The 115,343-nt window shown below is 69.8% G+C and carries 89 protein-coding genes and 1 tRNA gene (2 of these 90 running past the window's edge); 71 read left to right on the top strand and 19 right to left on the bottom strand.

All coding sequences use genetic code 11. From position 1 onward, the window contains the following. From tig to ABZ477_RS02795, 6 genes are all read left to right on the top strand, one after another. Positions 1-685: the 3' end of a trigger factor gene (tig, locus tag ABZ477_RS02820; protein WP_360127501.1), read on the top strand. Its footprint begins 740 nt before the window's first position; only the last 685 of its 1,425 coding nucleotides appear in the window; its start codon lies beyond the left edge, outside the window; its stop codon occupies positions 683-685. Positions 686-756: 71 nt separating this feature from the next. Continuing rightward, a complete protein-coding gene (locus tag ABZ477_RS02815) occupies positions 757-1,227 on the top strand; it encodes a tetratricopeptide repeat protein (RefSeq protein ID WP_360127498.1) in 471 nt (156 codons plus the stop codon). Positions 1,228-1,316: 89 nt separating this feature from the next. Then, positions 1,317-1,901, top strand: coding sequence for an ATP-dependent Clp protease proteolytic subunit (locus ABZ477_RS02810; RefSeq protein ID WP_360127495.1), 585 nt, complete (start codon positions 1,317-1,319; stop codon positions 1,899-1,901). A gap of 31 nt (positions 1,902-1,932) precedes the next feature. Then, a complete protein-coding gene (locus tag ABZ477_RS02805; protein ID WP_360127493.1) occupies positions 1,933-2,649 on the top strand; it encodes an ATP-dependent Clp protease proteolytic subunit in 717 nt (238 codons plus the stop codon). Between the two features lie 234 nt (positions 2,650-2,883). After that, the gene (gene clpX / locus ABZ477_RS02800) at positions 2,884-4,152 is read left to right on the top strand and encodes an ATP-dependent Clp protease ATP-binding subunit ClpX (RefSeq protein WP_360127490.1); all 1,269 of its coding nucleotides are present in this window, start codon (positions 2,884-2,886) and stop codon (positions 4,150-4,152) included. 53 nt (positions 4,153-4,205) lie between these two features. Continuing rightward, the gene (locus ABZ477_RS02795) at positions 4,206-5,324 is read left to right on the top strand and encodes an epoxide hydrolase family protein (RefSeq protein WP_360127487.1); all 1,119 of its coding nucleotides are present in this window, start codon (positions 4,206-4,208) and stop codon (positions 5,322-5,324) included. Positions 5,325-5,384: 60 nt separating this feature from the next. Here the strand turns inward: ABZ477_RS02795 and ABZ477_RS02790 are convergent, their stop codons facing one another. Next, complete coding sequence (locus ABZ477_RS02790; RefSeq protein ID WP_360127484.1) at positions 5,385-5,918, bottom strand: hypothetical protein; 534 nt, start codon at positions 5,916-5,918, stop codon at positions 5,385-5,387. 424 nt (positions 5,919-6,342) lie between these two features. Between ABZ477_RS02790 and ABZ477_RS02785 the strand changes: the two genes are divergently transcribed. Next, on the top strand, positions 6,343-7,038 hold the full coding sequence (locus ABZ477_RS02785) for a hypothetical protein (protein ID WP_360127481.1): 696 nt from the start codon (positions 6,343-6,345) through the stop codon (positions 7,036-7,038). A 42-nt stretch (positions 7,039-7,080) separates the two neighbouring features. Here ABZ477_RS02785 and ABZ477_RS02780 read toward each other — a convergent pair whose 3' ends face one another. From ABZ477_RS02780 to valS, 3 genes are read right to left on the bottom strand one after another with little or no spacing between them, the layout of a single operon-like run. Next, positions 7,081-9,132, bottom strand: coding sequence for a M3 family metallopeptidase (locus tag ABZ477_RS02780; protein WP_360127478.1), 2,052 nt, complete (start codon positions 9,130-9,132; stop codon positions 7,081-7,083). A gap of 40 nt (positions 9,133-9,172) precedes the next feature. After that, the gene (locus tag ABZ477_RS02775) at positions 9,173-9,427 is read right to left on the bottom strand and encodes a hypothetical protein (protein ID WP_360127475.1); all 255 of its coding nucleotides are present in this window, start codon (positions 9,425-9,427) and stop codon (positions 9,173-9,175) included. A gap of 1 nt (position 9,428) precedes the next feature. Then, positions 9,429-12,008, bottom strand: a complete 2,580-nt coding sequence (gene valS / locus ABZ477_RS02770) for a valine--tRNA ligase (RefSeq protein ID WP_360127472.1) — start codon at positions 12,006-12,008, stop codon at positions 9,429-9,431. A 305-nt stretch (positions 12,009-12,313) separates the two neighbouring features. Here valS and ABZ477_RS02765 point away from each other — a divergent pair, with 305 nt between their 5' ends. After that, positions 12,314-13,159 (top strand): type IV toxin-antitoxin system AbiEi family antitoxin domain-containing protein, encoded by an 846-nt coding sequence (locus ABZ477_RS02765; protein ID WP_360127469.1) that lies wholly within the window; start codon positions 12,314-12,316, stop codon positions 13,157-13,159. 134 nt (positions 13,160-13,293) lie between these two features. Here ABZ477_RS02765 and ABZ477_RS02760 read toward each other — a convergent pair whose 3' ends face one another. From ABZ477_RS02760 to ABZ477_RS02750, 3 genes are read right to left on the bottom strand one after another with little or no spacing between them, the layout of a single operon-like run. Further along, positions 13,294-13,950: a pentapeptide repeat-containing protein gene (locus ABZ477_RS02760; protein WP_360127466.1), complete on the bottom strand. Its 657-nt coding sequence runs from the start codon at positions 13,948-13,950 to the stop codon at positions 13,294-13,296. A 56-nt stretch (positions 13,951-14,006) separates the two neighbouring features. Then, the gene (locus ABZ477_RS02755) at positions 14,007-15,362 is read right to left on the bottom strand and encodes an MFS transporter (protein ID WP_360127463.1); all 1,356 of its coding nucleotides are present in this window, start codon (positions 15,360-15,362) and stop codon (positions 14,007-14,009) included. A gap of 49 nt (positions 15,363-15,411) precedes the next feature. Further along, positions 15,412-16,902, bottom strand: a complete 1,491-nt coding sequence (locus ABZ477_RS02750; RefSeq protein WP_360127462.1) for a GH1 family beta-glucosidase — start codon at positions 16,900-16,902, stop codon at positions 15,412-15,414. Between the two features lie 298 nt (positions 16,903-17,200). On the opposite strand from ABZ477_RS02750, the gene ileS reads away from it, so the two are divergent. The 4 genes from ileS to ndk are packed head-to-tail and all read left to right on the top strand — an operon-like array spanning position 17,201 to position 22,824. Beyond that, positions 17,201-20,650 (top strand): isoleucine--tRNA ligase, encoded by a 3,450-nt coding sequence (ileS, locus tag ABZ477_RS02745; RefSeq protein WP_360127459.1) that lies wholly within the window; start codon positions 17,201-17,203, stop codon positions 20,648-20,650. Beyond that, positions 20,647-22,005, top strand: coding sequence for a folylpolyglutamate synthase/dihydrofolate synthase family protein (locus ABZ477_RS02740; RefSeq protein ID WP_360127456.1), 1,359 nt, complete (start codon positions 20,647-20,649; stop codon positions 22,003-22,005). The genes ileS and ABZ477_RS02740 overlap by 4 nt, the downstream gene beginning before the upstream one ends. Then, a complete protein-coding gene (locus ABZ477_RS02735; protein ID WP_360127453.1) occupies positions 21,993-22,409 on the top strand; it encodes a DUF4233 domain-containing protein in 417 nt (138 codons plus the stop codon). The genes ABZ477_RS02740 and ABZ477_RS02735 overlap by 13 nt, the downstream gene beginning before the upstream one ends. A 1-nt stretch (position 22,410) precedes the next feature. After that, positions 22,411-22,824, top strand: a complete 414-nt coding sequence (gene ndk, locus ABZ477_RS02730) for a nucleoside-diphosphate kinase (protein WP_360127451.1) — start codon at positions 22,411-22,413, stop codon at positions 22,822-22,824. A 140-nt stretch (positions 22,825-22,964) separates the two neighbouring features. Here ndk and ABZ477_RS02725 read toward each other — a convergent pair whose 3' ends face one another. After that, positions 22,965-23,567, bottom strand: coding sequence for a vitamin K epoxide reductase family protein (locus ABZ477_RS02725; protein ID WP_360127448.1), 603 nt, complete (start codon positions 23,565-23,567; stop codon positions 22,965-22,967). A gap of 271 nt (positions 23,568-23,838) precedes the next feature. Between ABZ477_RS02725 and ABZ477_RS02720 the strand changes: the two genes are divergently transcribed. Further along, the gene (locus tag ABZ477_RS02720) at positions 23,839-26,382 is read left to right on the top strand and encodes an Rne/Rng family ribonuclease (RefSeq protein ID WP_360127445.1); all 2,544 of its coding nucleotides are present in this window, start codon (positions 23,839-23,841) and stop codon (positions 26,380-26,382) included. An 83-nt stretch (positions 26,383-26,465) separates the two neighbouring features. Here the strand turns inward: ABZ477_RS02720 and ABZ477_RS02715 are convergent, their stop codons facing one another. Beyond that, the gene (locus ABZ477_RS02715) at positions 26,466-26,738 is read right to left on the bottom strand and encodes a DUF4031 domain-containing protein (protein WP_360127442.1); all 273 of its coding nucleotides are present in this window, start codon (positions 26,736-26,738) and stop codon (positions 26,466-26,468) included. 243 nt (positions 26,739-26,981) lie between these two features. Between ABZ477_RS02715 and rplU the strand changes: the two genes are divergently transcribed. From rplU to ABZ477_RS02640, 15 genes are all read left to right on the top strand, one after another. After that, positions 26,982-27,290 carry a 50S ribosomal protein L21 gene (rplU, locus tag ABZ477_RS02710; protein ID WP_360127439.1) on the top strand — a complete coding sequence of 103 codons (309 nt, stop codon included), beginning with the start codon at positions 26,982-26,984 and terminating at the stop codon, positions 27,288-27,290. A 20-nt stretch (positions 27,291-27,310) separates the two neighbouring features. After that, a complete protein-coding gene (rpmA, locus tag ABZ477_RS02705; protein WP_360127436.1) occupies positions 27,311-27,568 on the top strand; it encodes a 50S ribosomal protein L27 in 258 nt (85 codons plus the stop codon). Between the two features lie 89 nt (positions 27,569-27,657). Continuing rightward, positions 27,658-29,166 (top strand): GTPase ObgE, encoded by a 1,509-nt coding sequence (gene obgE, locus ABZ477_RS02700; RefSeq protein ID WP_360127433.1) that lies wholly within the window; start codon positions 27,658-27,660, stop codon positions 29,164-29,166. Then, positions 29,163-30,005, top strand: coding sequence for a glutamate 5-kinase (proB, locus tag ABZ477_RS02695; RefSeq protein ID WP_360127430.1), 843 nt, complete (start codon positions 29,163-29,165; stop codon positions 30,003-30,005). The genes obgE and proB overlap by 4 nt, the downstream gene beginning before the upstream one ends. A gap of 71 nt (positions 30,006-30,076) precedes the next feature. Beyond that, positions 30,077-31,336, top strand: a complete 1,260-nt coding sequence (locus ABZ477_RS02690; protein WP_360127427.1) for a glutamate-5-semialdehyde dehydrogenase — start codon at positions 30,077-30,079, stop codon at positions 31,334-31,336. Between the two features lie 56 nt (positions 31,337-31,392). After that, complete coding sequence (locus ABZ477_RS02685; protein ID WP_360127424.1) at positions 31,393-31,617, top strand: hypothetical protein; 225 nt, start codon at positions 31,393-31,395, stop codon at positions 31,615-31,617. A gap of 10 nt (positions 31,618-31,627) precedes the next feature. Next, complete coding sequence (gene nadD, locus ABZ477_RS02680) at positions 31,628-32,224, top strand: nicotinate-nucleotide adenylyltransferase (RefSeq protein WP_360127421.1); 597 nt, start codon at positions 31,628-31,630, stop codon at positions 32,222-32,224. Next, on the top strand, positions 32,221-33,399 hold the full coding sequence (locus ABZ477_RS02675; RefSeq protein WP_360127418.1) for a hypothetical protein: 1,179 nt from the start codon (positions 32,221-32,223) through the stop codon (positions 33,397-33,399). Before nadD ends, ABZ477_RS02675 begins: the two co-directional genes overlap by 4 nt. After that, on the top strand, positions 33,400-33,780 hold the full coding sequence (gene rsfS / locus ABZ477_RS02670; protein WP_360127415.1) for a ribosome silencing factor: 381 nt from the start codon (positions 33,400-33,402) through the stop codon (positions 33,778-33,780). Positions 33,781-33,849: 69 nt separating this feature from the next. Beyond that, positions 33,850-33,925 (top strand) — tRNA-Ala (locus ABZ477_RS02665). Between the two features lie 218 nt (positions 33,926-34,143). Beyond that, on the top strand, positions 34,144-35,403 hold the full coding sequence (locus ABZ477_RS02660) for a tyrosine-type recombinase/integrase (protein WP_360127412.1): 1,260 nt from the start codon (positions 34,144-34,146) through the stop codon (positions 35,401-35,403). 31 nt (positions 35,404-35,434) lie between these two features. After that, a complete protein-coding gene (locus ABZ477_RS02655; RefSeq protein ID WP_360127409.1) occupies positions 35,435-36,073 on the top strand; it encodes an excisionase family DNA-binding protein in 639 nt (212 codons plus the stop codon). Further along, positions 36,070-36,327: a type II toxin-antitoxin system prevent-host-death family antitoxin gene (locus ABZ477_RS02650; protein ID WP_360127406.1), complete on the top strand. Its 258-nt coding sequence runs from the start codon at positions 36,070-36,072 to the stop codon at positions 36,325-36,327. The genes ABZ477_RS02655 and ABZ477_RS02650 overlap by 4 nt, the downstream gene beginning before the upstream one ends. Then, positions 36,315-36,713, top strand: coding sequence for a PIN domain-containing protein (locus tag ABZ477_RS02645; RefSeq protein WP_360127403.1), 399 nt, complete (start codon positions 36,315-36,317; stop codon positions 36,711-36,713). The genes ABZ477_RS02650 and ABZ477_RS02645 overlap by 13 nt, the downstream gene beginning before the upstream one ends. A 231-nt stretch (positions 36,714-36,944) precedes the next feature. Continuing rightward, a complete protein-coding gene (locus ABZ477_RS02640) occupies positions 36,945-37,829 on the top strand; it encodes a CFI-box-CTERM domain-containing protein (RefSeq protein WP_360127400.1) in 885 nt (294 codons plus the stop codon). Between the two features lie 157 nt (positions 37,830-37,986). Here the strand turns inward: ABZ477_RS02640 and mobF are convergent, their stop codons facing one another. Next, positions 37,987-41,238 (bottom strand): MobF family relaxase, encoded by a 3,252-nt coding sequence (gene mobF / locus ABZ477_RS02635; RefSeq protein WP_360127907.1) that lies wholly within the window; start codon positions 41,236-41,238, stop codon positions 37,987-37,989. 445 nt (positions 41,239-41,683) lie between these two features. Here mobF and ABZ477_RS02630 point away from each other — a divergent pair, with 445 nt between their 5' ends. From ABZ477_RS02630 to ABZ477_RS02555, 16 genes are all read left to right on the top strand, one after another. Beyond that, positions 41,684-42,163 (top strand): hypothetical protein, encoded by a 480-nt coding sequence (locus tag ABZ477_RS02630; protein WP_360127397.1) that lies wholly within the window; start codon positions 41,684-41,686, stop codon positions 42,161-42,163. A 14-nt stretch (positions 42,164-42,177) separates the two neighbouring features. Continuing rightward, a complete protein-coding gene (locus ABZ477_RS02625) occupies positions 42,178-44,211 on the top strand; it encodes an N-6 DNA methylase (protein ID WP_360127394.1) in 2,034 nt (677 codons plus the stop codon). 90 nt (positions 44,212-44,301) lie between these two features. Next, a complete protein-coding gene (locus ABZ477_RS02620; protein WP_360127391.1) occupies positions 44,302-45,804 on the top strand; it encodes a class I SAM-dependent DNA methyltransferase in 1,503 nt (500 codons plus the stop codon). Then, the gene (locus ABZ477_RS02615; protein ID WP_360127388.1) at positions 45,801-47,294 is read left to right on the top strand and encodes a class I SAM-dependent DNA methyltransferase; all 1,494 of its coding nucleotides are present in this window, start codon (positions 45,801-45,803) and stop codon (positions 47,292-47,294) included. Before ABZ477_RS02620 ends, ABZ477_RS02615 begins: the two co-directional genes overlap by 4 nt. After that, positions 47,291-48,454, top strand: coding sequence for a restriction endonuclease subunit S (locus tag ABZ477_RS02610; RefSeq protein WP_360127385.1), 1,164 nt, complete (start codon positions 47,291-47,293; stop codon positions 48,452-48,454). The genes ABZ477_RS02615 and ABZ477_RS02610 overlap by 4 nt, the downstream gene beginning before the upstream one ends. Then, positions 48,454-51,390 carry a type I restriction endonuclease subunit R gene (locus ABZ477_RS02605; RefSeq protein WP_360127382.1) on the top strand — a complete coding sequence of 979 codons (2,937 nt, stop codon included), beginning with the start codon at positions 48,454-48,456 and terminating at the stop codon, positions 51,388-51,390. Before ABZ477_RS02610 ends, ABZ477_RS02605 begins: the two co-directional genes overlap by 1 nt. A 169-nt stretch (positions 51,391-51,559) precedes the next feature. Continuing rightward, on the top strand, positions 51,560-54,007 hold the full coding sequence (locus ABZ477_RS02600; RefSeq protein ID WP_360127379.1) for a hypothetical protein: 2,448 nt from the start codon (positions 51,560-51,562) through the stop codon (positions 54,005-54,007). A gap of 112 nt (positions 54,008-54,119) precedes the next feature. Then, positions 54,120-54,995 carry a hypothetical protein gene (locus tag ABZ477_RS02595; RefSeq protein ID WP_360127376.1) on the top strand — a complete coding sequence of 292 codons (876 nt, stop codon included), beginning with the start codon at positions 54,120-54,122 and terminating at the stop codon, positions 54,993-54,995. Between the two features lie 432 nt (positions 54,996-55,427). Beyond that, on the top strand, positions 55,428-56,144 hold the full coding sequence (locus ABZ477_RS02590; protein ID WP_360127373.1) for a hypothetical protein: 717 nt from the start codon (positions 55,428-55,430) through the stop codon (positions 56,142-56,144). A 21-nt stretch (positions 56,145-56,165) separates the two neighbouring features. Beyond that, positions 56,166-57,473, top strand: coding sequence for a hypothetical protein (locus tag ABZ477_RS02585; protein ID WP_360127370.1), 1,308 nt, complete (start codon positions 56,166-56,168; stop codon positions 57,471-57,473). A gap of 1 nt (position 57,474) precedes the next feature. After that, positions 57,475-58,227, top strand: a complete 753-nt coding sequence (locus tag ABZ477_RS02580; protein ID WP_360127367.1) for a hypothetical protein — start codon at positions 57,475-57,477, stop codon at positions 58,225-58,227. Further along, positions 58,224-61,469, top strand: a complete 3,246-nt coding sequence (locus ABZ477_RS02575) for an amino acid adenylation domain-containing protein (RefSeq protein WP_360127364.1) — start codon at positions 58,224-58,226, stop codon at positions 61,467-61,469. Before ABZ477_RS02580 ends, ABZ477_RS02575 begins: the two co-directional genes overlap by 4 nt. Next, a complete protein-coding gene (locus tag ABZ477_RS02570) occupies positions 61,466-66,187 on the top strand; it encodes an amino acid adenylation domain-containing protein (RefSeq protein WP_360127361.1) in 4,722 nt (1,573 codons plus the stop codon). Before ABZ477_RS02575 ends, ABZ477_RS02570 begins: the two co-directional genes overlap by 4 nt. After that, positions 66,187-70,872 carry an amino acid adenylation domain-containing protein gene (locus tag ABZ477_RS02565; RefSeq protein ID WP_360127358.1) on the top strand — a complete coding sequence of 1,562 codons (4,686 nt, stop codon included), beginning with the start codon at positions 66,187-66,189 and terminating at the stop codon, positions 70,870-70,872. The genes ABZ477_RS02570 and ABZ477_RS02565 overlap by 1 nt, the downstream gene beginning before the upstream one ends. Next, on the top strand, positions 70,869-74,357 hold the full coding sequence (locus ABZ477_RS02560; RefSeq protein WP_360127355.1) for an amino acid adenylation domain-containing protein: 3,489 nt from the start codon (positions 70,869-70,871) through the stop codon (positions 74,355-74,357). The genes ABZ477_RS02565 and ABZ477_RS02560 overlap by 4 nt, the downstream gene beginning before the upstream one ends. Further along, positions 74,354-75,127 (top strand): alpha/beta fold hydrolase, encoded by a 774-nt coding sequence (locus tag ABZ477_RS02555; protein ID WP_360127352.1) that lies wholly within the window; start codon positions 74,354-74,356, stop codon positions 75,125-75,127. Before ABZ477_RS02560 ends, ABZ477_RS02555 begins: the two co-directional genes overlap by 4 nt. Here the strand turns inward: ABZ477_RS02555 and ABZ477_RS02550 are convergent. After that, positions 75,063-75,812, bottom strand: coding sequence for a 4'-phosphopantetheinyl transferase superfamily protein (locus ABZ477_RS02550; protein WP_360127349.1), 750 nt, complete (start codon positions 75,810-75,812; stop codon positions 75,063-75,065). The genes ABZ477_RS02555 and ABZ477_RS02550 overlap by 65 nt on opposite strands. A 150-nt stretch (positions 75,813-75,962) precedes the next feature. On the opposite strand from ABZ477_RS02550, the gene ABZ477_RS02545 reads away from it, so the two are divergent. The 6 genes from ABZ477_RS02545 (at position 75,963) to ABZ477_RS02520 (ending at position 82,617) form a co-directional block, all read left to right on the top strand. After that, positions 75,963-76,799 carry an N-acyl homoserine lactonase family protein gene (locus ABZ477_RS02545; RefSeq protein WP_360127346.1) on the top strand — a complete coding sequence of 279 codons (837 nt, stop codon included), beginning with the start codon at positions 75,963-75,965 and terminating at the stop codon, positions 76,797-76,799. Positions 76,800-76,846: 47 nt separating this feature from the next. Further along, on the top strand, positions 76,847-77,320 hold the full coding sequence (locus ABZ477_RS02540) for a VOC family protein (RefSeq protein WP_360127343.1): 474 nt from the start codon (positions 76,847-76,849) through the stop codon (positions 77,318-77,320). Further along, a complete protein-coding gene (locus ABZ477_RS02535; protein ID WP_360127340.1) occupies positions 77,317-78,465 on the top strand; it encodes a PQQ-dependent sugar dehydrogenase in 1,149 nt (382 codons plus the stop codon). Before ABZ477_RS02540 ends, ABZ477_RS02535 begins: the two co-directional genes overlap by 4 nt. A gap of 52 nt (positions 78,466-78,517) precedes the next feature. Continuing rightward, positions 78,518-79,603 carry a putative zinc-binding metallopeptidase gene (locus ABZ477_RS02530; protein WP_360127337.1) on the top strand — a complete coding sequence of 362 codons (1,086 nt, stop codon included), beginning with the start codon at positions 78,518-78,520 and terminating at the stop codon, positions 79,601-79,603. Further along, on the top strand, positions 79,600-81,276 hold the full coding sequence (locus ABZ477_RS02525; RefSeq protein ID WP_360127334.1) for an acyl-CoA dehydrogenase family protein: 1,677 nt from the start codon (positions 79,600-79,602) through the stop codon (positions 81,274-81,276). Before ABZ477_RS02530 ends, ABZ477_RS02525 begins: the two co-directional genes overlap by 4 nt. Before the next feature lie 129 nt (positions 81,277-81,405). After that, positions 81,406-82,617, top strand: coding sequence for a glycoside hydrolase family 3 N-terminal domain-containing protein (locus ABZ477_RS02520; protein WP_360127331.1), 1,212 nt, complete (start codon positions 81,406-81,408; stop codon positions 82,615-82,617). Position 82,618: 1 nt separating this feature from the next. Here ABZ477_RS02520 and ABZ477_RS02515 read toward each other — a convergent pair whose 3' ends face one another. The 4 genes from ABZ477_RS02515 to ABZ477_RS02500 all read right to left on the bottom strand — a co-directional run bounded on the left by ABZ477_RS02515 (position 82,619) and on the right by ABZ477_RS02500 (position 86,111). Next, positions 82,619-83,464: a 3-methyladenine DNA glycosylase gene (locus ABZ477_RS02515; protein ID WP_360127904.1), complete on the bottom strand. Its 846-nt coding sequence runs from the start codon at positions 83,462-83,464 to the stop codon at positions 82,619-82,621. A gap of 91 nt (positions 83,465-83,555) precedes the next feature. Next, a complete protein-coding gene (locus ABZ477_RS02510) occupies positions 83,556-84,266 on the bottom strand; it encodes an SOS response-associated peptidase (RefSeq protein ID WP_360127328.1) in 711 nt (236 codons plus the stop codon). A gap of 107 nt (positions 84,267-84,373) precedes the next feature. Next, the gene (locus ABZ477_RS02505) at positions 84,374-85,405 is read right to left on the bottom strand and encodes a phosphatase domain-containing protein (protein WP_360127325.1); all 1,032 of its coding nucleotides are present in this window, start codon (positions 85,403-85,405) and stop codon (positions 84,374-84,376) included. A 4-nt stretch (positions 85,406-85,409) separates the two neighbouring features. Continuing rightward, positions 85,410-86,111, bottom strand: a complete 702-nt coding sequence (locus ABZ477_RS02500; RefSeq protein ID WP_360127322.1) for a DedA family protein — start codon at positions 86,109-86,111, stop codon at positions 85,410-85,412. 42 nt (positions 86,112-86,153) lie between these two features. Between ABZ477_RS02500 and pabB the strand changes: the two genes are divergently transcribed. The 5 genes from pabB (at position 86,154) to holA (ending at position 94,294) form a co-directional block, all read left to right on the top strand. Next, on the top strand, positions 86,154-87,464 hold the full coding sequence (gene pabB, locus ABZ477_RS02495) for an aminodeoxychorismate synthase component I (RefSeq protein WP_360127319.1): 1,311 nt from the start codon (positions 86,154-86,156) through the stop codon (positions 87,462-87,464). Between the two features lie 80 nt (positions 87,465-87,544). Continuing rightward, positions 87,545-90,130, top strand: a complete 2,586-nt coding sequence (gene leuS, locus ABZ477_RS02490; RefSeq protein WP_360127316.1) for a leucine--tRNA ligase — start codon at positions 87,545-87,547, stop codon at positions 90,128-90,130. A gap of 91 nt (positions 90,131-90,221) precedes the next feature. Continuing rightward, positions 90,222-90,812, top strand: a complete 591-nt coding sequence (locus tag ABZ477_RS02485) for a ComEA family DNA-binding protein (RefSeq protein ID WP_360127313.1) — start codon at positions 90,222-90,224, stop codon at positions 90,810-90,812. Next, on the top strand, positions 90,809-93,247 hold the full coding sequence (locus ABZ477_RS02480; protein WP_360127310.1) for a ComEC/Rec2 family competence protein: 2,439 nt from the start codon (positions 90,809-90,811) through the stop codon (positions 93,245-93,247). The genes ABZ477_RS02485 and ABZ477_RS02480 overlap by 4 nt, the downstream gene beginning before the upstream one ends. Positions 93,248-93,256: 9 nt before the next feature. After that, positions 93,257-94,294 carry a DNA polymerase III subunit delta gene (gene holA / locus ABZ477_RS02475; protein ID WP_360127307.1) on the top strand — a complete coding sequence of 346 codons (1,038 nt, stop codon included), beginning with the start codon at positions 93,257-93,259 and terminating at the stop codon, positions 94,292-94,294. 92 nt (positions 94,295-94,386) lie between these two features. On the opposite strand, the gene rpsT is transcribed toward holA, so the two are convergent. Next, positions 94,387-94,647: a 30S ribosomal protein S20 gene (gene rpsT / locus ABZ477_RS02470; RefSeq protein ID WP_360127304.1), complete on the bottom strand. Its 261-nt coding sequence runs from the start codon at positions 94,645-94,647 to the stop codon at positions 94,387-94,389. Positions 94,648-94,881: 234 nt separating this feature from the next. On the opposite strand from rpsT, the gene ABZ477_RS02465 reads away from it, so the two are divergent. Together ABZ477_RS02465 and ABZ477_RS02460 are read left to right on the top strand one after the other, a co-directional pair. Then, a complete protein-coding gene (locus ABZ477_RS02465) occupies positions 94,882-96,240 on the top strand; it encodes a GH1 family beta-glucosidase (protein WP_360127301.1) in 1,359 nt (452 codons plus the stop codon). Beyond that, entirely contained in the window at positions 96,237-97,484 is a 1,248-nt protein-coding gene (locus ABZ477_RS02460) for an MFS transporter (RefSeq protein ID WP_360127298.1), read from the top strand. Before ABZ477_RS02465 ends, ABZ477_RS02460 begins: the two co-directional genes overlap by 4 nt. Here the strand turns inward: ABZ477_RS02460 and ABZ477_RS02455 are convergent. Next, entirely contained in the window at positions 97,473-98,261 is a 789-nt protein-coding gene (locus tag ABZ477_RS02455; protein ID WP_360127295.1) for an alpha/beta hydrolase, read from the bottom strand. The genes ABZ477_RS02460 and ABZ477_RS02455 overlap by 12 nt on opposite strands. Before the next feature lie 137 nt (positions 98,262-98,398). Between ABZ477_RS02455 and ABZ477_RS02450 the strand changes: the two genes are divergently transcribed. From ABZ477_RS02450 to ABZ477_RS02385, 14 genes are all read left to right on the top strand, one after another. Then, a complete protein-coding gene (locus ABZ477_RS02450) occupies positions 98,399-99,565 on the top strand; it encodes an aminotransferase class I/II-fold pyridoxal phosphate-dependent enzyme (RefSeq protein WP_360127292.1) in 1,167 nt (388 codons plus the stop codon). A gap of 23 nt (positions 99,566-99,588) precedes the next feature. Then, positions 99,589-101,454, top strand: coding sequence for a translation elongation factor 4 (gene lepA / locus ABZ477_RS02445; RefSeq protein WP_360127289.1), 1,866 nt, complete (start codon positions 99,589-99,591; stop codon positions 101,452-101,454). 10 nt (positions 101,455-101,464) lie between these two features. Beyond that, the gene (locus ABZ477_RS02440; protein ID WP_360127286.1) at positions 101,465-102,115 is read left to right on the top strand and encodes a DUF1990 family protein; all 651 of its coding nucleotides are present in this window, start codon (positions 101,465-101,467) and stop codon (positions 102,113-102,115) included. After that, positions 102,115-103,332: a radical SAM family heme chaperone HemW gene (hemW, locus tag ABZ477_RS02435; protein ID WP_360127283.1), complete on the top strand. Its 1,218-nt coding sequence runs from the start codon at positions 102,115-102,117 to the stop codon at positions 103,330-103,332. The genes ABZ477_RS02440 and hemW overlap by 1 nt, the downstream gene beginning before the upstream one ends. 208 nt (positions 103,333-103,540) lie before the next feature. Further along, the gene (gene hrcA, locus ABZ477_RS02430; RefSeq protein ID WP_360127280.1) at positions 103,541-104,578 is read left to right on the top strand and encodes a heat-inducible transcriptional repressor HrcA; all 1,038 of its coding nucleotides are present in this window, start codon (positions 103,541-103,543) and stop codon (positions 104,576-104,578) included. 51 nt (positions 104,579-104,629) lie between these two features. Then, positions 104,630-105,748 carry a molecular chaperone DnaJ gene (gene dnaJ, locus ABZ477_RS02425; protein ID WP_360127277.1) on the top strand — a complete coding sequence of 373 codons (1,119 nt, stop codon included), beginning with the start codon at positions 104,630-104,632 and terminating at the stop codon, positions 105,746-105,748. A 4-nt stretch (positions 105,749-105,752) separates the two neighbouring features. Then, positions 105,753-106,493, top strand: coding sequence for a 16S rRNA (uracil(1498)-N(3))-methyltransferase (locus ABZ477_RS02420; protein ID WP_360127274.1), 741 nt, complete (start codon positions 105,753-105,755; stop codon positions 106,491-106,493). Between the two features lie 23 nt (positions 106,494-106,516). Next, entirely contained in the window at positions 106,517-106,864 is a 348-nt protein-coding gene (locus ABZ477_RS02415; protein ID WP_360127271.1) for an HIT domain-containing protein, read from the top strand. Positions 106,865-106,907: 43 nt separating this feature from the next. Then, positions 106,908-107,939, top strand: a complete 1,032-nt coding sequence (locus tag ABZ477_RS02410; protein ID WP_360127901.1) for a PhoH family protein — start codon at positions 106,908-106,910, stop codon at positions 107,937-107,939. Then, on the top strand, positions 107,936-108,406 hold the full coding sequence (gene ybeY / locus ABZ477_RS02405) for an rRNA maturation RNase YbeY (protein ID WP_360127268.1): 471 nt from the start codon (positions 107,936-107,938) through the stop codon (positions 108,404-108,406). The genes ABZ477_RS02410 and ybeY overlap by 4 nt, the downstream gene beginning before the upstream one ends. After that, positions 108,403-109,815: a hemolysin family protein gene (locus ABZ477_RS02400; RefSeq protein ID WP_360127265.1), complete on the top strand. Its 1,413-nt coding sequence runs from the start codon at positions 108,403-108,405 to the stop codon at positions 109,813-109,815. Before ybeY ends, ABZ477_RS02400 begins: the two co-directional genes overlap by 4 nt. Beyond that, positions 109,808-110,782, top strand: a complete 975-nt coding sequence (gene era / locus ABZ477_RS02395) for a GTPase Era (protein ID WP_360127262.1) — start codon at positions 109,808-109,810, stop codon at positions 110,780-110,782. The genes ABZ477_RS02400 and era overlap by 8 nt, the downstream gene beginning before the upstream one ends. A gap of 80 nt (positions 110,783-110,862) precedes the next feature. Continuing rightward, positions 110,863-111,390 (top strand): DUF2243 domain-containing protein, encoded by a 528-nt coding sequence (locus ABZ477_RS02390; protein ID WP_360127259.1) that lies wholly within the window; start codon positions 110,863-110,865, stop codon positions 111,388-111,390. A gap of 9 nt (positions 111,391-111,399) precedes the next feature. Beyond that, complete coding sequence (locus tag ABZ477_RS02385) at positions 111,400-111,576, top strand: hypothetical protein (protein WP_360127255.1); 177 nt, start codon at positions 111,400-111,402, stop codon at positions 111,574-111,576. Between the two features lie 224 nt (positions 111,577-111,800). On the opposite strand, the gene ABZ477_RS02380 is transcribed toward ABZ477_RS02385, so the two are convergent. After that, entirely contained in the window at positions 111,801-113,144 is a 1,344-nt protein-coding gene (locus tag ABZ477_RS02380; RefSeq protein WP_360127252.1) for a hypothetical protein, read from the bottom strand. A 22-nt stretch (positions 113,145-113,166) separates the two neighbouring features. Beyond that, positions 113,167-115,343, bottom strand: the 3' portion of a protein-coding gene (locus tag ABZ477_RS02375; RefSeq protein ID WP_360127249.1) for a CHAT domain-containing protein. It continues 94 nt past the right edge of the window; 2,177 of the gene's 2,271 nt are visible here — the last part of the coding sequence; its start codon lies beyond the right edge, outside the window; it ends in the stop codon at positions 113,167-113,169.

The following is a 115,343-nucleotide window of genomic DNA, read 5'->3' as shown; positions in this document are numbered from 1 at the left end:
GGCCGACGACGACTTCGCCCAGATGGCGAGCGAGTTCGACACCATCGCCGAGCTGCGTGACAGCCTCAAGGAGCGCGTCGGCCAGCAGTCGGCGTTCACGCAGGGCGCCGCGGCTCGCGACAAGCTCATCGAGCAGCTCCTCGAGCAGGTCGAGATCCCCGTTCCCGCGCAGCTCGTCGAGGACGAGGTGCACAACCACCTCGAGGGCGAGGGCCGTCTCGAGGACGACGTGCACCGCGCCGAGGTGACCGAGGCGAGCGAGAAGCAGTTCCGCACGCAGATGCTGCTCGACGCGATCGCCGAGAAGTACGAGGTCCAGGTCGCTCAGGACGAGCTCACGCAGTATCTCATCCAGTCCGCCGCCCAGTACGGCATGGCCCCGCAGGACTTCGTCAACGCGCTGCAGGAGAACAACCAGCTGCCCGCAATGGTCGGCGAGGTCGCCCGCAACAAGGCCCTCGCGGTCGCGCTCGGCAAGGTCTCGGTCGTCGACACCAACGGCGCCGCTGTCGACCTGACGGGCTTCGTCGCGGTCGATGACGAGGACGAGGTCGTCGAGGAGGCCGAGGAGATCGCCGACGCCGCCGCCGAGGCCGACGAGATCATCGAGGCCGAAGAGGCCGAGGTCGCCGAGGAGAAGCCCGCCAAGAAGGCGCGCAAGACCACCAAGAAGGACGCCGAGTAAGGCGAACCATTGACCCGAGGGGGACGGATGCTGGACAGCATCCGTCCCCTTCCTCGTTGTGAGGAGAACCTGTGGACTGGGAAGACCGCGTCGCCGCCGCATGGGCGGCCGATGTCACCGATGCGGAGCGCATCGCGCTGATCGACGCCCTCGCGGCGGAGCGGCCCGAAGGGGACGCCGTGGCGCTGTTCGAGCGCGCCGGAGCGCGCGACTCCGCCGGCCTCGAGGCCGAGGCGGAGCCGCTGTACCGCCGGGCGCTCGACGCCGGGCTCGACGAGGACCGGCGTGTGCAGGCCGTCATCCAGCTCGCGAGCACGATCCGCAACCTGGGGAAGGTCGACGAGAGCCTCGCCCTCCTGCGCGCCGAGTACGAGAAGGGGTCGGATGCTGCGCTCCACGACGCGGCGGCGGCCTTCTATGCGCTCGCGCTGGTGTCGTCCGGGGATGCTGTGCGGGCGGCGTCCGTCGCCCTTCAGGCGCTCGCGCCGCATCTTCCGCGCTACACGCGATCGGTGACCGGCTACGCCCGAGAGCTGGTCTGACGCGCCTCTTCTCTGCCCACGGCGAACACGGCCGGGTCGCCCGCGGCGCCCCGGTAGATTCTTTGCAGACCACGGAAACAGGAGTGAACATGGCCGAACCCCTTGTCGCGACGAGCGTCTTCGACAGGCTGCTGAAGGACCGCATCATCTGGCTGGGCTCGGAGGTGCGCGACGACAACGCCAACGAGATCTGCGCGAAGATCCTCCTTCTCGCGGCCGAGGACTCGCAGAAGGACATCTACCTCTACATCAACTCGCCCGGCGGATCGATCACGGCCGGCATGGCGATCTACGACACGATGCAGTTCGTCCCGAACGACATCGTGACGGTCGGCATCGGCATGGCCGCCTCGATGGGCCAGCTGCTCCTCACGAGCGGCACGAAGGGCAAGCGCTACATCACGCCCAATGCGCGCGTCCTGCTGCACCAGCCGCACGGCGGCTTCGGCGGCACGGCGAGCGACATCCAGACGCAGGCGCAGCTCATCCTCGACATGAAGCGCCGCCTGGCCGAGATCACGGCGGCGCAGACGGGCAAGAGCGTCGAGCAGATCAACGCCGACGGTGACCGCGACCGCTGGTTCGGCGCCGAGGAGGCGCTCGAGTACGGCTTCGTCGACCACATCCGCGAGCACGCCGTGGACGTCCACGGCGGCGGCGGAACCGCGAACTGACCCGGCCGAAGGCGAAAGAGAGATCATCCGAATGAACACCCCGACCTTCGGCATCCCGGCCGGCGCCCACTGGGGCTCCGCCCCGGACCCCCGGCTCGCGGGCGCGCCCCAGAGCCTGCATGTCCCGAACAGCCGGTACATCCTGCCCCAGTTCGAAGAGCGCACGGCCTACGGCTACAAGCGTCAGGACCCGTACAACAAGCTCTTCGAGGACCGCGTCATCTTCCTCGGTGTGCAGGTCGACGACGCGTCCGCCGACGACGTCATGGCCCAGCTCCTCGTCCTCGAGAGCCAGGACCCCGACCGCGACATCATCATGTACATCAACTCGCCCGGCGGCTCGTTCACGGCCATGACGGCGATCTACGACACGATGCAGTACGTCTCGCCGTCGATCCAGACGGTCGTCCTCGGGCAGGCAGCGTCCGCCGCGGCCGTGCTGCTGGCCGCCGGCGCCCCCGGCAAGCGCCTCGCGCTGCCCAACGCGCGCATCCTCATCCACCAGCCCGCGATGGGCGAGGCGGGGCACGGGCAGGCGTCCGACATCGAGATCCAGGCGCAGGAGATCCTCCGCATGCGCACGTGGCTCGAGCAGACCCTCTCGAAGCACTCGAACAAGTCCGTCGAAGAGGTCAACAAGGACATCGACCGCGACAAGATCCTCTCCGCGGAGGAGGCGGTCGCGTACGGCCTCGTCGATCAGGTACTGACGACGCGCAAGCGCGGGCAGGCCGCGATCACGCGCTGACCATCGCACCGAGCCCCGCCGTCCGCACGGACGGCGGGGCTCCGTTCGTGCGCGGGGGCTCCCATCGGTCCGCGGTTTCGTCACAAGCGGGGCTCCGTCGTGCCCGGCGTTCCGCCGTGAGCGGACACCGCGCGGCCCGCTCCACAGAGCGTGTCGCAATCCCACCCCATGTCCGCGTCAGAGGTTAGGCTCGGAGTCATCCGGCAGCAGCCGTCGGCGAGAAGGAGGAGCCACATGGCCCGCATCGGTGAGAGCGCCGACCTCTTCAAGTGCTCCTTCTGCGGAAAGAGCCAGAAGCAGGTCCAGCAGCTCATCGCGGGCCCCGGCGTCTACATCTGCGACGAGTGCGTCGAGCTGTGCAACGAGATCATCGAGGAGCGGGCGGCCGAGCAGGGCGCCGGCGTCGTATCCGAGTTCGACCTCCCGAAGCCGCGCGAGATCTACTCCTTCCTCGAGGAGTACGTCGTGGGGCAGGATGCCGCGAAGCGGGCGCTCTCGGTGGCCGTGTACAACCACTACAAGCGCATCCGCGCCCACGGCACGCTCCAGCCGGCCGAGCAGCGCGCCGACGAGGTCGAGATCGCCAAGAGCAACATCCTGCTGATCGGGCCGACAGGCTGCGGCAAGACGTATCTCGCGCAGACCCTCGCCAAGCGCCTCAACGTGCCGTTCGCCGTCGCAGACGCCACGGCGCTCACCGAGGCCGGCTACGTCGGCGAGGATGTCGAGAACATCCTCCTCAAGCTCATCCAGGCGGCGGACTTCGACACGAAGCGCGCCGAGACCGGGATCATCTACATCGACGAAGTCGACAAGATCGCGCGCAAGGCCGAGAACCCCTCGATCACGCGGGACGTCTCGGGTGAGGGCGTCCAGCAGGCGCTCCTGAAGATCCTCGAGGGGACGGTGGCCTCGGTGCCGCCGCAGGGCGGCCGCAAGCACCCGCACCAGGAGTTCATCCAGATCGACACGACGAACGTCCTGTTCATCGTGGCGGGTGCGTTCGCGGGGCTCGAGGACATCATCTCGTCGCGCGTCGGCAAGCACGGCATCGGCTTCGGCGCACCGCTGCACGACAAGGGCAAGGACCTCGACCTCTTCAGCGAGGTGCAGCCCGAGGACCTCCACAAGTTCGGACTCATCCCCGAGTTCATCGGGCGTCTGCCGGTCGTCGCCTCCGTCACGCCGCTCGACCGCGAGGCCCTCATGGAGATCCTCATCGAGCCGAAGAACGCGCTCGTCAAGCAGTACCAGCGCATGTTCGAGCTCGACGGCGTCGAGCTCGAGTTCGAGCGCGACGCGCTCGAGGCGATCGCCGACCTGGCGGTGCTGCGCAAGACGGGTGCGCGCGGCCTGCGCGCGATCCTCGAGGACGTGCTCGGGCCGATCATGTTCGAGATCCCCTCGGCGGAGGATGTCGACAAAGTCATCGTGACGCGGGCCTCCGTCGACGAGGGCGCCCCGCCCACGCTCGTGCTGCGGCACAAGCGCAAGAGCGCCTGACCGAACCCCGACCCGTCGCCGGGGGTGTCGGTGGCCCGTCCTAGCGTGTGGCCATGGTCCCCACGCCCTTCACGATCGCGGTGTCCGACGCCGAGCTGGACGACCTGCGGCAGCGCCTCGAGCGCACGCGCCTCGCGCCGGACTCGCCGCGCCGGATCCCCGCCGGCATGACGCGCGAGTATTTGGCGCAGCTCGTGGACTCGTGGCGCGACTTCGACTGGCGGGCGAGGGAGCAGTGGCTCAATGCGCACCCACAGTCCACGGCAGAGGTCGACGGCGCGACCGTGCACTTCGCCCACTTGAGATCGAAGGATGCCTCGGCGCCCGCGCTGCTCGTCATGCACGGCTGGCCGCACACCTTCGCGCTGCAGCTCGACTTCGCCGATCTCCTCCCCGACTTCCACGTCGTCGTGCCGAGCTTCCCCGGCTTCGCGTTCTCGACCCCGTACTCCGACCGGCCCATGACCGAGGCGAACCTCGCTCACACGATGCACGTGCTCATGACCGAGGTGCTCGGCTACGACTCGTACCTCACCTACGGCGAGGACGTGTCCGCCAACGTCAACGACCTCATCGCCGCGACGCACGGCGACCACGTACTGGGCATCGTCGCGACGCACTCGCACTTCCCGTCCCATGCCGAGCGCGAGCGGCTGACCGCGCCGGACGAGGTCGCCTTCTTCGAACGACTCGCGGCGGAGCACCATCCGAACGGCGGCTACGGCCACATCCAGGCGACGCGCCCCGACACGCTCGCTGCGGGCCTCAACGACTCGCCCGCAGGCCTGGTCGCCTGGCTCGCCGAGAAGCTCGTCGAGTGGAGCGACACCCCGCTGGGTGACCCGCGGCTCGTCGAGCGCCGCATCTCACGCGAGCGCATCATGACTGAGGCGATGATCTACTGGACGACGCAGAGCATCGGCTCGTCGTTCCGCCCCTACTACGAGGGCGCGGATCAGCCCGACCCGATGCCTCCGGTCGACGTGCCCGCCGCCGTGTTCATCCAGAAGCACGAGGGCGACTACCCCGAGTCGCTCGCACGCTCGTACTACCGCGATCTGCGCACCTTCGAGCGACTCGAGGAGGGTGGTCATTTCGCGATCGCCGAGGTCCCGGACGCGATGGCCGCGCGAGTGCGGGCGTTCGCGCAGGAGATCGGGGCACTGGGCTGACGAGAGCCGCAGGCGCGCCTGCGGCTTCGGGGACCGGGCCCAGGGGCTCGACCCGGGGCATCAGCCGCGGGCGACCTCCTCCAGCAGATCCGTGATCGCCTGCTTCGCCTCGTCTGCGGCGGCCTGGTCGGGCAGCTTCTCGCACGTGATCGTGATGGGCGCCCCCGACGCGTTCTCTGGCCCCGCGGCCGCCGAGAGTCGCGTCCCGTCGGGGAGCCGCCAGCGCATGACCGGCATCGCGGCCGTGAGATTCTGGCCGTGCGGTGCGCCGTAACGAGCGGTGAGGGCTTCGCCCACCGCCGCGAGAGCCTCGAGCCGCGTGCCCGGGATCGTCTTCGCCTTCTGCGTGTTGAACGTCCCGTCCGCCCGCTGGCCGGGCACGCGTCCCTTGCGGGCCTGCTCGTAGCCGACGGTGATGCCTTGCGCCCACCACGCCGCGACGCTCTGCTCGTCGGTCAGCCAGCGCGCCGTCTCGGCGTGCGTCCAGGCGCGCGCGCCCGCAGAGTCGAGCAGATCGTGCCATTCGGCGTGGCCGCGCCCCGTCGCGGCGCGCATGGCGTCATCGCCCATGTTCTCTTCGAACCGTTTCGCCATGGCTCTATTGTCCCCGTGATCAGTGCGCGCGGCCCCTGCGTTCGAGCAGCGGCCATGCAGCAGCATCCGGTCGTGCAGGCGGGCTTCCCAGCGGCGGCTCATCGTGGTACGTTTCGCCCCAGTCGCCGTGGGGGCGTGCAAAGGGGCCTGATGTTTGGGGGGTCCTGCCATGCACATGGTCGAGCCGAGCAGCAGAGTGCCGAAGCGCAGGCGGGCGGGCACACGACTTCGCTCAGCGCAATGGGGGCGGGCTCTGGCCGCCGCGCTCATGCTGAGTGCCGTCACCGTCGCCGCCCCGGTCGGGGCATCAGCGGCCGGTCCCACCGAGAGCATCCGGTCATTCCTCGCATTCGAGAGACTCGGATGCGCGAAGCCGTCCCAGTGCGGCATCTTCGTGCTCGGGCTCCGGAAGGGATCGAATCGGATGGTCGAGATCCGGCTCGGCAGCGGTCACGCTCCTGCCTGGTCATCCGACGGTGAACGCATCGCGTTCTATGACAACCGTGACGGCGACGAGGAGATCTTCGTCATGGACGCCGACGGCCGCCACGTCACGCAGCTCACCCACAACGACGTGGACGACGGCGATCCGACGTGGTCGCCCGATGACCGGCAGATCGCTTTCACAAGGTTCTCCATCGAGGGTCCCGACATCTACGTCATGAACGCCGACGGAGCCGGTGAAGTCAACCTCACCAATACGTCGCCGGCCTTCGAACAGGAGCCGTCCTGGTCGAGCACGGGCAAGATCGCGTTCGTGCGCTCGGTGGACCTCTGGACCATGAACCCCGATGGCAGCGAGCAGCTGCGGCTGACCGATACGCCATCGCTCGCTGACTACGGTCCCGACTGGTCACCCGACGGTCGAGAGATCGCATTCACCTCGCAGGAGTTCGGCGGCGGCATCTTCACGATCCGTCCGGACGGTTCCGGCCTCAGGCACCTGCCGAACACCGCCGAGGGTGACAGATTCCCCACGTGGGGTCCGCTCGGTGCACAGATCGCCTTCTCCAGTCAGACGGAGGCCGGCGAGGACATCTTCCGGATTGACGCCGACGGCGAGGCTCGAATACAGCTGACGGATACTCTGTACAGCTGGAAGCCGGATTGGCGGCCCTGACGCGCGGGGCTCGCCGACCCGCCCTGAACCCCCGCCGCCTGATCAGGCCGCGAGGCCCCGTCGTTTGAGCAGAGGCCCTATCTCGGCATCCCGTCCCCGGAAGTCGCGGTAGGCCTCCAGCGGATCCTTCGAGCCGCCGACCCCGAGAAGGCGCTTTCGGAACCGATCGCCGTTGCCGCGCGTGAGGCCGCCGTTGTCGCGGAACCACTCGACGGTGTCGGCGTCGAGCACCTCGCTCCAGATGTACGAGTAGTAGCCGGCGCTGTAGCCGCCGGAGAAGACGTGCGCGAAGTACGTCGACGAGTAGCGCGTCGGTGCGGCGGGGTTGTCGAGCCCGATGTCGGCGAGGGCGGATGCCTCGAACGCGGCGACATCGATGTCTGCTGCGGCCTCAGCCGCTGTGAGCGAGTGCCACGCCTGGTCGAGCCACGAGGCCGCGAGGTACTCGCTCGTGGCGAACCCCTGGTTGAACGTCTCGGACGCCGCGAGCTTCTCGATGACGTCGGCCGGGAGCGGAGCGCCCGTGTCGATGTGCTTCGCGTAGCGCGACAGCACCTCGGGCCAGTAGATCCACATCTCGTTGACCTGACTCGGGAACTCCACGAAGTCGCGGAAGACGGCCGTCCCGGCGAAGTGCGGGTACGTCACGGTCGCGAAGAGCCCGTGCAGGGCGTGGCCGAACTCGTGGAAGAGCGTCGTCACCTCGTCGAGCGAGAGCAGTGTGGGCTTGCCGGCGGCGGGCTTGGGGACGTTGAGGTTGTTGACGACGATGGGGCTCGTCTCGCGCAGGCGCGACTGCGTGACGATCGAGTTCATCCACGCGCCGCCGCGCTTCGTGTCGCGCGTGTAGAGGTCGAGGATGAACAGGCCCAGCGCCGAGCCGTCCGCGTTGTGCACCTCGAAGACGCGCGCGTCGGGGTGGTAGGCCTGCAGGTCGGGGCGCTCGGTGAAGGTCGTGCCGTAGAGCTCGGTCGCAGCGTGGAACACGCCGTCCTGCAGGACGCGCTCCGCTTCGAACCACGGGCGCAGGGCGGCGCGGTCGAGGTCGTACTCCGCCTGGCGCACCTTCTCGGTGTAGAAGGCCCAGTCGTGGGCCTCCAGCGGGAACGGCTCCGGTCCGGCGTCGATGAGGGCTTGCAGCGCCTCCTGCTCGCGGTGCGCGTTGCGGGCGGCGGGTGCGGCGAGCTCGCGGAGCAGCGCGTGCACGGCCTCGGGGGAGCCGGCCGTCTCGTCGGCGGTCACGAACGCCGCGTGCGTGTCGAAGCCGAGAAGCGCCGCGCGCTCGGCGCGCAGGCGCACGATCTCCAGGAGCACCTCACGGTTGTCGTACGCGTTGCCGCGCGATCCACGCGAGCGCGAAGCATCCAGGATCTTCTTCCGGCTGTCGCGGTTCGTGAGGCTCGCAAGATACGGATGCCCCGTGAACAGCGTGAGGCTCACGAGGAAGGAGCCGTCGAGTCCGCGGTCGGCGGCGGCCTGCGCGGCGGCGGACAGCTCGCCCTCGGAGAGGCCGTCGAGCTCCTCCTCAGACTCGAAGACGACCGCGAGCTCGTTCGTGTCGTTGAGGAGGTTCTTCTCGAACGTCGTCGTGAGGGTCGACAGCCGCTGGTTGATCTCTGTCAGCCGAGCTTTCGCCACGTCATCGAGCCCCGCGCCGGCCTGCGTCTTCTCGGTGTAGTGACGCTCGACGAGGTAGCGCTGCTCGGCATCGAGGCCCAGGTCGTCGAGCTGATCGTGCAGGGTCTTGATCCGCCAGTACAGCTGCGCGTCGAGCTGGATCGAGTCGTAGTGCGCGGACGTCAGCGGCGCGAGGGTCTCCTCGATCTCCTGGATCTCGGGCGTCGCGTCCGCCGACGAGACCGTATAGAAGGCGCGCGAGACGTCGCCGAGCAGCCGGCCGCCGGCTTCGAGCGGCGCCATGGTGTTCTCGAACGTCGGCATTGACCGCACCCGCGTGATGGCCGCGATCTCCGCCTTGTGCTCGTCGAAGGCCGCCTCGAAGGCGGGCAGGTAGTGCTCGGGCTTGATCGCGGCGTAGTCCGGAAGCCGGTACGGGAGGGAGCTCGGCGTCAGCAGCGGGTTGTCGGAGACCATGCCGCCGAGCCTATCGAGCCCGGCGCGACCTCAGCCGCGGTCAGTGCCCGCCGAACCCCGTGTCATCGTCGTGCCCGACGACGGGCTCGCCGTCGGGCCCGAGCGTCACGATGACGCCCGTGTCCAGCTCCGCGATCGGCTTGCCCTCGAGCCACGTGAGCGTCCATCGGGGTCGCGGCTGACCGAGCTCGTCACCGGGGGTCGCATCGTCGACCTGACGGATGCCCTTGGCGAGCGCCGCCGGCACGGCGGCCGGCGGCTCGTCGCCCGAGGTCCAGCGTGTTCCGAGCTGCATGTCAGACCTCCACGGGGGCGAGTTCGATGTCCGAGACCGTCGTGGTCTCGGCATCCGCGTATTCGATCTCAGCGATGCGGCCGACGGCCTTCAGGTCGCCCTCCGCGAGGCGAAGGGCCTCGACGGATGCTGTCCGCGCCGAGATCGTGACGCGGTTGACTGGCGTCTTCTGCGAGGCCTTCGCCTCGGTCTTGGCGCGGCGGATGCCGACGAGCGCTTCGCTCACGGCGACGAGGACGGAGGGGTCGCCGTCGATGCCGAGCGGCTCGGGCCATGCCGACGTGTGGATCGAGTCGTCGTGGAACCACGACCACGACTCCTCGGCCGCGAACGAGAGCACGGGTGCGAATAGGCGCAGGAGCGTCTCGAGCGCGATGCGCAGGGCGAGGGCCGCCGACGCCTGGCCGACGTCGGTCTGGTTGTACGCGCGCTCCTTGACGAGCTCGAGGTAGTCGTCGCAGAACGTCCAGAAGAACGACTCGGCGATCTCGAGCGCGCGCGCGTGGTCGTAGGCGTCGAGCGCCTTCGTCGCCTCGCGCACGACGCCGTCGAGGGTCGCGAGCATCGAGGCGTCCAGCGCGTGCGTCACCTCGGCGCCGTCGGGCACGGGGAACGAGAGCACGAACTTCGCCGCGTTGAGCACCTTGATCGCGAGGCGGCGCCCGATCTTGATCTGCGTCGGGTTCTGCGGGTCGAAGGCCGCGTCCGTGCCGAGGCGGCTCGAGGCGGCCCAGTAGCGGACAGCATCCGATCCGTGCTGCACGAGGATGTCGGCGGGCGTGACGACGTTGCCCTTCGACTTCGACATCTTCTTCCGGTCCGGGTCGACGATGAAGCCCGAGATGGCGGCATCCGACCACGGCGAGCGGCCGTCCTCGAGCGCGCTGCGCAGCAGCGTCGAGAAGAGCCAGGTGCGGATGATGTCCTGGCCCTGTGGGCGCAGGTCGAAGGGTGCCACGAGGTTCCAGAGCTCGGGGTCGCGCTCCCAGCCGCCCGCAAGCTGCGGCGTGAGGGAGGACGTCGCCCACGTGTCGAAGATGTCGGTCTCGCCCTCGAAGCCTCCTGCGACGCCGCGCTGATCGGCGGTGAAGCCGTCCGGCACGTCGGTCGAGGGGTCGACGGGCAGCTGGTCGCGGCTCGGCACGAGGACTCGGTCGTAGTCGCGCTCGCCGTTCTCGTCGAGGGCGTACCAGACGGGGATCGGCACGCCGAAGAACCGCTGGCGGCTCACGAGCCAGTCGCCCGTGAGTCCATTGGTCCAGTTCTCGAAGCGCACGCGCATGAAGTCGGGGTGCCACGAGATCTCGCGGCCCAGCCCGATCAGCCGGTCGCGCAGGGCCTCGTCGCGAGCGCCGTTGCGCAGGTACCACTGGCGCGTCGAGACGATCTCGAGCGGGCGGTCGCCCTTCTCGTAGAACTTGACGGGGTGCGTGAAGGGCTTCGGGTCGCCGATGAGCTCGCCCGACTCCTGCAGCAGCTCGACGATGCGCTTCTTCGCGCTGAACACGGTCTTGCCGGCGAGCTCGGCGTAGGCGGCCTTGGCCCCGTCGGTCACGATCGCCTCGGGAGCCTCGGCGATGACGCGGCCGTCCTGACCGAGGATCGTGCGGTTCGGGAGGTCGAGCTCGCGCCACCAGATGATGTCGGTCACGTCGCCGAACGTGCAGATCATGGCGATGCCCGAGCCCTTGTCCTGCTGCGCGAGCGGGTGGGCGAGCACGGGGACCTCGACGTCGAAGATCGGCGTGCGCACCGTCGAGCCGAAGAGCGACTGATAGCGCGGGTCGTCGGGGTGCGCCACGAGCGCGACGCACGCCGCGAGCAGCTCGGGACGCGTCGTCTCGATGTGGACGTCGCCCGACCCGTCGGTCTTGTGGAAGCCGACGCGGTGGTATGCGGCCGGCTGCTCGCGGTCCTCGAGCTCGGCCTGCGCGATCGCCGAGCGGAAGTCGATGTCCCAGAGCGTCGGCGCGAGGGACTGGTACGCCTCGCCGCGCTCGAGGTTCTTCAGGAACGCGAGCTGGCTCGTGCGGATCGTGTCGTCCGAGATCGTGCGGTAAGTCTGGGTCCAGTCGACGCTCAGGCCGAGCTTGCGCCACAGCGCCTCGAAGTGCTTCTCGTCCTCGACCGTGAGGCGCTCGCACAGCTCGATGAAGTTGCGGCGGCTGATCGGCACCTGGTCGGCGGCCTTGCTGCTCTTGTTGTCGCCGCCCTCGTACGGGGGAGTGAAGTCCGCCACATACGGCAGGCTCGGGTCGCACCGCACGCCGTAGTAGTTCTGCACGCGGCGCTCGGTCGGCAGGCCGTTGTCGTCCCAGCCCATGGGGTAGAACACGGTCTTGCCGCGCATGCGCTCGTAGCGCACCTTGACGTCGGTGTGCGTGTAGCTGAACACGTGGCCGATGTGCAGGCTCCCGGACGCCGTCGGCGGGGGAGTGTCGACGGAGTAGATGCCTCCGCGGCCGACCTCGGCCGCCTTGGCGCGGTCGAACAGGTACGTGCCCTGCTCGGTCCACGCGGCATCCCACTTGTCTTCGAGACCCTCGAGTGCGGGCTTGTCGGGGATCAGCGCATCGGCCATGGGGTCTCCTTGTGCGATATGTGCGGCACTGTGTGAGCGTGCCTGAGTGTGGGATGCCGGACGATTCTACCGGCCGGGCCTGCGTGCCTGCCCGAATCGCAGCATCCGTCGCGAGTCATTGCGGTGCGCAATATCAAGGAGATGGGCAGGAACGAGGACGCTGTAGGGAAGATTGATCCTCAGTTCTGTCCATCTCCTCGTTTCTGCCCGCCGCGCGCTTCTCCACAACGGATGCTGTCGAGCGCGTGTCCACCTGAGATCCGGCGTCCGCGCTGCGAGCGTCTCTCATCCGCCACACTCGTCGCGTGCTGATCCAGGAGTGGGTGTGGGACCGGGGCGGCATCGTCCGGTCGACCGATCTGCGGCGGGCTGGATGGAGTGGCCGGGCGCTGTCCTCGGCGGTGGCTCACGGGATCCTTCAGCGCCCGCGAAATGGATGGCTCGCCGTCCCGAGCGTTGATCCGCACCTCTTCGCGGCGGCGAGGGCGGGCGTCGTCCTCACATGCGTGACCGAGGCCGCGAGGCTCGGTCTGTGGGTGCTCGAAGTAGACCGACCTCACGTCGCCGCTCCACCACATTCCGGCACCGTCCGGATCGAAGTCGGATCCGACGGCTCCCGGAAGGCCACGGTCCATTGGAACCACCCGGTCGTGCCGAGGCATCCTGGCGCGCTCGTCGACCCGATCGAGAATGTGCTCGCCACCGTCGCGGTGTGTCGGCCTCACGAGGAGGCGCTCGCGATATGGGAGTCCGCACTCAACAGGGGCATGGTCGATTCGCTTGCGCTGAAGCGACTCCCGTTCACGGGGCGGGCGCGTCAGCTCCGGGAGGAGGCGAGTCCGTATTCGGACTCTGGGCTGGAGTCATTCGTGGTTCCGCGGCTGAGGTGGATGCGCCTGCGGATCGTTCCCCAGGCCTGGCTTGCGGGCAGGCCCGTCGATTTCTTGATCGGCGAGCGACTCGTCCTCCAGATCGACGGCGGGCATCACGTGGGTCCGCAGCGCGAAGCCGACATCGCGCATGACGCGCGCCTGATGCTCATGGGATACCACGTCATCCGGGTCGGGTATGGGCAGGTGGTCGACGACTGGCCTGGCGTCCAGGCGCTCATCATGCGCGCGGTCGCCGAGGGCCTGCACCGCGCGACCTGACCGCCGAGCCGCCTCCGCCGACTTCGCATCTGCTCTATTGCGCAGAAGCGAGGAGAAGGGCGATTTCGAGGACTAGAAGGCGCTCAGGCATCCTCGTTTCTGCCCATCTCCTCGTTTCTGCGCACCCCGGCGGGTCAGCCGCGGACGTCGATGCCGAGGGCCAGGGCGAGCGACACCGCGAGGGTCTCGACCTGGCGCTCGGACAGCGTCGTGCCGCGCAGCGTGTCGGGCCGGGTGAAGGCGAGGGCCTCGAGCCCGCGGAGGTCGACGTGCTCGGCCTTGAGGCCCTGGGTCTCGACCTCGTCGGCGCGCGAGTCGGCGAAGGCGACGCGCGACAGCGTCGCGAGCGGCAGGTCGACCGCCCCGATGGAGCAGCCGGACACGAGCACGTCGGACGCCTGCGCGCCGCGCAGCGAGAGGTAGTCGATGCGGATGCCGCGCAGCTCCACGCCGCTCAGCTCGGCGCCGCTGAGGTCGAGCGTTCCGATCCGGCCGCCCGTCAGTCGCACGGTGCGCCACGTGGCGTTGCGTGCGACGAGCTCGGTCGCGCGCAGCTCCGCGATGTCGACGTCGATGAGCGTCGCGCCCGTGAGGTCGAGGCGGGAGACGGATGCCGCGTCCACCGCGCACTCCGTGAGACGCGTGTGCGCAGCATCCGTCTCATCCGCCAGGTCGTGGATGCGGGCGCCCACGAGGTCCGCGCGCCGCTCGAGCCCCGACACCGACTCCAGCGCGGAGGGCAGGTCGGGGGCCGAGGTGCGCGGCGCGAGCGGACCGCGTGGGCGCACCACTCAGCGCTCTTCGGGCTTGCGCGCGCGCCGCTCGGCGGGCGGGACCGAAGCGACCGTCACGGCCGGACCTCGACGATCTCCTCGCCGTGCCCGGACTCGGATCCGAGGCCCTCCTCCGGCTCCGGCCGGCGCCGCGCGGCGGCCCACGCCGAGACCAGCGTGATCGCCGAGAGCAGCACCAGGACGATGCCGGGGTGCCACCACGCGAAGTCCGTCGCGCCGCCGAGCGCGACGGTCACGAGCGGCACGAAGCCGCTCACGGTCGCCGCGATGGCGTACGCGATCGACAGCGCCGAGTAGCGGAAGTGGTCGGGGAACAGGTCGTTCATGAGACCGCCGAGCGCCGCCCACGACATGGTCGGGAGGATGCCGCCGATGATCATGGTCGCGACGAGGATCGGGAAGGTCGCGAACTGCAGCAGCCAGTACATCGGGAACGCGATGAGGAGGGTTCCCAGCGCACCCCACGCGACGACCCTCGCCGAGCCGATGCGGGTCGCCCACACACCGAACAGCGGGATCGTCACGAGCTGGAGGAGGGCGCCGATCGTGGTCGCGACGAGGAGGTCCTGGAAGCTGAAGCTCAGCTGCTCGACGCCGTAGTTGATCGTGTAGGTGTTCATCAGCGAGTACGAGCCGATGCCGAGCAGCGCGGCGCCGATCGCGATGGCGAGCGCGCCCGGGCGCTGCTTGAACATCGTGAGGAACGGGATGCGGTCGCGCCGGCCCTCCGCGAGCACGTGCTCGAAGACCGGCGTCTCGCTGATCGACCAGCGCAGGTAGAGCGAGACGAGCAGGAGCGGGAAGGCGAGGAGGAACGGGATGCGCCAGCCCCACGCGACGAGCTCCTCCGTCGGCAGGATGAACGTCATGGCGATGAAGACGACCGCCGACAGGATCGAGCCGACGGGCGAGCCGAGCTGCGGGATCGCGGCGTAGAAGGCGCGCTTCACCGGCCCGGAGTGCTCCGTCGCGAGCAGGATCGATCCGCCCCACTCGCCGCCGAGCGACAGACCCTGCGCGATGCGCAGGAGGATCAGCAGGAACGCGCCGATCCAGCCGGCCTGCGCGTACGTGGGCAGGACGCCGATGAGGCCCGTCGCGACGCCCATGATGCCGACCGTCCACAGGAGGGTCGCGCGGCGCCCGAGACGGTCGCCCATGTGACCGAAGATCGCGGCGCCGATCGGGCGCACGACGAACGCGAGCGCGATCGTCGAGAAGGCAGCGAGGGTCCCGCCCAGGTCGCCGAGCGGGTCGAAGAAGAGCGGGCCGACGAAGAAGGCGGCGAAGTACGCGAAGACGTAGAAGTCGAAGGACTCGAGGGAGGTTCCCACCATCGACGCCCACGCGACGCGGCGGGCGGGGGATGCTGTGGGTGCTGGTGCGGGTGGTGCAGAGGTCACAGGCATCCATCCTGCCACCGCTCAGGGGTTGCTGGACCGGGTCCAGCAAGACGGCTCACGAGGCGGAGACCGCGTTCGCGGCGATGACGCCGGAGTACCACTCGGCGCTCCGCTTGGGCGTCCGCTCCTGCGTCTGGAAGTCGACGGCGACGATGCCCCAGCGCTGCTGGTACCCCTCGGCCCACTCGAAGTTGTCGAGCAGCGACCACACGTAGTACGCCTCGAGGGGCGCGCCGTCCGCGATCGACCGCGCCGCCTGCTGGAAGTGGGTTCGCAGGAACTCGATGCGCTCCGGATCGTCGACCGTCAGGTCGGGGGTCGGATCGGGGATGCCGTTCTCCGTGATGAGGAGCGGGATGGCGGGGTAGTCCCGCACGATGCGCATCAGCAGGTCGTACAGCCCCTCCGCCTTGATCTGCTGCCATGTCGCGGCGGAGGTCGGGGCGATCGACGTCTCATTGCCCGACGCATCGACGCCCGTCACGCCGTAGTACTGCACGGCGAGGAAGTCGATCGGCGCGGAGATCGTCTCGAGGTCGCCGTCCTCCTGCACCGTCATCCACGCGGCGGGCCGGGCGGGGAGCTGGCCCGGCAGCGAGCCGATGGCCTCGTCGGGGTACGTCCCCTTCAGCACGGGGTCGAGGAAGAGGCGGTTCTCCCGCGCGTCGAGGCGCGCGAGGCCGTCGGCCCGCCCAGCGTCGAGCGGGTAGGCCGACACGAGATTGAGCGGGATGCCGATGCGCCCCGCGGCGCCGCTCTCCCGGAAGCGCTCGACCGCCAGCCCGTGTGCGAGCAGCTGGTGGTGCACGGCCGCCGCCGCTACGTCGGGACTGCGCAGGCCCGGAGCATGCGCGCCGTACCAGTGCCCGACGAAGGCGTGGGTCTTGGGCTCGTTGAGCGTCATCCAGTCCGCCTCGACGTCGCCGAGGGCGTCGAAGCAGAGCTCGGCGTAGTCCGCGAAGCGCAGGGCGGTCTCGCGCTTGGCCCAGCCGCCGGCATCCTGCAGCGCCTGGGGGAGATCCCAGTGGAACAGCGTGATCGCGGGCCGGATGCCCCGCTCGACGAGCGCGTCGACGACGCGGCGGTAGTGGTCGAGGCCGGCGGCGTTGGCGGGCCCGGAACCCGTGGGCTGGATCCGCGGCCACGCGAGCGAGAAGCGGTAGGCGCCCAGGCCCAGCCCCGCCATGAGGTCGACGTCCTGCGCGTACCGGACGTACTGGTCGGCCGCGGGATCGCCCGTCGACCCGTCCCGGATGGCTCCGGCGCGGGCCGCGAAGGTGTCCCACACCGACGGGAGGCGTCCGTCGGCCGTCACGGAGCCTTCGACCTGGTACGCGCTCGTGGCCGCGCCCCACACGAAGCCCTGTGGGAAGGCCATCGGCTTCGCCGGCGGCATCCAGGAGGCGGATGCTGTCGGCGTCGGGGTCGTGCTGCCCCCCGGCGCGCACGCGGCGAGGGCGGCGGCGAGCGCTCCTCCGCCGGCCATCGCGAACAGGGTGCGACGGCTGAAGCGGGCGGGCAGGCGGGCGGGCACGTCTTCGGGCATGTCTCCCTCTCGCGTGGGAGCGCTCCCACGGTGGTCAGTCGAGAGGATATCGGATTCCGGGCCGGTACAATCGTCGGACAGACATCGATCCGGCCATCACCGGGGAGTCTTCGGAAGAACGATCCCGACCCCTCGAGGGCCGGGATTCACTAGAACCGAACGGGGCAGGCCCGTCACAGCCGCAGTGAGAGTGGGCCCGCACGGGTCAACGCAGGGTGGTACCGCGGTGCGCCTGGTCAGCAGTCCAGGCGGCGTCGTCCCGGCAGAAGCCGATGAGACGAGACCCTGCGAGACGCTGATGACCTATCCTCATTACCCAACTCGGTCCCTGAGTGGCGGCGAAGCCGCGGATCGAAGGGTCGGACCCGCCGACGGCGCGCAGCCCGTCGTGCCGAGCCCGCGCTTCCCCGAGATCGAGCGGGACACGCTCGCGTTCTGGGAGCACGACGACACCTTCCGCGCGTCCATCTCGAACCGCGACGGCGCCGAGGAGTGGGTGTTCTACGACGGGCCGCCCTTCGCCAACGGCCTCCCGCACTACGGACACCTCCTGACGGGCTACGCGAAGGACCTCTTCCCGCGCTTCCAGACGATGCGCGGCAAGAAGGTCGACCGCGTCTTCGGGTGGGACACGCACGGCCTTCCCGCCGAGCTCGAGGCGATGAAGCAGCTCGGCATCACCGAGAAGGACGAGATCGAGGCGATGGGCGTCGCGACCTTCAACGCGAAGGCGCGCGAGTCGGTGCTCGAGTACACGCAGCAGTGGCAGGACTACGTCACGCGCCAGGCGCGGTGGGTCGACTTCGAGCGCGGCTACAAGACGCTCGACACGTCGTACATGGAGTCCGTGCTCTGGGCGTTCAAGACGCTGTACGACAAGGGCCTCGCCTACGAGGGCTATCGCGTCCTGCCCTACTGCTGGCGCGACGAGACGCCGCTGTCCAGCCACGAGCTGCGCATGGACGACGACGTCTACAAGATGCGCCAGGACCCGTCGGTCACCGTGACCTTCCCACTGACGGGCGCGAAGGCCGAGGCCCTGGGCCTCACCGGCGTCCGGGCGCTCGCGTGGACGACGACGCCGTGGACGCTCCCGACGAACCTCGCGCTGGCCGTCGGCCCAGGCATCCGCTATGCCGTCGTTCCGGGCGGCCCCGAGGGCGCCGCCGACGTGCACCCCGGCGACGACCCCGTCGAGGCGACGGCACACCGCTACCTCCTCGCAGAGGACCTGATCGGCGGCTACGCGAAGGACCTCGGCTACGAGTCGGCGGATGCCGCGCGCGCCGCCGTCGAGCAGACCGTGCTCGGCAGTGACCTGCAGGACGTCCACTACGACCGCCTCTTCGACTACTACGCGGATGCCGCGACCTGGGGCACCGCGACGGCGTGGCGCATCCTCGTCGACGACTACGTCACGACCAGCGACGGCACGGGCATCGTCCACCAGGCCCCGGCCTACGGCGAGGACGACCAGCGGGTCACCGAGGCCGCCGGCATCCCGCTCATCATGAGCCTGGACGACGGCGGACGCTTCCTCCCGCAGGTGACGGATGTCGCCGGCGAGCTGTGGATGGACGCGAATACGCCGCTCGTGCGCCTCATCCGGCAGGCCGGGCGCCTCGTGCGCCTCGCGAGCTACGAGCACTCGTACCCGCACTGCTGGCGGTGCCGCAACCCGCTCATCTACAAGGCGGTCTCGAGCTGGTTCGTCCGCGTGACGGACTTCAAGGACCGCATGCTCGCGAACAACGAGCAGATCACGTGGGTGCCCGAGAACGTCAAGCACGGGCAGTTCGGCAAGTGGCTCGAGGGCGCGCGCGACTGGTCGATCAGCCGCAACCGCTACTGGGGCTCGCCCATCCCGGTCTGGAAGAGCGACGACCCCGAGTACCCGCGCGTCGACGCCTACGGCTCGCTCGAGGAGCTCGAGCGCGACTTCGGCCGGCTCCCGCGCAACAGCGACGGCGAAGTCGACCTGCACCGTCCGCACATCGACGAGCTCACGCGGCCGAACCCCGACGACCCGACGGGCAAGAGCACGATGCGCCGCATCGAGGACGTGCTCGACGTGTGGTTCGACTCGGGCTCGATGCCGTTCGCGCAGGTGCACTATCCGTTCGAGAACCAGGAGTGGTTCGACGAGCACTCGCCCGCAGACTTCATCGTCGAGTACATCGGCCAGACGCGCGGCTGGTTCTACCTCATGCACGTCCTGTCGACGGCGCTCTTCGACCGCCCCGCGTTCACGGGCGTGTCGTGCCACGGCATCGTGCTCGGCAGCGACGGGCAGAAGATGTCCAAGTCGCTGCGCAACTACCCCGACGTCAGCGAGGTCTTCGACCGCGACGGCTCGGACGCCATGCGCTGGTTCCTCATGTCCAGCTCCGTGCTGCGCGGCGGGAACCTCGTCGTGACGGAGGAGGGCATCCGCGCCGGCGTGCGCGAGTTCCTCCTGCCGCTGTGGAACGCGTGGTACTTCTTCGCGACGTACGCCAACGCCGCGGGCGGTCCTGGCGGCTCCGGGTACGAGGCATCCTGGCGCACAGACTCCACCGACGTGCTCGACCGCCACATCCTGGCGCTGACGGGCGACCTTGTGCGGGACGTGGCGGCCGATCTCGAGGGCCTGGACTCGACGATGGCGGCGGCCAAGCTCCGCGACTTCGCCGAGGCGCTCACGAACTGGTACATCCGCCGTTCGCGCGACCGGTTCTGGGTCGGGGTGAACGACGACCCGCGCTCGCGCGAGGCGTTCGACACGCTCTACACGGTCCTCGAGACGCTCACGCGCGTCGCCGCCCCGCTCATCCCGCTCGTATCCGAGCGCGTCTGGCAGGGGCTCACCGGCGGCCGCAGCGTCCACCTCGCCGACTGGCCGGACGCCGATGCGTTCCCGGCGGCCGACGACATCCGCTCGGCCATGGACGCTGTGCGCGAGGCATCGAGCGTCGCCAACGCCCTGCGCAAGAAGGTCGGCAAGCGCGTGCGGCTTCCGCTTCCGCGCCTCACGGTGGTGGTTCCGGATGCCGCGTCCCTCGCGCAGTTCGAGGACATCCTGCGGGACGAGCTCAACGTCAAGGCCGTCGAGCTCGTCGAGCTCGGCGACGGCATCGCGGAGCGCTACGGCATCAGCCAGCGCCTGAGCGTCAACGCCCGCGCGGCGGGTCCACGCCTGGGCAAGCAGGTCCAGCACGTCATCGCGGGTGCGAAGGCCGGCGTGTGGGAAGAGGTCGACGGCGGCGTCGTCGTCGACGGCATCGCGCTGCACCCGGGGGAGTACGAGCTGACGCTCGAGGCCGGCGGCGTCGACGAGGGAACGGCGATCGCGCTGCTCGCGGAGGGCGGCTTCGTCCTGCTCGACACGACGACGACGGCGGAGCTCGAGGCCGAGGGCCTCGCGCGCGACGTCATCCGCGCCGTGCAGGACACCCGCAAGGCCGCCGGGTTCGACGTGAGCGACCGCATCCGTCTCCAGCTCGCCTTCGACGACGTCGACGATCGCGTCGCGGTCGAGTCGGCGTTCGCCGCGGCGGACGTCGCGGGCGAGACGCTCGCGACCGAGCACGCGCTCTACGGCCCGCGGGGGAGCCTCCCCGCCGAGCCGGCGGCGGGCCACGTCGCGGAGTTCGCGAAGGGCACGTTCGCCAACCGGGGCGGCTTCGCCGTCGCCGTGACGAAGGTCGTCCAGGAAAGCGAGCGGAGCGAGCCCATGCCTGCACCGAGCGAGCGGAGCGAGTCGAAGTGAGTGATCGCGACCGTCAGCGTGCCGACGCCGTCTACGCGGCCCTGCTGGAGCGGCAGGGGGAGCGCTGGGTGCAGCCGAGGGTCGAGCGCACCCGCCGTGTCCTGGAGCTCCTCGACGACCCGCAGCGGACCTACCGCGTCGTGCACGTCACCGGCACGAACGGCAAGACGTCGACGAGCCGCATGATCGAGAGCCTCGTGCGCGCCCACGGCCTGCGCATGGGCCTGTTCACGAGCCCGCATCTGGAGCGCTTCACGGAGCGCATCATGATCGACGGCGAGCCCATCGCCGACGCGGCGATCGCCGACGCGTGGGACGAGGTGGAGCCGTTCGTCGACCTCGTGGACGCCGAGCTCGCCGCGACGGACGACGCGCCGCTCACGTTCTTCGAGCTCCTCACGGTCCTCGCCTTCGTCGCATTCGCCGACGCGCCCGTCGACGTCGCGGTGGTCGAGGTCGGCATGGGCGGGTCATGGGACTCGACGAACACGGCCGACGGGGATGTCGCGGTCATCGCGCCGATCGACCTGGATCACGCGGATCGACTCGGCGAGACGATCGGCGAGATCGCCGCGGTCAAGGCCGGCATCATCAAGGACGGTGCCGCTGTCGTCTCGGCGAGACAGGATGCCGCAGCCGAGTCCGTCCTCCGCGCGACGGCGGCCGAGAAGGGCGCCACGATCGCGTTCGAGGGCAGCGACTTCGCGCTCACCGAAGGCCGGCTCGCCGTCGGCGGCCAGCAGATCACGGTGCGCGGGCTCGCGGGCGTGTACGAGCAGGAGTACCTGCCGCTGTACGGCGAGCACCAGGGCTTCAACGCCGCCCTCGCGATCGCGGCCGTCGAGTCGCTCGTCGGCGGCGCGACGCAGCCGATCGCGGGCGACATCCTCGCGGAGGGACTCGGCCAGGTCACCTCGCCCGGACGGCTCCAGCTCGTCGGCGCGGCTCCGACCGTGCTCGTCGACGCCGCGCACAATCCGCACGGCGCTCGGGCGCTCGTCTCGGCGCTGCAGGCCTCGTTCGACTTCGACGAGTGGGGCGTCGTGATCGGGATCCTCGCCGACAAGGATGCCGCGGGCATCGTGTCGGCCCTCGCGCCCGTCGCGACCCACGTCTTCGCGACGGCCCCCCAGTCCGACCGCGCGAACGACGCCGAGCGGATCGCGGATCTCGCCGAGCTCGCGGGACTGCCCGTCACGGTCCACGGCGATGTCGCGGACGCCGCGGAGGCCGCGCGCGCGTGGGCCGCGGCATCCGATCGTCGCGCCGTCGTGATCGCGGGCTCGGTCGTCCTGGCCGGCGAGGCGCTCGCGGTCGCCGCGCGCGAGGACTGGAAGTCCGGGTGGTCGGAGTGACCGCTCCCGCCGCGCCGCGGCCGCGTCGCAGCCGGGGCGCCGCGGAATCGCTCGGCTCCATCGTCCTGGTCTTCGAGTCGATCGTCGTGTTCCTGGGCGGTCTCACGGTGTTCGGGCTCAAGGCGCTGCCTGCGGGCATCGAGCCGTGGTGGGGGGTCGTCGCGGGCACCGTGCTCGCGGCTCTCATGCTCCTCACCGCCGGCGTCCTGCGCTATCGCTGGGGCATCTGGCTGGGCTGGGCGCTGCAGGTGCTCCTGCTTCTGGGCGGATTCCTCTTGCCGGCCCTGTGGATCGTCGGGATGATTTTCGGCGGCATGTGGGCGTATGCCACGATCAAGGGGGCGTCGCTGGACAGGCGCAACGCCCGACTGGCCGCCGAGGCCGAGACTGCGAACGGAGACTGACATGGCCACCGAAGAAACCCTCGTCCTCGTCAAGCCGGACGGCGTGGCCCGCGGCCTCACGGGCGCGATCCTCGCGCGCATCGAGGCCAAGGGCTACTCGCTCGTCGACATCAAGCTCGTCGAGCCCGACCGCGAGACGCTCGAGAAGCACTACGCGGAGCACGAGGGCAAGCCCTTCTACGAGCCGCTCCTGGAGTTCATGCTCTCGGGCCCGTCCGTCGCGATCCGCGTCGCGGGCAACCGCGTCATCGAGGGCTTCCGCTCGCTCGCCGGCACGACCGACCCGACGACCGCCGCGCCCGGCACGATCCGCGGCGACTTCGGCCGCGACTGGGGCCTGAAGGTCCAGCAGAATCTCGTGCACGGCTCGGACAGTCCGGAGTCGGCCCAGCGCGAGCTCGGCATCTGGTTCTGACGCCGGGCGGCGGGTGCCGCTCCGCGCGCCGCAATGTCACCGATGACCACGTCGACGCACGCCGATCGGCGTGTCTCTGTGACGTTGCGGTGATCTGCGACGCTGTGGCGCGACGCCGGGCTGCAGCGGGCTGAAAGGCTCTAGAACAGGGCGCCCAGGACGTCGAGGCGCACCTGGGCGATGATCGCGATGATCGCGTAGCTCGCAACGGCGAGCAGCGGGACCCAGCCCATGAGCTTCTCGGCGCCCTTGCGCACTCCCGCTGACACGGGGACGATGCCTGACCGGAAGAGGTGGATCGTCACGACGTAGAACGTCGGGATCGTCACGGCCCACGTGACCATGCACCACGGGCAGAGCGTTCCGAGGATGAAGATGCTCTGCCCGATGAGCCAGATGACGAAGCCGAACGCGAACGCGATGCCGGCCCAGAACGTGATCCAGAACCACCGCGCGAACCGCGCGCCGGCGAGGATCGCCATGCCGACGACGATCGGCGCGACCCACCCGGTGAGTCCCAGGATCGGATTCGGGAACCCGAAGACGCTGCCCTGCCACGAGTCGAGGTTCTTCGAGCACTGCACGAGCGGGCTGAAGTCGCACGATGCGCCCTCGCCGGGGTTGGCGAGCGCGTGGAACTTCTCCATCGTGAGCGAGAAGGCCGCCCACCAGCCGATGACTCCGGCGATCACGAGCCAGACCGACATCGCGGTGGGGCGGGCGTGCGACGAGGGCGTGGGCATGCCAGGGATTATGACACCGCGAAGTGCACGGATGCCGCGTCCGCGCATTCGGCAGGGGAAAGTGCGATAATGAATGTCGATGCGTCGCGGCCGCGCCGCCTGCGCATCACACAGAAGACTTCAGGGCGATGAACGCCCTTCGCAGCGAGAGGCCCCGCCGGAGAGCCGGGTTTCGCTGCAGACCGAGTGAGTTCGCGGCACCGCAGGTGCGGCGCCGCACGAGATTTCGCCGGGCGACGCGCGGTGTCGCCCCGCAGGGAGTACGCCGGTGATGGCAGATGAGAACAACGCACCCTTCGAACCCCAGCCCGAGACCGACGCTCCTCTGACGAGCGAGCAGTCGGAGCCTGCCGCGGCAGAGCTCGAGGCGACCGTCGAAGCGGTGGAGATCGTCGAGGTCGAGGGCGGCGTCGAGCCGGTCGCGAACCAGGAAGACGCGACGGATGCTGCCCCCGAGGCCCCCGAGGGTCCGGAGCCGGCCGCCGAGGCGCCCGAGGGTCCAGAGTCGGCCGCCGAGGCGCCCGAGGCGGCTGAGACGCCGAACCTCGAATCGCTCGAGGGACCGGACGTCGAGACGAGCGGCTCCATGGTCACCGAGGCCGACGCCGAGCCGGTCGAGTCGTCCGCCCCCGAGCCTCTCGAGGGACCCGACGTGGAGACGAGCGACTCGGCCGCGGCCGAGCCCCAGGCTGAACCGCCGGCGGGGCCCGAGGACGAGCCGGCGCCCGCCGAGGCCGCCGAGCCCGAGCCGGTCACGGCCGTGACCCTCGGACTCCTTCCCGAGGTCTTCGTGTCAGCCGTCTCGACCCAGCTGCACTTCTACGCGCCCGAGATCGTCGCGCTGCCGCCCCGTCCGGGCCGGCAGGAGCAGCAGGCGCCCGCCGAGGACGCGCCCGCCGGCAGCTCGCGCCGTCGCGGCCGCCGCCGGGGCGGCGAGGCGAGGGACGAGGCATCCGACGCCCCCGCCGGTCAGGCGACCGAGCAGTCGCGTCCCGCCCACCCGCGCCAGCGCGCCGTGGAGCTCATCACGGAGCCGCAGCGCATCAAGGGATCGACGCGCCTCGAGGCCAAGAAGCAGCGCCGTCGCGACGGTCGTGAGGCCGGTCGTCGCCGCGCCGTCGTCACCGAGGCGGAGTTCCTCGCGCGCCGCGAGGCCGTCGACCGCGAGATGATCGTCCGCTCGAAGAACGGGCGCATCCAGATCGCCGTCCTCGAGGACAACGTCCTCGTCGAGCACTACGTCGCGCGCAACCAGGACGCGTCGCTCATCGGCAACGTGTACCTCGGCCGCGTGCAGAACGTCCTGCCGAGCATGGAGGCCGCGTTCGTCGACATCGGCCGCGGGCGCAACGCGGTCCTGTACTCGGGCGAAGTCGATTGGGATGCTGTCGAGACGGGCAATCAGCCGCGCCGCATCGAGCTCGCCCTGAAGACGGGCGACAAGGTCCTCGTCCAGGTCACGAAGGACCCCGTCGGACACAAGGGCGCGCGCCTCACGAGCCAGATCTCGCTGCCGGGCCGGTACCTCGTGTACGTGCCGGGCGGCGCCATGAACGGCATCTCGCGCAAGCTCCCCGACACGGAGCGCGCGCGCCTCAAGCGGATCCTCAAGGAGGTGCTCCCCGAGTCGTCGGGCGTCATCGTCCGCACTGCCGCAGAGGGCGCGACGGAGGACCAGCTCACGCGCGACGTGCAGCGCCTCACCAACCAGTGGGAGCACATCTCGACCCAGGTCGAGTCGATCCAGGCGCCCGCCCTGCTGCACTCGGAGCCGGACCTCCTCGTCAAGATCGTCCGGGACGTCTTCAACGAGGACTTCTCGAAGATGCTCATCCAGGGCGACGACGCGCACCACACGATCTCCAACTACCTCGCAAGCGTCGCGCCCGACCTGCTGGAGCGCGTCGAGCGGTACGAGGGCGACGCCGACCCGTTCGACGCCTTCCGCGTCACAGAGCAGATCGAGAAGGCGCTCGACCGCAAGGTCTGGCTGCCCTCGGGCGGCTCGCTCGTCATCGACCGCACCGAGGCGATGACGGTCGTCGACGTCAACACCGGTAAATTCGTCGGCTCGGGCGGCAACCTCGAAGAGACCGTCACGAAGAACAACCTGGAAGCGGCCGAGGAGATCGTCCGTCAGCTCCGGCTGCGCGACATCGGCGGCATCATCGTCGTCGACTTCATCGACATGGTCCTCGAGTCCAACCGCGACCTCGTGCTGCGCCGTCTCGTCGAGTGCCTGAGCCGCGACCGGACGAAGCACCAGGTCGCCGAGGTGACCTCCCTCGGACTCGTCCAGATGACCCGCAAGAAGCTCGGGCTCGGGCTCCTGGAGACCTTCAGCGAGTCGTGCGAGGTGTGCGCCGGCCGCGGCATCATCGTCCACCACGATCCCGTCGTGAAGCATCGGGCCGCAGCCCCGAGCCCGCAGAGCAGCCGCAGGGGACCGCGCCAGGGTGCGCCCTCGGGCGGCCCCTCGAACGGCACGCACGTCATCACGGAGGGCGTGAAGTCCGCGCTGGCGCAGATCGCGGCATCCACGATCCACCACCACGACGACGCACCCGTGCACGTCGACCTCCCGGTCGAGCAGCCGGCGCCGGCAGCAGCCGAGGCGACGCCGGAGCGGCCCAAGAAGCCCCGCAAGAAGCGCGGCGAGGCGGCCAAGCCGAAGACGGAGAAGGACATGCTCCTGGACTCCGTGCTCAACGCGCTGCCCGAGCCGAAGGCGCCGGGCCAGGGACGCTCGCGCCGCCGTGTCACGACGGCCGCGCTCACGGGCACACCCGTGTCGCACCTGCCCACGCAGGAGTGATGTGCGCAGCGGCGCGGGCTCAGCGCCCGCGCCGCTCCCGCCCTTCGACAGGCTCAGGACAGGCGGCGCGCTAGCGCCGCGGGCTAGCGCCCGCGCCGCTCGCGCGCGGTCACGCGCAGACCTGACGCGATGAGACGGCGGACGAGCGCGTGCCCGTCGACGTGCTCGGCTCCGGCCGCGATGAGCCGCGCATGCGCGTCCTCGGGCACGTCGTAGTGGTCGCGGTCGAACCCGCGGCGGGGGATGCCGTTCGCCTCCGCGAAGGCGTGCAGCTCGTCGAGATCGTGGTCCGAGACGAGATGCGCCCACAGCCGGCCGTGGGCCGGCCAGCGCGGATCGTCGATGAGGATCGCCACACGCCGATCCTATTGAGCGCGGAGCCGCGGGCGAGTGGGCACAGCGCACTCGCGACACGCGGTCCCCGCGCTTTTGCGGCTTGCCGAGGCATCCGGTAAAGTAGTCCTTTGGTGCGCCGCGTTCCGCAAGGTGATGGCGGAGAGTTATGCGAGTGTCGCTTCCCGCGACGCCGAGCACCAAGACTTCCCAGTCTCACAAAGACAACCGGAGCCGTGCGCTCCCAAGACGAAACAAGGTGTGAAGTGGTTTACGCAGTTGTGCGCGCCGGTGGCCGGCAGGAGAAGGTCCAGGTCGGCACGATCGTCGTCCTCGACCGCCAGGCGGCCAAGGTCGGCGACAAGATCGAGCTCCCGGCCGTGCTGCTCGTGGACGGCGACGCCGTCACGACCGACGCCGACAAGCTCGCCAAGGTGAGCGTCACCGCCGAGGTCCTCGGCGAGGAGCGCGGCCCGAAGATCGTGATCCAGAAGTTCAAGAACAAGACCGGCTACAAGAAGCGCCAGGGCCACCGTCAGGACCTCACGCGCGTCAAGATCACCGGCATCAAGTAAGTCCAGGAAGAGACGCAGAGATGGCACACAAAAAGGGCGCAAGCTCCACTCGTAACGGTCGTGACTCCAACGCCCAGCGACTCGGCGTGAAGCGCTTCGGCGGCCAGGTCGTCAACGCGGGCGAGATCCTCGTCCGCCAGCGCGGCACGCACTTCCACCCCGGCGCCAACGTCGGCCGCGGTGGCGACGACACGCTGTTCGCCCTCGAGGCGGGCGCCGTGCAGTTCGGCACCAAGGGCGGCCGCAAGGTCGTCAACGTGGTCGCAGCCGCGGAGTAATTCCGAGGCTCGCACACAGTCTTCGCGAGGGGCGGGCTTCGGCTCGCCCCTCGCACCTTTATCCGCACGCACCACAGGAGGAGACCGCGATGGTCACGTTCGTCGATCGGGTCACGCTCCACCTGCGCGCGGGCAAGGGCGGAAACGGATGCGTCTCCGTGCGCCGCGAGAAGTTCAAGCCCCTCGCGGGGCCTGACGGCGGCAACGGGGGCCACGGCGGCGACATCGTCCTCGTCGCCGACCCGCAGGTCACGACGCTGCTGTCGTACCACCACTCGCCGCACCGCCACGCCGGCAACGGCGGTTTCGGCATGGGCGACAACCGCTCCGGCGCGATGGGCGAGGCGCTCGAGCTCCTCGTCCCCGTCGGGACCGTCGTGAAGGACGCGGACGGCGAGTCGCTCGTCGACCTGGTCGAGCCGGGCATGCGCTTCGTCGTCGCGCCGGGCGGACTCGGCGGCCTCGGCAACGCCGCGCTCGCCTCGCCCAAGCGAAAGGCGCCGGGCTTCGCGCTCCTCGGCACGCCGGGATGGGAGGGCGACGTCCTCCTCGAGCTCAAGACGGTCGCCGACGTCGCCCTCGTGGGCTACCCGTCGGCGGGCAAGTCGAGCCTCATCGCCGCCGTCTCGGCGGCGCGGCCCAAGATCGCGGACTACCCGTTCACGACGCTGCACCCGAATCTCGGCGTCGTGCAGGCCGGCGACGTGCGATTCACCGTCGCCGACGTCCCCGGGCTCATCGAGGGCGCGAGCGAGGGCAAGGGCCTGGGTCTGGAGTTCCTGCGCCACGTCGAGCGCTGCACCGCACTCGTCCACGTCCTGGACTGCGCGACGCTCGAGCCGGGCCGCGACCCGCTGAGCGACCTCGACGTCATCCTCGCCGAGCTCGCCGCGTACCCCGTCCCGGAGGGGCAGACACCGCTCCTCGAGCGCCCGCAGCTCGTCGCCCTCAACAAGGTCGATGTGCCGGAGGCGAAGGACCTCGCCGACCTCGTCCGGCCCGAGCTCGAGGCGCGCGGCTATCGCGTCTTCGAGATCTCCACCGTGAGCCATGAGGGCCTGCGTCAGCTCACGTTCGCACTCGCCGACATCGTCGCGCGTCACCGCGTCGAGGCGGCGGCCGCACCCGCGCCCGAGCGCATCGTCATCCGCCCCAAGGGCGCCGAGGCCGACTTCCGCATCCGCGTCGAGGGCGGCACGTACGGCGACCTCTTCCGCATCCTCGGCGAGAAGCCAGTGCGCTGGGTGCAGCAGACCGATTTCCAGAACGACGAGGCCGTCGGCTACCTCGCCGACCGGCTCAACAAGCTCGGCGTCGAGGATGAGCTGTTCCGCCGGGGCGCGACGCCCGGCGCGACGGTCGTCATCGGCGAGGGCGACGGCGTCGTGTTCGACTGGGATCCCTCGCTCACCTCGACCGCCGAGCTCATCACGGCGCCGCGCGGCACCGACGCGCGCCTGGACGGCTCCGGCCGGCGCACGACGTCCGAGCGCCGCGAGCAGTACCACGAGCGCATGGACGCCAAGGCGGAGGCTCGCGCCGAACTGGAGGCGGAGCGTCTCACCGAGCAGAGCTGGGACGTGGAGGACGACGAGTGACGGCACACGACCGCTCTGCCCTGAGCGGCGCCCGGCGCATCGTCGTCAAGGTCGGCTCGTCGTCGATCAGCGGCGAGAACGCGGGAAAGATCCAGCCGATCGTCGAAGCTCTCGCCGCCGCCCATGCACGCGGCACGGAGGTGGTCCTCGTCTCCTCCGGCGCGATCGCGACCGGGATGCCGTACCTCTCGCTCGCGGAGCGTCCCAGCGACCTCGCGACGCAGCAGGCGGCGGCCGCCGTCGGCCAGAACGTCCTGATCTACCGCTACCAGGAGTCGCTGACGCCCTTCCGCATCGTCGCGGGGCAGGTGCTCCTCACGGCGGGCGACCTCGAGAACGCCACCCACCGCTCGAACGCGCGTCGCGCGATGGAGCGCCTCCTCGGCCTGCGCATCCTCCCGATCGTCAACGAGAACGACACCGTCGCGACGCACGAGATCCGCTTCGGTGACAACGACCGGCTCGCGGCGCTCGTCGCCGAGCTGATCGGCGCCGACGGCCTCGTGCTCCTCAGCGACATCGAGTGCCTCTACACGCGCCCGCCGGACCAGCCGGGCGCGCGGCCGATCGACCGCGTCCACTACGGCGACGATCTGCACGGCTTCGAGTTCGGCTCGGTCGTCGTCAACAGCGTCGGAACCGGCGGTGCCGCGACGAAGGTCTCCGCGGCGCGGCTGGCCGCGGCATCCGGAGTCGGCGTCCTCGTCACGAGCGCCGATCTCGTCGACCAGGCGCTGTCGGGAGCCGACATCGGCACGTGGTTCGACCCGAACCCCGAGCCGGCCGCGCCCGCCGCAACGGGCCCGATCCGCACAGCCGGGGTCGTCGCGCCCCGGTAGGGGCCGCCCCTCGGCGTACGGGGCGCCCGATCGGCTCGGCCGGGTTCGTCAGGCCCCGGTAAAATATCCGGATGACCACCACCGCCACGACGCCGCGCGAGCGCATGCTGCTGGCGAAGGATGCTGCGCGCTCCATCGGACTCCTGAGCGACGAGGCGAAGCGCACGGCGCTGGTCGCCATCGCCGACGCGATCGAGGCGGCCGCGCCCGAGATCGTCGCGGCGAACGCCGAGGATCTCGAGCGGGCGAGGGCCACGGGCCTGTCCGCCGCGCTGCAGGATCGCCTGCGCCTGGACGAGCCCCGCGTCGCGGCTCTCGCCGCGGCCGTGCGCGAGATCGCCGACCTTCCCGACCCGGTGGGCCGGGTCCTCGACGAGCGCACGCTCCCGAACGGCGTCCAGCTCACGAAGGTCGCGGTGCCGTTCGGCCTCGTCGGCTCGATCTACGAGGCACGGCCCAACGTCACGGTCGACATCGCAGCGATCGCCCTGCGCTCGGGCAACGCCGTCGTGCTGCGCGGCGGCTCGGCCGCCGAGCTCACCAACGCGGCGCTCATCGCCGCGATGCGCGGCGCCCTCGCCGAGCGGGGCATCGATCCCGAGGCCATCCAGACGGTCGACGACTTCGGCCGCGACGGTGCGCGCGCCCTCATGCAGGCGCGCGGGATCGTCGACGTGCTCGTGCCGCGGGGGAGCGCGCAGCTCATCGAGACGGTCGTGACCGAGTCCTCCGTCCCCGTCATCGAGACGGGTGCCGGCGTCGTGCACATCGTGCTGGACGCCTCCGCACCGCTGGACTGGGCGCGCGACATCGTCGTCAACGCGAAGGTGCAGCGCCCCAGCGTCTGCAACGCCGTCGAGACGGTGCTCGTGCATCGCGACGCCGCCGACCGGCTCGTCCCGCCGGTCGTCGCCGCCCTGCAGGAGCGCGGTGTCACGGTGCACGGCGATCCGGCCGTCGCAGGGCTCGCTCAAGGCGTCGTCGCCGCGACAGACGAGGACTGGGCGATCGAGCACCTGTCGCTCGACCTCTCGATGCGCGTCGTCGACGACCTGGACGACGCCCTGGGGCATATCCGGCAGTACTCGACCCACCACACCGAGTCGATCATCACGGAGGACGGGCGCAACGCCGACCGCTTCCTCGCCGAGGTGGATTCCGCCGTCGTCATGGTCAACACGTCCACGCGCTTCACGGACGGCGGCGAGTTCGGCTTCGGCGCCGAGGTCGGCATCTCGACGCAGAAGCTGCACGCCCGCGGGCCCATGGGCCTGGCGGAGCTCACGAGCACCAAGTGGCTCGCGCGGGGCGCCGGACAGGTCCGCGGCTGAGGTCCTAGACTGGTGCGAGCGCCCGCGACCGGGCGTGATCACGAAACGGAGTACGAATGACCGTCGCCACGCTGATCGCTCTCGCCGCCGAAGAGTCCGAGCACACCGGAAACGTCGCCCTCGAGACCGTCGGCTACGGGATCGTGGCGATCCTCGTCTTCTCCGCGCTCGCCCTCGTGACCTTCTCGTACCGCAACGTCGCCAACCGCCATTCGCACAAGGCGGAGGCGTACGCGCGGGCCCACGCCAACGACGTGCAGCAGGCGGGGCACGGCCACTGAGGCCCACCGCATGACGGTGGCACGAGCCCCGAGGATCGGGGTCATGGGCGGGACGTTCGATCCCATCCATCACGGACACCTCGTCGCCGCCAGCGAAGTCGCGCAGTCCTTCGACCTCGACGAGGTCGTGTTCGTCCCGACCGGACAGCCGTGGATGAAGAGCGACGTGAGCCCGAGCGAGCATCGGTACCTCATGACGGTCATCGCGACAGCATCCAATCCCCGCTTCACGGTGAGTCGCGTCGACGTCGATCGCGGGGGGATGACCTACACGATCGACACGCTGCGCGACCTGAAGAGCGAGCGACCCGACGCCGAGCTCTACTTCATCACCGGCGCGGACGCCATAGCGCAGATTCTCAGCTGGAGAGACCATGATGAACTGTGGGAGCTCGCCCACTTCGTCGCCGTCTCACGTCCTGGCCACGTCCTGAACATCGACGGGCTCCCATCCGACGACGTCAGTCAGCTCGAGGTCCCTGCCCTCGCCATCTCATCGACGGACTGCCGTGAGCGGGTCCGCCGAGGGCACCCCGTGTGGTACCTCGTCCCCGATGGCGTCGTCCAATACATTGCGAAGCATCATCTCTATCGGAGCAAGGAATGAGCACACCCGAGCAGCCTGACTCTCCGCCGCTGACACGAAAGCAGATGCGGGAGATCCGCAACACCGGTGCGACCCCCGTCATCGACACGGGAGCAGTCCCGGTCGTCAAGCCCGCGCCCGCCGTCGACTCGGCACCGGCCGACGAGGCCGAGGCGCCGTCCGAGGCCGCCACGCCTCCTCCTCCTCCTCATGTGGAAGCGTCGCTGCCGCCCGTCGTCTCCGTACCGCCTGCCGTCCCGCTTCCGCGTCCGGCCGAGCCCGTCGTCCTCCCAGAACCGCCGGGCCCCGACCGCGCCGTCGATCTGGGCGTCTCGCCTCTGACGCGCCGCCAGGCACGTCAGCAGGAGCGGATCCGCACAGCATCCGTGCCCGTCATCACGCCGGACATCTCGGCGGCGTACCTCGCGCAGCAGGCGGGGGATGTCGCGCCACCGCCCTCTGCCCTGGAGCCGGTCGTCGAGCCCGAGGCGGAAGAGGATCCGTTCGCCGCGCTGGGCGTCGTGTCGGGGCCGATCTCGCAGGTGCCGCAGGCGGTCGAGCCCGAGCCGGAGCCCGAGCCGGATCTTGAGCCTGAGGCCCAGCCTGAGCCGGAGCCGGAGGCCGAGCCGGAGCAGGAGCCCGAAGCCGAGCCGGAGGTCGAGGCGTTCGGCGGGGCGGAGGAGGCTCCGCAGGAGCCGGCTCGCACGGTCGCCCCCGACTTCGGCGCTGCGCTGCTCGCGGGCGGCGGCGACGAGCCTGTTGCCGCACCGTCGTTCGAAGAGCTCGTCACACGGTCGTCGAGCGGTTCGATCGCGACCCCGAACGCCCTCATCATCTCGCAGTCGCCGGATGCCGGCCCCATCGTCGCCCCCCTCACGGGGACGGGCGAGGTGCTCATCACGGGCACCTTCAACCTTCCCGAGGGCCTCGGCTCGACGGGTCACGCGCCCGGCGTCGCCGACGGCAAGGAGGTCGACGCAGTGCTCGTCGACGGCGAGCTGCCCGCGCACTCGTCGCCGACCCCGATCGCAGCGAGCTCGGCGGTCAGCACGACCAAGACCCCCGGCGAGATCATCAAGCCCCCTGCCCCCGAGAAGGGCGGCCGGCTCATGCTGACGCTCGCGATCACCGCCGGCGTGCTGGCGCTGGCTCTCGTGGGCGTCCTCATCCTCGCCTTCGCGACGGGAGTGTTCTGAATGACGGCAACGCAGAACGGACGACGGATGCTGCAGATCGCGGCCGCCGCGGCGGACTCGAAGGGCGGCGAGGATCTCGTCGGCCTCGACGTCTCCGACCCGCTGCCGCTCGTCGACATCTTCCTGCTCGTGACGGGGCGCAGCGAGCGCAACGTCGCCGCGATCGCCGACGAGATCGAGGACAAGCTCCTCGAGGCCGGATACAAGCGCCTGCGGCGCGAGGGCCGTCAGGAGGCCCGCTGGGTGCTCCTGGACTTCGGCGACCTCGTCGTGCACGTCTTCCACGAGCAGGAGCGCGTCTACTACGGCCTCGAGCGCCTGTGGAAGGACTGCCCCCTCGTGCCGATCGAGCTGCCGGAAAGGGTCCCGCCCGTCCAGTGACCCCGCATTGGTCAAAGGCACCGTCCGAGGTGTTGTAAGCTGGTCGAGTTGCCCCGCGGGGCAGCATCCGGGCCTGTGGCGCAGCTGGTAGCGCACCTGCATGGCATGCAGGGGGTCAGGGGTTCGAGTCCCCTCAGGTCCACCAACATCCCTGATCAGTGAAGGTTTTCGAGCCTCACCGATCGGGGATTTTGTGTCTCGGGGCCAGAAACGGGCCACTTCACCGTCGTCGCCGTACGCGACGGTGCGCCCTTTGCATTCCGAAAACCGCGCCTTCTGCGCGCCCTCGCTGCTCACCCGGGGAGGGCCAGCGCACCTATCTGTCATGAATCTCGTGCTCTTCGCAACATGGATGGTGGCGAGGTGAGCGGCGGGCGCCCGCGCACCACTATCGGGACGTTCGGCGTAATCGGACTCTCGGTAGCGCCCGGCGGCTGGACAGCGGCGACCCGCGTCCGCGACGACGACGGGCGGCTGCGGCGGGTGAAGGCGACAGCCCCCTCGAAGAGCGCGGCGATGCAGCGCTTGAAGGAGCGCATCCGTGACCGACCGACCCAGGCCGCCTCCGAGTACTCCGTACGCACGCCGTTCCGCGACCTCGTGCAGGCCTGGCTCGAGGAGAACGAATCGCGAGATCTCGCTCCGAAGACGAAGCAGTGGTACGCCGAGATGGTCCGCAACACGGTGCTGCCCGCCTTCGGCGACCTGACGCTCGGCGAGATCACGACCCGCCGCGTCGACGCGCTGCTGCGCGCTCAGCATCGGATCGGCTACCCCCGCGCGCGCAAGACGCGCATGATGCTCAACCTCGTGTTCAAGTTCGCGCTCCGCCACGACGCGATCCCGCGGAACCCGGTCGATGGCGCGAGTCCTCTGAAAGCCCCGAAGGGGACGCCGCAGGCGTTTACCTGGGATCAGGTGCAGAAGATCCGGGATGCCGCAGCACGTCACCGCACGGGCGAGGGCGTGCACGGTCCGAAGCCCGACGGCGTCGTGCGCGACTTCATCGAGGTGCTGCTCGGCACGGCGCTGCGACCGGGGGAGGCGCTGGCGCTGCGCCGATGCGACGTCGTCGACCGGCCGCGGGGGATGACGCTGCGGGTGACCGGCACGATCGTACCGCGCAAGGGGCAGGGCTGGGTGCGTCAGGATCACCCCAAGACTGACGCGAGCGTGCGCGAGATCGCGGTTCCCGAGTTCGCCGCGGCGGTGCTCCGCCCGCGCCTGGTCGGTCTGGGGGAGGAGGATCTTGTCTTCCACAACCGCAACGGCGGCGCCTACTCGCAGCACAACCTGCGCCGTACCTTCCGGGAGTACCTCGAGCTCGCCGGTCTCGAGGGCTCGGGGATCTCATTCCGCTGGTATCGACGCACCGGCGCGACGGTGCTCGCGCGGGCAGTCTCGGTCGACGCGGCAGCCGTCTTCCTCGGCCACACCAGCACCGCCATCACCGAGGGCTACTACATCCAGCCCGACCGCACGGTCGATCTGACGCCGGCAGCGGCGCTCGACCGGGTGTTGCGGCCCGACGCCGAGGACCACACGGTCCTCACGCGACCGCTCACGGATGATGAGGAAGCGCTGATCGACGTCATCGGTGACGCGGTCGACGGCGAGGAGTAGCCTCGGGCGCGACGAGCGGAAGCATTGTGCAATGGCCGGAATGATCCCGAAGGGCCAGTACTCCGTGCGCCAGATGGCGGGGTTCCTCGGCGTGAGCGACCGCCGGGTGCGGGAGCTGATCGAGCGCGGCGAACTGGCCGCGACGCGCGTGGGCAAGCGCTACTGGGCGATCACAGTGGACGACGCCCGCATCTGGGAGCACGTGCATCCGCGTCGGGGCCGCCGCCTCACGAACGAAGCGCAGTGGGCGCTCATCGCGGAACTCGCGGGAGGGTTGTGCGACTGGATGTCACCGCTCCTCCGTCACCGCACGCGTCAGCGGATCACGGGGTGGACGTCGCAGCAGATCGCGGACGCCGTGTCCCAGCGAGGTGAGATGCCGGAGGCCATGCAGGACCAAGCGGGACGGCTACCGCACATGGCGGCCTTCGAGCGGGCTGAGAGCCCGGATCGCGACACACATCTCCGCGGACTTGCCGACATCGCCGATCAACAGGAGTTCTGGCACCAACGCCAGCGATTCGAGTGGTGGGAGAAGCGCGGCATCCAGTTCCAGGACTTCTGGGCCGCACCCGACCCGCCCGCCGCCGGCGTGCTGCCCGACGACGCGCCCCACGGCGCGATTGCTATGTCTGACGTGTCTGACGGAGGTGTATCATGGTCGTCATGACCACTGTTTCCGCACGCGATGCCTCCCGAGGGTTCTCGGCGCTTCTCGATCGGGTCGAGCACGACGCCGAGGAGTACACCATCGTGCGTGACGGCAAAGTCATTGCCCGTATCGTGCCAGCGAGCGAGCGCACTGTCAGGGGCTTCCTCGCCCGTCGCGCCGCAAGCGCCGCTATCGACGATGACTTTGCCTCCGATGCTCTCGGCGCTGAGCATCTCCTGACGACGGATACGGGCACTCTGTGGCGCGACTGATTCTCGACACCAACGCCTTGATCCAGCTCGATCGCCACGGCGGTGGTCCCACCGGGATCTCCGAGTCCGACGATGTCGCGATCGCGGCGATCACGCTCGCCGAGCTTCGTCACGGGGTCCTCGCCGCCGACGCAGCCAGAAGGCCCGCTCGTGAGAAGTTTGTGGAGGATGTCGAAGAGACGATCGAGGTGCTCCCATACACGAAATCGACCGCAGCAGAGCATGGGGCGCTGCTCGACCACGTGCGCCGGACAGGAACGCCACGAGGCGCCCACGACTTGATCGTCGCCGCCCATGCACGCCAGACCGGCCGTCAAATCGTCTCACTCGATCTCAAGGCGCGGTTCAGTGACCTCCCCGGCGTTGAGACCGTCGCAGGGCCATAGCCGGGCCAGTCCAGGAGCCGCTCCCGGGCACCTACACCTGAGCCGGGCTCGTCGTCCCGTTCGGGGACTGCCAGGCGCTGACAGCTACTGCCCGTCATGTTACGAATAGACGGGGAAGCCACCCGTCTCGCCGCAATTCTGGGTATCCGCGGAGGATTGCTAGGTTGAACTTTGGCTCATCGTCCGAGCCAAGACTTGGAACTGCGCGCGTCGCGCAGAGAAGGAGTTCACGTGGCACAGGGGAGTGACCAGGTCGAGCAGCTCAAGAGGCTGATCCAGAATTTCGTGAGCCAGCTCGATACACCGAGCATGCCCTACGTGAACGAAGGGCTACTGGGAACGGCGACTCTGACGCAGATGTCCGACGCCGACAGAGAAGCGGGCAAGCCCGGTTTCGCCCTAGACTCCCCGCTCGGAGGAGAGCCATTCGCGGTGCTCAACCCGGGGCAAGCGTCGCAACTCAGGCTCGAAGCAACCTCGCTGAAGCGAAGTGGGCGCTACCTCGAATCTGCGGAGAAGACCATTGAGTCTTTCCGGCTGGATGGTCATTATGACCTCGTCAACCTTCGGAATCTCTGGAAGACCGCGCTCTGCGGCGGTGACGCGCGCGGCGCGATTGGTCTGATCAACAAGGCGGTCTCAACGTATGACCGGTACGAGATCGCGCGGCGCCACGAACAGCTGCCATACCCGCCGCAGGACGATTTGGCTGACGTACTAGAGGCTCTGGCGACGGAGCAATCGTGCCAGGCTAGGCTTCAAGCCTTCTCCGGAAATCCCGCATACGTGCTTCCGCGACCGTATCGGGAGATGAGGGCTGACCTTCAGGGACTGGCCTCCACTCCCGCGACGTCAAAATCCGCCTCTCAGACATCGTCTGGTGGGTGCTATGTCGCAACTGCCGTCTATGGAAGCTACGACGCACCAGAGGTTCTGGTGCTTAGAAAGTTCCGAGATGAGCGCCTTGAGAACACAGTGCTAGGACGCGCCTTCATCGCGACCTACTATGCGCTCAGTCCGACACTGGCGCGGCATCTGCCGAGGTACCGGGGCGTGAGCGGCTGGGTGAGGCGCCGGCTCGACGCCGTCGTTGATCATCTGCAGACTCGGCCGTAGTAGACCGCAAGAGTCATAGCTCGCAACGTTCTGAACGCCTCTGACGGGGAGTGCCCAGAACCAGGGTCTCTCGCATGGGCGTCGCGAGCGATCGGGATTTCCTCATCACCCGCACACCGCACACCAATGGGAAGGTGGTCCGGGCGGAGGGGTGGGGTCATCTCCCGATGCCGCCGCGGGACGCCACGATGCTCTCCGGTGACCGCCGGCGGGGGATGAAGGCCTCGGCTGCGGTCTGGGCGCGGCGCGCGCGCTGGTAGTCGCGCGCCTGGGTGCGGTCGGTGATCTGGCGTGGGTCGCCGAGCGCGGTGGGTCCGGTCACGTCGTACTTGGCGCGGTACGCGACCAACGTCTCGAGGACGCTGCGTGGCACGTTCCGGGTCCAGGTCTCTCGGGATGCAACCGCCGCGTGCGCCTCGGCGCGGACGGCGTCCGCGATGAGGAGCTCGCGTTCCTGAAGTGCACTGGCATACTCCGCCGTGAAAGGCCCCGTCGGGCGCGTGAGGAGACCGACGACAGTGGTGCGATCGCGACCGCCCGGGACGGGCCACCGGGCCGCGCCGATCGACACGGCGTGTGCGGCGATGGTCTCGTACTCGGCGATGAGCCGCCGAAGCGAGCAGTGCTCGTCGACCGCGACGCGCAGAGTCTCGGTCGCGGTCGGTTCGGCACCCACGCGGGCCATGACATCGGCCAGCCGTGCCCCGGTGGAGCGCGGAGGAAGGGTATCGCCGTGATGATCAGTCCCCGGTTCCGAGTCCAGGTAGATGTGGTTCGCGGTCGCGCCACGCGTCATCGCGACGTAGAGCTGCTCGCGGGTGGCGCGATCCCCGTCGATGATTGCGTGCGCGGTGTCGACAGTCATCCCCTGCGCTCGGTGCACGGTGATCGCGTATCCGAGCTCGACGTTCGCCTCGACGTAGCTCGCCGGCAGGACAACTGCACCGCCGAGCTTGCCACCGCGTGACAGTCGCCGCACAGCGAGAGATCCATCGTCGAAGGTCCGCACGACGCGCCAGCGATCACCGTTCTTGACCCATCCGGATCCTGCGATGAGTCGCCGGTCGTTGAGCCGGGTGACGATGTCGTCGCCGGTCCCGGCACAGTTGCCATCGTGCAACGGCACCCCGTCGGCCGCGACCTCGCCGGTGGCGACGCGATCTGCCTGTGCGCGGGCCCCCAGCATCCCGACCGTGGTGGCATCCGCAGCGATCATGACCGTCGACCGTCCCGCTTCCTGGTCCGTGCGCCAGGCGCGGTACGCGAGGTCAAGAGGGTCCTCCGCTTCGTGGATGCGATGATGCTGCGCATAGTCGTCGAGCACGTCGGAGGAGCCGGTGCGCAGTCCGAGGGTGGCGGTCTTCTCCCAGTCGAACCGGAACCGTCGCACGTCGGTGAGTTCGGGTGCGTCCTCGATCGACCGGGCGACAAGTCCGAACGCGCCGCCGGTCTCGACAGCCGAGAGCTGAGCCCAGTCGCCTACGAGCAGCACCTTCGCACGGGCATCCTGTGCGTGCTGCACGAGTCGGACGAGCAGCAGGGTGCCGGAGAGCGACGCTTCGTCAACGATCACGAGCTGGCCGGGGGAGAGGTTCCAGCGGCCGACGGCGTGCTCGAACGACCATTTGGCGGTGTTCTCGGTGTGGATGCCAATGCTGTCGGCGAGTACGTCGGCGGCGGCTGCCGAGGGCGCGAGTCCGACGACAGAGCCAGCGCCGTGTCGTGACTCCCACGCCGCGCGGAGGGCACGCAGCGCGGTGGTCTTCCCGGCGCCGGCAGGTCCGACCAGCACGTCGAGCAGGCGACCCGATGTCGCGATCCGGGTGATGGCGAGGGCCTGGTCATCGTCGAGAGTGATGCCGTTCAGGTCGGGGAGGAGCGCGAATCGCTCCATGTGCCTATGCTCGAGTGCCGGGCCTCCTCCGCTCGTCGCGGCGAGCAGCCGAGCTTCCGCGTCGAGGATTGCCTGGGACGAGTAGGCGGCCTCTTCGCGGGGCGCGAAGGCGGGCGACCCGTCGGGGAGGGTGAACGCGAGCGGCACCTGTCGGTCGTACTGCGGCGTGAGCCGCAGCGAGGCATCTTCAGCGCGGCCGACGACGGCATCCAGCACCATCTCGCGGTCGAGGGCGGACGCGAACCGGATGCCCTTGGTCTGACGTACCGCTTCGGCCCACAGGTTCCAACGCCCCCACACGGCGCGCTTGTCTTCGACGACCATGCGCGTGACGACCGCGAGGTCGTCGAGCACCTGGGCTGTGAGGTCGTCCGCGCGGAGCACGGCATCCGTCGCGTCCGTCTCGAGCAGCGTGCGCGCCCAGGTCGTGGCATCCTCGCCGAGCAGCTCGGTGGCGCTGGCGCGCCAGGATGCCGTCAACTCACTCAGTGAGCGGAGGGTCTTGTCGGGGCGGGTGTCGAGTGTTGCCTGCTGGCGGAGCCGGATCGCGACGCGCGACGACGGCTGGTGGCCGTACCGTTCGGCGTAGTCGGTGATCAGTTGGTTCTTGCGCGCCTCGATCCCCGATGCATCCTCCGAGCCGCGTGATCGTGTCGAGAACGCGTCGATGAGGGATGACTGCACCCCCGCGATCTCCCACCCGGCGTTGCGGTCGCGTCCCTTGTCGCGCAGCGCCCACGAGACCCCGAGCACGTCGCGCAGGCGATCCATCAGCACCGCGTCGTACATCTCCGACAGGGCGACCGTCGCCTTGTGCAGCGGGTTGCCAAACAACGTGCGCCACACCCCGTCCGGACCCATCACGTGATTCGCAATCACGACGTGCGTGTGCAGTTGCGGGTCGCCCGTGCGCGAGTCGTAGTGGTCGTACGCGGCCGCGACCACGCCCTGCACCGGCACCCGCGCAAACCCGTTCGTGCCGATCCTCGTCACGGCGACACGCCGCTCGAGCGCGTCGACGATATCGCGCACCGCCGCGTGATGAGCTGCTGCAATGAGCGATTGCGTTCCCGCATCCGCCACACCCCACAGGACGCTGACGGATTTGGGTGGAGAGAACGTGAAGTCGAAGCCCGCAACGGCCTGCCGAGTCGGGGTTGCACGCTCCGCGCGCCCCGCAACCCCTCGACTCGTGTCGCGACCGTCAGGCGCGCGGTGCCGTGGCGGCTTTGTGTATGTCGCCGGCGCCTTACCGAGCAGCAATCGTGTGAGCGGATCGCGACCCTCGCCGACGAGAAGCCGGAGTGCATCCTCGGTCACAGTGTCGCCCTCGGCGAGGCGCCCAACCGCGTCGTGCCCCAGCAGCGCGACCCCCTTGCCGAGCCACATACCCGGTGGCGTGCCAGCCTCGGTGTAGTAGCGCGTCAACGGCGTACCGAGGTCCCTCAGCCCGTCGCCAGCGGCCACCGACCGCAGCAGGTAATCGACGCCGTTCGTCGAGGTCATCTTGTGCATCGTTACGACCACAGCCACGCACCTTCCTGTCACGCGGGCACGCGGTGTGCCCGTCACCAGGTAGGTGCGCACGTCGTCCCCGTAAGGCGTCCGATCAGCCGTCGGCGCGGCGATGAAAGACGTGTGGTTCGAGACGAGCGGGTGGGACGTGACGATGTGAAGGGTGGGGATTCGAGCGGAAATCCGCGGGGCGGGGTGAGACGGATGCCGGCCGGCTCGAGTCCAGCCGGGACGTTAGCGACGGAAGGAGGCCCGACTGGGCGGATTGCGGAATGGTTCCGATGAGTGGCGCTGGGAGGTGATTTGAGCTACCCCGACGGCATGACGGTCTTCATCCCTCGCCAGATTCATTTTCAAGATTCTCTACGAAAAGTTTTGCACTCCGACAACTTCCGTGTACGCTCGTAGTTGTCGGGAGCAAGAACTTTTCAGCAAGGAGGACGACGTGCATCAGAAGGAGAAGAGCGATCGTGTCGGTCGGGCGATCCACCTCATCGACATCGAGAACCTCTGTGCCTGTGGTCGGCCGACGATCGAGCAGATCGAGTGGGTCCGCGCGGAGTATGTCTCACGGGTTGGACTCAGCGCATCTGACCTCGTCATCATCGCATCTGCGCACGCCAACGCTGTCAACGTTCATCGCGGGTGGTCAGGCGCCAGGCAGCTGATCGGGTCCGGCCCCGACGGCGCGGACCTGTGCCTCCTCGGTGTGATGATCGATGAGAATCTGGCGGAGCGATTCGAGAAGATCTACGTCGGCTCTGGTGACCACATCTTCTCGGAGCAGGTTGCGAGACTCGCCGGAGATGGTTCAGAAGTCTCGGTCGTCAGTGAACCTCACCAGCTTGCTCGGACGATGCGGATGGCGGCCCACCACGTCCTGTACTTCCCAGCCAACCCGTTCGCTGCGGCTCTGCCCGCGTGACAGAGGAACAGAAGATGAACCCCGACGACCTGGTATCGCTGAGCGACATCGCCATCATTGCTGGCGTCAAGATCTCTACCGCGAGCAATTGGAAGAAGCGCTTCCGCGACTCGTTCCCTCCTGAACTACCCGATCCTGAGGGCGGAAAGCGCGCGCGATACGAGCGAGCCGCGATCGAGGCTTGGCTAGCCGCCAACCCTCAACTCGCGACGGTTCAGCAATTGGGCGACGCAGAGTCACGTGTGTACGACGCGCTCCGGGGACAGTTGAGGGTGGACCAGTACGCCGACGTCATCGGTGGCCTGCTCATCGTGCTCAGGAGCGCTCCAGCGGTCGCTAGTACTTTGGATCGTGCGGAATGGATCGAGGTGCGCAACTCGATTCCCAACGACCTCCAGGATCTGATCCCCGAAGTGATCTGGGATCGCCTTGACACCGTGACGCTCCGGAGGGCGCTTGACGTGCTCTCAGTTGTCGAAGAGCCAGCAGAGTTCTATCGCAACGTCATTCGCCGGGCAGGATCTCAAAAGGGTCAGCAGGCCTCCGAGGTCACCACCCCCGACGTGCTCGCCGAGTTTATGCTCGCGATCGCGCCAACGGGAGGACGATTGGTCTTTGACCCGGCCGCGGGAACTGGCGGACTGCTCCTCGATGCGCTGGATCGCGGACTCGCGCAGTACGCGGACGGCTATGAGATCGACGAAAGCGCCCTGCGAATCGCACGTCGACTCTTCCTCCTGGCTGATGCGCCAGCACATATTGCCTTGCGAGACAGCTTTGACGTCGTCGGCGAGCGGGGACCCACGGCCGACTTGGTGTTGTGCGATCCACCGCTTGGAGCTTGGTGGCGCAATGACAACCCGCGCGCACGTGGCTGGCGATACGGGGAACCACAGAGCAGCAGCGCGGACCTCGGCTGGGTGCAGATCTCGCTCGATCATCTGTCCCCTACCGGAACGGCTCTCGTTGTCACGACGTTGGGTGCGTTGCATCGTCTCGGTCGGGACGCGGAGATTCGTAGCGGCCTCCTTCGCGATGACCGCGTCAGAGGGATCGTTGTACTCCCGGCGAGGTTGCGCTCCAACACGGCGATTCCGCTCGCCGTATGGATCCTCGGTGATGCTGGCACTTCACCTGGCACGGTGCTGCTGGTTGATGGCTCGGAGTTCGATTCGAGCGAACTCGGCCCCGAGGGCCGACTCGCCTCGATTACCAAGGCTGGGCTGTCTGGAAAGTTCGATGACCTCGACCCGACCATCGCGGTGCCTCGTCGCGTGCTCGACCTTCTCACTCCGGCTGTCAACCTCCTTCCGTCGAAGTGGACCGACATACCCGGAGACGAAAAGGCTCCCGAGGAGTGGGCAGAGCTGGTCAATGCGGCAGTTGAGAGTGCAAACCAGTCGCTGGGGCGTGCCGCGCCGCATCTTCGCCAAGTCGACGTCGTGCCGGCGGACATCGAGAAGCGGTGGGTCAGTATCGCCGAGCTTCGAGATTCGAAGGCGATTGAGGTGATCAGGGGACGCTATCTCGAGAGTTCGAGCGATGCGGAGGGACCACTTGTCCTGAATCCGCGCGTGTTCACGGACGGCTATGACATCGACGCGCACGATCAGCGCGTCGCAGACCCACGGCGCGCTGAGTCGATGCGACTGATGCCTGGTGATGTCATCGTCTACCCGACGGCAACAAGCGTGAATGCTCACATCTGGGATCGCGACGGCTGGGCGGCCGGCTCGCACGTCGACGTGATTCGTATTCGTGACTATGACGTCGTTGATCCAGTCTTTCTGTCAGCGGCGCTGCGCCACCCCCGAAACCGTCGACACATTATCGACAGCACCCTTAGGGCGAAGATGAAGATTGAGGATCTCACCGTGCTCCTACCCCCAGTCAGCGACCAACGAGCCTTTGCGGAACTGGACTGGACCGCGGCACAGCGCACGCGCGAACTCCAGGAGGCCATCTTGAAAGTGTTCGCAGCGCGCCAGGCAGTAGCCGAGGCGGCGACGAATGGATCGGTTGTCGTTAGGAGCGCGTCGGTTGTCTGATTCAGTCCAGCCGGATGCTTCCGGAGTCGAAAGGAATACCTACGTGCCGCTATCCACCGGTCGAAGCGTCGAGAACGTGGTGATGCCGCGGTGAGCGACTCCCACAGCACCCTGCCCGAACTCGAGCAATACCTCGCCCGAGCAGCCGACCTCCTGCGAGGCAGCATCGACCAGGCTGACTTCAAGGCCTACATCTTTCCGCTGATGTTCTTCAAGCGGATCAGCGACGTCTTCCTCGAGGAGTTCGAGCAGGCGCTCGACGACTCCGCCGGAGACCACGAGTTCGCGACGTTCGCCGAAAACCACCGCTTCGCTATCCCCGACGGCAATCTCTGGTCGGACGTGCGCGAGAAGACCGAGAACATTGGGACCGCTCTGCAGACCGCGTTCCGCGAGATCGAGAAGGCCAACCCCGAGACCCTCTACGGCATCTTCGGCAACGCGAACTGGACGAACAAAGACAAGCTGCCCGACCGTAAGCTCGCCGACCTGATCGAGCACTTCTCGACGAAGACGCTGAGCAACGCGAACGTCGCCCCGGATGTTCTCGGCAACGCATACGAGTACCTCATCAAGCGGTTTGCCGACCAGTCCAACAAGAAGGCTGGCGAGTACTACACGCCGCGCTCCGTGGTCGGCCTGCTGGTGAATATCCTCGACCCGCAGGAAGGCGAGAGCGTCTATGACCCCGCGTGCGGGACGGGTGGCATGCTCATCGAGGTCATCGAGCATGTGAAGGAGGCCGGCGGCAGCGCGAAGACCCTGTGGGGCAAGCTCTATGGTCAGGAGAAGGTTCTCGCGACGTCGGCGATCGCGCGCATGAATCTGCTGCTGCACGGCGTCGAGGACTTCAAGATCGTCCGCGAAGATACCCTGCGCAGCCCGGCGTTCTTCACTGGCAACCACCTCGCGCAGTTCGACACTGTGGTCGCCAATCCGCCGTTCTCGCTGAAGGCGTGGGGCGATGTCGAGTGGGCCTCCGATCGGTGGGGTCGCAATCAGTTCGGCGGAGTCCCGCCAAAGGGCTACGCCGACTGGGCGTGGGTGCAGCACATGCTCACCTCCGCCGACCCGAACACGGGTCGGGTCGCGGTCGTGCTGCCGCAGGGGGCGCTGTTCCGGCAGGGCGCCGAGGCGCGCATCCGCACCCACGTCCTCAAGGCCAAGAAGGTCGAAGCCGTGATCGGTCTCGCGCCGAACCTGTTCTACGGCACGGGGCTCGCGGCCTGCGTGCTGATCCTGCGCCACCAGAGGCCCGCCGAACAGCAGAACAAGGTGCTGTTCATCAACGGTGAAGACCTGATGAAGAAGGGCCGCAACCAGAACACTCTCGAACCCGAGCACGCGAAAGCCCTGTTCGACGCGTACCGCGGATTCGCAGACATCGAGGGGCGGGCCCACGTCGCGGACCTGGTCGAGATCGAGGGCAACGACTTTAACCTCAACATCCCGCTCTACGTCGCACCCGCTGACGCCGGCGAGAAGATCACACTCGCCGAGGCGCTGGCGAACCTCGAAGCCGCGCACGAACGCGCGAAAGAGACCAGGGCAGCGCTCGAAGCGGAGCTCGCGAAGTGGGGGTTGAGCGCGTGACCGGCCAGATCAGCCAGCGCGAGCTGGAGAACTACCTGTGGGGCGCCGCCGTTGTTCTGCGCGGACTCATCGACGCCGGCGACTACAAGCAGTACATCTTCCCGCTGGTGTTCCTCAAGCGCATCTCGGATGTCTACGACGAAGAGCACGCGGCGGCGCTCGACACCTACGGCGACGAAGAACTCGCCGACCTGCCCGAGAACCACCGCTTCGCGATTCCGGACGGATGCCACTGGCGCGACGTTCGCGCGGTGACCGAGAACATCGGCGCGACCGTGCTGCGGGCCATGCGGTCGATCGAGTCTGCTAACCCCGACACACTTCCCGGCGTGTTCGGCGATGGGGACTGGGGCAACAAGAACCTGCTGCCGGACTCCACTCTCGCCGACCTGATCGAGCACTTCTCGACGCAGACGCTGTCGATCGCGAACCTGCCCGAGGACGAACTCGGCAACGGGTACGAATACCTCATCAAGAAGTTCGCCGACGACTCGGGCCACACCGCGCAGGAGTTCTACACCAACCGCACGCTCGTGCACCTGATGACGCTGATGCTCGAGCCCCAGCCGGGGGAATCGGTCTACGACCCAACGTGCGGAACCGGCGGAATGCTCATCTCGACGGCGGCCGCGGTGAAGCGCCAGGGTAAGGAGTGGCGCAACCTCAAGCTGTACGGCCAAGAGCTCAACTATGGAACCTCGGCCATCGCCCGTATGAACCTCTTTCTGCACGGCATCGCCGACGGCCAGATCGCGCACGGCGACACCCTCGCAAGGCCCGCGTTCCTGAACAGCAAGGGCGGGTTGCACATGTTCGACGTCGTGCTCGCGAACCCTCCGTACTCGATCAAGACCTGGAATCGGGATGCCTTCGCAAAAGACCCGTACGGACGCAACGTGTGGGGCGTGCCGCCGCAGGGCCGCGCCGACTACGCGTTCTTCCAGCACATCGCCAAGAGCCTCGACCCCGAAACCGGGCGCGCCGCGATCCTCTTCCCCCACGGCGTGCTGTTCCGCCGCGAAGAGGCGGCACTCCGCGAAGCGCTCGTGAAGTCCGACCTCGTCGAATGCGTACTCGGACTCGGCGCGGGACTCTTCTACAACTCTCCGATGGAGGCCGTCGTCATCACGCTCCGCGCCACCAAACCCGCCGAGCATCGCGGCAAGGTGCTGTTCATCAACGCTGTCAATGAGGTCGCGCGCGAGCAGGCTCAGTCCTTCCTGCGCGACTCGCATCAAACGAGAATCCTCGACGCGTACCGAGGCTTTGGCGACGTTCCGCAGTTCGCGGCGGTCGCCACCGTCGGCGAGATCGCCGACAAGGGCTACAGTCTCGCGATCCCGCTGTATGTCGCTGGCGCGAAAGCCGCAGACGCGGGAGAGCAGATTGAGGTGGCCGACGCGCTGGCGAGCTGGCGACAGGCGGCGGGAGCCTCGGAGCACGCGCTCTCAGATGTGCTCGCGCTGCTTCGTTCGGAGGCGAACGCGTGAGCCTCGGCATCGACAAGTCCACCTGGCAACGCGTTGCGTTCGGCGATGTCGTGCGCAATGTCAATGAGACGGTGAAGGATGCCGGAGCCGGCGCCATCGACCGGCTTATCGCGATGGAACACATGGATCCAGGTGAGCTCAAGATCGAGCGCTGGGGCGATATCGCGAACGGAACGACGTTCACGCGCCGCGTACGCCCGGGGCAAACGCTGTTCGGCAAGCGCCGCGCCTACCAGCGCAAGGTCGCATATGCCGAGTTCGACGCGATCTGCTCTGGCGACATCTATACGTTCGAAGCGGACGAGACTCGGATTCTCGGGGAGTTCCTGCCGTTCCTCGTGCAGTCCGACCCCTTCTTCGACCACGCGCTCGATACCTCGGCGGGGTCGCTCTCACCGCGCACGAACTGGCGCGAACTTGCAGACTTCGAGTTCGAACTCCCGCCGCTCGACGAGCAGAAGCGCATTGCCAACCTCGTGTGGTCGGTCGAGCGCCACAGACAAGCTGTTCGCGGACAGGCAGCGGGCGCCGAGAAGCTAGCCGAGGAGGTCTTCAGCACCGAGCTTGCCACCGCGCCCGCCGAAAGGGTCGCCCTGCCGAAGTTGCTGAAAGAGGTGACCGTCGGCGTCGTCGTTCGACCGACGCAGTACTACACAAACGACCCGGCCGGAGTTCCCGCACTCCGCGGGCTCAACATCGCGCCCGGCGGATTTGACCTCGCCGACCTGGTGCGGTTCAGGCCCGAGAGCGCGTCGGCACTCAAGAAATCGACTCTCGTCTCCGGAGACGTCGCGATCGTGCGGACCGGGCGACCGGGAGACGCAGCCGTGGTCACCGACGACGTCGCGGGCTTCAACTGCATCGATCTGATCATTGCGCGCCCGGGGCCTGAGCTGGTGGCGGGCTTCCTCACCCTGTTCCTGAACTCGACCTACGGGCGGGCACAGATCGCACGACTCTCAGCGGGCACAGCCCAGCAACACTTCAACGTTGGTGCGCTCAAGAAGCTTCAGATTCCCCACTTCTCGGTCGAAGAACAAGGGGAACTCATTCATCGCGTCGAACTGGTTCGATCCACGAACAGCCTCTCGCATGCGGAGGCAACGCAACTCCGCAGGCTCAGAAACGCAATCCTCGCCGAGACTCTCGGAGGCAACTGATGGCACAGTTCAACGAGGCGAACTCCGTTCGTGACTTCGTCCGCGACCTGATCGCGTCTCCGGACGTGCAGTTCCTGCCGGGTAGTCAGCTGCCACGACGCACCGATGAGGTGCTGCTGGAAGGCCTCGTCACGGCTGCGCTGACGCGCCTAAACCCTGAGATCGCGGCTGATCCGCGTAAGGCGGATGAGGTCGTTCACGTGTTGCGTGCGGTTCTGATCTCGGCACGCAACAGCCCGCATCCGTTGGTCGCGAACGAAGAATTCATGGCGTGGCTGACGGGCCAGAAGTCGATGCCATTCGGTCCGAACGGCGAGCACACGACGGTGCGCCTCATCGACTTCGACCACCCGGGGGACCGCTCATCGAACCAGTGGATCGTGTCGACCGAGGTGACGTTCCAGGTGGGGCGGCTGGGCAAGCGGTTCGACGTGGTGCTCTGGTGTAACGGTCTTCCGCTTGTGGTGGGCGAGGCGAAGACGCCGATCCGTGCAGCGTATTCGTGGATCGACGCGGCCGCGCAGATCCACGACGATTACGAGGCGAGCGTTCCGCAGTTCTTCGTGCCGAACGTGCTGTCATTCGCGACCGAGGGTAAGGATTTCCGCTACGGCTCCGTCGGGATGCCGGTCGAGCTCTGGGGCCCGTGGCGCGAGGAGGAAACCGACCCCGACGCACCGGCGAAGGTCGGCCTCGAGGTCGTGAAGGACGCGGTGAATGGCGTGCTGTCTCCGGCAGCCGTTCTCGACTTCCTGCGGTTCTTTACGGTGTTTGCGACTGACGCCAAGCACCGCAAGATCAAGGTGATTGCGCGGTACCAGCAGTTCCAGGCGACGAATCTCATCGTGGAACGCGTGCTGCACGGGCGGATCAAGCAGGGACTCATCTGGCACTTCCAGGGATCGGGCAAGTCCCTGCTGATGGTGTTCTCAGCCCTGAAGCTGCGCGCGATGGCCGAACTGACGAACCCGACGATCCTGATCGTGGTCGACCGCATCGATCTCGACACGCAGATCACCGGTACGTTCAACGCTTCGGACGTCCCCGGCCTGGTCTCGACAGACTCGCGCAAGGAGCTGCAGACGCTGCTGACCCAGGGTGCGCGCAAGATCATCATCACGACGATCCACAAGTTCGGCGAGATCGACGGTGTGCTCGATGACCGGCACAACATCATCGCGATGGTCGACGAGGCCCACCGCTCGCAGGAGGGCGACTACGGGCAGCGGATGCGCGAGGCGCTGCCGAACGCGTTCCTGTTCGGCCTCACCGGAACGCCGATCAACAAGCGCGACCACAACACGTTCATGTGGTTCGGGTCGCCCGAGGACGAGGGCGGGTACCTGTCGCGGTACTCGTTCCAGGACTCGATCCGCGATGGTGCGACCCTTCCATTGCACTTCGAGCCGCGGTTGTCGGAAATCCACCTCGACCAAGAGAAGATCGACGCCGCGTTCGAGGAACTCGTCGCGGAGCGCAATCTCACCGAGGGCGAGAAGATCACCCTTTCGAAGAAGGCAGCGTCCATCGAAGTGCTCATCAAGGCCCCCGAGCGCATCCGACAGATCGCCGACGACGTGGTTACGCACTTCACGGAGAAGGTCGAGCCGGAGGGGTTCAAGGCGCAGCTAGTGGCCTACGACAAGGCATCCTGCGTTGCGTACAAGGAAGCGCTCGACACGATGCTGCCGCCCGAAGCATCCACCATCGTGATGTCGAAGGCACGCACCGACCCCGGGTCATGGGCGCAATGGACACCTGGAGCCGACGAGCTGGAGCAGGTCGTCGCCCGTTTCAACGACCCAGCCGATCCGCTGAAGATCATCATCGTGACGGCGAAGCTGCTCACGGGGTTCGATGCACCGATCCTTCAGACGCAGTACCTCGACAAGCCGCTCAAGGAGCACACACTTCTTCAGGCGATCACGCGCACAAACCGGGTGTACCCGCCGAGCAAGACCCACGGGCTGATCGTCGACTACCTCGGCATCTTCGACGACGTCGCCAAGTCGCTGGCATTCGACGAGGCGGCAGTCCAGCAGGTGATCTCGAACATCGAGGAGCTGAAGTCGGAGCTTGCGCCGGCGCTGGCCGCAGCCATCTCGTTCTTCCCTGGCGTGGATCGGTCGATCGGCGGCTACGAGGGTCTCATCCAGGCGCAGGCGGCGATCGCAAACGAGGGAGTAAAGGACGCGTTCGGGCTCGCGTACAGCGTCGTCTCGCAGTTGTGGGAGGCTCTCAGCCCTGACCCGATGCTCAAGGACTTCCGCGACGACTACAAGTGGCTCACGGATGTCTACGAGTCCGTGCGGCCCGCCGACATCACCGGTCGTCTCGTTTGGCATGCGCTCGGCGCGAAGACGATTGAGCTGATCAACGAGAGCGTCCACGTAGAGATCCCGCATGGCGACGAGACGATCGTTCTCGATGCACAGACGATCGAAGACCTGATGACCGGCAAGCGCAAGGACGTCTCGCCCGAGCAGATCGAGAAGCAGATCACTGCCCGCATCGCACGCCACCTCAACAACCCCGTCTTCATCGAACTCGGACAGCGACTCAACGCCCTCCGTGAGAAGTACGCAGACATCCAGCAGTCCAGCCTCGACTTCCTTCGCGACCTCCTCGAGCTCGCCAAGGACACGGTCGCTGCCGAGAAGGCAGATAAGGAGATCCCGCGTGAGGAGCGGGGAAAGGCTGCGCTCACCGAGCTGTTCGAAGCCCTCAAGGGCGACGAGACGCCGATCATCGTCGCGAACGTGGTCGACCGCATCGACGAGGTCGTGCGGGCCGTGCGGTTCGACGGGTGGCAGTCGACGATCGCCGGCGACCAGGAAGTGCGGAAGGCGCTTCGGCAGACGCTCTACGTGCAGTTCAAGATCCGCGACAACGACGTCTACGAGAAGGCGCTCGGCTACGTCAGGGAGTACTACTGATGAGCAAGTCCTACGCATGCTCGCGCGCGCGAGACGTCCAGCGACTCTCGGAACCGAAATGAGCTGGCGAGAAATCAACCGTCTCAGACGGATCGGGTCCGCGCGGTACTGGCATCGCCGGCAACTCAGGCATCGGCGCGCGCAGCGATGGTCGAGGGCAGTCGCGCGCATGCGACGTTGGCTCGCAAGCGAACGTGTCGGCGCCAGGGCCGGGTGGCGCATTGTGGTCAGGAGCCTCGGCACGCTTGCAATTGCGCTCGTCCTGGTTGCAGCGCTTGAGGGCCTCGCGGTGTTGCTGTCGCTGATGACCCAAGGTGGCTCGTGGTCGGCCTTTCTTGAGCCTCCCGCGGCCGCGCTTCAGGAAACCGTGTCGGCACTGGTCGGCGGGGCGCTTGGCATCGGTGCAACGCTTCTCGGACTCTATTACGCCACCGTCGGTGTTATCGCCTCCACAATCTATCGATCCGTTCCGGGAGACGTCCGCGACCTCTTTATCGCGGAACGCAGTGGCGAGGCGTACCTGAAGATCGTGATCTTGGCGATTACGACGAGCATCGTCGTCCTTATTGCTGGCGTCCTGGGGTGGGCAGTAACCGGACTGACTCTTCTCGGTGTCGGACTCCTCGCTGCGTTCGCCGCTGTGGGACTTGTAGTCCTCACCAAGCGTCTATTCGACTACTTTGATCCGTCCAAATTGTCGGCGCAGCTCCTAGCCGATATTGCCCGTGGAATCCGAGATGCAACCGGTCCCCGCACTCGCGCGCTATCGCACCGCCAGACGGAGGCGCACTACAAGGTTTACGGGGCTCTCGCTTCATTCCGGCACCTCGTAGACCTCTCAGATCATCCCGACTTCCGCAACGCCACGGGGTCGATGGCCCTCACACGTCAGTTGCTGAACATGCTGAGCTACTACTCGTCGTGGAAGTATACGATTCCGACGGACAGCAATTGGTGGGAACGGGTACCCACCTATCGCAATTGGCTGACCATCGATCACAGCCGGCTAGAAATGGCTCTCAACACGTCAGTCACCTACCCACCCGACCTTCAGCCCGACTACATGTGGTTCGAGAACAGCGTCGTGCGTCTGCTCAAGCGGAGTCTGGCTGTCGGCTTCCAAGCTCAAGGTGGCGCCAACGCATTGGGGCTGATGGAGTCGGTCGCGGATCTCGTTGCGAATCTCACCGCCCGACTCCAGATCGACGAGGCGCTTGCTGTCGAAGCCGCGTGGGATGGGGTGATTCTGGGGGTCGCCACGACTCCCCAAGTTGCCGATGTTGACGCCGCTGACCATCAAGTCAGGGTCAATCAGATGGCTGCAGCTCAAAGCCTCGTGCTTCCACTGACAAAGATGGTGCTGGGTCTCGAGTACGCGGCCCGTTCGATTCTGAGTCGCGATCTTTCGGCCGAGGTCGACTCAGCGCTTTCGGACCCCGACGCGCTTTATCGCGGCAACCTGCCCACAACGACGCGACAGATGTTGGAGAACTTCTCGGTAGCCATCGGGCGCGAAACGGTGATCGAGGGCCGCCGCGTCACCCCCCGATGGTGGGTGGATCACTTTGCCGCAAGAAGCATGGCTGAGGCCTTGCTCGCGACGGAGGCTGGTGTGCTACTCGAAGTGGAACGTCGGACTACTGACCAGGTCACTCAGTTCGTTGGACTGGGCAGGCATGATCTCGCCGCGGTAACGGGGATGGCGTCACTGGAGCTTCTCAGCAAGATTGAGGCGCATCAGCCGACTATTCGAACTGCGCAGCAAAGGCTCGAGACCTATAGGAACTCGAACGCGAGCGTTCCCGTGTGGCCGGTCCGGACTCCGCCACAGGTTGACCCGGCGGACGCGCACACTGCAATGCTCGCGAAGCTCGCCGGCCTGTTACCAGAACTGCGACGGGTCAGGTTCGAGCCGCACGAGCCTGATCTCTATGGCCAGCTGTATCAATTCGTGGTTGATGGAGCCTTTCGCGCAATCCTAGCCGGCGACAACGTTCGCGGCCTCGACATGTATCGTGCCGCTCTGCTGGAGATGGACACCGCGCGGACGCGCGTTATGTCTGACCTTGAGTCGCAGGAGCTTAGAACGCGCCTGATTTATGCGATGGAGCCCATCATCACGGCGATGGATCTCGCAGGCTATGCCTTGCTGATGTTTGAGCTCGACGGAAGTGGGATCTGGCCAGAGGTGAAGCAGATGTGGGACCTACTCTTGACAGACAAACCCCAGGTGGCCGACCTGCTGTTGACCGCGGCGTCCTACATTGACAACACGTTCGCGATGACGGTCGGCGGTATCGAGCGAAGCAGGCGCTCTATTGCGCTTGAGCGTCTCTTCAGAGAGCGCCAAATCGGATCTGCGCAAAGGACCTGGGACGGGAGCCGTTGGCGTCCGCATGCGAGCCCGATTGTGTCGGCTTTGGCGCCCGAAGGTTATGGCGTGCATGACGACCTATATGCGTTGTTCATCGCCGAGTACCTCGTCGACTTTCTGCCGGCGGATGCAAACCTGGGTCACAAAGCCAACATGATCGCCGATCAGATCGCGATGTTCCGCCGCGCGAGTGGGTCTGAAGACAAGCCGGACGACCAAGACGAATCGAGCGGCGATGACTAGGGAACCATTTGAAGGTTTGGTCAGAGTCGAGGAGCCCCATGTGCTTCGCCGGCGGTGGACGAAGTCATCACGGCGCACTGAGGAGCGCCCGTATCCAGGCCCCGGCGAGCACATGATGCTGCAGGACCTACGCACGAGCGCGATGCCATACGGCCATAATGAGAACGACGGCTTTGGAGCGCGCGTGGCGTCAGGCGATCCGGACGTGGCGAAGCTTATTCACGATGCGCTCCCGTCGCATTCCTACAGGCATTGGAGGCTCGCTGACTCGGTGCGCGACTACGTTGACAGTGCTCTCTGGCACTTGGTCGACGGCAACCTCCACCTTGAACTGCAGTACTTCGCGCATCCATCAGCCTCGGAGTCGAAGCCTTCGGCATTCCGAGTTGAGATCGTCGACGCTGAACGCGTAGTTCGCCGATGGGGTCGGTACGCGTATCTGGGGGCGGGCAACGGCCGACCTTCATCATCGTCTGGGGCGTCCGAACCTCAACGCGATGGGAAGCAGCTGATCGTGGCCGCTCTGCCGAAGACGCTGCGGCACACCGTTGATGCTGCGCTCGGGCTGATTCGCGCCGAGGATGCGGATTTCAAGGTGGCATCCAGTTTCGTCCTTGGTGAGCACGGAGCTGATTCTGGATTCGACTTCGGAACGCACAGGCGAATGTCGAACGAGATTGTGCTTCGCGGTACGCGAGGGATCGGTTGGGTCGGCCGCGGCACGTTGTCTGAGGACCTCCTGGACCCCGAGAAGGCATGGAGAGCGATACGTTTCGCACGTTTCGCGGGTCAGTTGAGGGACGTCGCCGTCGCTGCCTTGAACGAAGCTATTGGCCGCGCGGGAACGCGCATCGGATTTGAGGGAGCAATCGAGCTCACTGGCATCCTGACCCGCCGCGAGCTTGACGAGCTCGAGGCAGAGCTGGCGGCCGGCACGCGGCCGATCGCAGAGATCATTTTCCCGAGGCCGACCTCGGCGCTCTCTTGAAGCTCGCAGGGGGGCCAGAAACGGGCCACTTCACACGCCTCCAGCCGCGCGTAGTATCATGAGCGAAGACAGCCACACATCGCTCAAAAATCTACACTGATCAGCGAAAATACCGGCGAACTTGAACCGAATGATCCCAGATCGATACCCTCGCGACACGCCGAGGGACCCAGCAGGGGGTCAGGGGTTCGAGTCCCCTCAGGTCCACCAAATCGAGAAAAGGCGCCCCGCGGGGGCGCCTTTTCTCGTTTCTGCCGACACACCGCCTGATCCACGCGGGGTTCCTGCTGAGGGGGCGGAGCTCCGCGGCTCGACGCGTCGGCGGGGCGTTCGCGTGCGCATCGGGCCGGTCGTGGAGGTCTCTCGACACCCTCGCGGCGCATCGGTAGCATCCGTCCAGGGGGTGTAGGCGACAGCGGAGGAGGTCGGACCGTGTCGACGGTGAATTCCCACACCGCGGGCATTGCAGCGGGGGGCGATGGAGTCGGAGCGGACCTTGCGGCGGAGGCGCACGCCTCTCTTGTCCGGCGCATCGAGGATGCGAACCAATCCGTGGTCGATGAGCTCGTCACGGCCCAGCAGCAATGGACGGCGCAGCTCGCCGAACTCGGCCGAGCCCCGGCGGTGATCGCCTGCGCGCAGCGCTACGAAGAACTCGTCCGGGCGGCCGCTGCCGCCGCGCAGGACCCGGCCGCGGGTGAACAGCTGCGGACGGCCACCGAGGCGTACACCGATTCGCTGCGAGCCGCGAATGCGGCGGTGGCCACCGCTGTGTCCGACGCGCAAGGTGCCTATCTCGCGGCTCTGGGAACCGTGGCGCAGTCGTCGGATGCGGCGAACGTGGAGATCGCCGACGCGGTCGACGACTACTACAAGGATCTCGCATCGGTGCTGCAGCAGGAGCTGGGCGTGCGCCAGGAGCTTCGTCGAGAAGCTCATCGCACCGCCTCGAGCGCACCCAAGGCGCGCGTGCAGCGCACGGTTGCGGACGACTCGCTGCTGTGGCCGGGGGCCGGGGAGGGCGCTGACGCCTCGGTCGGCGAGCCAGCACCCCGCAGCGACGTCAAGGCGCCGCCACGCACGGCCAAGAAGCCGCCGAGCGGACGCGCCGGCACGGGACGACAGCCGGCGCGCAAGCCCGGGCGCTGAACGTGATTGGGCGGGTGACCTGTGCTCACCGTTCGATCCATCACCTTCAACGTCGCTCCGACGCGCACTGACGGCGTCGTCACGCTCCGCCGTGACGCATCGACGCCGATCGATTGGCCGGAATGGCAGGCCGGGCGGTCGCAGACGCCCGCCGACTCACCGGTGTGCTATTCGCTGCAGGACCTCGGCGCGAGACCGCCCGTGATCGCCGTGACGCTGGGTCGGGCCCCGGCGGATCCCGTGCGGTTCGAGGTGCGTGCGCTCGCGCCGCCGGTCGGGGGCTCACCCCTGCCGCCCGTGTCGCTGCTCGCACCACAGCTGCTCTGGCCGGCGGGAACGTGGTTCACGTCGGTCGCGGAGTACACGTCGGCCGTCCTGTATCAGCGCTACTACGACGCCTGGCAGGCCAGTCGACGGGTTCAGCTCAGCCCGCTCGGTCCGCTGCGTCCCGCGACGGTGGTCTTTCCTCCCGGCGACACCGAGGTGACGGTCCTGCTGCCGCTGGACCAGAACAGCCTGCAGGGTCGCGGGGTCGGCGTCACCGACCTCGTCTGGCGCTGGCAGGCCCGCACGGATGCGTCGGCCGGCTGGTCCGACCTGGCGGTCACGGAGCATCGCGCCTATGTCATCCTCGCCGCGCCGACGGCACCGTGGCTGGACCAGCCGGCATCGCCGCTGAACACCCAGCTCCCGTGGGCGGATGCGCTCGACGTGGCCTGCCGATGGGCGGACGGTGCGACGACTCCGGCGGCGGCGGCCAGCGCTATAGCGGGTGCGCTCAACAGTCTCGGACCTGCCCTGTTCGAGTACGGCTGTCCGATCGGCGCATTGACGATGTACGCCTCCGCGTTCGGCGCGGACCACTTCGACCTCACGGCGTTCCTCGACCGGATCGACGGCGGTGTCGGGAACGGGCGCTATGTCAACTGCACGGACTGCGCCACGATGGTGTCGACACTGGCCAATCTCGTGGGCTGCGACCTCTGGCAGTCACGGATGGGGATGCTCGATCCGCCCTTCGAGACGAACCCGATCCAGGCCATCGGCACCGGGCCGTACCAGAGCCCGTGCGGATGGGGACTGGGGTTCACCTATCACGAGGTGGCGTGGGAAGGCGCCTGCGGTGACGACGACCACGTGTTCGACGCGTGCGTCCGCGTGGTGGACCCGTCGCCCGGGCCCTTCGGCGCGCCGACCACCTCCGTGCCCGTCGACATCCGATTCGGCGAGGCCGGGTCGGGGGACTATCGCGATCTGCTCGCAGCACCGTCATCGGCTCAGGTGTGCGTGGCCCGACCTGTCGATCGTCGACGCCGGAAGGTGGCGTGAAGTGGGGACGCTCGAGGACGCCAAGCGACGGTATCGGTTCGACGCCTGGGCCGGATCCAATCGGCTGGCCCGCGACCTGCATGTGCACGATGTGTTCATCCCACCCGACCGGCTGGGTGCGGTGCAGCTGCTCCGGTCGCGCACGCAGCCGGTCGGACGGCGGGCCTCGACCTCGCTGTGGAGCGGTGCGCGCGACGTCGGCGGTCCCGCGCTGCGCGTGGACTTCGTCGAGCACCGCGACCGCGAAGGTGCGCACGAGGCGCTCGCCGCCGCCCTGGCGAACTTCGAATCGCCGATGGTGCTCGAATCGGACGAAGCGATCGGCGACATCGCCTTCACCGCGCCCGGGCGACGAGCCATAGCGTTCGCGCGCGCGAACGTGACGATTCTGCTCGCCAATCTGTCCGTCATGCCGGTCGACGTGACCGCGATCGCGGCGGCGCTCGACGACTGGATCACCGCTGCGCCCCGCCGCGTCACGGCCGCCCGCGACCTCGAAGCGCCCACGATCGCGCTGACGCGCAACGCCCGGGGCTCGGTCGGGCGGGTCGATGTGCGCGTCCCGCCCGAACTCGAGACGCATGGGCCCGCGATGCTCAAGCTGTTCGCCCGCGACGGCGTCGTCTCGTCCATCCAGAGCGGGCTGCGGGTGCGGCCGGCCGGGGCCGCCGAACCGCAGGTCGAGGGGTACGTGTACGAACGGACCCCGTCCGGCGCCGGGCGGTGCGTCGCGCTGAAGGCGGCCGGATCGTGAGGCTGGAGGAGTCCTCCGGCGACGACCTGCTCCGCGGGGCCGTCGAAGACGACGTGTTCGAGTTCCCCACCTCGTTCGCCCAGCAGAGACTATGGTTCGTGGACCGGCTGCTGCCCGGGAACGCCGCCTACAACATCCACGCCGCGTTTCCGATCGACGCGCCCGTCGATGCCGAAGCACTCGCCGTCGCCGTGCACGCCGTGGCGTCACGGCACGACACGCTGCGCACCGGGTTCGACGAGCGGGACGGCGTGCCGGTCCAGATCGTGCACGACAGCTCCCGCCTCCAGCTGCGCGTGTGCGATCACCGCGGAGCTGCGGACGCCAGGGATGACGCGCTGCGAGAGGCAGCGGACGACGCCGCAACCCCGTTCGATCTTTCGGCGGCCCCGCTCGCGCGAATCACCCTCCACGTCCTGTCGCCCGCACAGCACCTGCTCGCGCTGACGGTGCACCACATCATCGCCGATGCGTGGTCCATGGGGGTGCTGCTGCGCGAGGTGACCGCCGCGTACACCGCCGTCGTGACCGGTCGCCCCGCGGACCTGCCCGATCTCCCTCTTCAGTACTGCGACTACGCCGTGTGGCAGGAGGAGCAGCTCGCCGACCCGGACGGCGTCGGGATCGAGCACTGGCGGAGGCATCTCCTCGGCGCCGAGCCCATTCGTCTGCCTTTCGATCGACCGCGCTCCAACGTCCCCGCGCTCGCGGGTGCGACGCACCGCTGGCGGTTCGACGCCGGACTCTCGAACTCGATCGGCGAGATCGCCCGGCGTCATCAATGCACACCGTTCGTCGTGCTCCTCGCCGCGTTCGCCGCGCTGGCGCACCGCGTGGGTCCGCAGGACGACGTCGTCGTCGGCGTGCCCACGGCGGGTCGGGAGCTCCCGGAGCTGGAGCTTCTGATCGGCTTCTTCGTCAACATCCTGCCGATCCGGGTGGATCTGTCCGGAAATCCCACGTTCGCCGACCTGCTCGCACGCACGCGGACCGCGGTTCTGGGCGGATTCGCGCACGGAGACGTTCCGTTCGAGCGGATCGTCGAAGCCGTCGGGGTCGACCGGGACGTGAGTCACCACCCGCTGTTCCAGGTGACCTTCCAGCTCCACGAGAGCGCCGAGGGTGCCGAGGCGGCCAGGACGATCGCTGACGGCGCGGCGGCGACGGCGTCGACCGGCGGGATCGCGGAGACCGAACGCCGGACCACGAACTACGATCTCGCGATCGAGATGTGGTGGCACGGCGGGCGGCTGCACGGGCGCGCCACCTATGCGACGGCTCTCTTCGACGCGGCGACAATCGAGCAGCTCGTGGTGCGGTTCGAGCACCTGCTCGACGCGGTGGTCACGGACGCGGATGCGCACATCGACGGGGTGTCGCTGCTCTCCGACGACGAACTGGCACAGCTCGACGCGTGGAACGCGACCGGCAGCGGGCCACCGGGGCATCCGCTCGTCCATGAGCTGTTCGAGCAGTGGGTCGATCGCGACCCGGCGGCGATCGCCATCACGTGCACCGGCGCCGCCCCGCTGACCTATGGCGAGGTGGAGGCACGCGCGAATCGGCTGGCCCACCGGCTCGTCCGCGCCGGGGTGCACCGTGACGGCTGCGTCGCCGTGGTCGCCGACCGGTCGCCGGCTCTCGTGGTCGCCCTGCTCGCGGTGTGGAAAGCAGGCGGTGCCTACGTCGGCATCGACCCACACGATCCCCCTGCGCGGGTGGCCGATCTCGTGGAGCGGGCCGGCGCCTCCATCGTCCTCGCCGACGCGGCCGGCCGCGCTGCATGCGCTTCCACCCGGGCCGAGGTGCTCGAGATCGCCGATCCGCGGCGCGGATCCGCGTCACGGCCGAGCCGCAGGCGCGGCGCGACCGACGAGGATCTCGCGTACGTGTCGTTCACTTCGGGGTCGACGGGCGTGCCCAAGGGGGTGGCCGTGACACACGCCGCCGTGAGCCGCCTCGTCCGGGAGAATCGCTTCCATCGGTTCGTGCCCGGCGAGACGATGCTCCACGCATCCCCGGTGGCCTTCGACGCATCCACGCTCGAGCTGTGGGGGCCTCTGACGAACGGCGGCACGCTCGCCGTCCAGCCCGCCGGGCCGTCGCTGGCCGAGCTCGCCGAGACGATCGTGCGCCACGATGTCGACACCCTCTGGATGACCGCCGGTCTCTTCCATCAGATGGTCGACGAGGAGCTCCAGGCCTTCGCCGGCGTCAGCACGGTTCTCGCCGGCGGTGATGTGCTGTCGGCTGCGCATGTCCGGCGGGTCCTCGAGGTCCCCGGCGCGCGAGAAGTGATCGACGGCTACGGGCCGACCGAGAACACGACCTTCACGTGCTGCCACGTGATGACCGATCCTGCGCAGGTGCCCGACGACGTGCCGATCGGGCGGCCCATCGGCGGCACGACCGTCCACGTTCTGGACGCGCGCCGCAGGCCCGTGCCGATCGGCGTCCCCGGCGAACTGTGGATCGGAGGCGTCGGGCTCGCGCGCGGCTACGTCGGCGACCCCGAGGCTGCGGCCGACGCGTTCGTGGCCGGCCCGTTCGAGCACATCCGCGCTCCGCGCCTCTATCGCACAGGCGACCTCGTCCGGTTCCTGCGCGACGGCAGCCTGCAGTTCATCGGGCGGATCGACCGGCAGGTGAAGGTGCGCGGCTTCCGGATCGAGCCCGCCGGGGTCGAGGCCGCCCTGCTGGCCGTCCCGTCGGTGCGCCAGGCGGTCGTGGAGGCCGTGGACGGGGTCGACGGCCGGACGCTCCACGGCTTCGTCGTCGTCCGAGACGGCGAGGCGGGCGCAGATCCCGCCGGGCTGCGACGTCACCTCGAGCAGCATCTGCCCCCTCACGCGGTGCCCTCGCGCATCCACATCCTCGACGAGGTGCCGTTGACCGCCAACGGCAAGGTCGATCGGACCCGGCTCGCCCTGCTGGCGAGGACGACCACGAGCGGGCGCGAGGCCGAGCCGCCGCGCACCGAGCTGGAGGAGGCCGTGGCAGCACTCTTCGCGGATGTGCTCGATCGCCCTGCGGTGTCGGTGCACGACGACTTCTTCGCCGACCTCGGCGGGCACTCGCTGCTGGGCACCCGGCTGGTCGCGCGACTGCGGAGCGCGTTCGAGATCGAACTGCCGCTGCGCACTCTGTTCGAACATCCGACCGTGGCGGGCATGGCGGCTGCGATCGAGGACATCCTGCTCACGGAGATCGAATCGCTCGAGGGAGGGGCTGTGCAGGGATGACGATCGACGAGGCGCGCGACGAGCTCGCGGCGCGCCGCGCCGCGCTGCGGCCGGAGCAGCGCGAGGCGTTGCGAGCACGTCTCGACCGGGCCGCGCGGGCGGCCACGAGCCAGCGCATCCGGCCCCGCCTCGCCACCGCACCCGCCCGACTCTCGTTCGCGCAGCAGCGCCTCTGGTTCCTGGACCAGCTCGTTCCCCGCAACCCCTTCTACAACATCCCGGCCGTGCTGCCCCTCGGCGCGATCGTCGACCCGCGCACGCTCGAGCGCGCCGTGAACGAGATCGTCCGGCGGCACGAGTCGCTCCGGACCGTCTTCCCGGCGGTCGACGGCGAGCCCGTCCAGCTGGTCCTTCCGGAGCTGCGGATCCCTTTGGACGAGCTCGACCTCCGAGATCTCGCCGCCGATGAGCAGCAGCGCACCCTGCGCGAGGAGGCGAGCAGGGAGTCGCGACGGCCGTTCGAGCTCGCGACCGGTCCGTTGCTGCGCACCCGCCTGGTGCGCACGGACGCGGCGGACAGCCTGCTGCTGACGATGCACCACATCGTCTCCGACGGCTGGTCGATGGGGGTGTTCCTCCGCGAGCTGATGCTGCTCTACGGCGCATACGTGCTGGGCCGGCCCTCGCCTCTGCCGGACCTGGAGATCCAGTACGCCGACTTCGCCGAGTGGCAGCGGCGGCACCTCACCGGTGACGTGCTCGAGTCGCACCTCGCGTACTGGCGACGAGAGCTGCGTGACCTTCCCAGACTCGACCTGCCGACCGACCGCGCCCGCCCGCCGATGCCGACGTTCCGCGGCGCGAACCTGCAGATCCGCCTGCCGCGTGATCTGTCGCACGCCGTGCGGCGACACGCGGCCGACGTGGGCGCGACGCCGTTCATGGTCCTGCTCGCAGGGTTCGTCGCGCTCCTGCACCGCGCGAGCCGACAGGACGACATCGTCGTCGGCGTGCCCATCGCCAACCGGACGGAAGCCCAGCTCGAGCCGCTGATCGGGTTCTTCGTCAACTCGCTCGCCGTCCGCGTGCGCGCCGAAGGCAACGTCACGGGGCGCGATCTCATCGCCCGTGTGCGCGACACCACACTCGGCGCATATGCGCACCAGGACCTGCCCTTCGAACAGCTGGTCGACCAGCTGGAGCCGCAGCGCGACCTGAGCCGCAATCCGCTCGCGCAGGTGACGATGCAGCTCCAGAACGCTCCGACGGCGACGGGGGCGCTCCCTGACGACGGCGCAGTGGAGCTGGATCCCGCGCCGGGCACCTCCATCGTCGACCTCGCGCTCAGTCTGTGGGAGACGACGGGCTCGTTCATCGGGATGGTGCAGTACAGCACGGACCTCTTCGAACGGGCGACGGTCGAGAGTCTCGCCGACTCGTACGCCTGCCTGCTGGGCGACATGGTCGCCCGCCCCGACCTCGCGATCGACAGCCTGCGGCTGGTGGATCCGGATGCGGCAGGCCACGCGTACATGTCGGACCCGAGTGCGGCCGACCCGACGGGGGCCGACTCCTCCACGCCGGACCCGATCCCGTCGCAGGTGGGCATCGACCTGGCCGCCGTCCCGGCGACGCTCGACGGGATGGTCGACGTGGTCGTGCAGACTGCGCCCCACGCGGTGGCCGTCGTGGACGATGACCGGACCTGGACCTACGAGCAGATCGACCGCTGGGCCTGGGCCACCGCCTGCAGGCTCCGCGATGCCGACATCGGTGCCGGTGACATCGTCGGAGTGCGGCTCGATCGCTCGGTCGCGCAGATCGTCGCCTTCCTCGGCGTCCTCCGGGCGGGTGCCGCCTACCTGCCCCTCGACCCCGAACTCCCCGAGATCCGACGTTCACGCATGCTCGCCGATGCGTCCGTGCGCGTGATGCTCGCCGATGACGGCATCTCCGAGGCGTCCGCTGTCGTCGTGCTCCCCATCGGCGATGGAACGGATGCCGCGGCGGGACGCATCGACGCGGTGCACGGTGCCGACGACCCGGCCTACGTGCTGTTCACCAGCGGAAGCACGGGCAGGCCCAAGGGCGCGCGGATAACCCACCGCTCGATCGTGAATCACATGTCGTGGATGCAGCGACGCTTTCCGCTGAACGGCGACGACCGGGTGCTTCAGCGGACGCCGACGCATTTCGATGCCTCCGTGTGGGAGATCTGGGCCCCGCTCATCGCGGGCGCTCGCGTCGTGATCCACCGCGGCGAGCACGCGGCGGATGCGCGCTCGATCTGCGAGTCGCTGACGCTGCACGGCATCACGGTCGTGCAGTTCGTGCCCTCGCTGCTCCGTCTCGTGGTGGATGAGCCGCAATTCGGGCGGGCCACCGCGCTCCGGCGCGTGTTCTGCGGCGGTGAGCCGCTGCCACCCGAGCTCGTGCGCGACGTGCTCGACCGCACGCGGGCTGAGCTGGTGAATCTCTACGGCCCGACCGAGGCGACCATCGATGCGACGTACTGGGTGTGCGGGGCGGACGACATCGATCGCCAACGCGTCCCCATCGGCCACGCGATCGACGGCATGCGCGCGGAGGTCGTGGGGGCGGACGGCTTGCCGGTGCCCATCGGATTCACCGGTGAGCTGCATCTGGAGGGAGTCGGGGTCGCGCACGGGTACGTCGCGGACGACCCTGTCGAGTCGAGCAGGTTCAGCGGACACCCGCCACGCCGCCGATTCCGCACGGGCGACCTCGCCCGTCCCCGGTTCGACGGGGCCCTCGAGCTGCTGGGGCGGATCGACCACCAGTTGAAGATCCGCGGGCATCGGATCGAACCGGGCGACATCGAGCGAGCGCTCGCGGAGCATCCCCACGTGGCGGAGGCCGTCGTGGTCGCGGAGGAGGCGGCCGGCGGTGGCAGCTCTTCCCTCGTGGCCTTCGTCGTCCCCGCTGCTCGCCCCGACCGCGACGGCGATGCGGACCGCGCCGCGGCGACAGCGGTGGCCGCCCCCGCCTCGGCCGTCGAGCTGGGGCGCGTCGACCAGTGGCTCGACCTGTACGGCGACGTCTATCGGCGGCCCAACCCCACCGCCGACGATCGGTTCGACACCGTCGGCTGGGAGAGCAGCTACGACCACGCACCCATCGGAGAGGACGCCATGCGGTCGTGGCTCGAGGAGACGGTCGAACGCATCCTCGCGCTGCGCCCGCGGCGAGTGCTCGACGTGGGTGCCGGGACCGGCCTGGTGGCACTTCGGGTGGCGCCGTCGTGCGACGACTACCTCGCCGTGGACTTCTCGTCCGACGCGATCGCCCGTCTCGCTGCGGCCGGCGCGGGTATGAGGATGCTGCGCACACGACAGCTGCGCGCCGACGAGCTGCACGAGCTCGACGAGGGCGGGTTCGATCTCGTGATCCTGAACTCCGTCGTCCAGTACTTCCCGAGCGCCGCGTACCTCTCGGGCGTGCTCGCGGCGGCGTTCGACCGGCTGCTGCCCGGCGGACATGTGTTCGTCGGCGATGTGCGCAGCCTCCGCCTCCTCGACACGTTCCACGTCTCTCTGCTGCTTCCTGGGGCGCCCGACGGGGTCCGGGTGAGCGCCCTCAGCGCAGAGGTCCGTCGCCGGAGCCACGATGAGCGCGAACTCGTGATCGACCCGACGTTCTTCGCTGTCGACCCCGGGCTGCGCGATCGCTGTCACATCGAGTCGGTCCGTCCCAAGGCCGCCGCGGTCGCGAGCGAGATGACCGCCTTCCGGTACGACGTCGTCCTGGGAGGGGGTCCCGCGCCCGAAGACCCCCGACCACCCGATGCCGCCGTGGTGGAGTATCACCGTGTGGGCTCGCTCCCGCTGCTCGCCGAGCGCCTGGCCACCGCGCCGGGACCGATCGTGGTGACAGGCATCCCGAATCCCCAGGTGGCCGGATGGACGCATGCGGAGCGCTCCCTCGACCTCCTCGCCGACGATGACGTCGCAGCGGTCCGGCGGGCGATCGCCGTGCGCACGGAGCAGGGGACAGGCCACCCGATCGAACCCGGTCAGGCGCTGCGCCTCGCACGGGATGCGGGTCGGGAGGCCGATCTCGCCCTCGCCGCGGACGGCGACGACGGTGCCTTCGATCTGATCACGTGGCCCACGGGGGGCGTGCGCCCCGTCTGGCCGAGCGTGCAGGTGGCCAGGCGGGGGAGGGCGAGCCGTGCCGCGGGGGAAGCGGCACTGACGACGGACCCCATACGAGCGCAGCAGACGGCCGACCTCGCGCGCGAGCTGCGCACCCACGCGGTCGAGCGGCTCCCGGCGTCGATGGTGCCCAATCGGTTCGTGCTCCTGCGCGAGCTTCCCCGCCGCCCCAACGGCAAACTCGACCGCGCGTCGCTTCCGATGCCCGGGGCTGCGCGATCCGACAGGGGTTTCGTCGCACCGTCGGGTCCGCTCGAGTCGGTGCTGGCGGACCTGTGGTCGGACGTGCTCGGCGAACCTCGCGTCGGTGCGACGGATCAGTTCTTCGCCGAGCTCGGCGGCCACTCGCTCCTCGCCACGCAGCTGATCGCCCGCATCCGCACCCTGTTCGGAACGGACGTGCCGTTGCGGCTCGTCTTCGACGCGCCGACCGTGGCGCAGATGGCTGAGCGCCTGCGGGCGACCATCCCCGAGGTCGAGCAGATCGCGACCGTCGCCTGGCGCGTGCGGTCCTTGACGGATGACGAAGTGGCGGCGGCGCTGGTCGCGCCGATGGCAGGAGCGGCGGAGACACCGATGAGCGCACGACGGGGGGACGTGTGATGACGCGGGATGATGAGGAGCGCCGGGACGCGTCGGAGGGCGATCGCCAGGCGCTCCTGGACCGGCTGCTCGGGCGAACCGGTGAGGCGCGCATCCCCCGGCGAACGGATCCGCGTGCTCGCCTGTCCTTCGCCCAGGAACGCCTGTGGTTTCTCGACCGGCTCGCGCCCGGCAACCCGTTCTACAACTGCGACATCACGATCCCGATCCCGGGCGCCATCGACGCGGATGCGCTGGAACGCGCCCTGGAGCGATTGGCGCAGCGGCATGACCAGCTGCGCGCCTCGTTCGTCGAGAGCGATGGTCAGCCGCACCAGTCGATCGCGCCGACCGCAGCGGTTCCGATCGAGCGAGTGGACCTCCGCCGGTCGCCGCCGACGGATCGCGCCGGCGAGGCGGAACGCCTGATCGCCGAGCGCGCGCGGACCCCGTTCGACCTCGGCTCCGGGCCGCTCGTTCGAGCCACGCTGATCACGCTGGACGACGTCGACCATGTGCTGCTCCTCGTCATCCACCACATCGTGTGCGACGGATGGTCCATCGGGGTCATCACCCGCGAGCTGTGGGCCTGCTATGAAGCCGAGATGCGCGGCGTCGAGCCGGATCTCGCTCCGCTCCCGATCGAGTACGCCGACTTCGCCGCCTGGCAGCGAGGCTGGATGTCGGGGGCCCGGCTCGAGGACGAGCTCGGGCACTGGGAAGCACGGCTCTCCGGCATGCGGGAACTCCAGCTCCCGACAGACCTGCTGCGCCCGGACGTCGCATCCTATCGAGGGGCGTTCATCCCGGTGCGACTGCCGCCGCACGTCACTCATCGCGTCCGAGCCCTGGCGGCGGAGGAGGGCGCCACGACATTCATGGTGCTTCTTGCGGCGTTCGTGTGGGTTCTGGGACGCCTGGGCGGCACCGAGGACGTCGTCGTCGGCGCGCCGGTGGCCAACCGGGATCGGCCCGAACTCGAGGGCATCGTCGGATTCTTCGTCAACACCCTGATCCTGCGCACCTCGACATCCGGGGAGCCGTCGTTGCGCGAGCTCGTGCGACGCGTCCGAGATGTCACCCTGGAAGCCTCGGTGCACCAGGACCTGCCGTTCGACCAGCTCGTGCACCACCTCCGCCCCGATCGCGACCTCGCCCGCAACCCGATCGTCCAGGTCGTGGCCCAGCACTTCCAGGTGGCGCCGACGACGGCCACCGCGCCCTCCGGTGCTCCCCGTCGTGACGAAGGCGGGGGAGCGCTGGCCCCGGTCGAACGCGGCACTTCCAAGTTCGACCTCCGACTCGACACGTGGGACGCCGCCGAGGGCATCGTCGGACAGTTCGAATACAGCACGGACATCGTCCTGCGGGACACCGCCGAAAGGTGGCTCGCGCTCTGGATCGCTGTGCTGGACGGTGGACTCGACGATCCGGACGCACCGCTGGACGACCTCCAGCTGCTCGATCCCGCTGCCCTCGAGCTCGTGGTCGCCGCGGGCACGGGGCCGGTGGTCCCCTATGGCACAGGCGGGGGCGTGGCCCGGCTCGTCGAACGCCAGGCTGCGCAGCGGCTCGAGGCTCCGGCGATCGTGGAGGGTTCACGCGCCCTCACGTTCGGCGATCTCATCGATCGAGCCGCTTCCACGCACCTCGACCTCCTCGATGCCGGGATGGTGCCGGGAGACCTCGTCGGCGTCGGCCTCGATCGCGGGATCGAACTCGTGGTGGCGGAGCTCGGCGTGCTGCGCGCGGGAGGCGCATACCTCCCGCTGGATCCGGCGTACCCCGACGACCGCCTGCGACTCATGCTCGCGGATGCCGCGCCCCGCGTCGTCATCACGGCCGAGGCGCACCGCGAGCGGTTCGGCGCGCTCGGGGTCCCGCTTCTCACCGTCGACCCGAGTGGACGGCGCGCACGACGCCATCCGGGCACCCAGGCTCGCCTCCCGTCGGTCGAGCGACAGCCGGACGACCCCGCCTACGCCATGTACACGTCAGGTTCCACCGGCACCCCCAAGGGGATCCTCGTGCCGCACCGCGGGATCTGCCGGCTCGTGACGGATCCAGGGGACTTCGCCGTGCGACCCGACGACGTCGTCGCCTTCGCATCCAACGTGTCGTTCGACGCGTCCACCTACGAGGTGTGGGGGGCGCTCACCGCCGGTGCGCGACTCGAGGTGATCGATCACGCCACGCTGCTGTCGCCCGATCGCCTGGTCGACAGCATCCGGTCATCGGGGATCACCGTCCTGTTCCTCACGACGTCGCTCTTCGATGCGACTCTGGCGGCACGCCCGGACGCGTTCCGCGACCTGCGGGTGCTCGTCACGGGCGGTTCGGCGTTCACGCCGGCGCACGCCGACCGGCTGTTCGAAGCGGGCGGGCCCGACACGTTCATCCACGCCTACGGCCCGACCGAGAACTCGGCCTTCTCGACCACGGCCACGCTGCGTTCCGCGCCCCGTGACCGGCGCCTCGTGCCGATCGGGCGCCCGCTCGCCAACTCCACGGCGCGGGTCCTGGACGAGCGTCTCCGGCTCGTGCCCGCCGGCGTGCCCGGCGAGCTGTGGGTGGGCGGTGACGGCGTCGCGCTCGGGTACATCGGCCGCCCCGACCTGACGGCCGCCCGCTTCGTCCCCGATCCGTGGTCCGTCCGGGCCGGCGCGATGATGTACCGCACCGGCGATCGCGTGCGCAGTCGCCCCGACGGCCAGCTCGAGTTCCTCGGGCGCATCGACCGGCAGGTCAAGGTCCGGGGCTTCCGGATCGAGCTCGCCGAAGTGGAGGCTGCGGTCGCCGCCCACCCGCTGGTCGAGCAGGTGGTCGTCGACGCGCGTCGGTATCCCACCGGCGATCCGCGTCTTGTGGCATATGTCCGACCGCGGCCCGAGGGCGAGGCAGGTGGGCGCGATGCCGCCGGCACGGTGGTGGACCACTGGCACGAGTACTACGACCGGGTCCTCTACTCGGACCGACCTGCGGAGGATCCCACCTTCGACATCGCCGGGTGGGTGAGCTCGCTCACGAATGAGCCGCTCGACCCCAGGATCATGCGCGAACAGGTCGACGCCACGGTCGCACGGATCCTGCGCGGCGGACCTCGTCGGGTGCTCGAGATCGGGTGCGGTCTGGGACTGCTCGCCTTCCGCCTCGCCCCGTATGTGGATCACTACGCCGGCACCGACTTCTCCGAGGCGGCCGTCGAGCACGTGCGCGCGCACCTCGACTCGCTGGGACCGGCGAGCGGGCGGATCGAGCTCGCCTGCGCGGCCGCGGACGACGAGGAGGCGATCCGAAGGATGGGTGGCGACTTCGACGTCGTCGTCCTCAATTCCGTCGTGCAGTACTTCCCCTCGCGGGAGTACCTCGAACGGGTGATCGGCTGCGCGCTGCAGGCCACCTCACCCGGGGGGCGCGTGTTCATCGGCGACGTGCGGGCGCTTCCGCTGCTGCGGACGTTCCACCTCGCCGTCGCCCACCACCATGCGCCGGACGACCTCACGGTCGACGTGCTCCAACGGCGCGCCACGACCGGTCTCGAGCTGGATCACGAGCTCGTGGTCGCGCCCGAGCTGTTCGCGCGATGGCTCGACCGCGGCGCGGCCTCGCAGGTGACCGTGGAGCAGAAGCGCGGGCGCGCCGCCTCCGAGCTCACGCAGTACCGCTGCGACGTGACTCTCCACACCCCGGCCGGCCGTCAGGACGCGTCCCGACGAGCCGCGGTCCCGCCGGACCGATGGACCCCGCCGGTGGAGGAGCCGAACGCCTTCCTGGATCAGCTGGAGCGGCACCTCGTGTCGCATCACCCCGCGTCGGTGTGGGTGGGCGACGTCCCGAACGCCCGGCTGGCGGCGGACCGCGCGCTCGCCGCAGCTCTGCGGGAAGCGGCACCGGGTGCGCTGGTCGGCGACGTGCGCAGGGCGCTGATGCCGGTGACGGGCGTCGATCCGGAAGACGTGTGGGAGCTGGCGGAGCGGCTCGGCTACCGGGCGACGCTCGGCTGGACCCCCGGGCACGAGACCGAGACCTTCGATGTCCGCCTCGACGATCCGACCGCGGCGGCGGAGCCCGCGACGTTCCCGCGCATCCCGATCACGACGGCCGAGGTTCTCACCACGGATCCCCCGCGCGCCACCTTCCTGCGCCGCCTGGTCCCGGAGCTGCGCGCTCACACCGCGTCCCTGCTGCCGGATTTCATGCAGCCTGCGGCATACGTGCTCGTCGACTCCCTGCCCATCGGGGCGAACGGCAAGATCGACACGGCGTCGCTGCCCGATCCGGACGAGACCGTGCGACGCATGAGCGCGGGGTATCTCGCTCCCTCGACCGGCACCGAACGGATGCTCGCCGCGGTGTGGTCCTCCGTGCTCGGCGTCGACGCCGTCGGCCTCGAGGACGACTTCTTCGCTGACCTCGGGGGCAACTCGCTGCTCGCCACCCAGGTCGCCGCGAGGGTGCGCACCCGGACCGACATCGACCTTCCGCTCCGGGCCGTGTTCGAGCATGCCCGACTCGGCGCGCTGGCGGCCGAGCTCGAGCGGCTGGCCGCGGACGAGGGGCGCGACGGGGTCGCACAGTCCAGGACAGCGCCGAAGGATGCCGATGACACCGCGCTGGTCGACGTCGACGAGCTGAGCGATGACGAAGTGGATGCGATGCTGCTGCGCCTCCTCGGCCAGCAGGCGGACGGATCGGAGAGAGGATGAGCGAGCTTGCGGACCTGACCGGCGGAGCCGATCCCGCGCAGCGGCGCGAACTCCTCCGCGCCCTGATCGCGGCGCGCCGCGAGGAGGCGCAGGTCGACGATCCGCGCGACCTCATCCAGGACGCACCCCCCGAACCGCCGCCCGCCATCCGCGCGAGCGCGGCCGAACGCTCGCCCGCCGGTGAGTCGGAGCATCCCGTTGCCGTACCGGAGCGGGCTGACGACCGGCCCGGTGCGCCGCTCTCCGCGTCGCAGCGGCGTCTCTGGCTGCTCCACCAGCTGAACCCGTCCAGCGCAGCCCTGAACGTCGAACTGGTCACCCCCATCGCCGGGGCATTCGATCCGGAGGCCATGCGAGGCGCGCTGTCGGACGTCGTGGCACGGCATGCCGTGCTCCGGACGCGGTACCTCGAAGTCCAGGGCGAACCGCGTCAGATCGTGGACGCCGCCGGTCCGCTCGACGTGCCGCTCGTCGATCTGAGCGTCCTTCCGCCTGCCGTCGCCCACGTGGAGCTGCAGCAGTTCGTGGAGCGTGAGGCGAAGCGGCCGTTCGACCTCGCGACGGGGCCGGTGATCCGGGCCACGCTCCTGCGCATCAGCGCGTTCGAGCACGTCCTCGCCTGCTACTTCCATCACATAGCGGTCGACGGGTGGTCGATGGGCATCTTCGGCCGGGAGCTGACGGCGTTCTACCTGGGCCGCGCCGTGGCTGAACCGGTCGCTCTGCCTCCGCTGCCCGTCAGCTATGCCGACTTCGCACGGTGGCAGCAGGACTGGCTTTCCACGACGGGGCTCACGGAGCAGGTGGACTTCTGGCGCGAGCAGCTGCGTGAGCTTCCCACCCTCGAGCTGCCCACCGACCGTCCCCGGCCACCCGTGCAGCGGGACGACGGAGCATGTCACGACTTCACCATCGACGCGGTGCTCGCCGCCCAGATCCGACGCTTCGGCGCGGCCGAGCACACCACGACCTTCATCACCGCCCTCGCCGCCTTCGCGGCGGTGATGTCGCGCTGGAGCGGCGAACGCGATCTGCCCATCGGCACATATGTCGCGAACCGCCGGCGGCCCGAGTGGGAACCGCTGATGGGGTTCTTCCTGAACACACTGGTCCTGCGCGTCCGCACCGACCCGGGCGCATCCTTTCGCGAACTGCTGCGTGACGTGCGGGATACGGCCCTCGACGCCTTCGATCACCAGGACGTGCCGTTCGAGGTCGTCGTCGACGCCCTGCGCCCGGCGCGCGATCCGAGCCGCAGTGCGCTGATCCAGGTCGTGTTCCAGGTCAACAACGCCCCGACGGTCGATCCGCAGCAGGCCGCGCAAGCCGTCTTCGACGCGCGGCGGGCCACGTCGATCTACGACCTCGCCGTCGTGCTCTTCGACACGGAGACGGGTATCGGCGGTCAGATCGAGTACCGGACGTCCCTCTTCGACGCGGCCACGATCGAGGCGCTCGCGGACCGGTTCGTCCATCTCCTGCGAGCCGCCGTCTCCGAGCCGGACACCGCCGTCGGGCGGCTCCCGCTGGCGCCACCTGCGGCGGTCGCGGACGAGTGGCAGCGGATCAACACCACGGGGATCCGCCACCCGTGGCACCGCGGCCTCATCGAGATGTTCGACGAGCGTGTCGAGCAGAACCCCGGCGACACGGCTCTGCTGACCGAGGCCGGACGGGTCACGTACGCCGCTCTGGCGTCGCGCGCGGCCCGCGTCGCCGCCGCGCTTCATACCCGCGGCATCGGGTCGGGCGATGTCGTCGGACTCGAGATCGCCCGATCGGCAGAGGCCGTGGCGGCGGTGCTGGGTGTCCTGATGGCCGGTGCGGCATGGCTGCCTCTCGACGTCGACCTGCCGCGCAGGCGGATCGACGCGATGCTGGCCGCTGCGGGCGCGTCGCTCGTGCTCACGAGTGCGGATGCCGGGACCCGTGCGCGGCCACACGACGATGAGCGAGACGGCGCGCCGGACGACGGCGTGCCCGAGGGCGTGCCGCGCGTCGACCTGGACGCCGTCTGGCGAAGGTCCGGTCGTACCCGCCGGCCTGAGGTGACGCCGGCTGCCGCGAGCGACCGTGCGTACGTGCTGTTCACCTCCGGTTCGACGGGCCGGCCCAAGGGCGTCGCGGCACCCCACGGGCAGATCCTGAACCGGCTGCACTGGATGTGGCGCGAATACCCCTGGAAGCCGGGCGAAGTGGGGGCCATGACGACGTCGATCGGCTTCGTCGACTCGATCTGGGAGATCTTCGGCGGGCTTCTCCGGGGCGTGCCCACCGTGATCGTGCCGCAGGGCGGTGCGGCCGACCTCGACAGTCTCGTGGATCGGCTCGGCGGACGCGGCGTGACGAGGCTCTGGCTCGTGCCGTCCCTCCTGCGGGCTCTCCTCGACCACGTGGGCGATCTGCGCACTCGGCTGCCGCGACTGGACATGTGGGTCTCCAGCGGCGAGGTCCTGCCGGTCGAGCTGCACGACCGATTCCGCAGGGAGATGCCCGGTGCAACCCTCCTCAATCTCTACGGGACCTCGGAGGTGTGGGATGCGACGATATGCGACTCCTCGGCGATCGACCTGTCCTCGGGGCGGGTGCCGATCGGCCGGCCGATCGACAATGTCCGCGTCTGGATCGTGGACGAACTCGACCAGCTGGTCCCGGCAGGGGTGCCGGGGGAGCTGATCGTCGCCGGTGCGGGCCTGATGCACGGATACCTCGACGGTGTCGAGCCGGAACGCCTCGTGCGCCTGCATCCCGATCACTCTGCGGGAGGTGTCCGCGCCTTCCGCACGGGCGACCGCGCCGTTCTGCGCGGTGACGGGCTCATCGAGCTGCTCGGGCGCCGTGACCGCCAGGTCAAAGTGCGCGGCGTGCGGATCGAGCTCGACGAGGTGGAAGCGGCGATAGCGGCGCATCCCCGGGTCGGCGGCGTGGCGGTGCGGGACGTCGGCGGCGCGGAGTCGCGCCTCGTGGCGTGGTACGAACCGCTGGACGACGAGCTGGACGCCCGCATGCTGCGCGAGCACACCGCGGGGCTCGTGCCGTCGGCGATGGTGCCGCAGCAGTTCGTGGCGCGAGACGCCCTGCCGCGCACGGCGAGCGGCAAGATCGACCGGGAGGCCGTGGCGCGCACGGCCCCTGCGGGTGTGGGCCACCGCGCCGGGGACCCGCCCGAAGGCGCGACCGAGACGCTCCTGGGGTCGATCTGGCGCGAGGTGCTCGGCATCGCCGAGATCGGGCGGGACGACGACTTCTTCGTCGATCTGGGAGGTCACAGCCTGCTTGCCATCAAGGTGGTCTCGCGTGCTCGCCAGGCGCTCGCTCGTCCGATTCCCCTTCCGCTGCTGTTCGAGCATCCGACCATCCGCGGCCTCGCGACCGCGCTGGGCGCCGGCGCCGACGGGGTGGGGATCGAGGCTGAGCCCCCTGCGACGACTCGCATCCCGCGGATCGATCGCGAGGCGTACCGACGCCGGTCGCCGCGCCTATGATGCGTGCGCTCCCGCTGACGATCCGCCGGCCGAACCCGTCCTGTCGTCTGCGACTGCTCGTGCTGCCGCACGCGGGCGGCAGCTCGGCCATCAGCGTCGGGTGGCACGCCGCGCTGCCCGCCGACGTCGAGGTGGTCGACGTCGACCTGCCGGCGCGAGGCGGCCGTATCCGCGAGCCTCCGCTGGCCAGCGTCGACGAATACGTGGAGCGATTGCTCCTCGCGCATGCGGACGCCCTGTCCGACCGCCCGCTCGTGATCTACGGGCACAGCCTCGGGGCCATCGCCGGGTTCGAGCTCAGCCGCCGCCTCGTCGCCGGCGGCACGCCTCCCCTCCAGCTCGTCGTCTCGGGACGGGGGGCGCCGCACCTGCCTTCCCGGCATGCCCATGTGCATCACCTTCCCCGTGCTGACTTCCTGCGCGCGCTGAGTGAGCTCGAGGGGACGCCGCAGGCGGTGCTCGACGACGATGAGCTGATGGATCTGCTCCTCCCCGCCCTCCGCGCCGACTTCCGGATCAGCGAGCGGTACGAGTACCGTCCGGGACCCACATCGCCCGTGCCGCTCCTCGTGCTCGCCGGCCGGGCCGATCGAGAAGTCCTCCCGTTCGAGGCAGCGGAGTGGGCGCGCCACACGACCGCCGGCTGCACCGTCGAGACCCTGCCCGGGGGCCATTTCTTCCCCCTGACCGATCCCGTGCCGTTCCTCACGATCCTGGCGCGGGCGATCCGCTCGGCTGGAGCCAGCAGCGAAGCTCCGGGGCGCGCGTGAACCCGTGCGCCGCGACAATGACCACGTGGCCGGTGGGCGGCTCGCACGCGCGGATCCACCACGAGTGCGGGTGCCCCAGCTGCGCAGGCAGCGCGACGGGCCGGAGGTCGCCGGCGACGTCGAGCACGACCTCCCGCACCTCGATCGTGAGTCCCACGCCGACCGCCTTGAGCAGCGCCTCCTTCGTCGTGAACAGACGCAGGAAACGCTCCGGCAGCAGGCTTGCCGGCGTCTCGCGGAGCACCCGCTCCTCTGCCGGCGCACAGACCACCGGCAGCAGGTCGTGCACGTCCAGCCCGGGATCGGGCAGCTCAAGATCCGCGCCCAGGCGTACGTCGCCGCGCGCGGCGACGGTGGCGGCCACGACGACCGCGTCCGCGCAGCCGCTGTCGTTGAACACGACACCGGTGTCCTCGGCCAGGTGCGGCTTGCCCCCGGGCTCCGTCGTGATGACGACCTCCGCCGGACCGCAGCCCAGCATCGAGGAGAGCACGCGCCGTCGCGTCGCGTGCGTCGCCACGAACAGTGCACGGTCGGCGGTGCGGCGAAGACGGTCAGCACGCCGCAGCTCGCCGGCGTCGAGCAGGCTCTCATCGTCGAGGCGGTGGGAGAGCGGTGCGAGCACGACATCGACGGTGCCCGCGCGCAGAGCCAGCGGACCGGCGAGCACGTGCCACGCACTCACCGGCGGTGATCCGAGCCCGCGTCCACAGCACGATCGTGGACCTCGCGGACGGGAGGTCGCAAGGTCACGCCCTTGCGCCGGCCGACCCACCGCGTATAGGTACGAAGCATGGGAGCCGCGTCCGCGCACCCGATCCGGGGCGCATCGGTCGTGAGCACGGGATCGGTGCGCATCCGCCCGGAGCACGCACGACGCACGTGGAAGCCGCTTGCTCTGTGGCTGCTCACGTCGAGGCGCTGGACGTCGGAGCTTCCCATCAACGTCTTCGTCATCGAGCATGCCGACGGGCTCGTCCTCTTCGACGCGGGACAGGATCGACGGGGAGTCGTCGACCCGGAGTACTTCCCGGCCGGCCTCAACGGCTGGTTCTACCGCCGCCTGGCGATGCTCCAGGTGGGTCGGCACGAGACGCTCCCCGCGCTGCTCGTGGCCGCGGGCTACGACCCAGACCGCGTGACCCAGGTGGTCTTCTCGCACCTGCACTTCGACCACATCGGCGGCATCCGCGACTTCCCGAACGCCGAGTTCGTCGTGTCGGCGGTGGAGTGGCGGCAGCTCCGGCGCCCGGGCGCCGTCCTCCGCGGCTACCTGAAGCGGCACATCGACCTGCCGGGCGCGCGGTGGCGGCTCGTGGACTTCGACACCGCGCGGGGCGGACCTGTCGGGGAGTTCACGTCGACGGAGGACCTCTTCGGGGACGGCTCGCTCCGCCTCCTCCCGACGCCGGGCCACACGCCCGGCTCGCTCTCGCTCCTGCTCTCGCGACCGGGACTCGACCCGATCCTCCTGGTCGGCGACCTGACCTACGACGCGCGCCGCTTCGATCGCGACCACGTGCCGGGCGTGGGCGACCGCGCGCAGCTGCAGAGCATGACCGACCGCGTGAACCGCCTTCGGAAGGATCTGCCGGGACTCGTCATCGCGGCCGCCCACGACCCCGAGGCCGCCGCACGGTTCGAGGGCGCGATCGGGTCGAAGCCCGACTGACCAGACCGGCCCTTGTCAGGACAGGGGACCTGGGGGAGTCTGTCGCCATGACCGACGTGATTCCCTTCCTGTGGTTCGACAACGACGCCGAAGCGGCGATCACCTTCTACACGCAGCTCATCCCGGACTCTGAGATCGTGTCGGTCGGCCGGTACCCCGAGGGCGTTCCGGGTATGGGCGGTAAGGTCATGCACGCGCACTTCCGCCTCGCGGGGCGCGACTACTACGCGATGGACGCAGGTCCTCAGTTCCCGTTCACCGAGGCCGTCTCGATGTACGTCTCGTGCGCGGATCAGGCCGAAGTCGACCGGTACTGGGGAGCCCTCACGGCGGGCGGCGAGGAGCAGCCGTGCGGGTGGCTCAAGGACCGGTGGGGTCTGTCGTGGCAGATCATCCCCGACCGGCTGATCGAACTCATCCGCGACCCCGATCCGGATCGATCGCACCTGGCCGTCCAGGCGATGCTGCAGATGAAGAAGATCGAGATCGACGTCGTCGAGGCGGCCGCGGCGCGAGCATGAGCGGACGGCGGCGGGCGGCAGCGGCGGCTGTGCTCGTCGCGGCCTTGATGGCGGTCTCCGCCTGCACGGCGCAGGCGCCGGAGGACAGCATCCCGCCGCCTGCCACTCGTGCCGAGACGCCGGCTCCGCGCGGGACGGACGTGCCGACGGGGTTCTGGCGTGCCGAGGGGGAGCCCGTGACGCTCGCGTCCGGTCTGCGGGCGCCGTGGTCGGTCGCCCCGCTGCCGGGCGGCGGTGCGCTCATCAGCCAGCGCGGCGACGGAACGGTCCTCGAGCTGACCCCCGAGGGCGAGCTGCGGACCGCGGGCACGGTGCCCGGCGTCGTGTCGGGCGGCGAGTCCGGGCTGCACGGGCTCGCGCTGTGGGAGGACGACGGCGAGCGCTGGCTCTACGCGTACCACGGCGCGGCCGACGACAACCGGGTGGTCCGGATGCCGCTCCTCGGCGGCGACGGCGACCTGAGTCTCGGCGAGCCCGAGGTGATCCTGTCCGGCATCGCCCGCAACTCGACGCACGACGGCGGGCGCCTCGCGTTCGGACCCGACGGTCTGCTCTACGTCACGACGGGGGATGCGCAGAACCGGCCGTCGGCGCAGGATCCGGCATCCCTGGGCGGCAAGATCCTGCGTCTCACGCCGCAGGGCGACCCTGCTCCCGGCAACCCGTTCGGCACGGCCGTGTACAGCCTTGGCCACCGCAACGTGCAGGGGATCGCGTGGACGAGCGACGGCACGATGTGGGCCAGCGAGTTCGGCCAGGACACGTTCGACGAGCTCAACCGGATCGAGGCCGGCGCGAACTACGGCTGGCCCGTATACGAGGGCACGTCGGGGGACGAGCGCTACGCCGATCCCGTCGTCACGTGGACGACCGACGAGGCGAGCCCGAGCGGCATCGCCGCCGTCGGCGAGACGGTCTTCATCGCGTCGCTGCGCGGGGAGCGCCTGTGGACCGTCGACACCGACGCGCCGGGCATCGCGGCGGAGCCGGTCGCGGCGCTCGCGGGGGAGCAGGGCAGGCTGCGGGATGCCGTCGCCGCCCCGGACGGGACGCTGTGGGTGCTGACCAACAACACCGACGGGCGCGGGTCGCCTCGTGAGGGCGACGACGTCCTGCTGCAGGTCGCCCTCGCCCCTCACGGCTGAGGGCGTGCCGGGAGAGGCTCCCGCGGCACCGGCCGGGCGTTACGGTGAACGGGTGATCGCTCAACCCCGGTGCCCCGTCTGCCGGCATTTCCTCTACCTCGACACACTGGTGTGTCCGTTCTGCGACGCCGAGCTCGGCTACCACATCCTGTCCCGCCAGTTCTTCTCCGTCCGCAAGGGACGGGCCGTCATCGACGACCAGGTCTGGTACACGTGCTCGAACCGCGGCTGGGAGTGCAACTGGCTCGTGTGGGAGAACGCCCCCGCGGGCCGGTGCTTCTCGTGCCGCCTCACGCGGACGCGGCCCGACCCCGATGACACGATCGCGCTGTCGAAGCTCGCGAAGACCGAGGAGGCCAAGCGGCGGCTCATCCTGCAGCTCGGCGACCTGGGACTGCCGATCGTGCCGTGGGACATCAAGCCCGGTGGCCTCGGCTTCGACCTGCTGTCGAGCATCTCGCTCGGCCGGCCCGTCATGATCGGGCACGCGAACGGCATCGTCACGATCGACCTCGCCGAGAGCCTCGACGACCGCCGCGAGGCGCTGCGCATCAAGCTCGGTGAGCCGTACCGGACGATGCTGGGCCACCTCCGCCACGAGACGGGGCACTACTACCAGAACGTCCTGCTCACGAACGACCAGGACTGGGCCCGCTGCCGCGATCTGTTCGGCGACGAGCGCGCGAGCTACCGGGACGCCATCAAGCGCCACTACTCGATGGGGGCGCCGGACGGCTGGCACGAGAACTTCATCTCCGAGTACGCCACGATGCACCCGTGGGAGGACTTCGCCGAGACGTTCGCGCACTATCTGCACATCACCGGCACCCTCCAGACGGCGGCGGCGATCGGCATTCATCTCGACGAGTCCGGGACGAACCTGCGCGACACGGACGTCGTGCCGCTCGGGTCCTACCGCGACGAGCCCGTCGCCCAGCTGCTGTCGGACTGGGAGTGGATGTCGGAGGCGTTCAACCGCATCAACCGCGCGATGGGCTTCGGCGACCTGTACCCCTTCGAGATCTCGCCCGCCGTCCGGCACAAGCTCGCGTTCATGCACGATCTCGTCACGCACGCGCCGCTGACGACCGAGGAGCAGTTCCTGCTCGTGTACCCGCAGGAGACGGAGCGGGCGTGACGACGTTCTCGCGGGGGAAGCGCGTCATCGGGGCGGCGACGCACTACGTCGAGAACCAGCCCCCGTGGCGCGTCGACGTCGACGAGTACGGGCTGAATCGGCCCCTCGCCGACGCCGTGCGCGCGTTCGGGGCCGGCTGGGCCGACGACGCGCTCCACGAGACGGGGTCGCTCGTCGGCTCGCTCGGATTCCAGCGGGATGCCGAGCGCGCGAACGTGCACCCGCCCGTCGCCTACACGCACGACCGCTGGGGGTACCGGATCGACGAGGTCGAGTACGACCCCTCGTACCACCGCGTGCTCGGCGCTGCGCTCGCCGCCCGCGCCCACACGTCCGCGTGGGCCGAACCCCGCCCCGGTGCCGCGGTCGCGCGCGCGGCGCAGTTCATGCTCTTCGCGCAGATCGAGCCGGGCCACGCGTGCCCCGTCTCGATGACCCACGCGGCGGTCGCCTCGATCGCGGGGTCGCCCTGGGTCGCCGACGAGTGGATGCCCCGGCTGCTCTCGCGCGACTACGAGCCGCGGCTCGTCGTGGAGGGCGGCAAGGCGAGCGCGCTCGTCGGCATGGCGATGACCGAGAAGCAGGGCGGGTCGGACGTGCGGGCGGGAACGACGGTCGGCGTCCACCTCGGCGGCCACGCCTACCAGCTGACCGGCCACAAGTGGTTCTGCTCCGCGCCGATGTCGGACGGCTTCCTCGTCCTCGCGCACACCGCACGCGGGGGAGAGGACGAGGGCCTCAGCTGCCTCTTCGTGCCGCGGATGCTCTCGCACGGCAACCGGAACGCCCTGCGCATCCAGCGTCTGAAGGACAAGCTCGGCAACCGTTCGAACGCGTCCGCCGAGATCGAGTTCGACGGGACCGTCGCGACGCTCCTCGGCGAGCCGGGCCGAGGTGTCCGGACGATCATCGAGATGGTGCAGCGCACGCGGCTCGACTGCGTGCTGGGCACGGCGGCGGGGATGCGGCAGTCCGTCGCCGAGGCCGTGTGGCACGCGCGCGGGCGATCCGCGTTCGGGGCGCTCCTGGTGGACCAGCCGGCGATGACCGCGGTCCTGGCCGATCTCGCGCTCGAATACGAGGCGGCGCTGCTGACGGGCATGCGACTGGCCCAGCTGTTCGAGGCGGATGCGTCCGAGCGGGATGTCGCGCTCCGGCGCCTCGCGACGCCCGTCGCGAAGTACTGGGTGTGCAAACGCGGTCCGCACCACGCGTACGAGGCGCTCGAGTGCCTCGGCGGCAACGGGTACACCGAGTCGTTCCCGCTGGCCCGGCGCTACCGCGAGCAGCCCGTCATGGCGATCTGGGAGGGCTCGGGCAACGTCATCGCGCTCGACGTCCTGCGCGCCCTGACGCGCGATCCCGCCTCGGCCGACGCCTTCGCCGACGAGCTCGCCACGACCCAGGGCGCGTCGGGCATCCTCGACGCCCACGTGACGCGCACGCTCGACCTGCTCCTCGGCGTCGCCGGCGAGCCCGACCTCGCCGCGACACAGGCGCGCCGGCTCACGGAGGGCCTCGCCCTCGCCCTGCAGGCCTCGCTCATGCTGCGGCACGCGCCGACGACCGACGCCGAGGCGTTCATCGGCGCGCGCCTCGGCGCCGATCGCGCGTTCCAGTACGGCGTCCTGCCGAGGGGGACGGATGCCGCAGCGATCGTCGCTCGGCACTGAACCCGCCTCGCCCCCGTCCCATCGTCTCCGCGAGAGGGCGAAGATGTGCACTTCGCGGGCGCGCGGGCGCACATTCCTGCCCTCTCGCGGCGGGACGAGAGGGGCGCGGGCGAGACGTAGGCTGGCGTGATGACTGTGCATCGGCGGCTGCGTGCGATCGCCGGTGCCGTCGCCCTCGCGGCGGTCGCCGGGCTCACCGCGTGCGCGAGCGCGCCCTCCGCCGCGCCCACGGGGGCCGCGGCGCCCGCGCCCACCGTCGAGGTCAGTGCGGCGCCTGAGGACAGCATCCCGGCCCGCGCCGCTGCCGCTGTCGGGGCCATGTCGCTGCGCGAGAAGGCGGCCGCCGTCGTCATGGGGCACATCCCGACGACCGATCCCGCGGCGCTGAGCGACTACATGGAGCGGACCGGCATCGGCGGGTTCATCCTCATGGGCGCGAACATCCCGCCCGACGAAGGAGCGCTGCGCGGCGTGACGGAGGCGCTCGCGATCGATCCGTCGCTGCCCCCGCTCATCGCCGTGGACCAGGAGGGCGGCGATGTGTCACGGCTGCCGTGGGACGCGTTCCCCTCGGCGCTCACACTGAAGGACGAGCCCGCCGAGGCCGCGGCCGATGCCTTCTCCGGTCGCGGAGCGCTCGTGCAGCGGGCGGGGATCGGCGTCAACTTCGGCATCGTCGCCGACGTCACGGACGATCCCTCGATGTTCATCTACCGCCGCGCCCTCGGGACGACGCCCGACGCCTCGGCCGAACGTGTCGCGGCGGCGGTGACCGGCGAGGCGGGCCAGGCGTTCTCCACCCTCAAGCACTTCCCCGGGCACGGCGCGGCGCCCGGCGACTCGCACTCCGTCATCCCCTCGACGGACCTCTCGAAGCAGGACTGGGCGGCGTCGGACGCCGTGCCGTTCCAGGCCGGGATCGACGCCGGCGCGGAGCTGCTCATGTTCGGGCACCTCGTCTACACCTCCGTCGACGACGCCCCCGCGACGCTCTCGCCCGAGTGGCATCGCATCGCGCGCGAAGAGCTCGGGTTCGAGGGCGTCATCGTCACGGACGACCTCGGGATGCTGCAAGCCTCCGGCATCCCGGAGTACCAGGATCCCGTCCGCAACGCCGTCATGGCGCTCGCCGCAGGCAGCGACCTGCTCCTGACCGTCGTGGGCTCCACGGCCGACACGGCGCCGCGCATCGTCGACGGCATCGTCGCCGCCGTCGAATCGGGGGACGTGCCGTCGGAGCGTCTCGATGACGCCGCGACACGCGTGACGGCGCTGCGGCTGGAAGCCGCGGCATCCGGTCGGGGGCTCGTGCCGTGCGAGGACTGCGCGCCCGCGGGCTGAGTCAGGCCGCGTCGAGCACGTCGAGAAGCCGTGTGCGCAGCGCTTGTCCGCGCTCCGAGAAGCCGCGCTGGCGGCGCACGTACTCGGCCTTGCCCTCGGGGGTCTCGATGCGGACGGGCTCGTAGCCGCGGTCGGCGAGATCGTAGGGGGAGGCCCGCATGTCGAGGACGCGGATGTCGCGCGCGAGCTCGAACGCGTCGAGGAGGAGCTCTCCGGGCACGAGCGGGCCGAGCTTGACGGCCCACTTGTAGACGTCCATGCCGGCGTGCAGGCACCCCGGCTGCTCCATCCCGGCCTGGAGCTCGCGCGTGGGCGTCTCGCGATTGCGCGGCACGGCCTCGGGCGTGAAGAAGCGGAACGCGTCGAAGTGGGTGCAGCGCAGCTCGTGCGCCTCGACGACCTCGTCCGTGCCCGCCTGACCGAGGCGCAGCGGCACGGCGTGACGGTGGTCCTCCTGCCGGTACACCATGGCCCACTCGTGCAGGCCGAAGCATCCGAAGGCGCCCGCCCGGCCGGCGGTCGCGCGGAGGATCCGCTCGACGCCGCTCACGAGCAGCGCCTTCTCGGCGCGGAACGCCGGTGCGTCCACGACGAGCGACCCCGGCTCGGCGCCGGGGGCGTACCAGCGCCACGCCGCGCGCGGCGTGGCGCCCGCGTCGGCGAGCTCGACGCCCGCGCCCGGGTGCCAACGCCGCAGGACGGCCGGCTTGTACGAGTAGTACGTGAAGAGGAAGTCCTCGACGGGATGCTTCTCCCCGCGCGCCGCACGCGCCCGGTGCGCCGCCGTCAAGGCGTCGGCCCGCTCCTCGTGCGCCTGCTCGATCGCGCGCCACGCGCCTGCCTCCAGGAGGAGGGTGGCGCGGGCGGGGGAGAGCGTCGTCACCCCTCGAGGATAGGCGGCGGCGCTGAGAGGCCCCGGGGCGGCGCCGGCTCGCAGGTCAGTCGACGGGCTCGATGAGCTCGGGCGAGTTGTTGCGCACGTTGCCGACGGCCTTGCCGACGACGTGGTTCTCCAGCTCGTCGGCGATCGCCGGTGCGGCGTCGATGGCGGCATCCAGGACGTCACGCACGTTGTCCGTCGACGGGTCGAGCCACGCGTCGGCATGATCGGGGTCGAGGAACAGCGGCATCCGGTCGTGGATCGATCCGAGCGCGCCGATCGAGTCGCGCGTGAGGATCGTGAAGCTCAGCACCCAGCGGGCGGGGTCGTCGTCGGGCTTCGAGGCATCCTTCCACCACTCGTAGAGCCCCGCGAAGAACATGGGCTCGTCCGCGGCCGGGTGGATGTAGTGCGGGATCTTCTCGTCGCCGACCTTCTTCCACTCGTAGTACCCGGATGCCGGCACGATGGCGCGGCGCTTCTCGAGCGCCTTGCGGAACATCGGCTTGTCCTCGAGCTCTTCGGCGCGAGCGTTGAAGGCTCGTGCGCCGATCGAGAGATCCTTCGCCCACACCGGGACGAGCCCCCAGCGCGCTACTTCGAGCCGCCGCGTGGGCGGCTCGGTCTTGGCCGAGTCCAGTACGATCGCGACCTTCGACGTCGGTGCGATGTTGTACGAGGGCTCGGGCAGGTCGTCGGCCTCGACGTCGACGCGGAGGACCCCCACGAGATCGGAGCCGACATTCGCCACGACGAATCTTCCGCACATGCCGCCAGCCTACGCGGGGGCTCCGACGCGGGATCAGGCCCGGGCCTCAGGGTGGGATCGGGCTGCTGACGCGGACCCCGGGCTCGGGCGCCGGGCTCGGCCCGGGCTCAGGCCTGGAGGACGCCCACTTCCTCGAGACGCTCGAGCAGGCCCGCGCCGTCCGACTCGGTCACCCACGGCACCTTGGCCGCGGAGTGGTCGTCGACGGCCGTGCGGCCGCCGGCGAGCACGGCCTCGGCGGGGGAGAGGCGGCGGATCGCGACGCCCACGACGTTGGCGGGGTGCGCGGCGGTGAACCGTGTGTAGATCTCGTCGTCGTGCTGCCCGTCGTCCCCGATGAGCAGCCACCGGACCTGCGGGAACTCCTTCGACAGGCGCGCGAGGTTGGAGAGCTTGTGCGCCTTGCCGCTGCGGAACCAGCGGTCGTGCGTCGGACCCCAGTCGGTCAGCAGGATGGATCCGGGCGGGAAGAGGTGACGGCGGAGGAACCGGATGAGGGTCGGCGCGATGTTCCACGCGCCCGTCGAGAGGTAGACGACCGGCGAACCGGGGTTCTCACGCGCGATGCGCTCGAGCAGTACGGCCATCCCGGGGACGGGCTGGCGTGCATGCTCGTCGACGACGAAGGAGTTCCAGGCCGCGAGAAGCGGGCGGGGGAGCGCTGTCACCATGACCGTGTCGTCGACGTCCGAGACGACGCCGAAGCGCACCTCGGGTCCCACGATGAAGACGCGGGTCTCGACCGGCTCGCCGCCTTCGACCGACATCTCGAACGTCTGCCAGCCGGGCTCCATCCGAGCGGGCAGCACGGTGTCCACGACGCCGCCGCGGTCGGCGACGACCTCGTGCGTCACGCCCGCGATCGTCACGTTGACCTGTGCGAAGCCGATCGGGACGGACGCGAAGCTGCGCCAGCCGCGTACGCGCGCGTACTCGCCCGTGTCGACCGGCTTCACGGGGGGCACGATCATGACACGGGCGACGACGCGAACCCAGTCCACACCGCCGTAGCCGGGGAAGGGCATGACGGTCGGCTTCTGGCCGCGCGCGCGGGCCCGGCGCTCGCGCCAGGCGTGCAGGCGGTACTCGAGACGCGCAAGCCACAGCACCTTGGTGCGGGGCGGAGGGGTCGCGGGCATCCCCTCAGTCTTCCATGTCCTCCTGGACACGTCCTGTCGGGAGGGTGTCCTGCGCGTGCTCCCGCTCCTCTTCGTGCAGGTGCCGGTGCTCGAGCTTCTCGAGGAGCTTCTTGCCGAGGAAGACCAGGAGGATGAACACGACGATGGCGGCGACGAAGATGTAGCCGGCGTAGTGGAGCTGATCCGCGAGCTCGCGGTACGTGCCCGCCGCAGCGGACGCGACGGAGATGTACAGCGTCGCCCACACGATGCAGGCGGGTGTCGTCCAGGCGAGGAACCGACGGTAGGGGTACTCGCTCATGCCGACCGTGAGCGGGACGAGCGAGTGCAGGACCGGCAGGAAGCGCGAGATGAAGATGGCCGGACCGCCACGGCGGCGCAGGTACCGCTCGGAGCGCTCCCACTTGTCGTCGCCGAGACGCTGGCCGAGCTTCGAATGGCGGATCTTCGGCCCGAGGAAGCGACCCAGCCAGAATCCGATGCTCTCGCCGATGAGCGCCCCGATGACGACCGCGATCCCCAGGAACACGCCCTCCAAGGGGGTCGCGACGGCGGTCGCCGCGACGATGACGACCATGTCGCCCGGGACGATGAGCCCGATCAGGACGCTCGTCTCGAGCATGACGGCGACCCCCGCGGCGATCGTGCGAGCGACGGGATCGACGCTCTGCACGGCATCGAGCAGCCACGAGAGGAACTCGTTCACGCCATGAGCCTAGGCGTCCGACCGCGGCTCTAGCCTGGGAGAATGTCCCATCCGCTCGTCGCCGTGCCCTTGGGCGAGTGGATCGATCCCGAAGCCGTCCACCTCGCGCTGTTCGCCGACCTCTCCGAGTCGTTCTGGCTGGATGCCGGGCCGGCCGCGACGACGGGCTGGAGCTGGGTCGGGGGCGGGGCCGTCGACGCCGATCCCGGCTCCGTGCGTCGCGTCCCCTGCGCGGACTCCGCGCCGGCGGGAGCGGCCCCCGGACGGTTCACCGGCGGCTGGGTCGGATGGCTCGGCTACGAGGGCGGTGCGGCACGCGCGGGCGCGCCGACGAGCGGCGGAGGCGACGGCATCCCGCCCCAGGTGTGGCTGCGTGTCGACCGGTTCGTCGCGTTCGACCATGCGACCAGGCGGGTGTGGGCGTTCGGCGCCGCCGATGCCGTCGACGCGTTCGCGGCCGAGGTCGCGGCAGCCCGGGCTCAGACGGTGGATGCGCCGGCCGACGCGCCCACCTCGCTGGGGGTGCGCGCGCGTCACACTCCGCCGGAGTATGCCGCGCTCATCGAGCGGTGCCGGGACGCGATCCGGGAGGGCGACGCCTACCAGCTGTGCCTCACGACGCGGTTCGAGGTCGATTCGCCGGTCGATCCCCTCGAGACGTATCTGCGGCTGCGCACGCGCACGCCCGCCCACCACGGCGGCATGATCCGCGCGGGCTCGGTCGCGCTGCTGAGCGCGAGCCCCGAGCTCTTCCTCGAGGTCGAGGACGGCGTCGTGCGCACGCACCCCATCAAGGGCACGCGTCCGCGCGGGACGGATGCCGAGACCGACGCGGCGCTCGCGGCGGAGCTCACGGCGAGCGACAAGGAGCGGGCCGAGAACGTCATGATCGTCGACCTCATGCGCAACGACCTCTCGCGCGTCTCCGATCCCTCGACCGTCGCGGTCGACCGGCTGTTCGCCGTCGAGAGCTATCCGGCCGTCCACCAGCTCGTGAGCACAGTCTCGGCGCGACTCGTCGGCGGCACGACCGTCGGCGACCTGCTCGATGCGACGTTCCCCGCCGGCAGCATGACGGGCGCGCCGAAGCTGTCGGCCATGACGATCCTGCACGAGCTCGAGGCGGCGCCCCGAGGGGTCTTCTCCGGGTGCTTCGGCTGGATCGGCGACGACGGCGCGCTGGACCTCGCGATGGTCATCCGGTCGATCGTCGTCCATCCCGGTGGCGCCTACGTCGGGGCCGGCGGCGGGATCACGTGGCGATCGGATGCCGCGGCCGAGGTCGCGGAGGTCGGCATCAAGGCGCGCGGACCCCTCGCGGCAGTCGGTGCGCTCCTCCCGCCCGGGTGGTGACCCGGTTCGCCCGGATGCCCGTCCGGTAACCTGGAGGACGCGTTCTGCGCGACTTCCCCCATCGCACGATTGGTCCTCACGTGTCACAGAGCTCTTCTTCCCTGCCCGCCGCCGAGAGCGCTGCGTACGATCCGCACGCCGTCCAGGCGAAGTGGCAGGCGCGCTGGGCGGAGGAAGACCCGTTCCGCGCCGGAGGCGACGAGGACACGCGCCCCCGCAAGTACGTGCTCGCGATGTTCCCCTACCCGTCGGGCGACCTGCACATGGGTCACGCCGAGAACTACCTCTACTCGGACATCGTCGCGCGGTTCTGGCGCCACCGCGGTTACAACGTCCTCAACCCGATCGGGTGGGACTCGTTCGGCCTGCCCGCTGAGAACGCCGCGATCAAGCGGGGCGCCGACCCGGTGAAGTGGACCTACGAGAACATCGCGCAGCAGCGCGAGAGCCTCAAGGACTACGGCGTCTCGTTCGACTGGTCGCGCGTGCTGCACACGAGCGACCCCGAGTACTACCGCTGGAACCAGTGGCTGTTCCAGAGGCTGTACGAGAAGGGCCTGGCCTACCGCAAGGAGAGCCCGGTCAACTGGTGCCCCAACGACCAGACGGTCCTCGCCAACGAGCAGGTCGTCGAGGGGCACTGCGAGCGCTGCGGCGCCGAGGTCGTCAAGAAGAAGCTGACGCAGTGGTACTTCCGGATCACGGACTACGCCGACCGCCTGCTCGACGACCTCAACCAGCTCGAGGGCTTCTGGCCGCAGAAGGTCATCCAGATGCAGCGCAACTGGATCGGCCGCTCGGTGGGCGCCGACATCGACTTCCGGATCGAGGGGCGCGAGGGCGCCGTCACGGTGTTCTCGACCCGTCCCGACACGCTGCACGGCGCGACGTTCTTCGTCGTCGCGCCGGACTCCGACCTCGCCGCGGAGCTTGCGGAGGGCTCCTCCCCGGAGGTGCGCGCGCGCTTCCAGGACTACCTGGACGGTGTCCAGCGCGAGTCCGAGATCGAGCGCCAGAGCACCGACCGCCCCAAGACGGGCGTCTTCCTGGAGCGCTACGCGATCAACCCCGTCAACGGCGAGCGCCTCCCGATCTGGGCAGCCGACTACGTCCTGGCCGACTACGGCCACGGCGCCGTCATGGCCGTGCCCGCGCACGACCAGCGCGACCTCGACTTCGCGCGCGCCTTCGACCTGCCCGTCAAGGTCGTCGTCGACACGACCGCACCGCTCACCGGAGCGATCCCCGTCATCGAGCTCGACGAGAACGGCGTGCCGATCGACCCGGGCGCCGACGAGCTGACCCTCGACACCATCGACCCCGCCAAGACGGGCATCGCGCTGACCGGCGAGGGTCGCATGATCAACTCCGGGTCGCTCGACGGGCTGTCCAAGCGCAACGCGATCGCCCGCATCATCGACCAGCTCGAGGCCGCCGGCACGGGCCGGGCCGCGAAGTCGTTCCGCCTGCGCGACTGGCTGATCTCGCGCCAGCGCTACTGGGGCACCCCGATCCCGATGCTGCACGCGGAGGACGGCACGATCGTCCCCGTCCCGGACGAGCAGCTCCCCGTCCTGCTCCCGTCGGTGGACGGTCTCGACCTCAAGCCGAAGGGGACGTCGCCCCTGGGCGGCGCGACCGAGTGGGTCACCACGACCGACCCGGAGTCGGGCGAGCCCATGCTGCGCGACCCCGACACGATGGACACCTTCGTCGACAGCTCCTGGTACTTCCTGCGCTACCTGTCGCCGCGCGACGCGGGCGAGGCCTTCTCGGCGCGTGAGGCGAACAAGTGGGGTCCGGTCGACTTCTACATCGGCGGCGTCGAGCACGCGATCCTCCACCTGCTGTACGCGCGCTTCATCACGAAGGCGCTCTTCGACATGGGACTGGTCGAGTTCACCGAGCCCTTCTCGAGCCTCATCAACCAGGGCATGGTGATCCTGGGCGGGGCGAAGATGTCCAAGAGCAAGGGCAACCTCGTCCTGTTCCAGGAGGAGCTCGACGCGCACGGCGCCGACGCGCTGCGCGTGGCATTGGCCTTCGCGGGACCCGTCGAGGACGACAAGGACTGGGACGACGTCTCGACGACCGGCGCGGCCAAGTTCCTCGCGCGGGTCTGGCGCATCGCCCACGAGGTCACGAGCAGCCCCGACGTCGTGTGGGCCGAGGGCGATCCGGCGCTGCGCCGTGTGACGCACCGGCTCCTCGCGGATGCTCCGGGCCTGGTCGAGCAGACGAAGTTCAACGTCGTCGTCGCCCGTCTCATGGAGCTCGCCAACGCGACGCGCAAGACGATCGACTCGGATGCCGGTCCCGGCGACCCCGCCGTCCGCGAGGCCGCCGAGGCCATCGCGATGGTGCTCGATCTGTTCGCGCCGCACACGGCCGAGGAGATGTGGGAGGCGCTGGGCTACGACTCGTTCGTGGGCCTCGTGCCGTGGCGTCAGGCCAACCCGATGCTCCTCGTCGAGGAGTCGGTCAAGGCCGTCGTGCAGATCGACGGGAAGGTGCGTGCGACGTTGGACGTGCCCGCGCGCATCGACGGCGCCGAGCTCGAGGCTCTCGCCCGCGCCGACGAGCGGGTCAAGCGCTCGCTCGGCGATCGCGAGATCGTCCGCGCCATCGTGCGCCCGCCCAAGGTCGTGAGCTTCAGCACGCGCTGACTCTCCTCCCCACGCGGCGCCGAGGACGGCTCCGTCCACGGATCCCGGTGCGAGGCCGCCCGTCGTGAGGGGCGATCCTAGCGTCGAGCCTGTGAGCGCCGCCGACGATCCCGTGCGCGACCGCCGACGGCTCGGCCTGGGCGCAGCGGTCGTCGTGGTCCTGGCCGCCCTCGCGATCACGGTCGGCATCGGCATCCTGCGCGGCGTCGGTGCGCCCGTCGAGGACGTCCCGGTCTCGGACCGGGCGGAGAGGGATGCGGCTCCCGCGGCATCCCTCTACGTCCACGTGTCGGGAGCCGTCGCCGCGCCGGGACTGTACGTCCTGGGCGAGTCGGCGCGCGTCGTGGACGCGATCGCCGCCGCCGGCGGGTTCACGCCGGAGGCCGACCGCGCGGCGGTCAACCTCGCGCGGCCGCTCGGGGACGGCGAGCAGCTCGTCGTCCCCGTCCAGGGCGAGGCACCCCCCGGCGAGGCCGCCGCGCAGACCGACGGGCGGGTGAACCTCAACACGGCGGATGCCACGGCCCTCGACACCCTCCCGCGCATCGGTCCGGCCATGGCCCAGCGCATCATCGCGTGGCGGGAGGAGAACGGCCGCTTCACGAGCGTCGAGGACCTGCTGGCCGTGCCTGGGATCGGCGACAAGATGCTCGAGGCGCTCCGAGACCTCGTGTCGGTGTGAGCCGCCGGCTGCGCAGGCTCCGCCTGGTCCCCGTCGCGGCGACCGCGTGGGCGACGGCAGCGACGGCGACGATCCTGCCGGACGTTTCGGGGCTGCTCGCTGCCGCCGGCTGGTCCGCGGCAGCGGTCGCGCTCGTGATACTCATACGCCCAGGCCGCCGTCGGTCCCTCGCCGTCGTCCTCGTGCTCGCGTGCGCCTCGGCCGCCGTCGTCACGTCGCACGTCGCGCTCGCCCAGCCCTCGCGGACGGCTCTGAAGACGCTCGCCGTCGAGGGGGGCCGCGCCGTCGAAGTCACGGCCCGCGTCGTGGGCAAGGTGGAGCGCCGCGCCACAACGGGCTTGCTCGCCTTCGACGCCGTCGCGACCCGCGTCGCGACGGGCCCGATCGCGCGGGAGGTCGACCTTCCGGTCTCGATCACCGTCTCGCCCGACGACGTCGACCGGCCGGAGCTGCTGGACGTCGGGGCCGTCGTGGTGGTCCGCGGAACAGCCCGGCCCGCCGACCCCGGGGAGCGCGCCGTCGTGCTCGTGAGCGCGTCGGCGGGTCTCGAGGTCATCGCGGCGCCTTCGGGCGTCGAGGCGTTCGCGGGCACGCTGCGCGACGGGCTCGTCGCCGCGACGCACGGTCTCCCGGATCCGGGCGGCGGGCTCATCCCGGGGCTCGCCGTCGGCGACACGAGGGGAGTGGATGCCGCGCTCGACGCCGCGATGAAGACGTCGTCGCTGTCGCACCTGACGGCGGTCTCGGGAGCCAACTGCGCGCTCGTAGTCGGCCTCGCGTTCGCCGGGTCCGCTCTCCTGGGCGCCCGGCGCGGCGTGCGCGTGGGGGCCGGTGTCGCGGCGCTCGTCGGCTTCGTGGTGCTCGTCACACCTGAGCCGAGCGTCGCGCGGGCCGCCGTCATGGCGGGTGTCGCGATGCTCGCCGTCGCCCTGGGCCGCCCCGCCGTCGGCGTCGCCGTCCTGTGCCTCGCCGTGACGCTGCTGCTCGCGTTCGACCCGTGGCTGTCCACGTCGCTGGGCTTCGCGCTCTCGGCCGTTGCGACAGCATCCCTGCTCCTCCTCGCGCGGCCGCTCGCGGCGGGCTTGGCGCGGTGGATGCCCCGCGCCCTCGCGCTCGCGCTCTCGGTCCCGCTCGCGGCGCAGCTCGCGTGCGGACCGCTGCTCGTCCTGATCGCGCCGACGGTTCCGCTGTACGGCGTCGCCGCGAACCTCCTGGCGGCGCCCGCTGCGCCGATCGCGACGGTCGTGGGGCTGGCCGCGTGCCTCGCGCTGCCGTTCCCGCTCCTTCAGTCGGGGCTTGCGGCGATCGCGTGGCTTCCCGCCTCCTGGATCGCCGGGACGGCCCGGACCTTCGCCGGACTGCCGGGCGGCCAGGTGCCGTGGCTCGAGGGGTGGTGGGGGCTCGCGGCCCTCGCGCTGCTCGGGGCGGCGATCGCCCTCCTGATCGGCTCCCCGTCACGGCGCACGGTTCGGGTGCGGGCTCTCGCGGGACTGCTCGTTGCGGGCGTGGTCGGCGCAGGCGTGGGAGGTGCGGCGCTCACGAGCGTCGCAGGACCGCTCACCCTGCCCTCGCGGTGGTCGATCCTCGCATGCGACGTCGGGCAGGGGGACGCCGTCCTCGTCCGCTCGGCCGCGGAGGTGGCGCTCGTCGACACGGGACCCGACCCTGCTGCGCTGGACACGTGCCTCGCCCGCGCCGGGGTCGGCCGCCTCGATCTGCTCATCCTCACGCACTTCGACGCCGATCACGCGGGCGGCGTCGAGTCGGTGGTCGGTCGCGTCGATCGCGTCGTGCACGGACCGCCCGGCTCGGATGCGCACGAGCGCATGCTGGCCGGGCTCCAGCAGGCCGGCGCCGAGGTCATAGAGGCGCACACCGGCATGGAGGGCGCCCTCGGCGACGCGGTCTACCGGGTCGTGTGGCCGCGGGCGGAGAGCAAGGCGTATCCGCCGGGGAACGACTCGAGCGTCGTCGTCGACATCCGCGGCGGCGGCGTGCCGGCGGCGCTGTTCCTCGGCGACCTGTCGGCGTCGCCTCAGGCTGCGATCGAGGCGTCCGGTCTCCTCGACGCGCCGTACGACGTCGTCAAGGTCGCCCACCACGGCAGCGCGGACCAGGACCCGGCGCTGTATCGCCTGGCGGCGCCGGCAGTCGCGCTCGTGACGGTCGGAGCCGGCAACGACTACGGTCATCCGCGGCAGGAGACGCTCGAGTTCCTCGAGGAGTTCGGCGCGGTCGTGGCACGGACCGACCGCGACGGCGTCGTCGCCGTATGGCGGGGCGGCTCGTCGATCCACGTCTGGCGCGACGTCGCCGCCGGCCTCGCACCGCCTGGCGTCGCGGCCTGCGTCGGACCGGCGGGCGTCGCGGCCGGCGTCGGACCGCCTGGCGTCGCGGCCTGCGTCGGACCGCCGGGCGTCGGACCGGCTGGCTAGGCTGGTTCCATGGCAACGGCACCGCGACGATCCGCCCCCGCGAAGTCGCGCAGCGCCATTCCGCAGCTGTCCTGGCGCGCCCCGCAGCCTGCCCCGATCGTGCTCGTGTCGGGTCCCGAAGAGGTGTGCGCCGAGCGGGCCATCGCCGGCGTCCGCGACTACCTGCGCGCCGAGGACGCGAGTCTCGAGGTGTCCGACGTCCGCGCGGACGACTACGCCGCCGGCACGCTCCTGTCGGTCACGTCGCCGTCCCTCTTCGGTGAGCCCCGGCTCGTGCGCGTGTCAGGCGTCGAGAAGTGCTCCGACACGTTCCTCGCCGAGGCGATCTCGTACCTCGCCGCCCCGCAGGACGGTGCGACCGTCGTGCTGCGCCACACCGGGGCGACCGTGCGGGGCAAGAAGCTCCTCGACGCCGTCCGGGCCGGAGAGGGCGGCGGCGTCGAGATCGCGTGCCCCGCCGTCAAGCGCGACAGCGACCGATTCGACTTCGCCGCGGGCGAGTTCCAGGCCGCGAAGAAGCGCATCGTGCCGACCGCCCTGCGGGCGCTCGTCTCGGCGTTCGCCGATGACCTCACCGAGCTCGCGGCGGCGTGTCAGCAGCTCATCGCCGACGTACCGGGCGACATCACGGATCAGGTCGTCGAGCGCTACTACGGCGGCCGTGTCGAGACGTCGGCCTTCACCGTCGCCGACACCGCAATCGCGGGCCGCTACGGCGACGCGCTCATCGCCCTGCGCCACGCCCTCGCGTCGGGCGCCGACCCCGTGCCGCTCGTCGCGGCGATCGCCTCGAAGCTGCGCACGATGGCACGCGTCGCGGGCAGCCGTGAGCCGTCCGCCGCCCTCGCTTCGCGGCTCGGCCTCAAGGACTGGCAGGTGGATCGCGCACGGCGCGACCTGTCGGGCTGGTCCGAGGCGACGCTCGGCATGGCGATCCAGGCTGCGGCGCGGGCGGATGCCGAGGTCAAGGGCGGGTCGCGCGACTCGGTGTTCGCGCTCGAGCGCCTCGTGACGGTCATCGCGACGCGCGCGCCCTTCGTCTCCTGACCTCGGTCGCGCCGGAACGAAGGACCCACCGACCCGCCGAGAACGAAGAACGCCCGCCCCTTGCGGGACGGGCGTTGTTCATGAAGTGCGGCTCAGAGAGCGGCAACCTGCTTGGCGATGGCCGACTTGCGGTTCGCAGCCTGGTTCTGGTGGATGACACCCTTGCTCACGGCCTTGTCGAGCTTCTTGGTCGCGGTGCCGAGAGCCTTCTCAGCGGCGGCCTTGTCGCCTGCCGAGATCGCCTCGCGCGTGCGGCGCACAGCGGTCTTCAGCTCGCTCTTGACGGCCTTGTTGCGCTCGTGCGCCTTCTCGTTGGTCTTGTTGCGCTTGATCTGCGACTTGATGTTCGCCACGTTCGACGTCTTTCGTTCGGAGTGAATCGGTTGAATGCCGGTCGGGCGGTAGAGGGGCGCCCCCGGCGGTGTGCGGGGTGGGACCCGCACGCAAGCCAATCACCGAGTCTACCAGGTCGGGGATCCATCCACCGACAGCGGCCAGGTGTCCCAGAACCGCCCTCCGATGATGCATGATCGAGCGAGCATGCGCGGAAGTCCCGAGTCCGCGCGGCCTGCGACGAAGGAGTCCGCGTGCCCGAACAACCCTCGCCCGACCTCTCGGCGTTCCCGCGCGGGTTCCGCTGGTCGGCGGCGACCGCGGCGTTCCAGATCGAGGGATCCCGCAGGGCGGACGGCCGCGGACGCTCCATCTGGGACGACTTCACCGACACACCGGATGCTGTCCGCGACGGCGCGACCGCCGACCCGGGCCCCGACAGCTACCGGCGGCACCGCGAGGACGTCGCGCTCCTGCGCGAGCTCGGCGTCGACCGCTACCGCTTCTCGATCTCCTGGGTGCGCGTGCAGCCCGAACCGGGCGGCCCCGTGCTCCAGGCCGGACTCGACTACTACCGGCGACTCGCCGACGACCTCCGCGAGGCCGGCATCACCCCGTTCGCGACGCTGTACCACTGGGATCTGCCGAGCGTCCTCGAGGCACAGGGCGGATGGCTCGCCCGCGACACCGCCTTCCGCTTCGCCGAGTACGCGGAAGCAGTCGCGGCGGGGCTGGGGGACAGCATCCGGAACTGGTACACGATCAACGAGCCCGTCTCGACGTCGCTGCAGGGGTATGCCGTCGGCACGCTGGCTCCCGGGAGGCAGCTGCTGTTCGGCTCGCTGCCGAGCGTCCACCACCAGCTCCTCGCGCACGGGCTCGCGGCCGACGCGCTGCGCCGGCATGGCGCCGAAGAGGTCGGGATCGTCAACAACCACACGCTCGTGCTCCCGGCGTCCGAGTCCGAGGCCGACCTCACGGCCGCCTCCGTCTACGACGTCCTGCACAACCGGATCTTCGCGGACCCCGTCCTCACCGGCGCCTTCCCCGATCTCGAGGCTCTCGGCATGCCGCCGATGCCCGTCGAGGACGGCGACCTCGAGCTCATCGCGGGCGCGAACGACTTCTACGGCATCAACTTCTACAACCCGACCACGATCGGCGCGGCCGACCCCGAGAGCCCGGTCCCGTTCGAGATCCTCCCCACCGACGGCGCGCCCACGACGGGATTCGGGACCGACTGGCCCATCGTGCCCTCGGCCCTCACCGGGCTGCTCGCCGACTTCCGCGAGCGCTACGGCGACCGCCTCCCGCCCGTCGTCATCGGCGAGAACGGCGCGTCGTTCCCCGAGCCCGGGCGGGTCGACGGACCGATCGACGACGCCGACCGCATCTCGTACCTCGCCGGTCACATCGACGCCGTGGGCGCCGCGCTCCGCGCGGGCGTCGACGTGCGCGAGTACACGGTGTGGTCGCTGCTGGACAACTTCGAGTGGGCGGACGGCTACACGCAGCGCTTCGGCCTCGTCCACGTCGACTTCGACACAGCGGCACGCACACCCAAGGCATCATTCGACTGGTACCGCTCGCTCATCTCGGAGGCACGCCGATGACCCCTCCCAATGGTCGCGTGGGTGCGACCTGGTTCGTCCTGTTCACGCTCGCATGGCTCGCGCTGTGGACGATCCAGCTCACGCCGCTGCAGCTGCTCATCCCGCTGCAGCTGAACACCCCCGACGACGCCGACGGCTGGGTATCGGGCGTCGTCTCGTCGGGTCTGGTCCTCGCCGCGGGCGGGATCGCCGGCGTCATCGCGGCGCCCCTCGCGGGCGGATTGTCCGACCGCACGCGCGGCCGCTGGGGCCGCCGCCGCCCGTGGGCGCTCGCGGGCATACTCCTCGCGACGGCCTCGCTCGTCGGCATCTCGTTCGCCGAGGGAGTGTGGGGCGTGGGCCTCGCCTGGATCGGGGTGTCGGTCGGCGCGGCCGTCGCCTCGGCGGCCTTCACGGCGCTCATCGCCGACCAGCTGACGACGCAGCGCGGCGCGGCCTCGGCCGCCGTGTCGTCGTCGCAGGCCTTGGGCATCGTCGTCGGGGTCGGCGTCATCGTCCTTCTCGAGCTCGGGGTGCTCGTCGGCTACCTCGTGCTCGCCGGATTCCTCCTCGTCGTCGGAGTCCTCGCCGTCATCCTCCTGCCCGACCCGCCGGCGCCGGCCGAGGCCGCCGTCGCGCGCGAGGTCCGCACGCTGGGTGAGCGTCTCGCGGCGCTGCGCGACCGCGACTTCGCCTGGATGCTCGCGGGCCGGCTCACGGTCAACATCGGCAACGCGCTCGGCACGGGGCTCCTGCTCTTCTTCCTGCTCTACGGACTCGGACGTGACTCCTCGACGGCGGAGGACGAGCTGCTCCTGCTGATCCTCATCTACACGCTGTTCGTCGTCGTCGCCTCGGTCGTGTCGGGGCGCATCTCCGACCGGACGGGGCACCGCATCCCGTTCGTCGTGTGGTCGGCCGTCCTGCAGGGCGCGGCGTCGATCATCCTCGTCGTCGTGCCGTCGCTGCCCAGCGCCATGGTCGCCGCCGCGCTCCTGGGCGTCGGCTACGGCGCGTACATGTCGGTCGGGCTCGCGCTCGGCACCGACCTCCTGCCGTACCCCGAGGACCACGCGCGCGACCTCGGCTTCGTCAACGTGTCGGCGAGCCTCGGTCAGCTCATCGGCCCGCTCCTGGGCGCCGGGCTCGTGGCGCTCGTCGGCGGGTTCTGGCTTCTGTTCCTCGTGGGCGGCATCCTGTCGATCGTCGGCGGCGTCATGACGTTCGCGATCCGCAGCCCGCACCGCGCGAAGTCAGCCGTCTGACGCGTCGACCGCCTCCGAGGTCTCGACCGCCTCCGAGGTCTCGACCACCTCTGACGTCTCGACCGCCTCGACCGTCGCGATCGCGAGGTCGAGGACCGCGTTGAAGACCTGCGGACGCATCACCGTGACGTGATGCGTCGTGCGGGGCACCAGGATCAGCTCCGCGTGCGGCGCGACTCGGCAGAAGAGGCGCTCGTTGACGCGCAGCTGGTCGTACTGCCCGTTGACGAACCACAGCGGCACGTCGATGCGGCGCAGCGCCGCGAGCAGGTCGAGGACGGACAGGCTTCGCAGGGCGATGTCCTGCGCGTCGAGGGCGTACCCGCCGGCGCCGAAGTCGGCACGCGTCTCAGCGGGGAGGATGCGGTCCAGCATCCGGTCGGTGAGCCACATGCCGCGGTCGGGGAGCGAATCGAACCCGCGGGCGAGCATGCGATAGGTCGCCAGTCCCAGCCCGCGCGGGATCGCGGTGCACGATGCCGCGATGAACCCCGCGACCGGTGGCCGGTCCTCGCCGCCGACGTACTCGATGCACACGAGCCCGCCCATCGAGTGCCCGGAGAGGAGGACGGGTCCCTTCTGCGCAGCCGCCCGGACGGCGTCGTCGATCGTCGCGAACGCCCCGTCGAGAGTGAACTCCTCGCTCATGCGAGTGCCGTGTCCCGGCAGGTCGACCGCAGTGACCGGGATGCCGCGGCCCTCAAGATGCTCGACCTGCGAGCGCCACATCGTGGCGGACGTGCGGATGCCGTGCACGAGCACGACCTGGACCGTCATGACGCCCACCCTAGAGCCCGGGGTTCTCCCGCTAGAACGCGCGTATGTCCTCGAAACGGCCTCGGTTGAGGACATGAGCGCGTTCTCGCGGAGGGGCCGCAAGGGCCTGGGGGCCGGCGGTCCGTAGGCTGGCGGGCATGCCTCGGCTCGCTGACCACATCCTCGGCATGCCCGGCTCGGGCGTGCGCCACATCCTCGAGCAGGCGCTGCGCCTCGACGACGTCATCATCCTCGCGGTGGGCGAGCCCGGCGAGATGGCACCGCCCGCCGTGCGGGCCGCGGCGGCGCAGGCCTGGCAGGACGGTCTCATCCGGTACGCGCCGAATGGCGGCATCCCGGACCTCCGCCGTGCCATCGTCGACAAGCTGGCCGCCGTCAACGACGTGCGCGTCGACGTCGAGCAGGTGTGGGTGACGGTCGGCGCGACGCAGGCGCTGCACCAGGCGATGGCGATGGCCCTCGCGCCGGGCGACGAGGTGCTCGTGCCCGATCCCGGCTACACGACCTTCACGATGAACGCGCACATGCTGTCGGCCGTGCCCGTGCCGTACGTCCTGAGCCCGGCGCACGGCTTCCAGCCCGACCTCGCGCAGCTCGAGGCGCTCGTGACCGACCGCACGCGCCTGCTCATCATCAACTCGCCGTCGAACCCCCTCGGCTCGACGTTCGAGCCCGACACGATCCGCGCGCTCCTGGACTTCGCGGCGCGGCACGACCTGTGGGTGCTCAGTGACGAGTGCTACGAGGCCTTCACGTACGGCATCCCGCATGTGTCCCCGGCATCCCTCGACGAGGACGACCGCGTGTTCTCGGTGTTCTCGACGTCCAAGACCTACGCCATGACGGGTGCGCGAGTCGGCTGGCTGGTGACGCCGAAGGGCTTCCGGGACACGATGCTGCGCGTGCAGGAGTCGGCCGTCTCCTGCGTCGACATGCCCGCGCAGCATGCCGCGCTCGCCGCGATCTCGGGACCGCAGGATGCCGTCCGCACCGCCGCCGCGCACTATCGCGAGAACCTGGATGCTGCGACCCGGGTCCTCGAGGAGCGCGGGCTCCGGTACCTGACGCCGACGGGCGCGTTCTACCTCTGGATCGACGTCTCGCACGCGACGGACGGGGATGTCGCGTCCTGGGCGGAGCGCTTCCTCCACGAGCACCGCGTCGCCGTCGCGCCGGGGAGCGCCTTCGGTCGCACGGGGGAAGGATGGATCCGCGTGTGCTGCGCCGCGCGCCCGGACCACCTGCTCGAAGGACTCAGCCGACTCCCGGCTCCGGCATCCGTCTTGGCACAGGCCGGGGGATGACCCGCCGGTAGACTGGGCCGGATATGTCCCCGCGCGCCCTGAAGCCCCTCGAGCCGTCCGCCACGGCTCCCGAGGCGATCCGCAACTTCTGCATCATCGCCCACATCGACCACGGCAAGTCGACCCTCGCCGACCGCATGCTGCAGATCACGGGCGTCGTCTCCGACCGTGACATGCGCGCGCAGTACCTCGACCGCATGGACATCGAGCGCGAGCGCGGCATCACGATCAAGTCGCAGGCCGTCCGCATGCCCTGGTCCGCCGTCGACCCCTCGACGGGCTCGGGGACGACGTTCGCGCTGAACATGATCGACACGCCCGGTCACGTCGACTTCACGTACGAGGTGAGCCGCAGCCTCGCGGCGTGCGAGGGTGCGATCCTCCTCGTCGACGCGGCGCAGGGCATCGAGGCGCAGACGCTCGCCAACCTCTACCTCGCGCTCGAGAACGACCTCCAGATCATCCCGGTCCTCAACAAGATCGACCTGCCGGCAGCCGATCCGGAGAAGTTCGCGCTCGAGCTGGCCAACCTCATCGGCGGCGACCCCGACGACGTCCTCCGCGTCAGCGGCAAGACTGGGCAGGGCGTCGAGGAGCTGCTCGACCGCATCGTGCGCGACATCCCCGCCCCCACGGGGAACGCGGATGCCCCGGCCCGGGCCATGATCTTCGACTCGGTGTACGACGCCTATCGCGGCGTCGTGACGTACGTCCGGATGGTCGACGGCAAGCTCGAGCCGCGCGAGCGCATTCAGATGATGTCGACCAAGGCGACGCACGAGCTCCTCGAGATCGGCGTCTCGAGCCCCGAGCCGACTCCCTCGAAGGGCCTCGGCGTCGGCGAGGTCGGCTACCTCATCACGGGCGTCAAGGACGTGCGCCAGTCGAAGGTCGGCGACACGATCACCAACCTCCGCAAGCCCGCGACCGACGCGCTGCCGGGTTACACCGACCCGAAGCCCATGGTCTTCTCGGGCATCTACCCGATCGACGGCAGCGACTACGGCGACCTGCGCGAAGCGCTCGACAAGCTCAAGCTCTCGGACGCGTCGCTGCAGTACGAGCCCGAGACCTCCGTCGCGCTCGGCTTCGGCTTCCGCTGCGGGTTCCTGGGCCTGCTGCATCTCGAGATCATCACGGAGCGCCTCTCGCGCGAGTTCGACCTCGACCTCATCACCACGGCGCCGTCCGTCATCTACGAGGTGACGACCGACACGGGCGAGCAGGTCACGGTGACCAACCCGAGCGAGTACCCCGACGGGCGCGTCGCGACGGTGTCGGAGCCCATGGTCAAGGCCGCGATCCTCCTGCCGAAGGACTACGTGGGCACGGTCATGGAGCTCTGCCAGGGGCGCCGCGGGCAGCTCCTGGGCATGGAGTACTTCAGCGAGGAGCGCGTCGAGCTGCGCTACAACATGCCGCTCGGCGAGATCGTGTTCGACTTCTTCGATCAGCTGAAGTCGCGCACGCAGGGCTACGCGAGCCTCGACTACGAGCCGGCCGGCTCGCAGGAGGCCGACCTCGTGAAGGTCGACATCCTCCTGCAGGGCGACAAGGTCGACGCGTTCAGCTCGATCGTGCACCGCGACAAGGCCTACGCCTACGGCACGATGATGACCGAGCGCCTGCGCAAGCTCATCCCGCGCCAGCAGTTCGAAGTCCCCATCCAGGCCGCCATCGGCGCCCGCATCATCGCGCGCGAGAACATCCGCGCGATGCGCAAGGACGTCCTCGCGAAGTGCTACGGCGGCGACATCACGCGCAAGCGCAAGCTCCTCGAGAAGCAGAAGGAGGGCAAGAAGCGCATGAAGATGGTCGGCCGCGTCGAGGTCCCTCAGGAGGCGTTCATCGCCGCCCTCTCAGGGGATGTCGAGGGCAAGCAGAAGTAGCCTGGGACCCATGCGCCGCGGAACGTTCAAGGACGAGACCGTCGACTACGCCGCCGTCGGGGCGACGCAGGCGCCGGACCTCATGCAGTACCCGCCGGAGCGCAGCTTCCCGGCGGAGGAGTCGTGGCGCATCGGCAGCGGCGACGCCCGCTTCGAAACCGCGAGCGAGGCGCTGCTGTCCTGGACGGCGCAGCGCGGAGCCGGTCTCAGGGTCAAGGACGTGCGCCCCGCCTCCGGCCCGATGTACTCCGGCGTGAGCTTCGACGCCGAGGGCAATCCGGTCGCACCGAGCCGGTCCGAAGCCGAGCAGCGCTTCGACTCGGACGGCACGCCGTACGTCGCGGCGGGCTCGACCGTCACCCTCGAAGGCCGCGTCAAGGGCTACAACGCCGACGGCGAGCTGCGCGTGATCTTCGCGATCGAGGAGCCCCGCCGCGTCGGCTTCGCCCTGGGCACCGTCGACGGGTCGAAGGTCAGCGGCGAGGAGTCGTTCATGCTCGACTGGCACGACAACGACGAGGTGTGGTTCACCGTCCGCGCGTTCGACCGCCCCGCCGGGATGCTGTACCGCCTGCTGCCGATCATGGTGCGCCGTCGCCGCCGCGAGCTGTTCACGCGCTACCTGAGGGCGATCTCGCCCCTCTACTCGACGCCGGCCTGATGGGCTCCGCTCTTCCCCTCGGCGAGCCGGCGCCGGCGGACGGAGCGCTCCCGCCGACGACGCGCATCGATCCGGAGACGCCGTTCGGCGTGTACCTGCACGTCCCGTTCTGCCGCGTGCGGTGCGGCTACTGCGACTTCAACACGTACACGTCGGGCGAGCTGCGCGGAGCGCGGCAGGACGAGTACGCCGACACGCTGCTGCGCGAGATCGACCTCGCGCAGGGCGTCCTGAGCGACGCGGGCGGGCTGCGCCCGGCATCCACCGTCTTCTTCGGCGGCGGCACGCCCACGCTCCTGCCGCCGGGCGATCTCGCACGCATGCTCGACGGCGTGCGCATGGTGTTCGGCATCGCCGACGGCGCCGAGGTCACGGTCGAGGCGAACCCCGACACCGTGACGGATGCTGTCGCCGCCGAGCTCGCGGCCTCCGGGGTCACCCGGATGTCGGTGGGCATGCAGTCGGCCGTCCCGCACGTCCTCGCGGCGCTCGACCGCACTCACGACCCCGTGAATGTCGCGAGCGCCGTCTCGATCGCCCGCGCGCACGGGCTCGACGTGAGCCTGGACCTCATCTACGGCGCGCCGGGGGAGTCGCTCGAGGACTGGCGCCTGTCTCTCGAGACGGCGGTCGCCCTGGCCCCGGACCACATCTCGGCGTACGCGCTCATCATCGAGGACGGCACGAAGCTGGCCCGTCAGATCCGGCGCGGCGAGGTCCCGGCGCCCGACGACGACCTGCAGGCCGACATGTACGAGCTCGCCGACGACCTGCTCGGGGCGGCGGGCTACGACTGGTACGAGGTGTCGAACTGGGCGCGCGGCGACGAGCACCGCTCACGCCACAACCTCGCGTACTGGCAGGGTCACGACTGGTGGGGGTTCGGCCCCGGCGCCCACAGCCACATCGCGGGACTGCGGTTCTGGAACGTCAAGCACCCCGCCGCGTACGCCCAGCGGCTGGCTGCCGGCGAGTCGCCCGCAGCGGGACGCGAGAGACCGGATGCCGAAGCCCGCGCTCTGGAGAGCATCCTGCTGCGCACGCGCATCCGTGAAGGGTTCCCGGTCGCGGAGCTCCTCGGCGAGGGGCGCCACGCGGTCGCCGCGCTCATCGCCGACGGCCTCATCGAGGGCCCCGCCGCCCTGCACGGACGGATCGTCCTGACCCGCCGCGGCCGTCTGCTCGCCGACGCCGTGGTCCGCGCGCTGACGGACTGACAGCATCCCGGCGTCCGGCGCGTTTCGTCTCGGTCGCTTCGCTCCCTCGCTCAACGACCGGCAACGGCGCATCCGGTCGTTGAGCGAGCGAAGCGAGACGAAACGCCTTGACCCGCGTCATCCAGCACCGCCCCGAGCGCGTCCGGTAGAATTGGCACTCAGATCAGGGGAGTGCCAGCCAAGGCGGGATCGGCGTGAGGAGGGCGGGATGGTCACGGACCGGGGGCTCCAGGTGCTGCGGGCCATCGTGCAGGACTACGTCGACACGCACGAGCCTGTCGGCAGCAAGTCCATCGTCGAGCGGCACTCGTTCGGCGTGTCAGCCGCGACGATCCGCAACGACATGGCGCTCCTCGAGGATGAGGAGCTCATCGCGGCTCCGCACACGTCGTCGGGTCGCGTGCCGACCGACAAGGGCTACCGCGTCTTCGTCGACCACCTCGCCGAGCTCCGCCCGCTGAGCCCCGCGCAGCGTCACGCGATCACCTCCTTCCTCGACGGCCCCGGCGACCTCGACGATCTGCTCGTGCGCACCGTCCGCGGTCTCACGCACCTGACCGGTCAGGTCGCGATCGTCCAGTACCCGTCGTTCGCGCGCGCGAGCGTCTCGCACGTCGAGCTCGTCGCGCTCGAGGGCGGGCGACTCATCGTGATCCTCGTGACCGACACGGGACGCGTCTCGCAGCGGCTCGTCGCATCGCGCATCGAGCTCGACGAGGTCGCCATGGTGCGCGCCCGCTCCGTCGTGGGGGACCTCATCGTGGGCCGCTCCGTGCGCGAGGGCGCTCAGCGCGTCGACGAGTTCCTCTCGACGGCATCCGACGAGCCCGACATCCCCGCCGCGACGGTCGCGATCGTGCGCATCGTCGCCGAGGAGCTCGAGGAGTTCCGCCAGGACCGGCTCGTCATGGCGGGCGCGGCGAACCTCGCGCGGCGTGAGTCGGACTTCCGCGGCAGCATCTATCCGCTCCTCGAGGCCATCGAGGAGCAGGTGACGCTGCTGCGGCTCATGAGCGAGATGGTCGCCGACGAGCAGGGGCTCGCCACGAGCATCGGTCGCGAGAACGAGCCCTTCGGGCTGGGCGAGGCATCCGTCGTCGCGAGCGACTACGACGCGACCGGATCGCACGCACGCGTGGGGCTGCTGGGCCCCACGCGCATGGACTATCCGAGCAATCTGGCGGCGGTGCGGGCGGTGGCCCGCTACCTCACCCGGATGCTCGAAGACGACGAGAACGCCCGCTGACGGCGTCCTCGACCACACGATCCCGCGCAGAGCGCGGGCGGGAAGGCGAATGTGGCTGACCACTACGAGGTCCTCGGCGTCTCGCGGGACGCGACCCCCGACGAGATCAAGAAGGCGTACCGGCGGCTCGCCCGCGAGCTGCACCCGGACGTGAATCCGAGCGAGGAGGCGTCCGAGCGCTTCAAGCTCGTGACGCACGCCTACGACGTGCTGAACGACCCCGACCAGCGGGCCCGCTACGACATGGGCGGAGGCGACTCGCCCTTCGGCGGCGGCGCGGGCAATTTCGGCGGCTTCGGCGACATCTTCGAGACGTTCTTCGGCGCCGCGGCGGGCGGCGCGCGCGCCGGCCGGCCCCGGTCGCGCCGCGAGCGCGGCCAGGACGCCCTCGTGCGCGTGACGCTCGAGCTCAAGGACGTCGTGTTCGGCGTGCATCGGGAGCTCGAGGTCGACACGGCCGTGCTGTGCGAGACGTGCCACGGCTCGTGCACGCAGCCGGGCACCTCGCCCGTGACGTGCGAGATCTGCCACGGGTCGGGGCACGTGCAGCGCCAGGTGCGCAGCCTCCTCGGCAACGTCGTGACGAGCCAGCCGTGCAACGTCTGCCAGGGCTACGGCACGACGATCCCGTACCCCTGCGCGACGTGCCAGGGCCAGGGTCGCGTGCGTGCGCGCCGCACCGTCGCGATCGACATCCCCGCCGGCGTCGAGTCGGGCCTGCGCCTTCAGCTGCCCGGCTCGGGCGAGGTGGGCCCTGCGGGCGGTCCCAACGGCGACCTCTACATCGAGGTCTCGGTGCAGCCGCACGAGGTGTTCAGCCGTGACGGCGACGACCTCCTGGCGACGCTCGAGGTGTCGATGCCCGACGCGATCCTCGGCGCTACGACGACGATCGAGTCGCTCGACGGTCCCGTCGAGCTCGAGATCCGCCCCGGTGTGCAGGGCGGCGACGTCCTGACGATCAAGGGCCGAGGCATCACGCCGCTGCGCGGCTCGCAGCGCGGCGACCTGCGGGTGGGCGTCCACGTCGTGACGCCGACGCGGCTGGACCACAAGGAGCGCCAGCTCATCGAGGAGTTCGCCAAGCGCACGAAGGCGCCGGCGCCGCGCCTCGCGGAGTTCCACCAGGGCCTCTTCGCGAAGCTGCGCGACCGCTTCCGGAACGGCTGACGGGATGCCCCTGCACTTCGTCGTCGAGGACGCCGGCGTCGCATCGGCCCAGCCCGGCGGCACCGTGACCCTCACAGGTGCCGAAGCCAAGCACGCCGCCGTCGTGCGGCGCGTCCGGCCCGGCGAGGAGGTCACGGTCGGCGACGGACGGGGCGCGTGGCTCACGGGCGAGGTCGAGAGCGTGCAGCCGGCGGAGGTCGTCGTCCGCATCACGGCGCGTGCCGACGCCCCGACCGCCGCACCGCGGCTCGTGCTCGTGCAGGCGCTCGCGAAGGGCGATCGCGACGAGCTCGCCGTCCAGGCGGCCACGGAGCTCGGTGTCGACGAGATCGTCCCGTGGCAGTCGGCGCGCAGCGTCTCGCGGTGGGATGCGAAGGCGGAGAAGGGCCGCGCCCGCTGGGAGACGATCGCGCGCGAGGCGGGGAAGCAGGCGCACCGCGCGTGGCTGCCCGAGGTCTCGGCGCTCGCGACGACGAACGACCTGATCCGCCGGGCTGCGGCATCCCGCGTCCTCGTCCTCGAGCCGACCGCGACGCGGCGCCTCACCGAGCTCTCCCTCGACGGCCACGACACGCGCGACCTCGTGCTCGTCGTCGGGCCCGAAGGCGGCTTCGCCGCGGAGGAGCTCGAGCGACTCGCGCAGGCCGGCGCGACCCTCGTCCGGCTGGGCGAGACGGTCCTGCGCACCTCGACGGCGGGACCCGCCGCGATCTCGGTCGTCAGCGCGATGCTCGGCCGGTGGTGAGGGCTCGCCGATAGACTGATGCGATGAGCGAATCCTCGATCTTCACGCGGATCCTCGCGGGTGAGGTCCCCTCCGAGATCATCGCCGAGACCGAGAATGCGTTCGCCATCCGCGACATCCACCCGCAGGCGCCCGTGCACCTGCTCGTGATCCCGAAGTCGGACGAGTACCGCAACGTCGTCGAGCTCGCGGCGGGCGATCCCGACCTCCTCGGCGAGCTGGTCGGCCTCGCCAACTCCCTCGCGGCGGAGCACGCCGACGGCGATTTCCGCCTCATCTTCAACACCGGACCGAATGCCGGCCAGACGGTGTTCCACGTACACGCCCACGTCCTTGCCGGCGGACTGAAGGAGAAGACACTCGGTGCCTGACGATACCCCGACAGTCGATCGCGTCCATGCGGACGGCGTCGCCATGGTGCAGCTCCTGGGCCCGCAGGATCGCCTCCTGCGGGTCGTCGAGAAGGAGCATCCGGGGGTCGACGTCCACGTACGGGGCAACGAGATCACGCTGACGGGGGATGCCGCGGCCGTCGCCGCCGCGCGCACGCTCGTCGACGAGCTCCTCGCGATGGCGAAGGCCGGGCACGATCTCGCTCCGTCCGACGTCGCATCGTCGAATCGGATCCTTCAGAGCGAAGGCGGCCCGCGGCCGTCCGAAGTGCTCGGCGAGGCGATCCTGTCGTCGCGCGGCAAGGTCATCCGGCCGAAGACGCTCGGCCAGAAGGCGTACGTCGACGCGATCGAGGAGAACACGATCGTCTTCGGGATCGGCCCCGCCGGAACGGGCAAGACGTACCTCGCGATGGCGAAGGCCGTCCAGGCGCTGCAGCGCAAAGAGGTGTCGCGCATCATCCTGACGCGGCCGGCGGTCGAGGCGGGGGAGCGGCTCGGGTTCCTGCCCGGCACGCTGACCGACAAGATCGACCCGTACCTGCGGCCGCTGTACGACGCGCTCAACGAGATGATGGACCCCGAGCTCGTGCCCAAGCTCATGGCCACGGGCACGATCGAGGTCGCGCCGCTGGCATATATGCGGGGAAGGACGTTGAACGACTCCTTCGTCGTGCTCGACGAGGCGCAGAACACGACGCCCGAGCAGATGAAGATGTTCCTCACGCGCCTCGGCTTCGGTACGCGCATGGTCGTGACGGGCGACATCACGCAGATCGACCTGCCCCAGGGCGCCTCGGGTCTCCGGCTCGTCACGCGCGTCCTCGGCAACATCGACGACATCCACTTCTCGTACCTCACGAGCGACGACGTCGTGCGCCACACGCTCGTCGGCCGCATCGTCGACGCGTACAGCGAGTACGACGAACGTCGTCTCGCGTCGCGCCGCGAGAGGGACGAGGCGTCCGAATTCGCCAACCGCGCCGAGCGGCGCGCCGGAATGCCGCGGTCCGGGGGACCCCGCGACCATCTGCCGAAGCGAGGCCGCTCATGACGATCGAGATCAACAACGAGTCCGGCATCCCGGTCGACGAGTCGGTGCTCCTGCGACTCACCGAGCACAACCTCGCCGAGCTGCACGTCAGCCCCGACGCCGACGTCGCGATCGTCCTCGTCGACGAGGGCGCCATGGAGGCGCTGCACGTGCAGTGGATGGACGAGCCCGGGCCGACCGACGTCCTGAGCTTCCCCATGGACGAGCTGCGCCCCGGCACGGAGGACATGCCGACGCCCGCGGGCCTCCTCGGCGACATCGTGCTGTGTCCGCAGGTCGCCGAGACGCAGGCCGTCGCGGCGAAGCACTCGACTCTCGACGAGCTCATCCTCCTGACGACGCACGGCCTCCTGCACCTCCTCGGCTTCGACCACGCCGAGCCGGAGGAGGAGCGCGAGATGTTCGGACTGCAGAAGGACCTCATCGTGGGCTTCCAGCACGCCGAACGGCGACGAAACCGCGCATGACGCCCTACCTGCTGCTCTTCGCGGCGGTGCTGCTGGTCGGCTTCGGCGGTCTCACGGCCGCGATCGACGCCGCGCTCGGCGTCACGTCGCGCGGCGGCCTGGCCGAGCTCGCGCTCGGTGGACGCAACGCCGAGTCGCTCCGACGCATCTCGATCGACCCCGAGGTGCACTCCAACGCCGTCGTCTTCATGCGCATCCTCGCCGAGACGACGGCCGCCGTCCTGGTCACCGTGTCGTTCATGCTCCTGATCGACAACATCTGGTGGGCGATGCTCGTCGCGGCGGTCATCATGACCGGCATCTCGTTCGTCCTCGTCGGGGCGAGCCCGCGCACGTGGGGCAGGCAGCACGCCAAGCGGCTGCTCGTCGCGACGGCGCCCGTCATCCGCGGAGTCCGCATCATCCTCGGCCCGCTCGCGCACGGACTCGTCGCGCTCGGCAACCGCGTGACCCCCGGCGTCGCGCGCGGCACGTCCTTCGCGTCGGAGGAGCAGCTGCTCGACATGGTCGACGAAGCCGCGTCGAAGGACCTCATCGAAGAGGACGACCGCGAGCTCATCCACTCGGTCTTCGAGTTCACCGACACGATCGTCCGCGAGGTCATGGTGCCCCGCACCGACATGGTGACGGTCGATGCCGCAGCCTCGACGCGCGACGCCATGACGGTCTTCCTCGACAAGGGTGTCTCGCGCGTGCCGATCGTCGATGACGAGGCCGACGACGTCGTCGGGATGCTGTACCTCAAGGATCTCGTGCAGTTCGGGTTCCGCGACGAGAAGGGGTGGCGCGACGCGCCCGTCTCGCGCATCTCGCGGCGCGCGGTCTTCGTGCCCGAGTCGATGAAGGCGGAGACGCTTCTGCAGCAGATGAAGCGCGACGCCGTGCACGTGTGCCTCGTCGTGGACGAGTACGGCGGCGTCGCAGGCCTCGTGACGCTCGAGGACCTCATCGAGGAGCTCGTCGGCGAGATCGCCGACGAGTACGACCCGCGTTCGGAGGAGGCCGTCGAGCTCGAGCCGGGTCGCTTCAAGGTGAGCGCCCGCCTGGGGCTCGACGAGGTGGGCGACCTCTTCGGCCTCGAGCTCGACGACGAGGACGTCGACTCGATCGGCGGGCTCCTCGGAAAAGCACTGGGCCGCGTCCCGCAGCCCGGGGCGACGGTCGAGTACGCGGGCCTCCTCATGACGGGCGGCGCGTCGCGCGGTCGGGGTCGCGGGCTCGCAACCGTCTTCGTCGAGCGCGCCGAGTCTCTCGAGGCCGCCGAGGACGCTTTCGGGTCGCGCCCGCGCACGGGCGAGGTACGGCTCGCACGTCCACGCACGGAGCCCATCGCGATCGTGCCGCCGGCGAGCGAGACCGACACCAAGGCGATGAAGCCGGTGAAGTCCAAGAAGGAGCGAAATGGCTGACGATCCCCTGATCCCCGAGCCCTCCGAGGGGCCTGATTCCGTCGAGGTTCCCGGCTCCGCCCCGATCCCCGAGCCTGTCGAGGGGCGGTCCGGCTTCGTTACGTTCGTCGGGCGTCCGAACGTCGGCAAGTCCACGCTCACGAACGCGCTCGTCGGCGAGAAGGTCGCCATTACGAGCGACAAGCCGCAGACGACGCGACGCGCGATCCGCGGCATCCTGAACCGCCCCGCAGGGCAGCTCGTCATCGTCGACACTCCGGGCCTCCACAAGCCGCGGACGCTGCTCGGGCAACGCCTCAACGATCTCGTCGAGCAGGTGCTGGGCGATGTCGACGTCATCGGATTCTGCGTTCCCGCGACCGAGAAGGTCGGGCCGGGCGACCGGCGGATCGCCGAGTCGCTCTCCGGCTACGGACGGGCGAAGAAGGTCGCGATCGTGACCAAGACGGATGCCGCGACCCGCGAGCAGATCACCGAGCGTCTCATGGAGGTCGACAGTCTTCGCGAAGACTGGGCTGCCGTCATCCCCATCTCGAGCCTCACCGACGACCAGCTCGACGTCCTCACCGACGAGCTGCTCGCCCTCATGCCCGTCGGCCCCGCGCTGTACCCGGACGACGTCGTCACGGACGAGTCGCTCGAGGACCGCGTCGCCGAGATCATCCGCGAGGCGGCGCTCGAGGGCGTGCGCGACGAGCTGCCGCACTCGATCGCCGTCACGATCGAGGACATCGAGGAACGCGACACGGGCACGCTCACGGACGTGTACGCGAACATCGTGGTCGAGCGCGACAGCCAGAAGGCGATCATCATCGGCCGGAAGGGCTCTCGGCTGCGGGATGTCGGAGCCCGAGCCCGCGAGCAGATCGAGCCCCTCATCGGCACGAAGGTCTTCCTCAAGCTGCACGTGCGGGTGGCGAAGGAGTGGCAGCGCGATCCCAAGCAGCTGGGCCGCCTCGGGTTCTGACGGCTGCACGCGTCGTAGCACACGACGCACCATCGGTCCATGGCCTGCGTGAACCGCCGGTTCGCGGCGCATCGTTCGGCATGGTCACCGTCCGATTCCCCGGTACAGGGTCGCCGTCCTGGGGCGCACGAGCGGCGTGCTCCGCCCGCAACGCGTGGTCAGGAGTGCTGCTCGGAGTGAGTCTCGTGGCCTTCGCGGGCGGAACCGTCTTCGGGCCCGCCGCGAATCGGGATCGGTTCGACAGTCTCGCGGCGGCCGAACTGGGCGGGCTGGCGGAAGGACTCGTCGAGACGATCGGCTGGCTCGCGGCGATCGCGGGTCTCTTCGTGCTCGGCGACGTCGCGCGCCTCCACGGATTCTGGTGGAAGAGGTGGGCAGGGGGCCTGCTCCTCGGCGCGGGCCTGTTGCAGGGGTGGGCGAGCACGGTCCAGCCGAGGCTTCTCGGCTTCCAGGAGACACGGCACCTCGACGGCATCCTGCCGTACGACCTCATGTGGAGCGGGATGGCGATCGGGCTCGCCGCGGCCGGAATCGCGCTGCTTCTGCGGACCCGTCGCCGGTTCGCCGAGGAGCACCTTCACCGGCCGGCGCGGCCCCCGCGGTCGTAGACTCGAGCCATGTCCACGATGCCCTGGACGGATCCTCGCGACGAGATCGAAGTCGGCGTCCTCATGGCGAACGGACGGCTCGCGCCGCGGCGCTTCGCCGACCGCGCGGCAGCCGAAGCATGGGCACGCCCCGAGGAGGGTGACCGCGTCGTGGAGTACAACCTCATCTGCGAGTGCGACGCCTGAAGGGCGCCCCGCCCTGAACTGCCCGTCGAGGTTCGGTCGTTGAGCGAGGGAGCGCAGCGACCGAGACGAAACGGTGCGAGCCCACGGGGGACCCCACGCCGACGCCGTGCTCGGGCGTTTCGTCTCGCTCCGCTCGCTCAACGACCGGGGGCGGGCGCGCTCTGGTCGGGCGTTTCGTATCGCTCCGCGCGCTCAACGAGCAGCGACGGCGCGAGCCGGAGGCCTCAGCGCGCGCCGGCCTTTGCCGCGTTCCACGCGAGCCATGAGAGCTCGGGGTGGCCGATGTCGCTGTGGGCTCCCGAGGCTCCGTCGAGGCGGGCGATGACGGCGCTCGCATCGATGTTGTAGAGCGTCCCGGACTCGAAGCCCGGATCGGGGCGCGACCCGGACGTGAGGGGCGGGAGCTGGATCGATCCGGCGACGCCGTGCGCGCCGAACGAGCCGATGCCGCCGTACTTGGGCGCCTCGTCCTCGCCGAGGAGGTACTGGCCGGCGAGGCGGACGGCGAGCGGGTAGTACTTGCCGACGGCGTAGTCCCACTTCGAGCGCGTCACGACGATCGGGCCCGACACGAACTCCGGCCGCACGACGTCGGCGAGGTAGCCGCGGCCGCCGCCGAACTTGTCGGGCACGTGCTCCGCGAATGCCCACAGCGAGACGGCACCCTGCACGAGGAAGAGCGACGAGACGGGCCGGGATGGTGGCTTGGGGCTCCCGTTCGCACCCCGGACGGCGCTCGACACCACGATCGTGCCGAAGCTGTGTCCCATGAGGTGCACCCGCACGTCCGAGGCATCCGTGATCGCCCTGACGAGCTGCGCCGCCGCGCCTTCGCCGAACTCCCGCGCGCGGTTCTTGTCGCTCCAGAATGTGAGCTGCCGCAGCGGCGTCAGCACCGCTTCGCGCAGCCGGCTGAACCACCCGTCGCCGAGGAGCCCGTCGTCCGCTTGCGTGGTCAGCGAGTCGGCGAAGACAGCATCCGGATCCCATCCGCCGCCCAGGAGCCCGCCGTCGTCGCCCCCCGCGCCGAGGTGCTCGACGAGCCGGCGATAGGCGTCCGCCACCTCGGACGGGAGCTCGTCGGCATCCGAGGCCTCCTGATCGATGGGGACGGATGCCGCGTACGAGAGCACCTCTCGCAGTGCCGCGCGCGTCTCGGCGTCGTCCCCCAGCTGGGCCGCGAACTCGTCGACGGCCTCATCGACCGTGACGGAGTCCTCGCCGCTCGGCCCATCGCCCAGGAGTCCCGTCGAGCCTTCCTTGAGCTCGCGATTGCTCCACGCCTTGCTCGGCCAGTGCAGCCCGATGGCGACGGGGCGGATGCCGTCCGTGTCGCTGTCCGGATCGGCCGCGCCCACCCAGCGGTCGTACTGCGAGACGGCGTCGACGTAGTCGCCCTGCCAGCCGTGGCTCATCATGAACACGTCGGTCACACCGGGGGCCTTGACCGCCTCGAGCGCGGCATCGCTCGCAACGCCGCCGTCGGCGTCGCGTTGCTCGCGGCCCTTCTTGTCGTAGCTGATGAGGTGGTACGACTGCGACTTCCCGGGAATCCGCCGAAGTGACATGCGTGCTCCTGTCCGATCGTGCTCAGCCGGTCCGCGCCGTGAGCGCCGGGTCGACCCGTGTGTCGGTGTCGCAGTGGACGCCGTACAGCAGGCCGAGCGGGTTGCCGTGCGTGTCGAGGAAGTCGCGACGGATGCCGAGCACGGCGTCGCCGAGCCGCTCACCGCCGAAGAAGCGATCGAAGAACGCGATCGCCCACTCGCTCGCGAACCGGCCGGGGGTCTTGCACTCCGTGCCGATGACGCCGCGCGCGCCCTTCGCGAGGAAGTACGGCACGAATCCGTCGTAGAAGTCGGGGGAGAGGTCGCCCGATTCGCACGCGTTGATGACGACGAGCGGATGCGTGGGCAGCTGGTCTTGGATCGGTGCGTACACCTGGAGCTCGCCGAGCGAGATCCGCTCGTCTCCTGTCAGGACGAGGTAGGAGTCGTCGGAGTCCTTGTCGGACGCGACCGCGTGGCAGTAGAGGTAGAGCACCTTGTCGGTCGCGGTCGTGGCGAGGGCGCTCTTGACGAGGTCGTCCACCCGCGTGCCTTCCCCGAGTGCGACTCCGCGGCCCGACCAGTAGGTGCGCTGCGCGCTGATGGGCTTGGAGGGCATCTGCGCCTCGATGCCCTCGTTGAAGAGGACCCGGACGCTCAGATCCGGAGTCGAGGTGATCGTCGTGACCGGGGGCATTGCGGGGATCTCGCGCAGGGGCACCTGCTCCACGACGTGGCGCATGCCGATGAAGTTATTCCAGTCGAGCTTCTCCGGGTCGAATCTGTCGGTCAGGTACATGAGCGCCCACGGCACCGGGAAGCCCCTCGACACGACCTGGAGAGTCCCGACGTCGTCGGCCAGACTCTCGCGCAGCCACGTCCCGACCTTCTTGAGCTCGTCGGAGGCGAACGACCCGGCGAAGATCGACTGATAGAGGCGGAACCCCGCGAACGCGAGCTTCTTGAGCGCCGCGGCCCTCAGGTCGTCGGGGATGTCGAGCTCGAGGGCGAAGACGGGCTCCTTGACGATCGCCAAGAGCGCTTCGCGCACGTCTTCGATGCGATTGCCGATCTCGTTGTCGGTCATCTCGATGAAGACCTGCTCATCCGTGACGCCCTTGACGAACAGCTGGTAGCCGCCGGTCGCGGGCATGAACTGCATCGACGCCGTGCGCGGCTCCATGACCATCGCCGCCCCCGCGGGGCGGCCGAAGCTCGTCGACTCGACATGCGCATCTGCGCCGATGTCGTACGAGAGCTCGAGCCGCTGGAGGAAGTTGCCCTGGACGTCGACGAGCACGCTGAGCGTCGACGGGCCGTCGTGCAGCGGTGTGATGGGGAACAGAGCGCTGCCCTTCGAGGCTCCGTCACGGCCCACGCGCAGCTGCTGCGGGAACGGCGGAACCGTGAAGTCCGTGCTCACGAGCTGCACCGTCACGTCGACCGCGGTCTGACCCGCCGCGAAGGTGAACGTCGCCTGCGCTGTGCCGTCGGCCGTCGCCTTCTGCTCACCGAAGCTCACCGCGAGGATGTACTCGTTCTGGGGCTCGAGCACCTCGTCATCGCCCTGGACCTCGGCGTTGAGCCAGGTCTGCACCGTCGCGGCCGCCTCGCCGTTCGCCGAACCGCCCCCGCCGTTCGCCGAGACCGGACCCCCGCCGCCGTTCGCGGACGCGGGTGGCTCGGCGCCCGGACCCCCGCCGCCGTTCGCAGAGGCCGGCGGCTCTGCGGAGACCGCCCCGTCGTCCCGGTCCCTGGGCGGCAGCTCCGCGCCGCCGCTGCCGAAGCCCGTGCCGGTCCCGGAGGCCGCATCGCCGTCGCCGGGAGCCTTGGGCGGCTCCGCCATGGGCATCTCGGCCCCGGGCGCCTCCGCCATCGGCATCTCCTCGGGCTCCTCGCCGCGCGGGATGAGCACCGGCGGCCCGGGCGCCCACGGCTCGGACGGCCCTCCGCCGAGGAGCCCGTCATCCGGTCCGGCGGACTCCGCCATCGCCGGAGCGAGCGCGTCGGACACCTCGCGGACTGCGAGGTCGATCGCCTCGTCCTCGCCGGCGCCGAAGCCGAGCAATCCCGCCTCGACGTCCGCCCGGTATCGCGCGTCGAGCTGCGGATCGTCCTGCCAGACACCGATGACGGCGAGTGCGCGCTCCGTGAGGGTCGCGGCGTTCTGCCAGTCCGGCCGCACGATGACCGCGTCGTAGATCGCGACCACCGAGGGCG

It is taken from the genome of Microbacterium sp. NPDC019599 (genome assembly GCF_040632175.1).
Taxonomy (GTDB): Bacteria; Actinomycetota; Actinomycetes; order Actinomycetales; family Microbacteriaceae; genus Microbacterium.
This window is presented reverse-complemented; position numbering and strand designations above follow the sequence as displayed.

Coding starts and splice junctions, on each gene's coding strand:
- ABZ477_RS02520 (WP_360127331.1), top strand. CDS start 81,406: ATGACTGTGCATCGGCGGCTGCGTGCGATCGCCGGTGCCGTCGCCCTC.
- ABZ477_RS02605 (WP_360127382.1), top strand. CDS start 48,454: ATGGCACAGTTCAACGAGGCGAACTCCGTTCGTGACTTCGTCCGCGAC.
- ABZ477_RS02505 (WP_360127325.1), bottom strand. CDS start 85,405: ATGCCCGCGACCCCTCCGCCCCGCACCAAGGTGCTGTGGCTTGCGCGT.
- holA (WP_360127307.1), top strand. CDS start 93,257: ATGGCAACGGCACCGCGACGATCCGCCCCCGCGAAGTCGCGCAGCGCC.
- ABZ477_RS02420 (WP_360127274.1), top strand. CDS start 105,753: ATGCCCCTGCACTTCGTCGTCGAGGACGCCGGCGTCGCATCGGCCCAG.
- ABZ477_RS02440 (WP_360127286.1), top strand. CDS start 101,465: ATGCGCCGCGGAACGTTCAAGGACGAGACCGTCGACTACGCCGCCGTC.
- ABZ477_RS02780 (WP_360127478.1), bottom strand. CDS start 9,132: ATGGTCTCCGACAACCCGCTGCTGACGCCGAGCTCCCTCCCGTACCGG.
- ABZ477_RS02650 (WP_360127406.1), top strand. CDS start 36,070: ATGACCACTGTTTCCGCACGCGATGCCTCCCGAGGGTTCTCGGCGCTT.
- nadD (WP_360127421.1), top strand. CDS start 31,628: ATGACGGTGGCACGAGCCCCGAGGATCGGGGTCATGGGCGGGACGTTC.
- ABZ477_RS02460 (WP_360127298.1), top strand. CDS start 96,237: ATGACCCCTCCCAATGGTCGCGTGGGTGCGACCTGGTTCGTCCTGTTC.
- ndk (WP_360127451.1), top strand. CDS start 22,411: ATGGCCACCGAAGAAACCCTCGTCCTCGTCAAGCCGGACGGCGTGGCC.
- ABZ477_RS02380 (WP_360127252.1), bottom strand. CDS start 113,144: ATGTCACTTCGGCGGATTCCCGGGAAGTCGCAGTCGTACCACCTCATC.
- ABZ477_RS02775 (WP_360127475.1), bottom strand. CDS start 9,427: ATGCAGCTCGGAACACGCTGGACCTCGGGCGACGAGCCGCCGGCCGCC.
- ABZ477_RS02565 (WP_360127358.1), top strand. CDS start 66,187: ATGACGCGGGATGATGAGGAGCGCCGGGACGCGTCGGAGGGCGATCGC.
- obgE (WP_360127433.1), top strand. CDS start 27,658: ATGGTCACGTTCGTCGATCGGGTCACGCTCCACCTGCGCGCGGGCAAG.
- ybeY (WP_360127268.1), top strand. CDS start 107,936: ATGACGATCGAGATCAACAACGAGTCCGGCATCCCGGTCGACGAGTCG.
- ABZ477_RS02400 (WP_360127265.1), top strand. CDS start 108,403: ATGACGCCCTACCTGCTGCTCTTCGCGGCGGTGCTGCTGGTCGGCTTC.
- ABZ477_RS02625 (WP_360127394.1), top strand. CDS start 42,178: ATGAACCCCGACGACCTGGTATCGCTGAGCGACATCGCCATCATTGCT.
- ABZ477_RS02540 (WP_360127343.1), top strand. CDS start 76,847: ATGACCGACGTGATTCCCTTCCTGTGGTTCGACAACGACGCCGAAGCG.
- era (WP_360127262.1), top strand. CDS start 109,808: ATGGCTGACGATCCCCTGATCCCCGAGCCCTCCGAGGGGCCTGATTCC.
- lepA (WP_360127289.1), top strand. CDS start 99,589: ATGTCCCCGCGCGCCCTGAAGCCCCTCGAGCCGTCCGCCACGGCTCCC.
- ABZ477_RS02750 (WP_360127462.1), bottom strand. CDS start 16,902: ATGCCCGAAGACGTGCCCGCCCGCCTGCCCGCCCGCTTCAGCCGTCGC.
- mobF (WP_360127907.1), bottom strand. CDS start 41,238: ATGCACAAGATGACCTCGACGAACGGCGTCGATTACCTGCTGCGGTCG.
- ABZ477_RS02725 (WP_360127448.1), bottom strand. CDS start 23,567: ATGCCCACGCCCTCGTCGCACGCCCGCCCCACCGCGATGTCGGTCTGG.
- ABZ477_RS02720 (WP_360127445.1), top strand. CDS start 23,839: ATGGCAGATGAGAACAACGCACCCTTCGAACCCCAGCCCGAGACCGAC.
- ABZ477_RS02450 (WP_360127292.1), top strand. CDS start 98,399: ATGCCTCGGCTCGCTGACCACATCCTCGGCATGCCCGGCTCGGGCGTG.
- ABZ477_RS02595 (WP_360127376.1), top strand. CDS start 54,120: ATGATGCTGCAGGACCTACGCACGAGCGCGATGCCATACGGCCATAAT.
- ABZ477_RS02570 (WP_360127361.1), top strand. CDS start 61,466: ATGACGATCGACGAGGCGCGCGACGAGCTCGCGGCGCGCCGCGCCGCG.
- pabB (WP_360127319.1), top strand. CDS start 86,154: ATGTCCCATCCGCTCGTCGCCGTGCCCTTGGGCGAGTGGATCGATCCC.
- ABZ477_RS02600 (WP_360127379.1), top strand. CDS start 51,560: ATGCGACGTTGGCTCGCAAGCGAACGTGTCGGCGCCAGGGCCGGGTGG.
- ABZ477_RS02535 (WP_360127340.1), top strand. CDS start 77,317: ATGAGCGGACGGCGGCGGGCGGCAGCGGCGGCTGTGCTCGTCGCGGCC.
- ABZ477_RS02510 (WP_360127328.1), bottom strand. CDS start 84,266: ATGTGCGGAAGATTCGTCGTGGCGAATGTCGGCTCCGATCTCGTGGGG.
- clpX (WP_360127490.1), top strand. CDS start 2,884: ATGGCCCGCATCGGTGAGAGCGCCGACCTCTTCAAGTGCTCCTTCTGC.
- ABZ477_RS02415 (WP_360127271.1), top strand. CDS start 106,517: ATGAGCGAATCCTCGATCTTCACGCGGATCCTCGCGGGTGAGGTCCCC.
- ABZ477_RS02805 (WP_360127493.1), top strand. CDS start 1,933: ATGAACACCCCGACCTTCGGCATCCCGGCCGGCGCCCACTGGGGCTCC.
- ABZ477_RS02455 (WP_360127295.1), bottom strand. CDS start 98,261: ATGACGGTCCAGGTCGTGCTCGTGCACGGCATCCGCACGTCCGCCACG.
- ABZ477_RS02555 (WP_360127352.1), top strand. CDS start 74,354: ATGATGCGTGCGCTCCCGCTGACGATCCGCCGGCCGAACCCGTCCTGT.
- rpmA (WP_360127436.1), top strand. CDS start 27,311: ATGGCACACAAAAAGGGCGCAAGCTCCACTCGTAACGGTCGTGACTCC.
- rsfS (WP_360127415.1), top strand. CDS start 33,400: ATGACGGCAACGCAGAACGGACGACGGATGCTGCAGATCGCGGCCGCC.
- ABZ477_RS02685 (WP_360127424.1), top strand. CDS start 31,393: ATGACCGTCGCCACGCTGATCGCTCTCGCCGCCGAAGAGTCCGAGCAC.
- ABZ477_RS02390 (WP_360127259.1), top strand. CDS start 110,863: ATGGTCACCGTCCGATTCCCCGGTACAGGGTCGCCGTCCTGGGGCGCA.
- ABZ477_RS02785 (WP_360127481.1), top strand. CDS start 6,343: ATGGTCGAGATCCGGCTCGGCAGCGGTCACGCTCCTGCCTGGTCATCC.
- ABZ477_RS02675 (WP_360127418.1), top strand. CDS start 32,221: ATGAGCACACCCGAGCAGCCTGACTCTCCGCCGCTGACACGAAAGCAG.
- hemW (WP_360127283.1), top strand. CDS start 102,115: ATGGGCTCCGCTCTTCCCCTCGGCGAGCCGGCGCCGGCGGACGGAGCG.
- ABZ477_RS02560 (WP_360127355.1), top strand. CDS start 70,869: ATGAGCGAGCTTGCGGACCTGACCGGCGGAGCCGATCCCGCGCAGCGG.
- valS (WP_360127472.1), bottom strand. CDS start 12,008: ATGGCCGATGCGCTGATCCCCGACAAGCCCGCACTCGAGGGTCTCGAA.
- ABZ477_RS02410 (WP_360127901.1), top strand. CDS start 106,908: ATGGTGCAGCTCCTGGGCCCGCAGGATCGCCTCCTGCGGGTCGTCGAG.
- ABZ477_RS02795 (WP_360127487.1), top strand. CDS start 4,206: ATGGTCCCCACGCCCTTCACGATCGCGGTGTCCGACGCCGAGCTGGAC.
- ABZ477_RS02655 (WP_360127409.1), top strand. CDS start 35,435: ATGGCCGGAATGATCCCGAAGGGCCAGTACTCCGTGCGCCAGATGGCG.
- ABZ477_RS02690 (WP_360127427.1), top strand. CDS start 30,077: ATGACCACCACCGCCACGACGCCGCGCGAGCGCATGCTGCTGGCGAAG.
- ABZ477_RS02790 (WP_360127484.1), bottom strand. CDS start 5,918: ATGGCGAAACGGTTCGAAGAGAACATGGGCGATGACGCCATGCGCGCC.
- ABZ477_RS02385 (WP_360127255.1), top strand. CDS start 111,400: ATGTCCACGATGCCCTGGACGGATCCTCGCGACGAGATCGAAGTCGGC.
- ABZ477_RS02810 (WP_360127495.1), top strand. CDS start 1,317: ATGGCCGAACCCCTTGTCGCGACGAGCGTCTTCGACAGGCTGCTGAAG.
- hrcA (WP_360127280.1), top strand. CDS start 103,541: ATGGTCACGGACCGGGGGCTCCAGGTGCTGCGGGCCATCGTGCAGGAC.
- ileS (WP_360127459.1), top strand. CDS start 17,201: ATGACCTATCCTCATTACCCAACTCGGTCCCTGAGTGGCGGCGAAGCC.
- ABZ477_RS02755 (WP_360127463.1), bottom strand. CDS start 15,362: ATGCCTGTGACCTCTGCACCACCCGCACCAGCACCCACAGCATCCCCC.